Below are 115,343 nucleotides of genomic sequence, written 5' to 3' on the forward strand. Positions count from 1 at the left end.
CCGAGGTGCGCGACGCGGTGAACCGGCTGCGCCGCGCCGCACAGCGGGATTCTGGAGCCTGTCCGGAGGGGCTGCTCGACGAGGTGCTGGCCGAGGTCCGGTGGAATCCGGAGGCCCCGTCGGGAATGGGGGCGCAGCGGGAACGCTGGGAATCCATCAACTCCTTGGCACACATGATCCGCGACGCTCAGGGTGGTTTCCCGGACTGGACCGCCCCCGCGTTCATCGCCTGGCTGAATGATCATGCCAATCTCGAGACCCCACCCGCCACCAGCGCCGTCACCTTGGCGACCATGCACGCTGCCAAGGGACTCGAGTGGGATGCGGTGGCCGTGGTCGGGGTGCGCGAAGGCATGGTGCCCTTCGCGCTGAGCCAGGAGGAACCCGCACTGTCGGAGGAACGGAGACTCCTGCACGTCGCGGTCACCCGGGCCCGCCTGCGGCTGCGGATCTCATGGCCCGGTAAACCTTCCCGCGGTCGCGGTGCGCGTTCCCGTTTCCTGACGGGCCTCGTGCCTGAGGAGCAGATTCCTGTCACCCGCGAGGGTAGGGCCGGGCGTGGCAGTGTGCGTTCCCGCACCTGTTTCGTCTGTGGGGGGCAGCTAACTGATGCTGCCGAACGCAAGCTGGGTCGTCACACCGGCTGTGCGGCGCCTTTCGACGAGAAGCTCTTGGCTGCGCTGAAGGCCTGGCGGTTGGAAACGGCCCAAGCCGCGTCCCAACCGGCCTTCGTGATCTTCACTGACGCCACGTTGCAAGCCGTGGCTGAGGCCGAACCTGTGAATCGAACTCAGCTGCTGCAGATCAGCGGCATCGGTACCGTGAAGGCTGACCGGTTCGGTCGGGACGTTCTGCGGATCGTCGCGGAGCACGGTGCGAAAAATGTCGCTTCAGCGAAGGAATGAAACAAGGCCTCCGCCTGGAGGTTCGCCTTCCCCTGCGAACCACCCCTGGCGGAGGTCTTGGCTCAAGTCAATCGTGTCGAGGGTGTTTTCGTCAAGTGCTATTCGCCCAACAGTTTTCGGAGTTCCGCGTCAAATTCCCCGTCGTCCTCGTCACGGTGGGCCGGATGTACGTAGGAGAGGGGATCCTCCAGATGCCGGGCTGTCGGCAACATGTCGGGGTGTTGCCACACACCATCGCGTTCGAGGGCCCCGTGACGATGCTCCATGACCGCCCACAGATTCTCTGCGTCGCGGATCAAACGGGGGCGCAACTCCAGGCCGAGCAGATCCCGGAACACATCGCGAGTGGGCTCTGCGGAGGCTCGACGCCGGCGGACCACCTCGTCGAGCTGTGTTGCGGTGGTCATCCAGTTCGCTGCGGCGCGATTCGTGACATGGTCCACCCAGCCCTCGATCAGTGCCAGCAGTACCTCGAGGCGCCCGAGGATCTCCAGCTGCAGCTCAGTGCTGGCAGGCTTGAAGAACGAACCACGTACCTTTTCCCCAACAGCGACGATCTCTTCAAGCGAGACCTCGTCATCGCTGATGTCCAGCTGTGAGGACAAGGCTTCGAAATCGATCCGGATCTCGCGGGCGTAGTGGGCCAGGAGTGCCTCCACCTGAGGGGACAGCCAACTGACTCCCTGGAATAGTCGTTGTCTGGCGGCTTCTCGCAGAAGCAGATAGAGCATGACGTCGCTGTCGGGCAGATCGAGGTCGCGGGTGAACTCGGCGACGTTTGCGGGCAGTACCGTCACCGCGGCCCCTTCGGTGAGGGAAATTCCTACCTCCGAGCCGGTGAGCGTGGATCCGGCGACCGATGCCAGCACCTTGCTCAGTCGGTCGCGGTAGATCAGTGATGCAGAGGTTCGTATCATGGGGGCGAGCATCGATGAAAAGTCGGCGAACTGTGGATTCTCGGGGGCTGCTGTGCCGCGCTGCAGTGCGTCAGCGAGGCCGTCGATGATCGGTTCGACCAGACGTCGCCATCCCTCGGATGTGGCCTCGATCCACTTCTCACGGTGTTGCGTCACCGGCGGTGTTCCGGAAGAAGCGAACTGTGTCACCGGGTCCAGCCAGGACTGGGCCAGCCGTTCTGCATCAACGATGGCGAGCCGCTCCCCGGGTGAGAGGGCTGGGTCAGGTCCCAGTTTCGAGGCGAGGTGGCGTGCCGCGGTGATCGTGGTTCGCCATGAGGCCTCCGGATCCTGATCGGCTGGGGTGATGCCGAATCTGATTCCACCGGATGTCTGAAGGCGCTGCATCTGCTTCATCAACTCGTCGAGATTCAGCTCATCGGCATTGAGGCCGAGCTGCTCCATCATGCGCTTGAGCTGTTCGAAGTCGAACCCTTCGGGAGTTGACATTGGTCATCAGGCCTTTCGCATGGGAAACCGATTCGGAAACCATTCAACCCTATGGACTCAAGGAAAACGGAGAAGGACGGTCCGGTGAGGTCCACTTGGTAGGCTTGTCGCCACCCATACGGCAGGCAAGGAGGGGCGAGATGTCGCGAAACATGGTGGCCGTCGTGTCCTCGGCGCTGTTTGTGTTGCTGGCCGCAGGCCTCATCCTGATCCCGGTGCCGTTCATCACCTGGCAGCCCGGTAAGACCGTTGATGTGATGGGCAGTACCGAGGAGGGGCCGCTCATCGAGATCTCCGGCATCCCAACGAGCAACAGTGGTGGCAAGTTGTTGATGACAACAGTCTCTACAACGCAGGTTGATTCCATCATCAGTCTCCCTGCAGCGCTCATGGCTCATGTGGCCGCTGATTCAGATGTCCTGCCGCGCGATGTCGTGTACCCGGCTGGGAAATCGAACTCTGAGATGCAGAACGAAGCAGTCGCCATGATGGATTCCTCCCGCGTGAACGCGACTGTCGCTGCTCTCAGGGCGGCAGGGCAGTCCGTCACCGAAATGCCGATGGTGTCCTCGGTCAGCCTGTCCGGACCAGCGAACGGGCAACTGCGTCCCGGAGACCTCATCGAGGCTGTGGACGGCAGTGAGGTGACAACCAACGACGAGGTGAAAACCGCCATTCAAACCAGGGCCGTTGGGGATCCCATCGTGTTCAGGGTGCTGCGTGGAGGTGCAAGTGAAAAGGTCACCGTGACCACCGCCACCGAACGTGACGGGGCGCCGTATCTCGGGATCTTGCTCTCGACCGGTTACCGGTACGCGCCTTCCATCTCCTACAGGATCGATCCCACAATCGTCGGTCCTTCTGCAGGTTTGGTGTTCGCGCTGGCGATTTACGATCGCATCACGGATGGAGTACTGCGTGAGGGGCGTGTGGTGGCCGGCACCGGTCAGGTGGACGCTGCAGGAAAGGTGTACAGCATCGGTGGAATCCGAGAGAAGATCAAGGGCGCGGAGGCGGCCGGAGCGAAGCTGTTCCTGATGCCTGCCAGCAACTGCGCCGACCTAGGGGACCTGCGCACCGACCTCAGGCTGATTCCTGTGGGTACTCTCAAAGACGCGATTGCTGCGCTGCAGCTGGTAAACGAAGGACAACCCACACAGGAGGTGCCCAGCTGTGGCTGAGGTGGATCCGAGTCGTCTGATAGCGGCCCTGGCCGATATTGAGCGTCACGTTTCCGAGCTCGGGTGGGATCAGCCAGCTCGATTGTTCGCGCTCGTGGAGACCAGAACGCTGCTTGAATTGGAACCACAGCTGCGGGGACGGGTTACCCAGACCGCGGAGGATGCATTGACCGCTGTGGAGCAGGAGGATTTCCAGCTCGGCAGCGACATTGCCACACGGTTGGCGCTCCTGACCTGGCCGGCGACCGTGACAGGATGCGCGATCGCGATGGAACGGGCCTTCCTGCCGCCCAGATTCGAGTCCCAGGTGCCCACGGACCCTGGAGAGGCCATCGAGTTCGTAAACAAACACGAGGCCCGCACTGACGTCCGGGTGGTGGTTGGCGTGTTGCGTGACGGGGCGCGGCACGGCCTAGCCCGTGTCCTCAGTAACCCTGACGATCTGCTCGGCGCCGAGGACCTCGTGCCCGGTCTGGCCGATGCTCTGCTGGCCACGTTCAAGGAGGAGAACGCATGAGCGTAGAAGACCAAGCCGGTGTTGAGAGGCGCCGGAGCCCCTTGCTGATCTCGACTCTGATCTTGGGTCTTCTCGTTCTGCTGGTAGTGCTGGTGGCTCGGTTCTACACGGATTACCTGTGGTTCAGCAGCGTATCCGCTTCGACGGTGTTTACCACCCAGCTGGCCGCCCGGGTGGGGTTATTCCTGGGGTTCGGGCTGCTCATGGGAGGCGGGGTGTTCGGCTCCCTTGCGCTGGCCTATCGGCTACGCCCCCCGGTGCGGCGTGCGAATTTGGATTCCGAGTTGCTGCTCCAGCTGCGTGACAACCTGGACCGGCGCTCCCGGATCCTCATGTTGCTGCCTTCGATCGTGGCTGGTCTGCTGGGTGGTGGAGTCGCCGCTGGTCAGATGCAGGTCTTCCTGGCATGGGTTCGCTCCACCGATTTCGGTACCCCCGACGCCGTTTTCGGGTTGGATGCGTCTTTCTACGTGTTCCAGCTGCCGTGGTGGCGGTTCGTGCTGAACTACGTGAGTTTCATGGTGGTGGTCTGCCTCATTGGAGCTCTTCTGGTGCATTTCCTCACCGGTGCCATGAATTCCAGGGCCTTCCGGAAGTCGGGGAATCTCAAAGGGGCCGGCAAGGCAGCTCAACGGCAGGTATCCCTTCTGCTCGGGGTCACGTTGCTGTTGTACGGGATCGCATCTTTCCTTGACCGATACGGTTACTTGACCACTCAGAACAACCTGTTCACGGGTGTCAACTATACGGATGCGACCTCTCGAGTCCCGGCCAGTCTGATTGTCGCCGCGATCGCGGCGATCTGCGCGCTGCTGTGTTTCTACAACGCGTGGCGGGTGAGGTGGAGCGTGCCTGGTATCGCAGTGGGTCTGCTGGTGATCTCCGCGATGATCCTCACCGCTGTCTATCCGTGGGCTGTTCGTAGTTTCGTGGTCAAACCCAACGAACCCGACCTGGAACGTCCCTGGATAGCCAACAACATCGAGGCGACGAGAAAGGCTTTCGGAATCGAATCGGTTCAAATCACGGACTACGAGGCTGTGGACAGTGTGAGCGCGGGGCAGTTGCGTGCCGACGCAGCCGCGCTGCCGGCAATCCGGTTGATGGACCCGGCCATCATCGCACCAACCTTCGAACAGCTTCAGCAAGTACGCGGCTATTACCGGTTCCCTTCCACCCTCGACGTTGATCGCTACAACGTGGAGGGCCGGGAAACGGACTCCGTCGTGGCCGCTCGTGAACTTGACCTGAACGCCGTCGAGGCGGGAAACACCTGGAACAACATGCACACGGTCTACACCCACGGCTATGGCTTGGTGGCGGCCTATGGCAACCGTCGTGAATCGAATGGAGAACCCACCTACTTCTCAGGGGGGATCCCGACCGAAGGCCTGATCAAACAGGAGCAGCCCCGCATCTATTTCGGTGAGGAATCCAAGCACTGGGTGATTGCCGGTGCTCCCGAAGGGGCGGAACCGGTGGAGCTCGACACCCCCGGTGGCGGGCAGGAGCACACCGAGACCAAGTACACCTACCAAGGAAGCGGTGGCGTTCCTGTCGGTAATTTCCTGAACAAGGCCGCTTTTGCTGTGCGTTTCGGGGACATCAACCTGCTGCTCTCCGAGAGGGTCAACTCAAATTCGCGTTTGCTGTTCAACCGGGTCCCGGTGGACCGGGTCAAGGAGGTGGCGCCGTTCCTGACGGTTGACTCTGATCCCTACCCGACCGTGGTCAATGGACGCATCGTCTGGATCATTGATGCCTACACCACCACCGCCGACTACCCGAACTCGACCCGTGTCGACTGGACCCAGGCCACCAAGGACACCCGCACAAGTGGTGATCGCACGTCTTCTGGTACGCAGGTCAACTACGTCCGCAACTCGGTCAAGGCCACGGTGGATGCCTACGATGGCACCGTCACCCTCTACGGCTGGGACGAATCAGACCCGATCCTCCAGACCTGGTCGAAGGTCTATCCGGGGCTCATCACCCCGAAATCCGAAATCAGCCCTGAACTGATGGCGCACCTGCGGTATCCGCAGGACCTTTTCAAGGTACAGCGTCAGATGCTGGGCCTCTATCACACCACCAACCCGTACACCTTCTTCCAGCAGTCGGACATCTGGGAGGTTCCCTCTGACCCTGTCAAAGGCGGTGAGAGCGGAATCAAGGAACCCCCTTATTTCTTGACCATCAAGTGGCCGGGCGAGGAGCAGGCGCACTACTCCAACACGACGGTCTTCGTTCCACGGGGGCGCGAGAACCTTTCGGTCTACATGGCGGTGAATGCGGATGCGACCAGCCCGAACTATGGACAGCTGCGGGCGCTCAAGCTCTCGGATGCCAAACAGATTCCGGGACCGGGGCAGACCTTCAACGCGATCTCGACGAACGAGGCCGTGGCGGAACGGCTGCTCCCTTTCAATCGTCAGGGCAACACGAGCGCCATCTACGGGAACCTGCTCACCATCCCGGTGGGCGGCGGCCTGATGTATGTCCAGCCGATCTACACCCAAACCAGCACCACCAGCGGTGGTTACCCTGCGCTGCGTTTCGTTGTGGCGCGTTTCGGCGAGCACGTCGGGATCGGTGACACCCTGAAGGCAGCCCTCGACCAGGTGTTCCAGGGCGATGCAGGAGCTGAGACGGGTGAAAAGCCTGTGGAGGGTTCCACGAACGGACAGCAGCCTCCACCGACTTCTGAGGCGGAGGCCAAGGAACAGGCAAAGGTGCTGTTGAAGGAGGGCGTGGCCCTGTTTGTGGAGGCTGACCAGGCTCTGAAAGCCGGTGACCTCGCCACCTATCAGCAGAAGACCAACGAGGCGAAGGTCAAGACGGAACGGGCACTTGCCCTGCTCAACGAATGAGCGTGGCTTGGATGCCGGCGGCCTGTAAGCCGGGTTCAAGAAACGTGGCCGGGCCGCCGATCGCGATGGTGACGTCCTCGGGACAGATGTTCGCATGCCAAGCGGTGTTGACCTGGTCCGCCGTGGTACTCGCCAACGCGGTGTGGTACTGATCAATGAAGCGCGGATCAAGATCTGCCGCTATCAGGGCTGCGGCTTGGGTCGTGACGTCAGCTGCTGTCTCGTATTGCAGTGGAGAGGCCTGCACCAGGTACTGGGCAGCATCCCTGACTTCGCCATCGGTGAAGGGGCTGGGGGACAGGAGCGCTTCCAGGATGCGAGCGGTGGCGTCGGCGGCCGAGTTGTTGTTCAGGGATGTTGCCAGCATGAGGGAACCTCCCGTGCGGCGTGCCGACACCCCACCTGAAACGCCGTAGGTGTAGCCGAGACGCTCACGAAGTTCCAGGTTCAGGCGGCTGGCGAATGCTCCACACATGATGTGTCCGCCCAGTTTGAGGGCCGCCCAGTCGGGGTCCTGGCGGCCCGGGGTGGGGACGAATGCCTGCACCACGGTCTGGGCTGCTTGTGGGAGATCGACCACAACGATTCCGGGCCGGCCCGGGATTCCTTGGGGAGGCGGCGCTGGGGTTCTCTTACCTCGCCAGTTTTCCAGAGGAGCCGTCAGTTTCTCTGTGTCCAGGCCTTTCAGATCGCCTGCAAGGATCAACGTTGAGCCCTCGGGAACCCAGGTGTGTTCATGCCACTCCCGGGCTGCTTCGCGGGTAATCGCCTTCAGGGTCTCGGGGGAGCCGGCGAGGGGACGTCCTTCGCGTTGTTCCAGACCGAACAACGAAGCGTTCAGGGTCTCCCTGGTGACAGCCGTGGGGGAGGCCTTCCTGGTCCTCCAATCTGCAATCTGGGTCTCGATGTGGTGGGTCAGGTCGGGTTCTTCGAAGGCTGGTTCCCTTACCACGGAAGCAAACAGTTCGAGTGCTTGTGGTAAGCGGCGTGCTGGGGCACTCAGTCCCAGCTGGGTGTATCCCCAAGTGGATTTCCCGAGCAGCGCAGCTCCTTGTAGTTCGAGCTGTTCCACGATGTCCGGCAGGGTGATGGTGGCTTCGTCGCAGGAGTGCAGAACGACGGTGGCAACGCCTTCCTTGTCCCGTGGCTCGGCTTCCAGAGGGCTGGGAAGTACCAACTCCACAGAAGCGAGGGCCTGACCTGGAAGGTCGATGAACGCAAGCTCCAGTCCCGAGTCGAGGGAGGAACGCAGCAGTGTGGGGAAGCGCCATGGACGTGGCTTTACTATGGCGGGACGGATCACAATGTGCCTTTCGGCAGATAGTGCAGCTGGCTGGATGATGGGCGGTGGCTGAGTGCCTTGATCACGTCGTTGGAAGTAATGGTCGCGAGATCGGCCAATCGGCTGTTGATCAGCGCCGGGTCACCCAGGGTTGTCCACGTGTCGGCGGTGGCTTCCGCGCGGTCCTCGACGGTGGCGAGCTCGAGGAGCCAGCTACGTTCGTACTGGGCCTTCGCTCGCTCCAGTTCCTGCTCAGATGGTGCCTCCATATCGGCCAGTTCTTTCAGGATCGCCTCGGCCAGATCCCGGGTGTCCACGCCATCCGCTGGCCTTGCGCTCACGGAAGCGATGGAGGGCGAGCGGAGATGACCCAACAACGTACCGTGCACTTCGTGGGCAAGCCTTTGTTCCCTGACCAGTCGGCGATGGAGACGTGATGCGCGCCCCTCGGAGAGCACAGACAATCCCAGTTCCAAGGCAACGAGATCGGGGGCATCCGCCGCCGGGGCCTGCCACGAGCAGTACAGCAGGGAATGGGGAACCTCGCTGGTGACGACGATGTTCCCGCCCGGCAGCGTGGGTTCCGTGATGGCATTCCGAGGTGGTGGGGAGAGATCCTCAAGGTCGCCGAAATGTCGTTCGACAAAAGTGATGGCTTCATCCGGGTCACATGCTCCGCAGATCACTAGTTTCGCATGTGAGGGGCGATACCACCTCGAGTGGAAAGCCGTCACCTCGGCCAGGCTTGCCGCCGCCAAGTCCTCCATGGATCCTATTGGTAGGTGCCCGTAGGGATGTTCGGGGCTGAAGTGTTGCCCCACCAGTTTCATCAACAAATCCCCGTAGGGCCGGTTGTCGTAGCGCTGACGCTTCTCCTGGGTGACCACGTCACGCTGGGCATCGAGGTTTTCTTGGGTCACTGCGAGGCTGCGAAGACGATCCGCCTCCAGCCACAGCACCATCTCTAGAGCTCCTGCCGGCACGCATTCGTGGTAGACCGTGCGATCGGTGGATGTGAAAGCATTGACATTGCCGCCGGCGGCCTCGATTACCGACATGTGTTCTCCGGGCGCCACTCTGGAGGAGCCTTGGAACATCAGATGCTCGAAAAGGTGGGCGAAGCCTGTGCGTCCTGGGGTTTCGTCAACGGAACCCACCTGGAAACTGAGATTAACCGCCACGGCAGGAGCATGGGGATCGGGCAGCAGCGCGAGTTCAAGCCCATTTCCCAGCCGGTATCTGATAACGGTGAATCCGGACGATGTGGGACATCGGGTATCGGTCACGACTCAGAGATCGCCGCCCTGCTGACGTTTGCGCCAGCGTTCTTCCAACTTGTTCATGAAGTCTGCTCCTGAGGTGGAAGGATGGGTGGACCTGCTGGAAGGACGTGCCGTTTCCGCCTGGTTCTCGACCCTGGACCAGGCGCTGATTCCGGTGATCGCTGCGATGAGCATCATGACGAAGCCGATGATGGAGATGATGGGCTGAAATTGGACTCCGAGGACCAGAGCGGCCAGACCGGCGACGAAGACCACTCCTGCGCATGCCGCGCGACGGCGCTGGATGCGGAACTGCGGGGTGCCCCTCAGGGTGTCCGCGAACTTTGGGTCATCGGCGAGCAGCGATGCCTCAAGCTGGTCCAGGCGCTTCTGCTCCTGCTCAGACAAAGCCATCGTGGTCTCCTGTCCTAGTTCTTCGGGCACCCCGTCCTTGTCATTGTAGGTGCCTTGTCGGATGGGTGAGAAAAGGCTATCGCGAATCGCGGTCGCGGCGGCCGCTGAAGATGTTCTTCGACCGCCACAAGGACCTGGGAAGCAGAAAAGCCAGCAGACGTCTCGGGGTCGGGACGTTGCTTCGGAGCTCGTGAATCAGGAGTTTCACACGTTCTGAAAGCTGATCCGTTGGTGGAGTTTCGCGGGCGAACTGACTGCGCTGCACGACCTCGGCGACTTCGAGTAGATGAGCCGCCGTCGCATTCGGAAGATCCTGTTCCATGGCCTTGGCCACTTCGACCGGGGAACCATGCAGGAACTCTTGGCCGAGGTCCCTATAAGAAGCCGCCAGTTCACGCCAGGCTGCAGCGGCAGCCGCCACCGGGGATTGCCTGCCACGCAGACGCCAAGCACGTAGGGAAAGTCTCGTCACGGCGGGGGAAGCCAGCAACAGGAGCACAGGAAATATCCAGAGCAGCCAAGTCCAGTTTGTGGAACTGCCCTTGGGTGTTTGCGTGGGGGAGGACGGGGGAGACGCTGTTGCTTCAGTGGGCTTGGGTTCGGGGGAGACAGTCTGTGTGCTCGGCGAGGTACTGGGGGCAGAGGACGGTGGTGTTGGTGGGGAGTTCTCCCCTGTGACGGAGGAGCCGATGGACTTGGTTGGTTCAAATGGCATCCATCCCAGGCCTTCGAAGTATAGCTCGGGCCAAGCGTGCATGTTGTCGGTGGTCACCTTGTATCCGTCCCCATCTTGGGTTCCGCCTGTGAACCCGACCGCGACGCGTGACGGAATTCCCTCGATCCGGGCGAGTATTGCCATGGCCGTGGCGAAGTGGATGCAATAGCCGGCTTTGTCCCTCAACAGGAAGTCGCTGATGATGTTCGTTCCGGTTGATGTGGGGGCATGAAGGGTGTAAGTGAAGCTGGCTGAGGTCAGGTGTTCTTCGATCGCCTTTGCCTTGGCGCCGTCAGTGTTCGCATTTTTGGTGATCTCGGCTGCCAGGTCCCGGACCTCGTCGGAGAGCCCCTCAGGAATCTTGAGGGTTTCCCCACCTGTCGGGTCCGAACCTGCGCGGGCGGTTGCTAGGGATGATCCTCCGTTCGGGATCACGGAGGTGACCCGGTAGTCGAGGTTCGCTGTTTGATCCGCTCCTTGATCACCCGTGGCCACCACAGAGAGGGTGTTCTGATCGAATCCCCAGTTCCCGGCGGCATCGAAACCATCGACAGCGAAGGGAGCTGGTAGGTATTGGGAAGGAAATCGCATGGAGACGCTGAGGTCGATCTTCTCCCCGGGGGCGTTGTAGGCCTCGCTGATTCCTGAGTTGCGCAGCTTCATGGACTCTAGCTGCGCGCCTCCGGCGGTCAAGTGAGTCAGGGCTGTGGTGCGCAAGTAGTGGGGCTTTCGATCGCTGGCGCGATAGGTGAGAACGTCGACAGGGCTTGGGCGTTGCAGATTGTGGCTCAGCTCGATGGTCGGATCACCCAGCTGGATGGGGGTATTAGGGCCGTTGTTCAGCCAAGGGCGTTTGTTTCCCATGGGTAGCAAGGAAGTGACGCCCAGGGTCAAGGCAGTGGCCACTGTTGCCGCGAGCAAGCCGATAAACCATCGTGCCAGTCGGAATCCCAATCCGCCACGGGCGAGCCCTGGCCCTCCGGCGGTGAGCAAGACTGCCACATAGCCGCCAGCGACCAGCAGGAAACTCATGAAGTCGAGGTCTGCGGGATGCACCAGTGCGGTGAGGGCGTACGGCAGTGCCAGGGGGGTGATCACCCAAGCAGGTTGTTCCAGGGAATCGGCCAATATGTATGAGACCAGCCACAGCATAAACGCCAGGAACAGCATCAGCCAGCCCAGTGCGGGCTCAACGGGCAGCGGCGGTGTTGATCTCAGCAAGGTCTGGAAACCGCTGGCGAACAGGTTCGGAATTCCGGTCAGCGGGGAGCTGGCTGGTGTGATGCTCGTTCCCAACCAGATCAGCAGAATCAATCCGGACAGGGCTGCCAATATCACGCAGGAACGCTTCAGACGAAGCAGGGCAGCTACGGCGGCGATCAGTCCGGGGAGTCCAACCGTGAGGAGCAGTGACGACGAGAACACGGGGGCAGCAAACAAGGGGTTGAGCGAGAGCATGGACACGGTCACTGCCACCGAAATCACGGGAGGCAGGAGGGCGGAGGATCTGTTATTCATCGTGCTTCCCGCTGGGCGACAAGTCGACTCCAGGCCTGTGGCACGGAGTTGTCGGGGCCGAAGGTCACCATGTTCCACCCTGAGGTAGTGAGTAGCCGGCAGGCCTCCTCGTGGGCGCCGACTATCTCCGCTGGGAGACGAAAGGCGCGTGCGTCGGGGACCAGGGCATCGATGTCTGCGACTCGGGTCGTCGCGGCCACCAGCGCTGCGGCATCACGGGGACGGAGCAGCCCGAGCCCAGCAACTACGGTTCGTGCAGTTCCGAGGGCATCCGGGTCTGCGAGACAGTCCTCCAAGAGGGAACGCCCGGATGGTTCGACGTCTGTGACGGTGGCCAGCAGCCGGGACGCGGCGCCTGTCGATTCGCCGTTGACGGGGCGGAAGATCACACCGTCGGAACCGAGAAGGGCAACTCGGAGACGATCGCGAAGAAGCTCGGTGGCCACGGAAGCGCACAGCGACAATACCCACTCCAGCGTGGACTCGGGCCCGCTGCCGATGTGTGCCGTGGAGCGGGTGTCGACGATGATTGTCATGGCTGGGTCCCATGGCTGTTCTTCCAGGCGGACCATCAATTCACCACGTTTTGCGCTCATTCTCCAGTGCACGCGGCGCATTCCATCGCCATGACGGTGCTCGCGCACCAGAACGTCATCAGCACCCGCGTTTCCAATGCGTTGTGGTGTAGCGTCCCCACTGGCCCCTGAAGCCCGCCCTCCCTTGGGGAGAGGCAGAGGCCACAGCCTCGGCGTCACGCGCAGTGACGTAATGCGTTCAGCTGCCTGCCAGCTACGCCAGGCAACCCCGAAGGCATCGGAATTGCGTACCAGCAGGGGGCCGATCCGGAAATGGCCACGTTGTTGGGTGGTGATGTCGTACCCGGCGGCCTGTCGCCAGCGTCCCAGGCCGCGAACGAGGGTGAAAGTGGCGTCGCGGCCAAGAGCTTCCGGAAGTCGGTCGCGGAAACCGAGTGCGGAGAAGGAAACCGTTCTGCTGCTCGTGATCAGCAGGCGAACCCGAGCTACATCTCCGACGGGTAGGGAGTCGGGGATGACGGAACGCTTGCAGGTGAGACGTGGTGGTAGAACCAACACGGTCACGAGCCCCAGGAGGGGTAAGGAGACGATGAACACCCCCACCCAAGCCAGATCGGGTTCTCCCATGATGGCTGCGACCGCCGCGATGATGCCGCCGAATACCAGCATCGCCAGGCCGCGGCCCGTGAGTCCGAAACGGAACCCCTGCATGTCAGCTCCGGTGTGGTGGCTGAGTGGTGGTGACTATGCGTGTGATGACGGCCTCGTTTGACTGCCGGGCGATTTGTGCGTCAACTGTCAGCAAAACCCTGTGAGCCAGCAAAGGAACGGCCAAGGTCGTCACATCTTCCGGAATGACATAGTCGCGTCCTTGGAGGGCGGCTTCGACCCTGGCGGCTCGCATCAGGTGGACACAGGCGCGAGGACTCGCACCGAGCCGGAGCTCCGGGTCGGTGCGAGTTGAGCCCACAAGCCTCACGATGTAGTCGTTTATCACGGGAGCTACGTAGATTCCCCGCATCGTCGCGATAGCCCTCTCCACGTGGACGACATCCGTCACGGGATGGATGGTGGCGAGTTTATCTCCTCCTGCCTGGGCTGTGAGCATGGCCATCTCCGCTTGGTGGCCGGGATAGCCCATCTCGATTCTCGCCATGAAACGGTCGCGCTGGGCTTCTGGCAGAGGATAGGTTCCCTCCATCTCGATTGGATTCTGGGTCGCCACCACCATGAAGGGTCGTTTGAGCTGGTAGGTCTGTCCATCCGCGGAGACCTGCCCCTCGGCCATTGCCTCCAACAGCGCAGACTGGGTTTTCGGTGACGCCCGGTTGATTTCGTCTCCCAGCACGATGTTGGCGAAGATGCCACCAGGCTTGAACTCGAACTCACGAGTCTGCTGATTGAAGACCGACACGCCGGTGACATCGCTCGGAAGTAGATCGGGAGTGAACTGGATGCGGCTAACCGCCCCTGAGATGGAACGCCCGAGAGCCTTGGCGAGGACGGTCTTGCCGACTCCAGGAACGTCCTCGAGCAGGAGATGACCCTGTGCCAGCAGAACCAGAACCGTCATGTGTATCTGGTGCGGCTTGCCCTCTATAACGCTGCCGATCGACTGTTTCATCTGGTTGGCCAGCGCGCTCACCTCGGCCAGCGCCAAGGGGGCAGCAGCAGTCTGGGTCATGGGGCTCCTTGGGACTCGCAACGCTTTCCTGACGTGGATGAAGCCTAGGGCATCGGTCAAACACACCCAATGGAAGAGGACACGCGTCAAGTGGAGCTGGAGTGGAGGAAAGTGGGGTAATGTGGTGGCAAGTGGAGCGAAGTGGGGGCTTTGTGGAGGAGAGGGGGTTTCCGGTTGTTCCTTGGCACGCACACGCCGAAATTGGACGAGAAGGGGCGTTTGATCCTTCCCGCGAGGTTTCGGGAGGCACTCGAAGGGGGACTCGTCGTGACGCGTACACAGGAACGGGCGCTTGCCATCTATCCCAAGGACACTTTCGAGGCGCTCATGGCTCCCGTGAGTGCAGCACCCTCCACGTTGAAGCAGGTTCGTGACTATCAGCGCATGCTGACCGCAGGGGCCAGCTTCGAGGTTCCGGACCGGCAGGGGCGGATCACGATCCCACCGATTCTTCGTGCTTACGCGGGTTTGGAACGTGACGTCGTGGTGATCGGTGCCATGAACAGGGCCGAGATCTGGGACGCCGAGCACTGGGCCGAGTACCAGGCGGAACAGGAATCTGGTTTCGCCGAACTCGACGCGGAACTGCTGTCCCAACTGGGGCAGTGAGATCCCCGAGGTGGTGGTCCATCACCGGGGTTGACCCTGGCCTTACTTCCCCGAGGCCAGGTGCGATTCCGGTGAAGGAACCTCCCTCTCGGGGTACACGAACGGATGATTCGACGGGGTAACAGGAAGGAGATGGTCGTGACGGCCAAGGGCAGCAACCACGATCCGGTCATGCTCGACCGTGTCGTCGAGTTGTTGGCTCCATCCCTCGCCGTGCCTGACGCGGTCTATGTCGACTGCACTCTTGGCCTCGGAGGTCACGCCCGTGCGGTTCTGGAGGCAGCCCCATCGGCAAGGCTTATCGGCATTGATCGCGATCCTGAAGCTTTGGCGGTGGCGCGTGAGCGACTCGGATCGTTTGCAGAACGGATTGCCCTCGTGAAGGCCGTTTACGACGAACTGCCGGAAGTGCTTGCTGATCTTGGTGTTGATCAGGTGCATGCCGTACTGGCCGATCTCGGAGTCAGTTCCTTGCAGATAGACCGAGAGGAGCGTGGATTCGCCTATCGCGTCGATGCGCCCCTCGATATGCGCATGAGTGGGGGGGAAGGGCGAAGCGCCGCTGATCTGCTCAATTCGGCCTCCCCGGTGAAACTCGTACGCATTCTCCGCGGCTATGGAGAGGAGAAGTACGCGGAACGAATCGTTTCCGCGATCGTGCGGGAACGTGAGATCCAACCTTTCACTTCCTCAGGTCGACTGGTGGATGTCATCTCTGATGCTGTTCCAGCCGCTGCGAGGCGTTCCCCGGGACATCCCGCCAAGCGTACCTTTCAGGCTCTCCGGATCGAGGTCAACGATGAGCTGGGCGTCCTGGAGAGATTCCTGCCTGCGGCGACTGCATCTCTCGCGCTTGGAGGGCGGATCGTGGTGCTGGCCTACCACTCCCTGGAAGACAGGCCTGTCAAACGTCATCTCGCGACCTTGGCCAGCGACGGGGCGCCGCGAGGTATGCCGATTGTCCCTGAACATCTGCAACCTTGTTTCACGCTTCTGACCCGGGGGGCCGAGCGGCCTTCGGAACAGGAAATCCAGTCAAACCCGCGTGCGGCATCCGCCAGGCTACGTGCCGCAGCCCGAGTTAAGGAGGCATAGTTGAGTGCCCTTGCCGCCGGCATCGAGCAAACAACCCGGCAGATCCCGCGTCCCCGGCTGCGGCTCGTACCTCCGGTCAAGGCCCGTGTCTCCACGTTTGGGTTCCTACTGATACTGGCCGCCCTGGTGGTGGTGGGTATGGTTTTCGTCATGGTCGTGACCACTCAGGTCGGTGCCCAGTCCCGTGATCTTTCAAATCTTCGAAGGGAAGCCGCACAGCTGTCCTACGAGGTAGCGGCTCGTCGAACGGAGCTTCAAGGTGTCTCCAGCAGTGGGTCGCTTGCTCTTCGGGCTTCGGAGTTGGGCATGGTACCGAACCCCTTTCCCGCTTTTGTTGATCTTTCAAACGGAGCCATTGTGGGGCAGCCTCAGCAGGTGAAGGGAGACGAAGTGCCCTATTTGACGGGGCTACCGGGAGCTCGACAGACGCCGGCCCCTGCTGCGCCGGAGCCAGAGGCCTCCCAGGCGCCATCTGCGTCGACCGAGGATGAGGCAGCGCAAACAGGAGAGAGTGAGCGGTGAGCCGTCGTTCGGTTCGCCGCGGGAGACGTCACACCTGGAAGCTGCCCCTCGGACGCTCCAGCATGCGGATCCGTGCGTTCATGATGGTTCTGCTTCTGCTGGTAATGGTCTGTGTCGGACGTGCTGTTCAACTGCAGGCCCTGGAGGCCCAGAGCTTTGCTGCCCAGGCCGCGGAGAAGATGCAGAACACCAGAGACCTGTTGCCCGAACGTGGCTCCATTATGGATCGCAACGGGGTGGTGCTCGCGGCCACTCAGCCGGCCATGCACATCACGGCTGATCCGGACATGGTGCAGAGCAACGGAGCGGACAAGCGCTATCCGATGAGTGCGAAAAAACAGGAAGAGGCGGAGGCGGCACCGAAAGCCGTGGCAAAAATCCTGGCCACGCATCTGGGGGGAACTGAGTCAAAATACCTGGAGATCCTGACTGCGCAGGGGACTCGGTATGCGGAAATTGCCCGGCACGTTCCAGCTGCCACCTGGACCGAGATCGAAAACGACATGCGCAAAGGTATCGATGGGGACGGCAAACGTCGCTGGTACGGCCTGTTCGCCGAAAGCGACCCCTTGCGTACCTATCCCAACCGGACACTCGCGAGCAACGTCGTCGGTTTCGTCAATGGGGAGGGCAAGGGAACCGCGGGACTCGAGGGGATGCTTGACTCCCAGCTGGCAGGGATCCCCGGACAGGAGGTCTACGAACGCTCGACCTACGGACGCATCCCGTTGGGTACCAGCGTCCTCACCCCGCCCGTGAACGGAGCCAGCTACTCGCTGACTCTGGATGCTGATCTGCAGTGGTCCGCGGAGCAGGCGCTGGCTGACGGCATCGCGACAGCTGGCGCGAAAACCGGCTCGATTCTCGTGATGAACCCGAATAACGGTGAGATCCTGGCACTGGCGACGGCGCCATCCTTTGACTCGGCCAATCCTGGCGCCACGGATGCTGGAAACCTCGGAAACCGCACAGTGACCGAGGCCTATGAACCGGGTTCCACGGAGAAGGTGTTGACCATGGCTGCCCTGACGGACTCGGGGCTGGTGACCCCGGACACGAAGGTCGATGTGCCTGCCAGCATCACTTCTGGAAGCGGAACCGTCACGGACTCCTTCGAGCACGGGAGAATCAAACTGACTGCTCGGGGGGTGGTGGCGCAGTCATCTAACATCGGCACCATCAAACTTGCTCGCCAGCTGGACAAGGGGAAACTTCACGAATACCTGACGTCCTTCGGGCTCGGCTCAGCTCCGGGGGCGGGACTACCTGCAGAAACCGCGGGGTCCCTCCCCGGGGCGGACATGGCCGACTACACACGTGACCAGATTTCCTTCGGGCAAGGGCTGTCCGTCTCGGTCGTGCAGATGGGGGCTGCGCTCTCTGCGGTCGTCAACGGTGGCACCTACCATCAGCCGCAGATCATCCGATCCGCCGCGAGCCCTGACGGCACCCCGATCTCGTTGGCAACCCCGGCATCACGTCGCGTGATCTCCGAGGAAGCATCTGGCATGGTGGTCAACATGATGGAATCCGTCATCACGAGTGTCAGCTCAGAGCGGGCGATTCCCGGATATCGCACCGCGGGTAAATCCGGTACCGCGCAGCGCTACGACGCCAGCTGCAAATGCTATAACGGCTACACCTCATCCTTTGTTGGGATTGCACCAGCCGAGAACCCCCAGTTGCTGGTCTACGTTGTGCTCGATCAACCGACGAACGGCAATCTTGGGAGCCAACTGGCTTTGCCCGTGGTCAACAACGTGCTCCAGACGGCCCTTCCCAGGTACAACGTGGCTCCTTCGAGTACTCCTGCGCCAAAGGAGCCACTGGAGTGGGAGTGAGCACGCTCAGGCCAGATTTCGTCTCCCCCGTCGCTATTCGGGAAGTGGTGGCCGGGCTCGGTATTTCTGGGGATGCCGGAAATGTTGTGACGACGGGGGTCTGCCTCGATTCGCGTCTGGTGCGACCGGGGGATCTCTACGTTGCCCTGCCGGGATTTCATTCCCATGGAGCGGCATTCAGCAGGCAAGCCGTGGAACGGGGAGCCATTGCCATCCTGACCGACCCGGCAGGAGCCCGGGCTGCCGGGGAAGTCGGTGTGCCTGTGCTGGTCAGCGAGCGCTTGCGCCCCGTGATGGCCGAGGTGAGCGCCCGTGTCTACGGCGAACCCGCGAGCGGGTTGGAACTTTTTGGAGTTACGGGCACCAATGGCAAGACCACCACGGTGGCCTTGTTGGAGGCCACGCTGGCTGCCACAGGGCGGCGCGTTGGGACCATTGGGACGCTCGGTTTCCGTCTCGATTGTGTGGCACTGCCATCAGATCGTTCCACGGTGACCACCCCCGACTCGCCGGATCTTCAGGCGCTGCTGGCCTTGATGCGGGAGCACGGTGCGCAAGCCGTGGCGATCGAGGTGTCCAGTCATGCCATGGCCATGTCCAGGGCTGATGCGTTGAGGTTCGACGTGGTGGCCTTCCTCAACCTGGGGCGGGACCATCTTGACTTTCATCGCGACATGGAGGAGTACTTCGAGGCCAAGGCATCGTTGTTCACTCCCGAACATGCTCGAGCCGCTGTGGTTTGGATCGACGATGAAAACGGCTGCAGGGTTGCGGATAGGGCGCGGAAAGCTGGTCTTCCAGTTACCACGGTCGGCACATGTGAGGAAGCGGACTACCGTCTCATGGGCTACGAACCTGTTCTTCCGCTGGGTGGACGTGCTCGGTTGCGTACTGCATCGGGGGAGACGACGGTGGAACTGGCGCTTCCTGGATGGCACAACATGGTGGATGCCGCTATCGCCCTGGCGATGCTCGAACGTGTGGGGATCTCGGTCGAGGACGTGCTCCCGGGCTTAGCGCGTGCACAGGTGCCCGGACGGATGCAGGTGCTGCCACTGCCCGAGATGGCCCCGACCGTGGTCGTGGACTTCGCTCACACCCCGCAGGCAGTGGCCGCCACCCTGGATGCTCTCCAGGGATTCAGCGAGGTGATAACCGTCGTGGGCTGCGGTGGGGACCGAGATCCTGACAAACGTCCCCTGATGGGGCGCGCCGCTGCTGAGCGCAGTGACGTTCTGATCATCACGGATGACAATCCTCGCACTGAGGACCCTGCCAGTATCCGGGCCGCCATGCTTGCTGGAACCGCCGATTCACGGGCCCGGATCGTCGAGGCCGGGGGAAGAGGCGGTGCGATTGAACTGGCGCTCGCAACAGCTGGGCGCGATAGTGTTGTGGCGATTCTCGGGAAGGGACACGAACAGGGTCAGCAGATCGGTGACCGGATCGTGGCCTTCGACGATGCCTTGGTCGCTCTCGAGACCTGGCGACGGATGGAAGGAAGTGGTCGATGAGGGCGAGGCGGCTCAGCGAGCTGGTGGAGCTGATGCAGCCAGCGGCCGTCGAAGTGGTGGGTGATGACACGGTGGTTGGTGCCGACGTGGTGCTTGACAATCGCAAGGCCACACCCGGCAGTCTTTTCATCGCCATCCCCGGCTCCCGGGTCGATGGTCACTCCTTCGCCCCGCAGGCCGTGGCCGCGGGGGCGGTCGCGGTGCTCGGGAATTTCGTCACCGAGGCCGATGTCCCCCACATCCTGGTCGAGGACACTGTGCAAGGACTCTCGTGGCTGGCGCGAGGACTGGTCCGGGAGGAACGCGCCCGGGGAATGGTGAGCCTCGGTGTCACGGGGTCCTCCGGAAAGACTTCCACTAAGGATCTCCTGGCGCAGGTGCTGGAGGCGAAGGGGACCACCGTCGCTCCGACAGGAAGCCAGAACAACGAGATCGGTGTGCCACTGACGGCATGTCGGATCGATGGATCGACGCAGTTCCTCGTTAGTGAGATGGGTTCCAGAGGGGTCGGACACATCGAGTGGCTCACCTCACTGGTGGGCCTCGACGTCGGGATCGTGCTGAACATCGGGCGCGCCCATGTAGGCGAGTTCGGCGGGCTCGAGCGGACCGCCCGCGCTAAATCAGAGATCATCACGGGACTGGGAGCCGAGGGGTGGGCGGTGCTGAACGCCGACGACCCCTCCTGCCGGGCGATGCGGGATGAAACTGCGGCCCGGGTGGCGTGGTTCGGGGAGGGTGACCTGCCCGAGGGAGACCTGCAGGTCGCTGCCCGGGATGTCGTGTGTGGCGAATCCGCGCGGGCCGCCTTCACGTTGGTGGTCACCCGGGAATCGGAAACCATCTCGGCTCCGGTCTCGCTCCGGGTGATCGGCAGACACCAAGTTTCCAACGCTTTGGCTGCGGCTGCCGCCGGGCTGGCGGTCGGCATGACCATTGCGGAGGTGGCCGGGGCCCTGTCGGCTGCCGAGTCTCGTTCGGACTGGCGGATGGAGGTGGTGCGCTGCAGCGAGGACCGGATCGTTTTGAATGACGCTTACAACGCCAACCCTGATTCGATGGCCGCCGCTCTGCGCACTGCGGCCAACCTGATCGCCGGACAGCGCAGGAGCCATCCTGGGGCCCGTGCCGTGGCGGTGCTGGGGGACATGCATGAACTTGGCCCCGAATCGGCAGAACTGCATGCCGAGGCCGGAACGCTGGCAGCCGATCTCGGGATCGATGAGCTTCTCTCGGTCGGGGAGCATGCCGGGATCGTGGCGGAAGCGGCACGTACACGGGGGATTGAAGCTCGGGTGGTCACCCGTGAGGAGGCCGCGCAGGTGGAGCTCGCACCGGGGGATCTTCTCCTGGTCAAGGGCTCGCGCAGCGTGGGCCTGGAACTGGTGGCCGACGCTGTGGCGAAACGAATCGGAGGCGTCCCCAAGTGAGAACGATCCTGGCGGCTGGGGGGCTGTCCCTCCTGCTGACACTGCTGGTCACCCCACAGTTCATCAAGTTCCTGACGCGGCGTCAGTACGGTCAGTTCATCCGTGACGACGGTCCCAAGGAACACTTGACCAAGCGAGGCACCCCGACCATGGGGGGCGTCGTCATCGTTGCTTCCGTGGTGCTGTCCTACTTCATCGCCCACTTGATCCTGTGGGAGTCAGTGACGGTCTCCGGGGTGTTGCTGCTTGGGGTCATGACCGCTCTCGGATTCCTCGGGTTCCTGGATGACTGGGCGAAGATCTCCAAGGAGCGTTCCCTGGGGCTCACCCCCAGGGGGAAACTGATCGGGCAGTTTACGATCGGTGGCGTCTTCGCGGTGCTGGCGCTCAATTTCCCAGACGAACGTGGTCTTCGTCCCGCATCGGAGTTCGTCTCCTTCCTGCGTGACCTGCCTTGGTTACATCTCCCGTTCTTCCTGGCGGTTATCTGGATTGTCTTCTTGTTGATGGCCTGGCCCAACGCCACCAACCTCACAGACGGTCTTGACGGTCTGCTTGCGGGCAGTGCAACGCTGGTGTTCGCGGCCTTCTCGCTGGTCAACATCTGGCAGTTCAACCAATGGTGCGGCAGGGTTTCCAGCGTCGGCCCTCTCTGTTACGAGGTGCGCGACCCCTACGACCTGGCGGTGGTCTCAACGGCACTCGCCGGCTCCTGCTTCGGTTTCCTGTGGTGGAACGCCAAACCCGCTCGGATCTTCATGGGCGATACCGGCTCCATGGCCATCGGTGCGGCTCTCGCGGGATTGTCGATCATGACCCGCACGGAACTGCTGCTGGTAATCATGGGTTTCCTGTTCGTCATGGAGGCCGGTTCCGTGGCGCTCCAAGTGGGGTATTTCAAGGCTACGAAGGGTAAACGCATCTTCAAGATGTCGCCCATCCACCACCATTTCGAACTTCTTGGGTGGCAGGAGGTCACTGTGGTGATCCGGTTCTGGATCATCTGTGGACTGTGCGTCGCCATTGGTGTCGGTATCTTCTACGCGGAATGGGTGGTCGGTCAGTGAAAGAATTTCTCCGCACGGCGAATCGGCTGAGCGACTGGAGCCGGGTGCACGCCGTCGTGGCGGGCCTCGGCGTCTCAGGTTATTCGGCAGCCGATGGGCTGCTCTCGCTCGGGGCGAGAGTCACGGTTCTAGACGAATCGAACGTCCACGCCGACAAAGCAGCCATTCTGGAGGCCCTCGACGCCACGGTGCGACTCGGCAAGGGCGCGACCGCCGAGCTGCCGGGGGATACGGATCTGGTGGTCACATCCCCGGGGTGGCGTCCCGACGCCCCGTTGCTCACTCGGGCGTTGGAACGTGGGATCCCTGTGTGGGGGGATATCGAGCTCGCTTGGCGGATGCAGCAGCCTGACCGAGCCATTCCGTGGCTCGGGGTCACCGGCACTAACGGGAAGACCACCACCACCCAGATGGTCGAATCCATGCTACGGGCCGCCGGGATGCGGGCAGCGGCGGTCGGGAACATCGGTCGCCCCATCATCGAGGCCATCCTCGACGACGAACCCTATGATGCATTGGTAGTCGAGCTATCGAGCTTCCAGTTGCACTGGGTGCACACCCTCGCCCTTCATTCTGCTGCGGTACTGAACCTGCACGAGGACCACCTCGAGTTCTACGACGGGCCCGGCGGATACGAACGCTACGTAGCCGACAAGGCCAGGATCTTCGAGCGGGTCATGAATGCCTGTGTGTACAACGTGGCTGAACCCGAGACCGAACGTCTCGTGGAGGAAGCCGAGGTCACGGAAGGTGCCCGCGCCATCGGCTTCACCACTGGCATTCCCGCGATTTCTATGGTCGGCGTGGTGGATGATCTGATCGTCGACCGCGCTTTCGTTGCCCAGCGGCACAGCTCTGCGCTGGAACTCGCCAAGGTTGCGGATGTTCAGCCCTATGCTCCGCACAACGTTGCCAATGCCTGCGCCGCGGCCGCCTTGGCGCGCAGCCTAGGGGTGCCTGCAAAGGCCGTGGCCCAGGGCCTTCGGGACCTGCGCCTTGCTGGGCATCGCATAGCAGAGGTGGCTGAGATTAACGGCGTGCGCTGGATCGACGACTCGAAGGCCACGAATCCGCACGCAGCGGACTCGGCGATGCAGGCATTCTCGTCGTTCGTGTGGGTGGCGGGGGGACAGACCAAGGGAACCAGCTTCGATGATCTGATCATCGCCCACCGCGATCGGATCCGGGCGGCGATCCTCATCGGTATCGACAGGCTTGTTATAGCGGAAGCATTGTCCCGACACGCGCCCGATGTTCCTGTGATCATCCTGGACAGCAGCGACCATGGTGTGATGGACGAGGTGGTCTCCCACGCGGCGCGTCTTGCCCGTGAGGGTGACGCGGTGCTCCTGAGCCCCGGAAGCGCCTCGCTCGACATGTTCACGGGCTACGACGACCGCGGAGAATGCTTTGCCGCCGCGGTTCGGAGTCTTCAGGCACCGAGCAGTTAGGCACGCCAATGGCCAAAGCGCCCTCCGCCGGACGGTCGTCCGGCAACGTGGTGCGTGCGCTGACCCGGTCTCCGATGGCGGATCACCATCTCATCATCTTCGCCACGGTCATCCTCACGGCAATCGGAGAGATGATGGTGCTGTCGTCGTCATCGGTGATAGCGCTCTTCCAAGGAGAATCCCCGTACTACTACATGATTCGCCAGCTTATTTTCCTGATCGTCGGGTTGCTCCTGATGATTCCCATCAGTCGCATGAAACCGGAGACGTTGCGGAAACTGGCGGCTCCCGCCTGGGCAGCCGCCGTGATCGGGTTGATCCTCGTTCAGACCCCACTGGGATACGAAACCAACGGCAACCGCAACTGGATCCGGATCGGAGGTTTGCTGACCATCCAGCCATCGGAGTTCGCGAAGCTGGCCCTGGTGCTGTGGGCGGCCGCTCTGTTCCACAACAAACGCCGTCGCTTGAAAGAACCCGCTCAGTTGCTGCTGCCCTTCATCCCAGGGGCCTTGGCGATGTTGGCTCTGATCCTGGCCGGGCGTGACCTCGGCACCGGGTTGATCTTCGGCGCCATGATCTTCTCCCTGTTGTTCTTCGTCGGGACTTCGCTGCGAATCCTGGTGCCGTCGCTGTTGGCGGCGATCGGTGTCGTGTTGGTGCTGGTGCTGGGATCGGAGAACCGGATGGCGCGTTTCATGGCTTTCTTCGATCCGCAGGCCAACCCTGACCTGGCCTCCCAGCCCCTTTCGGCGTTGTATGCGCTGGCCAGTGGTGGTTGGTGGGGGCTCGGGCTCGGAGCGGGTAAACAGAAATGGGGAGGTTTGAAAGATGGCGCGCACACAGATTTCGTGTTCGCGGTGCTGGGCGAGGAGCTCGGGTTGTTCGGGGTGCTGCTCGTGATCGGGTTGTTCGCCCTTCTGATGCGCAGTGGATTCCAGGTGGCACTCAAGTCTGACCAACTGTTCAACCGCATCGCTGCTTCCGGGGTGACCGCCTGGTTCCTGCTCCAGGCAATCGTCAACATAATGGTGGTCATGAACCTGCTGCCCGTGCTCGGTGTCCCATTGCCCTTCATCTCCTCAGGGGGGTCCGCCCTGATGGCTAACCTGCTGGCCGTGGCCGTATTGCTGGCCTGCGCCCGGGACACGCCTGATGCCCGTGCCTATCTCGAGAACCGGCGGCGTGGGGCAGGGCCACGTATGACCAGCGTGCTCGCTGCGGGAGGGAACTCGTGACCCGCATTGTGCTGGCCGGTGGCGGCACTGCCGGCCACACCTCTCCGTTGATCGCGACGGCCCAGGCGCTGGCCGAGCTGGACCCAGAGGTGGAGATCACCTGTATCGGAACGAGTAAGGGACTCGAGACCAGAGTGATACCACAAGCCGGTCTCAGACTGGAGCTGATTCGCCCCGTTCCCATGCCGCGGAAACCGAACTTCGACCTGGTCAAGCTGCCCTGGAATCTGAGGCAGTCTGTGCGGGAGGCGCGTGCCATCCTGCGCCAGGCGAAGGCTCAGGCGCTGATCGGCTTCGGCGGGTATGTCGCCATTCCTGCCTACCTGGCGGCCCGCGCCATGAAGGTCCCCGTTCTCGTGCACGAGGCCAACCGTGTGGTTGGTATCGCGAACAAGGTAGCTGCCAGGTTTGCGGCCTTAACCGGGTACACCTTCCCCGACACCCAGATCCGGGGAGGAAGACGGATTGGGATGCCGATGAGCCGCAGCATCACTCGTCCTGGAATCACCCGCACCGAGGCCAGGGAACGTTTTGGCCTGGACCCCGAAAGGCCCACGCTGCTGGTCAGTGGCGGTTCCCAAGGGGCGCGGGCCATCAACCAAGCCCTCTCCGCTGCGGTTCCTGCCATTCTGGATGCCGGAATCCAGGTACTGCACGTGCTGGGGGCCAAAAACTTCACGGACACGGATGTTGTGGTCGAGTCTGAGAACGGGTCACGTTACGTCCCTGTGGCCTATGTCGACGCCATGGTCGAAGCCTACGTGGCTGCGGACCTGATGATTGGCCGAGCCGGGGCGGGTACCGTCATGGAGACGGCGGTTTTGGGACTGCCTGTGATCTTCATTCCCTTGCCCTGGGGCAACGGCGAGCAGGCCCGGAACGCCGCAGGACTAGTGGCGGACGGGGCGGGGATCCTGCTTCCCGAGGCCGACCTCAGCGCCGATAAACTGTCGGACATGGTGATCCCCACCATCACGGACACGGAGAAGTTGGCTCGCATGGCCGAACTGGCCCGGCCCCATTCGCCCGCGGATGCCGCCGATGTCCTGGCGAGGGCCGCCGTGAACGTTGTTCGAGGAGAAGAGGCATCGTGAGCTTGCTCACCCCTATCGAGGTCCAGCCCGCCACAGAGGTCGGTCCCGTTCATTTCATAGCCATCGGTGGTTCTGGGATGAACGGCATCGCCCGGCTCTATGCGGAACTGGGCATCCCCACCAGCGGGTCCGATCGGTCCGAATCCGCCACACTGGACTCCCTGCGGGAGGTCGGAATCACCTGCTACGCCGGTCACGACGCGTCTCAGCTCGGTGAAGCCAGAACTGTGGTGATCTCCTCCGCGATCCGCGAAGACAATCCGGAGCTTGCCGAGGCGCGCCGCCGAGGCCTGCGGGTCTGGCATCGCTCAGCAGCGCTGGCGGCCCTCATGCTGGGCAAGCAGGGGGTCTCGATCGCGGGAACCCACGGTAAGACCACCACCACTGCCATGACTGCCGTTATGTTGCAGCAGGCCGGGGCTGACCCCAGCTACGTCATCGGGGGAAAGCTTGCCACCACCAAGGTCAGTTCCGCTATCGGCACAGGGGATGCTTTTGTCATCGAGGCGGATGAGTCGGATGCATCCTTCCTCCAGTACCCGACCCGGGTTGCGATCATCACCAGTGTTGAGCCCGATCATCTGGCCAACTGGGGCACCCCGGAGGCCTACACCGAGGGCTATCACACTTTTGCGACCCTTCCCGCTGTCGAGTGGGTGATTGTGAATGTGGATGATCCCGGTGCTCGCGGCTTGGCCGACAGACTTCGTGCCGAGGGCAGACAGGTGATCCGCTACGGATTCGCCGAGGACGCCGACGTGCGGGTTTCGGATGCTCGTCCGGTCAGGGAGGGAATCACCGGTACCCTCCGGTACGGGAAAGAGACGGGTGTGCTCCGGCTCAAGGTTCCGGGTAACCACAACTTGTCCAACGCTTCGGCCGCCTACGCGGCGGGTCGTGTCCTCGGCCTCGGACACGAGGAGGCTCTGGCAGCGCTCGGGCAGTTCACGGGAACGCTGCGTCGGTTCGAACTCATCACCGATACCGCTGGGATCCGGGTCTACGATGACTACGCCCACCACCCGACGGAGATCAGGGCGGCCCTGAACGCCGCGCGGCACGCCACTGATGTCGGTAACGAGGACACGGGACTGGGCGGGCGCCTGATCGCCTGCTTCCAGCCACATCTGTACTCCCGGACCGCAGATTTCTACGAGGAGTTCGGTGAGGTGCTGACCCTTGCGGACATCGCGGTGATCAATGATGTCTGTGGCGATCGCGAGGATCCGATTCCCGGGGTGACGGGGCAGCTCGTGGTGGACGCCGCCCAGCGGCACGGGGTCCGTGAGGTGGTCTACGTGGTGGACAAATATGATCTCCCTGCCGCCCTGAACGAGATCTCCCGTCCGGGAGACCTCATCATCACCCTGGGCTGTGGTGACGTCACGATCGTGGGTCCGCTGCTGGCGCCGCTGCTGGCCCGGCGTCCGGAGGCACAGAACCGTTGACGAGCACCCCGAGCGATTTCGCGAAGGCGTTGCATGCCAAGCGCCGCAAACGCCGTCGGGGGCTGTGGGTGATTCTGGCTTCCGGAATCCTTGCGGTGTTGCTGGCGGGAATCGCCACCTGGTTGGTCTGGTTCTCGTCGGCCTTCGCGGCGACCGAGGTCCGGATCAACGGTGTGTCGCTGCTCACCGAGCAGCAGGTCACTGACGCCGCCGACGTCAAGCTGGGAGGGCCGCTCGCCACGCAAGATGTGGACGCGATCCGCAATCGCATTGCTGCGTTGGCGCCAGTGGCTGAAGCACGTGTGGAAAGGCGTTTTCCGCACACCATTGAGATCACCATCACCGAACGCACCCTCGCCTACGTGTGGATGGACGAGGGCGTGGCCCGCTGGGTTGATGCGGACGGCGTGGTGTTCCACGAAGGGGGAGAGGCGGGGCAGGGGACCGTGAAGGCGAGCATCGCGGCCCCCGAACAACGCATCTTGAAGGACGTGGCCACCGTGGTTTTCGCAGTGGCCCCGGTGTTGGGGGAACGGATCACACTGCTGCAGGCTTCGGCCGTGGATCGAATTGAGATCCAGCTGTCCGATGGAGACACCATCGTGTGGGGCAGTGCGGAACAATCCCAAGTGAAGGCCCAGGTGCTTTCGGTGCTGCTGAGTCAGGAGGCCAGCGTCTACGACGTCTCGGCTCCGCACGCTCCGACGACACGCTGACAACCCATGAAACCCTCAACCTCTGGTTGAGGTGATTTCTGGAAGTTGCGGCATGGTCGTTGGATAGTGCGCCCATCTGCCCCTAGCCTTCTTTTCGACTACGAGGACAGGAATGGCGGTCATGGCAAGCGCATCTCAGAACTACCTGGCGGTTATAAAGGTCGTTGGCGTCGGCGGCGGTGGGGTGAACGCCGTCAACCGAATGATCGAGGCCGGGTTGCGCGGCGTCGAGTTCATCGCGGTCAATACCGATGCTCAGGCACTGCTCATGAGTGATGCTGACGTCAAACTCGACGTTGGTCGCGAGCTGACCCGTGGTCTGGGAGCTGGAGCGGATCCGTCCAAGGGGCGTCAGGCCGCCGAGGATCATGCCGAGGACATCGAGGAGGCCCTTAAGGGGGCTGACATGGTTTTCGTCACGGCAGGTGAGGGAGGCGGCACCGGTACGGGAGCCGCACCCATCGTCGCCAAGATCGCTCGTTCCCTCGGTGCTCTGACCATTGGGGTGGTGACCCGCCCCTTTTCCTTTGAAGGGCGCCGTCGCGCCACCCAGGCCGATTCGGGCATAGAGGCACTACGGGAGGAGGTCGACACCCTGATCGTCATCCCCAACGACAAGCTGTTGCAGATGACCGATCATCAGGTGGCCATTCTCGACGCCTTCAAACAGGCAGACCAGGTTTTGATGCAGGGTGTCTCCGGTATCACGGACCTGATCACTACCCCCGGCCTGATCAACCTTGACTTCGCGGACGTCAAATCGATCATGAGCCAGGCGGGCTCGGCCCTGATGGGTATCGGGTCGGCTCGCGGCGAGGACCGGGCCCGGGCTGCGGCAGAAATGGCCATCTCCTCCCCATTGCTCGAAGCGAGCATCGATGGCGCCCACGGAGTACTTCTCTCGATTGCGGGTGGCTCGGACCTTGGGCTGTTCGAGGTCTCTGCGGCTGCCCAGCTCATCGAGGAAGCCGCGCATGACGAGGCAAATATCATCTTTGGCACGGTCATTGACGATGCCTTGGGGGACGAGGTTCGAATCACAGTTATCGCTGCTGGCTTTGATGGCGGACATCCGCTGCCCCGCCCGCCGCGCCTCGAGACCACCCGAGGTGGCAACTTGCAGCAGCCTTCACCATCCCGTGCTGGTGGTTTTGGCGGCCCCAGCGGTCCCAGCCCGCTTGCAGGAGGGACGCCTCTCACGGGTTCCCGCGCGTCCCAAGCGCCGTCCCCTCACGTCGCGCCCATGCAGCCGAGCCGTCCGGAACCGCGACCACTGCGGGCAGACGATGACGACGACCTGGATGTGCCCGACTTCATGAAATGACGGCGTGTCGGCAGTCATTGCACCCAGTTGCGGGCCCCCTATCTGTAGTCTCAAGCGAAAGTGTTTTAGGGAGGCGTGTCGTGGGTGTACGGAAGCTGGCTGAGTGGATGGGTCTCGTCGAGGATGGGCGCTACAGCGATCCCAAGGATGAGCTGTCCGAAGAGTACTCGGTGGATGAGTACGTGGAGCCAGAACCCGAGCCCAGGCCTGTGGCTAAACTCCACCGTCATCCTCACGCCGCTAGGCCCGAGACTGCATCACCCGCTCCGGTGCCGAACCAGAGCCCTACACCGGCTCCTGCGGCGGCTTCTCGTTCAAACCCCCCGACCCCGGAGCCGCGTCAGGTGACAGATCTCAGCCGAATCATCTATGTCCGACCGCGCAGCTACAACGAAGCGCGTTCCATCGGTGAGAATTACCGTGACGGGATTCCCGTCATCATGAACCTCTCTGACATGGAACGCGGGGAGGACAAGAGGCTCGTGGATTTCGCTGCCGGTCTGATCTTTGGGCTGCGCGGCAACATCGAGCGCATTTCCAGTCAGGTCTTCCTGTTGTGCCCGCACAACCTCGTCGTCGGCCCTGAAGACAAGCAGAAGCTGGCTACCGGCGGTTTCTTCAACCAGAGCTGACCCCGTGGTTGCGCTGACACTGTTCTGGCTCCTCCAGGTCTACATGCTGATCCTCTTGGTGAGGGTCCTTCTTTCGTGGGTACCTGTGGTGAGCCGAGGGTGGACTCCTCGTGGGATTGTTCTGGTGCTGGTGGAGTCCGTCTATTTCGTCACTGATCCGCCCCTGAAGCTGCTGCGCTCGTTCATCAAACCGATGCGGATGGGTGCGGTTTCGCTGGATCTGGGCGTGCTAGTGCTGTTCCTGATCATCTACCTGCTCAGGAGCGTCGTCCTCTGGATCCCGTTCTGATCCGGGCGTGTCGTGCTGGCTTCGCCGTTGGATCTGATGAAGTATTAGAGTAACCTTAACGTTGTGCCCGGGGTTTCTCAGGATCGGGCACAAAGATTTTTCGACCGTGTGGGAGTAAAGATGAGCCTGACCCTGGAAGAGGTTCGCCGAGTCCGGTTCCGGATGGCACGCCGTGGCGCCACCGGCTACGAGGTCGGTGACGTCGACACTTTCATAGACAAGGTGGAGGAGTCGTTCGCGCAGTTCGAGAACGAGCGGGATTTGCTTCGCCGGGAGGTTGAGGCTGCCCGCACAACCGGAGATCCGGCGCCTGTCGGCAACGATGAGGCCATGATCGCCAAGGATCATGAGATCAACTCGCTTCGAGGTGAGATTGAGCGTCTGCGTAGCCAGATGGCGCAGCAGGCCAAGCAGCAGGCTCCGGTTGCAGCGCCTGGGCAGTTGGATGACAAGCGTGTTGCGCAGCTCACCCAGGACAACGAGCGACTCCGAAGCGAACTCGACCGGGCCCGCCGTGAGCTTGATGAGGCGCGTAGCAGCAACTCCCGTGTCAGTCACGTGGCAGGTAACACGGAGACCCTTCAGGTCGTCACACGTGAAGAGGCGACTCCCGCCGTTGTTCGGCTGGTGTCGTTGGCCACGGAGCAGGCCGAACGTCTCGTAGATGAGGCCAACAACGAGGCTCAGCGCAAGATCAACGAGGCCAAGCAGCAGGCTTATGAGATCACCAGCGACGCACGCACCCGCGCCGAGCGCATCGAGTCCGAAGCTCGTGTCAATGCGGATCAGATTAACCGCGAAGCCCAGAGCCGTGCGGATCGCATGAATGGTGAGATTGATCGTCGTCGCACAGAATTGTTCGCAGAGTTGGAGCGAGAACAAGGTATCCTCACCCAGAAGGTTGCGGCGTTGCGTGGCTTTGAGTCCAGTTACCGCGAAAACATGCGTGGCTACCTGTCGCGGCATCTCGAATCCCTTGAACAGAACCTGCCGGAACCTTTGGATGTTCCGGAACTGGCCGAGCGTTCCAGGACCCCCCGTCTTGATGCGCTCGCCGCTCAGGACCGCCTGGCCTGAGCGGAAGGCAGAAGACTGGCTTGATGGTCCGGTGGGGGTGTACTCTCGCCGGACCATCAACTCAAACCCCCGAGGACGGTAATGTCACCCAGCAACCCCCCAGAGCCTGTGATCCTTCCAGTTCGTGACGGTGAAGAACCATGGACACCGGAGGAGATTCAGGAGCAACGCGAGGTTCTCGTGGAGGAGCTGGAAAGGCTCGACAAAAAGGTGGCCACCACCGACAGTGAGTTGAGCGATCTTCTGCTCCAAGGCAACGATGGTGCAGGGCGGGATCCGGCAGATGTGGGCTCGTCCAATTTCGAGCGTGACCAGGAGCTGTCTTTGGCGCAAAACGCCCGCGAGATGGCGGATCAGGCGAGGCTTGCCCTGCATCTGTTCGACGAGGGCCAGTACGGGCTTTGTGAGGTGTGTGGAAAACCAATCGGCAAGGGCAGGCTTCAGGTTTTCCCGCGGGCGACGATGTGCGTCACCTGCAAGCAGCGCGAGGAACGCCGCTGAGCCGCAGGACCCCGGCCCTGCTCGCAGCGGGCGTCGCTTTGGTAGGGCTGGGGGTGGACCAAGCATCCAAAAAGGCCGTACTGGAGACGCTGTCTCCAGGGCAGCCTGTCGAGATCGTCGGAACCCTTGTGCGGTTTAACCTGATCTTCAACCCGGGAGCGGCCTTCAGCCTCGGGACGTCAATGACGCTAGCGCTCAGCATTTTCGCGATTGTTGCTCTGATGGCCTGTGTATTCATTGCCCTACGCACAGTGCGAACTCTTTCGCAGGGACTCGCGGTTGGGTTGATGATGGCAGGTATTTCGGGGAATCTTCATGACAGGCTATTCCGTGCCCCCGGGCCGCTGCTCGGGCATGTTGTCGACTTTATTCAGCTCCCTCACTTCGCGATTTTCAATGTGGCGGACATGTGCATTACCAGTGCGGCTTTTCTGATCATCCTGCTGAGCCTGCACAATCCTTCCGGGGAGAAGAAGAGGGCAGAGCTGGGATGAGCGTTTTTCTGGTGCCGGATACCTTGGCGGGGGAGCGGGTCGATCTCGTGGCATCCCGGGTGACGGGATACAGCCGTTCTAGAATGGCGGAGCTGATTGCCTCCGGGTCCGTGCTGCTGGACGGTGAGATCGTGACACGGGCCTCCCGGCTCGTCGCCGCTGGGGCGATGTTGGAACTGGTCGCCGATCCCCGTCCCACCCACGCTGTAGTAACGCCACGATTAGCCGACGGCCTGAGCGTGGTGCACGAGGATCGGGACATCGTCGTAGTGGACAAACCGGCAGGTGTGGCAGCCCACCCGAGCCTGGGCTGGGAAGGTCCCTCCGTTACTGAGCACCTGGCAGCCGCAGGGATTGCAATCGCTACATCGGGAGCCCCCGAACGGCAGGGCGTGGTGTCGAGGCTCGACGTCGGAACCTCCGGGCTTATGGTGCTCGCCCGTTCTGAGCGTGCTTATTCACTGTTGAAACAGGCTTTCCGAGACAAGACAGTGGACAAAACCTATCAAGCGCTCGTGCAGGGACATCCTGACCCGTTCACCGGAACCATAGACGCTCCGATCGGTCGTCATCCAGGACATGAGTGGAAGATGGCGATCGTGGAGGGAGGGCGTGAATCGATCACGCACTACGAGACCCTCGAGGCACACCGCACGGCCACTCTCGTCGAGGTCAGGTTGGAGACTGGCCGCACCCACCAGATCCGGGTGCATTTCGCCGCGATCGGACATCCTTGTTGCGGCGATCCGCTTTACGGCTCAGACCCGGCACTTGCGAGACGCTTGGGAATCGATAGACAGTGGCTTCACGCCACTCGGCTGGCATTCGAGCACCCGGTTGAGGGAAGTCATGTCGAGTTTGAATCGGAGTTGCCGCGGGACCTTGAACACGCCTTGAACGAGGTGAGGTCAGACTGAGGCCGTGAGGTAGGGTTGCGGCGTGCGTAGAGCAAAGATCGTTTGTACTCTGGGTCCGTCCGCCAATACGACTGACCGTCTCGTTCAACTCATCAACGCCGGAATGAATGTCGCTCGCCTCAACATGAGCCACGGGGACTACACCGAGCACGAGAACCGTCTCAACGCCGTCCGAGAAGCCGCAAGGGTAACTGGCCGTACCGTGGGCGTCTTGGCCGATCTCCAAGGACCAAAGATCCGTCTTGGAAAGTTCGCAGACAACCAGAAACACTTCTTGGAGCCAGGAGACCGTTTCACCATCACCATCGAGGATGTTCTCGGCACCAAGGAACGCTGCTCCACCACCTTCAAGGGCCTCCCCGGGGACGTGAAGCCAGGGGACCAGGTCCTGATCGATGATGGAAAGGTGGGTCTGCGGGCTTTGGAGGTCTCGCCCACTGACGTGCTTTGCGAAGTGGTCGTAGGCGGCCATGTGTCCAACAACAAGGGAATCAACCTTCCCGGGGTCGCCGTCTCCGTTCCTGCGATGAGTGAGAAGGACGAGAGGGATCTGCGTTGGGCCCTCTCGAAAGACATCGACATGATCGCGCTTTCCTTCGTCCGTAGTGGTGACGACGTCAAACGGGTTCACGAGATCATGGATGAGGAAGGGCGCCGCATTCCCGTCATCGCAAAGCTGGAGAAACCGCAGGCGATCGCGAACCTTCAGGAAATCGTCGACGCCTTTGATGCTTTCATGGTTGCTCGAGGCGATCTGGGTGTTGAACTCCCGCTCGAGGATGTTCCGATGGTTCAGAAACAGATCATTCGCGCGGCACGCAAGTGGGCCAAGCCTGTGATTGTCGCGACCCAGATGCTGGAGTCCATGATCTCTTCCCCGAGACCCACCCGCGCCGAAGCCTCCGATGTCGCCAATGCGATTCTTGACGGTGCGGATGGCGTGATGCTCTCCGGTGAGACCTCCGTCGGCGACTACCCGGTGGAGACGGTCCAGACCATGGCCCGGATCGTCGAGGCTACGGAACACGACGGACACGCCGAGATCCACACCATCGACTGGGACCCGCACACCACCGGCGGGGTTCTCGCGCATGCCGCAGTGGAAGTCACCCGGCGGGTTGGTGCACGATACCTGGTTGCCTTCACCAAGTCTGGTGATACGGCCCGGCGCTTGTCGCGTCTGCGTCCCTCCATCCCGTTGTTGGTTTTCACCCCTGAGGTGACCACTCGGCAGGCAATGACCCTCACGTGGGGTGTTGAGGCCCACATCACTCCAGACTTCACGGTTCAGGAGCAGATGGTGGAGACCGTCGATGCTTTTCTCCGGGAGCGGGGCATGATCGAGGTCGGGGAGCGCATCGTCATTTTGTCAGGGTCGCCCATGGGCGTTCCCGGGAAGACGAACAACCTGCGCGTCCACAAGGTCAAGAAGGCCAAGAACGAGATCGACGCCTGAATTTCGAGCACGAGGAGGGCGGGAGCCGATGCATCGGCTCCCGCCCTCCTCTTCGTACCCGGCAGGGGACTCGAACCCCTACGGCCTTGTGGGCCAACTGATTTTGAGTCAGTCGCGTCTACCATTCCGCCACCCGGGCAGCAAAGACCATTGTGCCACAACTGGTCGTTTCTTCGCCCAACCCCCTAGTGGCACGCTAGAATGCCTGCTGAATCCATGTCTGGAGACCTGTCGGTCCACTCGAAGGGGAATGGAGCTAGAAGCATGGGCCAGAAGCGGCCGAAGAAGGTGCTCATTGCCGAGGACGAGGCGCTCATCCGTCTCGACTTGGTGGAGTTGCTGACCGAAGAAGGGTTTGAAGTGGTAGGGCAGGCAGCGGATGGCGAGGAGGCCGTCAAGCTTGCCCGGGAGTTGGAGCCCGACCTGATAATCATGGACGTGAAGATGCCCGGCATGGATGGCATCACCGCGGCTGAGATCATCGGTGAGGAACGTATCGCCCCTATACTCATGCTCACCGCATTCAGCCAGAGCGAACTGGTTGAGCGGGCACGGGACGCTGGGGTGATGGGATATCTCGTCAAACCATTCGGAGCCAATGAAGTGGTGCCCGCCATCGAGGTTGCCATCGGGCGTTTCGCTGAGCTGCGGGCGATCGAGGAGGAGCTGGCGAACCTCGAGGATCGTTTCGAATCCCGGAAGATCATCGATCAGGCCAAGGGAATGCTGCAGGAAGGCCTGGGACTGACCGAGCCTGAGGCGTTCCGGTGGATCCAGAAGACCGCCATGGACCTGCGCAAGTCGATGCGCGAGGTTGCCGAGGGCGTCATCTCACACAAACGGAAGAAGTGATCACTTCTTCGGGACCACGAGCTGGGAGGTCAGGCGACCGGTGGCGGTGAGCCGTCCTTCGTCGTCGTGGACATCTACCGTGTGAACGACGGTTCCGTCCCCTAGGCGAACGGGAACTGCCCTGCCCGTGACCCTGCCAGAGGTGACAGGCCGCAGATGGGTGACGTTGAGGTCGACGCCCACCGCGACCCGCTCCGGATGGGCATGCAGCCAGGCGGCCAGGGAGGCCAGACCTTCTATCAGCGCTGCAGTTGCTCCTCCGTGAAGCAGCCCGGCGGGTTGGGTGTTTCCCGTCACCGGCATGGAGCCGACCACCTCCGCTGCGCTGACCTGGGTGATCTCGATCCCCAGTTTTTCGTGCAAGGAAGAGGGGGGTAGCGCGGTGGTGTCGATCATGGCCGTCAGTCTCGCACAGTAGATTTGATGGTGTGAATCGCCTGCTCCTCATCGACGGACACTCCATGGCCTACCGGGCCTTTTACGCACTGCCGGCCGAAAATTTCCAGACCTCGACGGGACAGCACACGAATGCGGTGCACGGCTTCGTCGCCATGATCATTGGATTGTTGACCGCCGAGGAACCAACGCATGTGGCCGTCGCCTTCGACGTGGGTCGGGAATCCTTCCGTAACGAGACCTATCCGGAGTACAAGGCCACTCGAGGTGCGTCTCCTCAGGAATTCAAAGGACAGGTGGAGCTGATCAAGGAGGTCCTCGACGGGTTGCGGATAGCCCATGTCGAACTTCCCGGTTACGAAGCCGACGACATCATCGCCACCATGGCCACCCGAGCGGAGGCTGCGGGATACGAGGTGCTGATCTCAACGGGTGATCGTGACGCCCTCCAGCTGGTGACCGACCGCACCACTGTGCTGTATCCGCGCAAAGGAGTGAGCGATCTGCTGCGGATGACCCCCGCCGTGGTGGAGGAGAAGTACCTTGTGCCGCCGCAACGCTATCCGGAGCTGGCAGCGTTGGTGGGGGAGACCAGCGACAATCTGCCAGGGGTTCCCGGCGTCGGCCCCAAGACCGCGGCCAAGTGGATCAACACCTACGATGGTCTCGCGAACATCATCGAACGTGCCGAACAGGTCCCGGGCAAGGCGGGACAGTCGCTGCGGGACCACCTCGATGACGTACGGCGTAACCGGCGTTTGAACCGTTTGCTGCGGGACCTGGAACTCCCTCTGGGGCTTGAGCAGACCGAGCGTCGCGAGTGGGACCAGGAAGCCACAACCCAGTTGTTCGCCGCCCTCGAGTTCCGCTCCTTGCGGGAGCGACTCACCCAGCTGTATGGGGCCACCGGCAACGAACCGAACGACGCCCAAGAAGCATTTACTGTCACCGGAAGGACTCTGGCGCCCGGCGAGGCTGCTGCCTGGCTTGAGGAGAATGCTGTAGGCGAGGTGGCGCTTTCGTTCATCGGCAGCTGGGGGGCCGGGACAGGTGATCTGTGGGGCATTGGCCTTGCGGTTGCCGAAGGGCCGGAGGCGTTCATCGATCCGGCTGTCCTGACCCCCGCCGATGACGAAGCGGTGGCGAGCTGGTTGGCGGATGCGCAACGTCCCAAGCTGGTCCACGACGGCAAAGGACCGTTGCTCGCGATCTGGGCCAGGGGGTGGACGCTGGACGGGGTGGTCCTTGACGTGGCGCTGGCGGCCTATCTGCTACGGCCTGACGTCAGGGGACAGGACCTTGCTTCCTTGGTGCAGCGGTATCTGCGCCGCGATCTGGTGGCGGATGCAACTATCGATACCCAGGAATCCTTGTTCGAGGTTGATGAGGGAGCCACGGCTGCAACGGCCATGCTGAATGCCCGAGCGATCGTGGAACTGGCCCGGGAGTTGCGGCCTGAGCTCAAGGCCCAGCCGGCAGCAGAGATCCTGAAAGATGTGGAACTGCCGCTGCAGCGGACCTTGGCGAAGTGTGAACGTGTTGGCATCGCCGTGGATCGGGATGTTCTGGACGGGCTGCGGGCCGAGTTTGACTCCGCGGTCGTGGCCGCTCAGCGGGCGGCGTGGGACGTGCTGGGGCACGAGGTGAACCTGGGGTCTCCGAAACAGCTGCAGGCAGTGCTGTTCGAGGAACTCGACATGCCGAAGACTCGACGCACGAAATCTGGTTATACCACCGATGCAGAGGCTCTCGAGGGGCTTTTCGAACGCACCGGCCATCCGTTCCTGGAACATCTCCTGGCACACCGGGACCGCATCCGGCTGCGACAGACCGTTGACGGACTGCTGGCGGCCATCCAGCCGGACGGTCGCATCCACACCACATACATGCAGACCATTGCTGCGACGGGGAGGCTGTCCTCCACCGACCCGAACCTGCAGAACATTCCCATTCGCACCGAACTGGGGCGGCGGATCCGCAGCGCCTTTGTCGCCGGCGACGGCTTCGAGGCGCTGATGAGCGCCGACTATTCGCAGATCGAGATGCGTCTCATGGCCCACGTCTCGGGTGACGAGGGTCTGATCGCCGCATTCAGATCCGGCAGGGACTTCCATGCGGAGATGGCGGCCATCGTCTTTGGGGTCGCTCCGGAAGAGGTCACGGGGCAGATGCGGGCCCGGGTCAAGGCCATGAACTATGGGCTCGCCTACGGGCTTGGTGCCTACGGGTTGAGCACCAGGCTCGGGATCTCTGTTGCCGAGGCAAAGGAACTGATGGAGGTTTACAACTCCCGGGTCGGTGGGGTGCAGCAGTACTTGGCAGATGTGGTGGCTGAGGCTCGGAGGGTTGGCTACACCTCGACCCTGCTGGGGAGGCGGCGCTATCTACCGGACCTGAACTCCGGCAACCGACAGCGGCGTGAGATGGCGGAAAGGGCGGCACTGAATTCCCCGATTCAGGGTTCCGCTGCCGACATCATCAAGCTGGCGATGCTCGAGGTCGAAAGAGGGCTGATCGCGGAAGGGCTGTGCAGCCGCATCCTGCTGCAGGTGCACGATGAACTCGTACTGGAGATCTGTCCGGGAGAACGGGAAACGGTGGAGGAACTGGTGCGCAAGGAAATGGGCACCGCCATGGATCTGGCGGTGCCCTTGGAGGTTTCGGTGGGGGTCGGCGACTCGTGGTTCACTGCGGCTCACTGAGCCGCCGGCCCTTCGGGATCAGGCTTCTTCGGTCACGGGCTTGAACTTGAAGAAGATCCGTGAGTCCCAACCGTTGGTGTCCTTGTTATGGTCCCAACAAATGACGATGGCGAGTGCGGGATCGCCGGTCTGGCGTTCCAGAAGATCCGAATCCCGGTCGAAAGTTGCCTCATCGACCTTCTGGTCTTCGGTGAACTGGTAGCAGGCGGTCCGCCCGTCTGCACTGGTGAGTTTCAGGACGTCCCCGGCCGCGAGCTGACTCGTGCCGTCCTTGTAGAGCTGGTTACCGACGGCTTCGCCGCTCTGGTAGGTGTGGATCGAAAGGACAACCTGGCCGGCGTTGGAGCCCGCTGCCGGGCCCATGTTCCACCAGGCCGCGGTCTTCGGTTCATCCTTGGGGGGAGCTTCGATGTTGCCGTCAGCGTCGTTCCCCAGGGAGAGGACGTTGGCCTCGATCCCCAGCTTCTCGATTGAGTAGGAGACCGGCACGAAACCTGCCTCGTCCGGCGCGCTGCAGGCACCCGGGGATGCAGGGGGCGCGGCGTCGGGGGAGGTCACGGCTGTGCCATCGGCGTCGCCGCTGGCGCTGGCCGCCGGGGGAGTCTCAGCCGTCTGGGGGTTGTCGTTTTTGGGTTGAAGGACCCATACAAGGGTCAGGGCTACTGCCAGAAGAATGGCAACTGCGGCTATGCCGAGTTGCACCTTCCGGTTTTTGAGAGCTTCGACGAGATTCACGGGAACAGATTAATCCCTGCCCCAACCACGGCCAACCGGTCTGCCGTAATTAATGCGGTCCGGTAGTATCGAATCGTTCTGATCTTGACCGTCTCCAGGGGCAACGATAGGGTGAAGGAGCGCTGTGGCCTGCCTGCCCTCGGACCGAGTGGGGCTGGCGCGTCCATCTTCCCGATCTGGGAGGACGGACAGGGCACAGGGTGAAACCTTATTGTGAAAGCCCTACTACATGTCCTCCTCCTCCACTGAGGCCTCGACCGTGGCAGTCGACGATTTCGGTTCCCCGGAAGCCTTCATGGCAGCCGTTGACGCCACCATCAAGTACTTCAATGACGGCGACATCGTCTCCGGAACCGTTGTCAAGGTCGACCGGGACGAAGTCCTCCTCGACATCGGCTACAAGACCGAAGGCGTCATCCCATCCAAGGAACTCTCCATCAAACACGACGTCGATCCCTTCGACGTGGTCCAGGTCGGCGACGAGATCGAAGCCCTGGTTCAGCAGAAGGAGGACAAGGAGGGGCGCCTCATCCTCTCCAAGAAGCGCGCCCAGTACGAACGCGCCTGGGGCACGATCGAGAAGATTAAGGAAGAGGACGGCGTTGTTTCCGGCTCCGTCATCGAGGTCGTCAAGGGCGGCCTGATCGTCGACATCGGCCTGCGTGGCTTCCTGCCCGCATCGCTGGTGGAGATGCGCCGTGTCCGTGACCTTCAGCCCTATGTCGGCATGGAACTCGAGGCCAAGATCATTGAGCTCGACAAGAACCGCAACAACGTGGTGCTGTCGCGTCGTGCCTGGCTGGAGCAGACCCAGTCTGAGGTTCGCCAGACGTTCCTCAACCAGCTGCAGAAGGGCCAGATCCGCAAGGGTGTGGTCTCCTCTATCGTCAACTTCGGTGCGTTCGTGGACCTCGGTGGGGTCGATGGCCTGGTGCACGTCTCCGAGCTCAGCTGGAAACACATCGACCATCCGAACGAGGTCGTGGAGGTCGGCACTCCCGTCACCGTCGAGGTGCTCGAGGTGGACATGGACCGCGAGCGTGTGTCCCTGTCTCTGAAGGCAACCCAGGAAGATCCGTGGCAGACCTTCGCGCGTCTGCACCAGATCGGTCAGATCGTGCCCGGCAAGGTCACCAAGTTGGTTCCGTTCGGCTCCTTCGTGCGCGTTGGCGACGGTATCGAGGGTCTGGTGCACGTCTCCGAGCTGGCTGAACGTCACGTCGAGATCCCGGAGCAAGTCGTTTCCGTCGGCGACGACGTCATGGTCAAGGTCATCGACATCGACCTGGAACGCCGCCGCGTCTCGCTGTCACTGAAGCAGGCCAACGAGGGTGTCGATGTGGCCGCCGAGGAATTCGACGCTTCCCTCTACGGCATGGCCGACAGCTACGACGAGCAGGGCAACTACATCTACCCCGAAGGTTTCGACCCGGAGACCAACGAGTGGAAGTCCGGCTACGAGGAACAGCAGGCTGCTTGGGAGCAGCAGTACGCCGAGGCCCAGGCCCGCTGGGAGGCTCACAAGCGCCAGGTGGCCGAGGCCGCCGAGGCCGAACGTCAAGCTGCCACGGCAGCCGGCACCGGCTACGCTTCCACCTCCACTGAACCCGCCGAGGGTTCCCTCGCATCCGACGAGGCCCTCCAGGCCCTTCGTGAGAAGCTGACCGGCAGCAACTGATCTGCTGAGAAATCCGCGATCCGGGCCCGCTTCCCTTCAGGGGAAGCGGGCCCGGATCGTGTTGTGAAGAATCCTGCGGACAGATTTCGTGCGGAACCGATCACATCAGCCTGCGAGGTTCACAGGAACAGGAACGTCCATGAGGCTTATGTACAGACGGCGCGTCGGGCAAGAAAACTCCTAGTCAGCGCATACGTGAGGAGGGTCATGAATAAGCCTCCATGATCCAACCGGCAGATCCGACAACATCGCTTCGGACGCTCACTTTTGGATTTCAACATGACTTTCAGCCGAATCTGGCCTTGTGGTCTTGCCCGGCGAGGATGAGAAGCGCAGGATGGCAGGTATCCCGGTTCTCGAAGAAAGGAGATGAACATGAGAAGCCGGTACTTATCAATCCTTGTGTCAACCGTGATGATGGCTGCTGTCCTGCTGGGACCTTCTGCCGCTGCGTTCGCTTTTGCTCTTGGCCTGGGAATGGTTTGTCTGCCTGCTGGGTCATGGGCGTCACTCGCTTGTTCAGGTGGCTCTTCTTTGCTCTTCCCCATCAACTGGGATGCTGCATGCAGGTGATCTGATATGTCTGCTAGTTCGAAGAAATGGGTGTGGCCGCGGACTTTCGGTCGGCGCTTCGCCTTCGCCATGTCTATTCACGGGCCGGTCGGGTTTGTCGCTTCTCTGCTGGTTGGATGGTTCAAGCAGTTGCCTCTCGCAGTGACGATGCTGCACGTGTGGCTGTGGGCACTCGTCATCTGCCTCACAATTTCTTTGTTACAGGCTGCACTGGCCCGACCGGGTGCCTCGTTCTGGAAACCACTGATCCCGGTGGAGGAAACCGACTGACATCTTCACGAGAAGAAGAGGGCTGCCCCGAAAGGAGCAGCCCTCTTCTTCTCGCAAATCCGTGGCTCAGCCCGGCGTCCCCTCCCAGGGCGGGCAGCTGCACACCAGATGTCGGTCGCCGTAGGCGTTGTCCACTCTTCCGACGGGAGGCCAGTACTTGTCCACCCGGAATGATCCGGGCGGGAAGCATCCCTCTTCCCGGGAGTAGGGGCGGTCCCACTCAGCGACGAGATCCTCCACGGTGTGGGGGGCGCGGCGCAGCGGCGACTCCTCTGCCGCGATCCGTCCCGAGGCGACGTCGTCGGCCTCACGGGCGATGTCCAGCATCGCCGCGACGAAACGGTCCAGCTCAGCCAGGGTTTCCGACTCCGTGGGCTCCACCATCAATGTTCCCGCCACCGGGAAGGACATGGTGGGGGCGTGGAAACCGTGATCGATGAGCCGCTTGGCGACGTCATCGACAGTGATTCCGTGGCGTGCGAAGATGCGCGTATCCACGATGCACTCATGGGCCACCCGGTTGTTTCCGCCGCGGTACAGGATCGGATACGCCTCCGAGAGCCTGCTCGCCAGATAGTTGGCGCTCAGGATCGCCACCCGTGTGGCCTGGGTCAGCCCGCTGCCGCCCATGAGTCGGATGTAGGCCCACGAGATCGGCAGGATGGAAGCCGAACCGAAAGCGGCGGCCGAAACCGCTCCCGCTTCGCCCGTGGCTGGATCGCTCGGCAGGTGCGGTTTCAGGTGTTCCTTGACCCCGATGGGACCCATGCCGGGCCCGCCACCGCCGTGCGGGATGGCGAAGGTCTTGTGCAGGTTCACGTGGCTGACGTCGCCCCCCAGGTCGCCGGGACGCACGAGACCGACCAGAGCGTTCATGTTCGCGCCGTCGATGTAGACCTGCCCGCCGTGGGCGTGCGTGATTTCGCAGACCTTCCGAACAGTGTCTTCGAACACGCCGTGCGTAGACGGGTAGGTGATCATCACGGCCGCCAACCGCTCTCCTGCTTCCTCCGCCCTGGCGGCGAAGTCGTCAATGTCGATGTCGCCGTTCTCGGCAGACTTCACCGCGACGACCTTCATTCCGGCCATGGTTGCCGAGGCCGGGTTCGTGCCGTGGGCCGAAGCCGGGATCAGACAGATGTCACGCTCGTCACCGTTGGCGCGGTGATAGGCGGCGATCGTCTGCAGCCCCGCGTACTCGCCCTGGGCGCCGCTGTTGGGTTGCATCGAGAACGCGTCGTAGCCCGTGATCTCGCACAGCAGCTTTTCCAGGTCTGCCACCAGTTCCCGGTATCCCTCCGACTGTGAGGCGGGGGCGAACGGGTGTAGGTCTGCGAACTCCGGCCAGGTGATCGGCATCATCTCGACTGCGGCGTTCAGTTTCATAGTGCAGGAACCCAGTGGGATCATCGCCCGGTCCAGTGCCAGGTCGCGATCGGCAAGGCGACGCATATAGCGCATCATCTCCGACTCGGCCCGGTTCATGTGGAAGACCGGGTGGGTCAGGTACTCGGAGGTACGAAGCAACGAATCCGGAATTGCCGGGTCCTGGCTGAGTTCTGTGGCCGGTTCAATGCCGAAGGCATCCAATACCGATGCGAGGGTCTCCAGGGTGGTGGTCTCGTCCACCGAGATGCCCACCCTGTCGCGACCGACCCGGCGCAGATTGATACCTCGCTGCTCTGCAGCGGCAAGGATGCCCGCCTGGCCGACCCCCACCCGGATCGTGATCGTGTCGAAGAATTCGTCCGGTTCAACGATGGCGCCCCCTGCCCTCAGCCGTTCCGCGAGGGTGACCGCCATCAGATGGACCCGCTGCCCGATGGCCTTGAGACCTGCTGGGCCGTGGAAGACCGCGTAGAAGGAGGCCATCACCGCGAGAAGTGCCTGGGCCGTGCAGATGTTCGACGTGGCTCTCTCGCGGCGGATGTGCTGTTCCCGGGTTTGCAGGGCCAGACGATAGGCGCGATTGCCCGCGCTGTCCTTGGAAACACCGACGAGACGTCCCGGCATGGTGCGTTTCAGCTTGTCGCAGCAGGCCATGAACGCTGCGTGTGGGCCACCGAACCCCATCGGTACCCCGAAACGCTGAGCTGAACCAACTGCGATGTCGAATCCCATCGCGCTCGGTTCCTTCAGCAGGGTCAGGGCCAGCAGGTCGGCGGCCACGATCGCCAGGGCACCTGCCTCATGCAGGGCCTCGCACTGCGCGGTGTGGTCCCGCAGGTGCCCGTAGGTGCCGGGATAGGCGAAGATCGCCCCGCACAGGTTTTCTGTGTCCAGCTCATCGACCTCGCCGATCACCAGGTCGATGCCCAGTGGCCGGGCCCGGGTGGCCAGGATGCTGAGGATCTGCGGGTGCAGGTCGGCTGCTGCGAAGAAACGTGGTTTCTTGCGTTTGCCCGTCGCGAACGCCATGCTCATCGCTTCCGCGGCGGCGGTTGCCTCGTCGAGCAGGGAAGCATTGGCGATTTCCAGCCCGGTCAGGTCGCTGATCATGGTTTGGAAGTTCAGCAGCGCCTCCAGCCTTCCCTGTGATATCTCGGGCTGGTACGGGGTGTAGGAGGTGTACCAGGCCGGGTTCTCGAGGATGTTGCGCTGGATCGCAGGCGGAGTGATCGTGCCGTGGTAACCCTGGCCGATCATCGAGGTCCGGACCTTGTTCTTGGCGGCCATCCGCCGTAGTTCTTCCAGCACAGCGCCCTCGGTCAGTGGTGCCCAGGAAAGCGTTTCGGTCTGGCGAATTCCTGTGGGTACGGCCTGATCGATCAACTCGTCGAGGCTATCGACCCCGATTGCCGAGAGCATGGTCTCCATTTCGGTCGGACTTGGGCCGATGTGACGGCGATTGGCGAAATCGTCTGGGTCGTAGCTGGTGGGATTCCAGGTGCTCATCAGTTGATCAGGGCCTTGTACTCGTCCTCGCTGAGGTACTCATCCAGTGCGGAGGGGTCGCTGGGCTGGATCTTGAAGAACCAGGAACCTGCGGGATCCTCGTTGACGGTCTCGGGGGAGTTCACCACGGTCTGGTTGACCTCGGTGATGACCCCGTCGAAGGGAGCAACAATCCCGGAGGTGGCCTTGGTGGATTCGATCACGACGATTTCCTCACCCTTGGTGACCTCGGCCCCGACCTCGGGAAGCTCGACGTAGACGACATCACCCAGCTCGCCGGTGGCATGGTCGGTGAGACCGACGGCGACCCCGTTGTCGCCGCTGTCGAGCCAGTCGTGGTCCTTGGTGTACTTGATCATTGTGCTCTCTCCTCAGCGTTTGTAGGACGGTGTGATGAACGGTAGTGCGGTGACCGTCAATGGGAGACGTTTACCACGTACCTCGGCGTGGACGGTGGTGCTGGGTTGAATTTCGGCGGGCAGCATCGCCATGGCGATCGGGCCGCCCACAGTTGCTCCGAAGCCACCGGATGTGACTTCGGCTACCGGCTCGGTGCTCTCAACGGACAGGAACAGTTTCGCCCCCTCGCGTACGGGGGCGCGGCCCTCGGCGCGCAGGCCGACTCGCTTGCGGGAAGGGCCCTCGATGAGTTGTTCCAGGATCACCCCGGCTCCGGGGAAACCACCCTCACGAGAACCACCCCGGCGTCGTACCTTCGGGATCGCCCAGCCCAGGTCGGCCTCAGCTGGTGTGATGTGTGGGCTGAGGTCGTGCCCGTACAGGGGCATGCCCGCTTCGAGACGAAGCGAATCACGGGCACCGAGACCCGCTGGGAGCACCCAGTCGCATTCCAGGAGGGCACGAGCCAGCCGTTCGGCTTCGAGGCTGGGGACGGAGATTTCGAAGCCGTCCTCGCCGGTGTACCCGGAACGTGAAATCCAGACCTCGATACCGTCCCAATCGAGGATCTGCGAGTCCATGAACTTCAATCCGGTCGCCTCCGGCACTAGGCCGCCCAGGGCCTCCTCAGCCCGGGGACCCTGCAGGGCCAGCAGCGAACGATCCGTGAGGTGCTCGACCGTGACCCCGTCGAGGGTATGCAGCAACCCGAGGTCGTGATCGGAGCGGGCAGCATTGACCACCAGGAAGTAACGATCACCGTGGTGGGCGAACATGAGATCGTCTAGGATCCCGCCGTTCTCGTCGGTGAACAGACCGTAGCGCTGGCGGCCCTCCTTCAACCCGGCGACGCTGGCCGGGATCAGCGTTTCCAGGACTGCGGCGGCGTCAGCCAGGTTTCCGGATTTCGGACGGATCAGAATCTGACCCATGTGGCTGACATCGAACAGTGAGGCGGATTGCCGTGTGTGCTGATGCTCCGAGATGATTCCGGCGAACTGCACGGGTAGCTCCCAGCCGGCGAAATCCACCAGACGACCGCCCAATTCCTTGTGCAGCTCGTGCAACGCAGTGGTTGATAGTGACATGAGGACCCCTTCCTGCCGACGCGCGACGTTGCTGGGTGGTGCGGCCCACCCGGAGCCCCCTCTGTCACTGCTGCCTGAGATCGTTTCATCCTTCGGCGGACCCCGGTGGGGTCTCTCTCCAGAGTGTAGAAGTCGTCGCGGTCCTGGGGCCTGAGAGTTTCCGGGGCGGTTGCTCCTTCGGCACCGACTAGGGGTCGGTTCTCCCGCTACAGGACACAGCATACAGAGAGGCAGAGGAAACTACGGAGGTAGCCTTGGGAACATCGATCTGAAACTTCAACGTGGAAGGACGGAGAAAGGCCATGGCGGTGAATTTGATTGCCCGGTTCATATGCCGGGGCGGGGCACGAGAGGTGGTTGCGGACCTGATCGGAGCCTACGCTGAGCACGTGAACGCCTCACCCGGAACGGTGCGTTTCGAGGTGTATACGGAACGCGATGACCCGAACCAGTTCGTCATCCTCGAGTGCTACCAGAACGAAGACGCTTTCAAGGCTCACCTTGCCGACCCCGCGAACACGGCATTCAACGACAAGCTTGGACCGCTGATCACGGGAGACGCCTCCGAACTGACCTTCCTCGAGGTTCCGTAATACCCTGTGGTCTCGTGCGGATCGGACTGACGGGCGGAATTGCGTCGGGCAAATCGACGGTGGCTCGGGAACTGGAACGACTGGGTGCTGTCATCATCGATGCCGACATCCTGGCCCGGGACGTCGTAGCCCTGGGAACCGAAGGACTCAAGGCGATTGTCACCCGTTTCGGGGAGCAGGTGCTCGCCCCCGACGGAAGCTTGAATCGCCGCGCGCTGGCCGGCATCGTCTTCGCTGATCCACAGGCGCGTGCCGACCTGAACGCCATCATCCATCCCCGCGTGCGGGAACGAGCCCTGGAGCTGGAAGCCGCAGCCCCCGCAGGAGCGGTGGTGGTACACGTCATTCCGCTGCTGGTGGAGACCGGTCAGCAGGATGATTTCGATGCGGTCGTGGTGGTGGACACCACGACCGCAGAACAGCTGCGCCGGCTGATGCGTCGCGACGGTCTGACGGAAACCGAGGCCGGACAGCGACTGGCGGCTCAGGCCAGTCGCCAGGAACGGCTGCAGGAGGCCACCTACATCATCGACAGCTCCGGTCCGGTGCGGGAGACCCTGCGGCAGGTTGGCGAGCTGTGGAAACGCCTTGCAACGTAAGGGGCGGGAATCCTGGTCGACTCGAAGACTGTGCGAAGGCTCAGATGGGGGAGTGCCGCACGCAAGGGACGGTGGCTATTTGTTGGCCTCGATCATCTGCCGGAGTTCCTTCTTCAGGTCGGCGATCTCGTCGCGGTGGCGGGCAGCGAGCTCGAACTGGAGATTGGCGGCCGCCTGATGCATCTGGGCGGTGAGGTCGTCGATCAGCTTCGCCAACTCCTGCTCGGGCAGTTTCCCGGCCTTCAAGCCCCGTTCCCGGTGGCCGTTCAGGAGAGAGTCGGTGTCGGCGTCCTCCCGGTTCAGCATGTCCGTGATGTCAGCGATCTTCTTCCGCAAGGGCTGCGGATCGATGCCGTGCTCGGCGTTGTAGGCAAGCTGGCGGGCGCGCCGCCGGTTGGTCTCGTCGATAGCGGCCCCCATGGACGGAGTGATCGTATCGGCATACATGTGCACCTGCCCCGCGACGTTACGGGCAGCGCGACCGATGGTCTGGATCAAGGAACGCTCCGAACGGAGGAAACCCTCTTTGTCGGCGTCGAGAATGGCCACCAAGGAAACCTCCGGCAGGTCCAGCCCCTCCCGCAGCAGGTTGATGCCCACCAGCACGTCGTAATCACCCAGCCGCAACTCACGCAGCAGCTCGACCCGTTTGAGGGTGTCGATGTCGGAGTGCAGATAGCGGGTCCGGATGCCAGCGGCCATCAGATAGTCGGTCAGATCCTCCGCCATCTTCTTGGTCAGCGTGGTGACCAGCACCCGTTCGTTGCTTTCGGTTCGGGCCCGGATTTCCCCGATGAGGTCGTCGATCTGGCCCTTGGTCGGTTTGAGAACGATCTCCGGATCCACCAGGCCGGTGGGTCGGATGATCTGCTCGACGAAACCATCGCTGCGCTCTAGCTCGTAGGGGCCGGGGGTGGCTGAAAGGTAGATAGTCTGCCCGATGCGCTGGCAGAACTCGTCGAACTTTAAAGGCCGGTTGTCCAGGGCGCTCGGCAGGCGGAAACCGTGCTCCACGAGGGTGCGTTTCCGGGAGGCGTCGCCCTCGTACATGCCTCCGATCTGCGGGATCGTGACGTGGGACTCATCGACCACCAGGAGAAAGTCCTCGGGAAAGTAGTCCAGCAGGCAGGCGGGTGCGGATCCCGCGGCACGACCGTCGATGTGGCGGGAGTAGTTCTCGATACCGGAGCAGGTGCCGATCTGGCGCATCATCTCGATGTCGTAGCTGGTGCGCATCCGCAACCGTTGTGCCTCCAGGAGCTTGTTCTGGGATTCCAGGTCCTGTAGCCGGATCGCCAGCTCCGCCTCGATCCCGGTGATGGCGCGTTCCATCCGTTCCGGTCCAGCTGAATAGTGGGTGGCAGGGAAGACGTAGATCTCGTCCTCCTCGTGCAGCACTTCGCCGGTCAGTGGGACGAGGGTGGAGATGCGTTCGATCTCGTCGCCGAAGAATTCGATGCGCACCGCATTCTCTTCGTACATGGGGAAGATCTCCAGCACGTCCCCGCGTACCCGGAAATTACCCCGCTCTGAGGAGAGGTCGTTGCGGTTGTACTGGATGTCGACGAGATGTCGCAGCAAAGTGGAGCGCTCGTATTCCTCGCCGACTCGTAGGGTCAGGCGCTGGTCGAGGTATTCCTGCGGGGTGCCCAGACCGTAGATCGCGGACACTGTGGCCACCACTATGCAGTCGCGGCGAGTCAGCAGTGAACTCGTCGCGGAGTGCCGGAGGCGTTCCACCTCCTCGTTCAGGGAGGAATCCTTCTCGATGTAGGTGTCTGTCTGTGGGACGTAGGCCTCGGGTTGGTAGTAGTCGTAGTAGGAGACGAAATACTCGACGGCGTTGTCCGGGAAGAACTGGCGTAGCTCGTTCGCGAACTGCGCTGCGAGGGTTTTGTTGGGCTGCATCACCAGGACGGGGCGTTGTAGCCGTTCCGCCAGCCAGGCCACCGTGGCGGTCTTGCCAGTCCCCGTGGCGCCCAGGAGTACCACATCCTTCTCACCGGAACGGATGCGGTGCTCTAACTCCGAGATCGCCGCCGGCTGGTCCCCAGAGGGGGAGAAGTCGGCCTGCACTTGTAGCGGTGCCACCTGGCGACGGAGCTCGTCAATCGGTCTCATGGGACCGATTATGCGCCATGGATCACCGGGTTGTGTCCAGAACTCGGGGCGTGAATGAGGTGCGCTGTTTCGGAAATACCGCAGAAAAGCGGGTGCCGGGTCGGCCAATTGTCAACCCGGCACCCACATCCTGGCGCGTGGTGTCGTATCAACCGGTCACCAGGAAATTTGTAGCCGGTGCTGCGGCATGGATTACTTGGGTTCCCCAAAGCAGTAGGTGCGGGCGGGGGTGGCGTAGGTGAGTTCGTCTTCGCCTGCCTCGCAAGAAGCGTTTGCCTGGTCAACGCGTTTGGTGACCTTGACCTTCGCAGAGCCGCACTCCGCCACCTCGAAGGGTGCGATGGGGCTGGATGATTCGTTGTAGCAGATGTCCTGGTGCAGGTTCGGGACCAGGCAGACGGCCTTCACCGTACTGGTGCTGCCGCCGTAGCGGGATTTCTTGCTGATTTCGTAGGACGAGGTGTTGTCCGGGCAGGAGCTGGTATTGGAGACAGTTTGGCTCACCTCGTAGGAGAACTTGGACTTGTCGGAGCAGTCGACCTTCTCCACATCGGCATTGGTCGCGGTACCGGTGACGACCAGGCAGTTGCCGACCTGAAGGTTTTCGTTGGTCTGGAATCTCTGCCACAGGAACCAGCCGCCGACACCGAGCACCGCAACGGCGGAGACGATGCTGATGATCTGACGCACCCCGAAACGCTTCTTCGGCGTCTCGTACTGGGTCATGTACTCCTGCTCGGCCTCGTACTGCTGCTGAGCGGCATACTGCTGTTGAGCAGCGTACTGCTGGGCCGCCTGTTGCTGCTGGGCCATGTACTGCTGCTGGGCCTGGGCAGGGTCGTAGGGCTGGCCCTGGCCTGAACTGTAGGGCTGGTTGGGGTTGTAGGGCTGGTTGGGTGGTTGCGTCATCACGGTCCTTCTGTGGGAGGGTCTTGAAGCTGACGGCCGCTCCTCCCCGATAGGCCGCAGAGCTCACTGATGACGTATCAAAAAGGTTGGCGGAGGGGTTGTCAAATTTCGTCGTGCTCCAAATCTTCGGATTCGACTCCCCGGGCCAGCCATAGGAGCAGAGAGGAGGCCGGGCCAGCTGCGCGTCGCCGTGGTGGTTGAGTCCCAGCACGTAAGACAAGCCCTCCCAAGGTGACCAGCTCCAAGGCATCGTTTTTACTCGCAAGATGGCAGGTTTCGAAAGTAAGCACCGGGATTGCTATGTCATCTTCCACATCGAGTCCTGATGCAGCCGGTTCCAGGTCGAAGCAGTGCAGCACCAACTCGCGCAATCGCACCAGAGGAAGGTCCTCGATGGCAATCCGTAGCCCAGGACGTAGCAACACTTCGCCTGTCCGACCCGACAATTGGGCGAGAAGCTGATCCAGTTCGCCAGCACTTGTGTCGAGTTCGATTTGGAGGTGAAGGCCATCAGTGATGGCTAGCAATTCACACTCGTGTCCCAGCGTTGAATCGTAACCACCGACGGTGTCGTCATCCTCGAGAAGTCCCCGGCACACCTGCGCCAAGCTGCGTGCTCCCTTGATCAGGTGAGCGGCGACGTGGCTGCGGGTCCAACCCGGTAAACGGGTCGGGGCGGCCCAGTCCTCTGGGGAGTAGGTGATCGTACGTCCCAGGAGTATGTGGGTCTGCTCTCGCACAGCGTGCAGACGTGAGTCGAAATGCTTGCCAGGGGCGCTCGGCATGCCGACAAACCTATCAAAGGCAAGAGGTTCCACGGATAGGCACTGGTGACTTTCACAGCCCGGGGCGTGTTGCTCCGATCAGGCGCGTACCATCATGGTCTTCTCGGGTCTGTGTACCCGCTCCATCACCAGGCTGTACCCGCTGCATTGCGTGGCGCCGGAGCGGGTACCCGCCTGCGTTCGGGCACAGAAATATTCGGGAACCACACCCCGTTCTGGCCGAGCAACGTCGATGCGTCGGTGTTGCGGCATAGCATGTGTGACCGTGAATGTTCGACCCGCTCAACGCGGCATCCTTGTGCGAGGTGCCCGCGTCCACAACCTGAAGAACGTCTCCCTGGACCTGCCCAGGGATTCCCTGATCGTTTTCACGGGGCTGAGCGGGTCGGGCAAGTCCTCGCTGGCTTTCGACACCATCTTCGCCGAGGGGCAGCGACGCTATGTCGAGTCTTTGTCGGCCTATGCCCGCCAGTTCCTGGGGCAGATGGACAAGCCGGATTGCGATTTCATCGAGGGGCTCTCGCCTGCGGTTTCTATTGATCAGAAGTCCACCTCCAGGAACCCGCGATCCACGGTCGGCACCATTACGGAGGTCTATGACTACCTGCGTCTCCTGTTCGCCCGTATCGGCATCCCGCACTGCCCGGTGTGTGGCGCCGTCATCGGCAGGCAGAGCCCGCAGCAGATCGTCGACCGGCTGATGGGGCTGGCTGAGGGTACGCGTTTCCAGGTGCTCGCGCCCATCGTGCGTGGTCGCAAAGGCGAGTTCCAGGAAACTTTCCGGCAACTCGTCGCTGATGGCTACGCGCGGGTTCGGGTCGACGGAAAGCTCCACCCGCTCACTGAACCCCCGGTGCTCGACAAGAAACGCAAACACGACGTGGATGTGGTCGTGGATCGGGTGGTGGTAAAAGCATCCGCGAAACAGCGGATCACCGAATCCGTGGAGGCCGCCCTCCAGCTGGCCCACGGGGTGGTCGGGGTGGAGTTCGTGGATCTGCCCGCTGACGACCCCGACCGTGAGAAACGCTTCTCGGAGAAGCTTGGCTGTCCCAATGAGCACGACGTCGCCATCGACGAGCTGGAACCTAGGCAGTTCTCCTTCAACGGGCCGTGGGGGGCCTGTCCTGAGTGTTCCGGGCTTGGGACGATGCTGGAACCCGATCCGGAACTCATCATCCCCGACGAGACCCTGAGCCTGGCCGACGGGGCCATCGCCCCCTGGAACACCCCGCACCTGAAGGGACATTTCGAACACGTCCTGGAAGCTCTGTCCCTCGAAACCGGTTTCGACATGCGCACCCCGTGGCAGAACCTGGCGGCTAAGCATCGGAAAGTGCTGCTCAACGGAGTTCCTGGAGCCGTGGTGGTGAGTTTCCGCAACCGGTTCGGGCGGACCCGGTCCTTCTCGCAGAAATACGAGGGCATCCTGCCGTTCGTCCGGCGCCGCTACGCCGAGTCCGAGACCGACTCAGCGCGCGAACGCTGGGGCGGTTACATGCGGGAGATCAACTGCCATTCCTGCGGTGGCACGCGCCTGAGACCCGAGACCCTGTGCGTCACCGTCGCCGGCAGGAACATCGCGGAGGTCGCGGACCTGTCCATCGGGGAGGCCTTCGAATACCTGGATGCCCTCTCCCTCAACGAACGAGAGGCACGAATCGCAGAACGTGTGGTCAAGGAGATCCGGGAGCGGCTGCGTTTCCTGCTGGACGTCGGCCTGGACTACCTGACGTTGTCGCGGTCGGCCGGGTCACTGTCGGGCGGTGAGGCGCAGCGCATTCGGTTGGCCACGCAGATCGGCTCCGGGCTGGTCGGGGTGCTCTACGTCCTGGACGAGCCGAGCATCGGGTTGCACCAGCGCGACAACCGGCGGCTGATCGAAACCCTCGTGCGACTTCGAGACCTCGGCAACACCCTCATCGTCGTCGAACACGACGAAGACACCGTTCGGGCAGCCGACTGGGTGGTTGACATCGGTCCGGGGGCGGGGGAGCACGGCGGTGAGGTCGTGGTCTCCGGGCCCGTCGAGGAACTGCTCGCCAGCGAGGTATCCATGACGGGCCGCTACCTGTCGGGAAGGCTGGCCATTGATGTGCCCGCGGCGCGACGCCCCGGCAACGGCAAGTCCGTGACCGTCGTCGGCGCCTCGGAGAACAACCTGCAGGACGTGGACGTGTCTTTCCCGCTGGGCAGGCTCGTCGCGGTGACTGGGGTCTCCGGATCCGGGAAGTCGTCGCTGGTCAACTCGATTCTCTACACGGCGGCCGCCAAGCAGATCTATGGCGCCAAGGCGGTGCCCGGCAGGCACCGGAAGCTGAAGGGCCTGGAAAACCTGGACAAGGTGATCCAGGTGGATCAGTCGCCGATCGGTCGTACCCCGCGCTCTAACCCGGCCACCTACACAGGTGTCTTCGACAAGATCCGTGGACTGTTTGCCAGCACCCCGGAGGCCAAGGTCCGCGGCTACCTGCCCGGAAGGTTCTCCTTCAACGTCAAGGGTGGGCGCTGCGAGAACTGCTCGGGCGACGGCACCATCAAGATCGAGATGAACTTCCTACCGGATGTCTATGTTCCCTGCGAGATCTGCCACGGGGCCCGGTACAACCGCGAAACCCTCGAGGTGCACTACAAGGGCAGGTCGATCTCCGACGTGCTACAGATGTCCATCAGTGAGGGGACGCAGTTCTTCGAATCCATCCCGGCCATCGCCCGACACCTGAAGACCCTGGAGGAGGTGGGGCTCGGCTATGTCCGTCTCGGACAGCCTGCGACCACCCTGTCCGGAGGTGAGGCGCAGCGCGTGAAACTTGCCGCAGAACTGCAGAAACGTTCCACGGGACGCACCCTCTACGTGCTCGACGAACCCACTACAGGCCTGCACTTCGAAGACATCCGCAAGCTCCTCACGGTGCTGCACCGCCTCGTCGATGCGGGAAACACAGTCGTGGTGATCGAGCACAATCTCGACGTCATCAAGGCGGCTGATTGGATCATCGACATGGGTCCGGGTGGCGGATCCCGTGGCGGTCAGGTGGTAGCCACCGGCACCCCGGAGGAGGTTGCGAAGGTTGCGGAATCAGCGACCGGCGAGTTCCTGGCGCCGCTGCTGGAACACTGAATCGATGACTCAGGCCCACAACTGGTTGAGCCGGTTCGTTCCCTAGGCGCCGGGACGCACTAGCCCGTGTTCGTAGGCCGCGATCACCAGTTGGGCGCGATCCCGGGCCTGCAGGCGGCTCAGCAACGCCGAGATGTGGGTCTTACAGGTGGCGTGGCTGATGTGCAGTTCCCGTTCGATCTGGTCGTTCGACAACCCTCGGGCCACGAGCCTGAGGATCTCGGTCTGTCTCGGTGTCAGGTCCGCCACCTTCCCGGAGGGGATCGCGTCCGGGAGACAACTCTCCACCAGGGTGGTGATGGCCGAGGGGGCCAGGAGGGTCTGTCCGGCTGACACGGTGCGCACCGCGTTGATCAGGGCCTCTGGGGTCGCGTCCTTCAACAGGAAACCGGAGGCCCCCGCGCGCAGGGCCCCGAAAACGTACTCGTCCAGGTCGAACATGGTCAGCACCAGCATACGGACTTCGGACAGACGCGGGTCGCGGACGATGGAACGGGTCGCCGCGATCCCATCGAGTTGCGGCATGCGGATGTCCATCAGCACGACATCCGGCACCAGCTCCCGGGCCAGTGAGACGGCTTCCACGCCGGTGGCGGCCTCCGCCACGACCCGGAATCCCGGCTGGGAGTCCAACAGGTGCGCCAGCGACTGGCGTAGCAGTTTCTGGTCGTCGGCGATCAGGACACGGATTTCAGGCACGGACCGGCTCCGGATCCGGCAGCTCGGCCTCGAGTCGGAAACCGTCCGGGGAGCGGTGGTGGCGGAGGTTCCCGCCCAGCGCGGCGACGCGCTCCCGCAGCCCGATCAAGCCGCTGCCCGTCCCGGGATGTGAACGCCACCCAGGGACCGGGCCGGAATCCGTCACGGCTACGTGAAGGACCTCCCCGCGGCGGGTGAGTTCGACGTGGACACTGGTGGGGCCGGCGTGCCTGGCGGCATTCGCCAGCCCTTCCTGAAGGATGCGGTGGATGGCTAGCGCCACCCCCTCGCTGTTCGGCGTGACCCCGCCGTTGGACATTTCCACATGCAGCCCCGCCCGCTCGGCGGAGGCCAGGAGATCATCCCAGTTGGGATCGCCCGGGCTGGGGGACAGGGGCGCGTCCTGGTCGGAACGCAGCACCTGAAGCATTCGACGCAGTTCCAGGGTGGTGGCGCGGCTCGCCTGTTCGATGTCGCAGAGCGCTGCCGCCAGGCGTTCGGGATCCTCGGCGTCCACGTTGCGGGCCACCGCGGCGCGCACCGTTATCAGACCGATGCCGTGGGAGACAAGGTCGTGCAGGTCCCGGGCTATCGTCAACCGCTCCATCGTCACGGCAGTGGAGATCTGCTGAGATCGCAGCTGCTCGGCCTGGCGCCGTCCGGACCGTCTTGCCGCCCACCAGATCCAGCACACCAGCAGAACCGTCGACAGCATGAGCACGAGCTGGGGCAGGCTGCCTGGACCCGATTCCGTGCTGACGCCGCACAAGATCATGAGCGACACGAGCACCGCCAGTACCTGGGCGGAGAAATAACGGTGCATGGGGCGATGCTAGTCGTGGACGGAGCGAGGATTCATCACCCCACGGGCTGAGAACCCGAGGGCTGAGGCATGGCCCGGAAATCGGTGCTGGGCCCGATGAGCAGGGGTATGTGCCGCAGCATGATCGGCGACATGATCAGATGTGACGATGTTTCTAAGGTCCGTGGCCGCCGGAAAATCCTGGACGGGGTGGGATTCGAGGCGAGACCCGGGCGGGTGACGGGTTTCGTCGGACCGAACGGGGCCGGCAAGTCATCAAGCCTGCGCATCCTGCTCGGCCTGGACCGGGCCACGACCGGGCATGCCACCATCGACGGTCGATCCTATCGGGAGCTCCGGAACCCGCTGAGGCACGTCGGCTCCATGCTCGACGGGGCCGCCGCCCACCCGTCCCGCACCGCTCGCGCTCATCTCGGGTGGGTGGCGGCCAGCAACGACATCCCGAGGAAACGGGTCCAGCAGGTCCTGGAGGAGGTGGGGTTGGCGGCCGACGCCAATCGACGGGTGGGCACCTATTCGCTGGGCATGGGGCAACGGCTCGGCTTGGCGACCGCCCTGTTGGGGAAACCGGAGCGGTTGGTCCTCGACGAACCGGTCAACGGCCTCGACCCACAGGGGGTCAGATGGATCCGTCGGCTGCTCAGGGCGCACGCCGATGCGGGGGGCACGGTGCTGCTGTCCAGCCACCTGATCGGTGAACTGGCGGAGATCGTCGACGACGTCGTGATCATCAACGGCGGCCGGATCAAGGCGTGGGGTGGAGTGGCCGACGTCATGGCGGGTCATCCCAGCCTGGAAGAAGCGTTCTTCGCGCACGTGGAGGCACGCGCATGAGGCGGACGATGCGCGCCGAGGCGCTGAAACTGTGCACCCTTCCCGGCATCTGGCTGGCCGGTTTGCTGGCCCTGGCGGTCCCGATGCTCTTGGCATGGCTGGCGAGCTCCCAGATCAGGCGTGCGGTGGAAACCGGCCAGCTCGGAGCGCTGTACGACACCTCGACGACCGATTCCGGATTCACATCACTCACCGTGGCGCAGGTCGGTTTCGTGGTGCTCGGTGTGCTGTCCGTCTCCAGCGAGTACGTCCGCACTGCCCAGGCCGTCGGGCGGGGCAGGCAACTCACCACCAGCATGGTTGCCATCCCCGGGGGAGTCAGACGGATGGTCGCAAAAATCACCGTGCTCCTGGGGTTCGCCACGGTACTGGCCGTGGCGGCCACCGCGGGCACCCTGGCGGTCGCGCGCTGGGCACTGGGTGGTGTGGAGGCCACGTGGGGGAACCCCTGGCCCCGGGTCGCGGGGGCGGTGTTCTTCCTGGTGACCATGACAGTGATCGCGGCCGCCCTGGCCGAACTTGTCCGCGGCGGAACCCTGCCCCTGACGCTCCTGGTGATCAACTCCTCGGCCGTGTCCTTCTCGTTCCTGCTCTCAAAGGTGACCCCACTGGCCCGCTACGCACCGGACCTTGCGTTGGCCCACACGTTTCTGACCGATACCGCGATCCAGGATCCCCTCAGCCCCGGGGCCGGAATGCTGGTGGGCGCCGCCTGGGGTGTTGCCGCCATCATCCTGGCCGTGCTGCTTCACGCCAGAAAGGAGGCCTGAGATGGCGGTCATCTCGGCGGAGTGGCGCAAGCTCGGGCTCCCGGGCATCTGTCTGGTTGCGGCGCTCACGGTCGCCGGGTCCTGGGCGTTGGCGGCATTGATGTCGGGGCCCAGCGGTTCCGCGCAGACCCTGCAGCTGGTGCCCTCGTTGACGGCCATGGGGTGCATCCTGCTCGGTGTGATGGCGGCGACGGGGGAGTACTCCGGAAGACAGATCACCACCACCTGTACAGCGTGGCCAAGGCGCTGACCGCAACGGTGGCGCTGACGGTGACGGCGATGGTGACCGCGGGTGGGGTGCGTCTGCTGGTGCCCGAGGGCAAGTGGGCCCTTCCCGGGGTGGTGGCGCATCTTGCCGCGATGGGTTTGCTCGGATACGCCATCGGCCTGGTGGAAAGGCAGCTGGTTGCCTCCCTCACCACGGCGTTCGTCCTCCTCGTCGTGGTGGATCCCGTGCTGCGGCCCTACACCACGCTGGCGACATGGCTTCCCGGTTCCGTCGGGGCCGACCTGTTCACGCCCGATCCGGTGCATCCCCTGGCTGAATCGGCGGGAGCCCTGGCCGGGTGGGTGCTGGGATTCTGGGTGATCGCCGCGGTGGTCTGGGCCCGTCGCGACGCCTGATCGGGGAAAGCCATTGCCGAGGGTGTATCTTCACACCATGAAACCATCCGAATCGGACCATTCGCTTCGGCCGGTTTCGTACATTGTCCTGGGAATGCTTGCGACCGCGGGTCCCATGACCTCGTACGAGCTGGAACACAACGCACGGATCTCTGTCGGGTTCTTCTGGCCCTTCCCGCACTCGCAGCTCTACGCCGAACCCAGGAAACTGGAGGATGCGGGGCTGGTGGACGTGGCCTCCGAGGAGGGCGGGCGGCGCCGTCGGGTCTACTCGATCACGGATGGCGGGCTCCGCGCCCTGCGTGGCTGGTTGCAACGACCTGCTGACGCCGCGCAGACACGGGATCCCGCGCTCCTGCAACTGTTCTTCGCCGACGCGGACCCGGCCATCGTCGGTCCCCTCGCGAGGCGAAAGGTGGCTGAACTGGAATCCAGGCTGGAGTTCCTGGAACGCGATGATCTCGGCGGGGACCGTCCCCACCACCGCATGGTGCTGGCCTGGGGGCGGGCGCAGACCCGCAGCAACCTGGAGTTCTGGCGGAGCATTGCTGAGGAGGCGGAATGAAGAACTGGTTGCGGTCATATCCTTTGGGCGGTTACATCGCCCTCGCCTACGCGGGTTCCTGGATCCTGTGGCTGCCCGCCCTGTTGGGGCGGAAAAACCTGGGGCTGCTGCCCTACGAACTCCCCGCGGCGGCGAGCGTCGTGTTGAATCAACTCGCCTTGTTCGCCGGGCCTTTCCTGGCCTCTTTGGTGATGACCCGGTTGACGACCGGGTCGCTGAAGGCCTGGACGGCCTCCCTGCTGCGTTGGCGGGTGCCGCCGGTGGCCTATCTGCTGGCCCTGGTGGCGATCCCAGCGGCCGTGATTGCGGTCCTGGCAATTCTGCCGGGCGAAACGGCGGGTGGGCACGAGCTCGCCGGCCCCGCCCTGGTCATCGCCCCTCTGGTGATGGGGGTGGCGTACCTGATCGGCGGGCCGCTCCCGGAGGAGGTCGGGTGGCGGGGATTCGCGCTGCCCAGACTGCAGGAACGCACGTTACCGCTTTCGGCCGCCGTGATCCTCGGGATCATCTGGGGAGGCTGGCACCTGCCCCAGTTCCTGATCGCGGAATGGGAGACCCTGCACCGGGACGTGGGTGACCTGCTTGCCTTCCTCACGTTCACGGTGCGGCGTCGATCGTCCTGTCCTGGATCACCAACACGGCACGCGGATCGGTTCTCCTCGCGATCCTCGCCCACAATGCGATCAACTGGGCGTTGAGCGTGTGGGAGAAGGCGACCGGCCAGAAGGTGACGAGCCTGTGGCCGGCGGTGCTGGGGCTGGCCGTTCTGGCGGTGATCGCCGTCGCCGTGACCCGGGGCCGGCTGGGATACCGGAATTCTCAGTGATTCCAGAGAGCGGAAACGGGCATGCTCCAGAAACCGGGCCCCATCCTCACGGTCCTGGGATGCATGTTCAAGACGATGCCCCCGCGGAAACGGTCGCCGATCCGGTCCCTGAGTTTCTTCAGGTGCGTGAAGTGTTCCGATCTCGGTGTCTGGGTGGCCTTGACCTCCAATCCCCAGACGCGCCCGTCCGCTGAGTAAACCGGAGTTCTCTCCGGGCGACGCAGGTCAGTGGAACCGGTCAGTAGGAAACCTCCGGGGCGCCGGTCCCGGATGTGCATGGGAACGATATTACGCGCGGCATTGTGGTTCTGCACCCGAGTCGTTGTGGTTCTGCAGTTGACTTGTTGTGGTTCTGCATGTCAGGCGGAGCGGGCCGGGTGGGTCGCCAACAGCTCGGCCAGGCTCATCGAGTCGCGGCCCGCCAGCCCCTTCAGCTGGGTCTGGCAGCTGAAACCGTCGGCCAGGACTATGGCCTCCGGGTTGGCCGTCACCGCGGGCCCGAGGTCGTGTTCGAAGACCTTCACGCTTACCTCGTGGTGGCCGATCTCGACGCCAAAGTTTCCGGCCAACCCGCAGCAGCCACCCACCTGCACCAGCTCCGCTCCAGTCGCCTTCAACAAGGTCCGGTCCGCCTGCCATCCGATCACGGAGGCGTGGTGGCAGTGGGGCTGGGCGACGATGGTGTGCCCGGACAGATCTGGAGGCAGGAAATCGGGATCCTTGGCCAGGAACTCCGCCAGGGTCAGGACCTTTCCTTTCAACACCTTCACGTTGGTGTCCCCGGGCAGCAGTTCGGGCGCGTCGGAGCGCCACACGCTGGTGCAACTCGGCTCCACACCGACGATCGGAATGCCCTGTTCGACGAAGGGCGCCAGCACGGCGGCGGCGTGCCTGAGCTGGCGGCGGGCGCCGTCCAGCTGGCCGGTCGAGATCCAGGTCAGGCCACAGCAGGCCTTCTCGTCCAGCGCCCGGGGTTCGTAGCCGAGACGGGTCAGGACCTGCACCACCGCGGCGAAGGAGTTCGATTCGAAGCAGTCGCTGAACGAGTCCACCCAGATCAGGACGGGTCCTTTGTCCCCGCCCTCCGGCAGTGCGGTGCGGCGGCGGGCGGAACGCGACGCGAACCGCGGGATCTGCCGTCGCCCGTCGACCCCGGCGGCCCATTTCATCAGGCTCCCCAACCCGGGGGCGCCACCGACAAGGTTGATGAGCGGACCGATGCCGGGGAGTTTCGTGATGAGACGTCCCCAGCGCGGCAACCAGCCCAGGGAGTAGTGGTTGCGGGGTCGCAGCCGTCCCTTGAGGCGTTCGTGGGTGACGCGCGACTTGTAGGCGGCCATGTCGATTCCCGTGGGGCAGTCGCGGGAGCAGCCCTTGCAGGACAGGCACAGGTCGAGGGCCTCGGTCACTTCACGTGAACGCCAGCCTCCCGTGATGAGGGAACCGTTGACCATTTCCTGCAACGCTCTGGCTCGGCCTCGCGTGGAATCCTTCTCATCGCGGGTGGCCTGATAGCTCGGGCACATCACCCCGCCGGAGGCCGTGGTGTTCGACAGGCACTTGCCGACCCCTGAGCACTGGTGCACCTGGGCCACGAACTCAGGGTCCTCCAGGTTCAGGGGGGACACGGTTGCCGCCACCATCCGGAGGTTGGAGTCGGTGGGCTCGGGGTCGACCAGCACTCCTGGATTGAGCAGGTTTTCGGGATCGAACAGGTGTTTGACCTCGCCGAACAGTTTCAGGGCCTCGGGGGAGTACATCCGTGGCAGCAGCTCCGAGCGGGCGCGCCCGTCGCCGTGCTCGCCGGACATCGAGCCGCCGTGGGAGGCCACCATCTCGGCGGCCTCCAACATGAAAGCGCGATACCGGGCTTTGCCATCGGGCGCCTCGAAGGGGAAATCGATGCGCGCGTGGACACAGCCGTCACCAAAGTGCCCGTAAGGCAGCGAATGCAGGCCGTGCCGGGCCAGGAGGGCCTCGAAGTCGCGCAGGTAGTCGCCCAGGTGTTCCGGGGGTACAGCCGCGTCCTCCCAGCTTCCATAGGCGGGTTTGTCCAGTGACACCCCGGCCAGTCCTGCCCCGTCGGCCCGTAGTTTCCACAGCGATGCGGCCTGCTCCTGATCCTCGACGACCCACCCGGCCTGGGTGTCGGCTTCGGTGAGGAGCGCCTCGGCGCGGTCGCGGATCTCTGCGGGATCCTCCCCGGCCAGTTCGACGAACATCCAGCCCTCGCCCGCGGGTAGTCGACCAACGGAATCAGCGCCCCGTTTGCGGATCACTACATCCACGATGCGCCGGTCCAGTCCTTCGCAGGCTGTCGGGTGGAACTTCAGCAGTCGGGAGATGTCGTCCCCCGCGCGGTCCATCGACGGGTAGCCGAGTGCCACCATGATGCGGTGCGGCGGATCGGGAGTCAGGCGTACGGTGGCTCGGGTGATGACCCCCAGCGTGCCCTCAGAGCCCGCGAAGAACTTCGCGACGTCGAATTTTTTCTCCGGCAGCAGGTGCTCCATTGAATACCCGGAGACCTGCCGTGAGAACCGACCGAACTCGGTGCGGATCACACCCAGGTTGGCCATCACCAGGGAGCGCAGCTCGGGAAAGTCCTCGCGACCCAGTATCCGCAGCTGACCGCGACCATCGATGATCTCCAGCTCCACCACGTTGTCGGACATGCGACCGTAGCCGAGGGCTCGCGGTCCGCAGGCGTTGTTCCCGATCATTCCGCCGACGGTGCAGCGCGAGGATGTGGAGGGGTCCGGGCCGAGCCGCAAACCGTGGGGGGCTGCTGCTTGCTGGAGGGTCTCCTGCACTACCCCCGGATCGATGACAGCGATGCGGGTTTGCTCGTCAACGGCGTGGATGCGGTTCAGGTGCGTGGCGACGTCTATGACGAGGCCTTCTCCGACCGCGTTGCCCGCGCACGAGGTACCCGCGCCACGCATGGTGATGGGGAGACGGCATTCCAAGGAAGCCCGCACGAGCGCGATCAGTTGGTCGCGGTTCTGGGGACGGGCAACCACCAAAGGGGGTATCCGATAGAGGGAGGCGTCGGAAGAGTAGATGCCGCGGGTGAGGGCTGAATCGTCCAGCAGGTGTGTCAGGTCGCCGAGTCGGTCACGAAGCAGCTCGACTGGATTCACGGATGTTCATCGTAGTCCGGTACCGCCAGGATGGCGTCGCAGGCACGGCCCAGGGCCGTCAGATCCTCCGGGGCGACGGCGTCTATCAGGATCCGGCGCACAGCTGCCACGTGTCCGGGGGCGACCTGGGAGAGGAAACGCATTCCTTCCGCTGTCAAGGATGCAAGGACCCCTCGCCCGTCGTCGGTGCAGTTGGCGCGTTCCGCATGGCCCCTGGCCTCGAGACGCTTGACTGTGTGTGTCAAGCGGGAGCGCGACTGACTGACCGCATGGGCGAGCTCGCTCATGCGTAACTGCTGGCCCGGGGCCTCCGAGAGCGTAACGAGTATCTCGTATTCCGCTAGATCCAGGCCTGCCAGTCTGAGGTCTGCGTCGAGGTAACTCTGTATGCGATGAGTGGCGCGAAGCCAAGCACGCCAGGTCCGCTGCTGATCATCGTCTAACCATTCAACCTTGGTCACAGTTCGCAATCCTAACCATGGGAATGGTCCTTTCGTGGCCAGTTGTGTAAAGACCTCCATAATTTGGGTTAGGCTCGCAACGCCGTGTTCCTTAGGAGTGTTGATGAGTCTTCAAGAAGAACTGCTCGGCTTTGCCAGTTCGGTCGGTGACATGTTCCGCCGCCGGGTGGCCGAGACCCCCGATGGCCTGGCCTTCCTGGACCCGGATCGCGTACCGGAAGGTCCGAACACCTGGACTGAGTACACCTGGGCGGAATCGAGAGAACTCGTGGACCGGCTGGCGGCCGGTCTGCTGGCCCGAGGGCTGGCCCGCGAACAAAGGGTAGGGATCATCTCTAGCACCAGGCTCGAATGGATCCTGCTCGACCTGGCCGTCGCCTGCGCAGCTGGGGCCACCACGACGGTCTACCCGAACACTGCTGCGGGGGATGTGGAGTTCATCCTGGAGGACTCGGGAACGTGTATCGCGGTGGTCGAGGACGCTGCTCAGCTGGCGAAGGTGGAGGCCAGCCCCATTCTGAAGGAGACCATTCACACCATCATCGTCATTGATGCCGCCAACGTGGAACTGAGCGATCGGATCATTTCTTATACGCAGCTGCAGCTGCGTGGTGCGGAACTGCTGAAGCAGAACCCCGAGGTCGTGGATGAGACCATCGCCTCCACCGACCGTGACACCTTGTCCACTCTCATATATACATCTGGGACAACAGGGCAGCCGAAGGGGGTGCGGCTCAACCATGCCTCGTGGATCTACGAGGGTTCGGGAACCAAGCACTGGGAGATTATTGATGACTCCGACCTGCAATACCTGTGGCTGCCGCTCAGCCACGTCTTCGGGAAGGCGCTCATCGCATGTCAGATCGCCTATGGGTTCGCCTCGGCCGTAGATGGCAGAATCGACCGGATCGTCGACGGCCTGGGGGAGATCAAACCGACGTTCATGTGCGGGGCTCCTCGTATCTTCGAGAAGGTGCGGGCCGCCGTCATGACTGCGAATACGGGAGTCAAGGGTCGGATCTCTCGGTGGGCCTTCGCGGTGGGGCGGGATTCCCGCAGCTACCGGCTCTCCGGGCGTCCGATGCCTGGATTCCTAGCAATGAAATACCGGTTGGCAGACGCTCTGGTGTTCTCCAAACTTAAAGCGAAGCTCGGTGGTCGGATGAAGTTCATGATCTCCGGGTCCGCGAAGCTCTCCGCCCAGGTGCAGGAATGGTTCTATTCCGCGGGCCTGCTGATAGTCGAGGGATACGGCTCCACGGAGACCTCCGCCATCGCATTCTTGAATGTTCCGACCGAGCCGCGTTTCGGATCGGTTGGCAAGGTCATGCCCGGCATTGAGACGAAACTTGCTGAGGACGGGGAGGTGCTGTTGCGTGGACCCATCATCACCCCGGGGTATCACAACCTGCCCGATATCACGGCGGAGGTGTTCAGCGATGGCTGGTACCACACCGGCGACCTGGGAGAGTTCGATGCCGAGGGCAACCTGACCATCACTGATCGCAAGAAAGATCTGTTCAAGACCTCCGGTGGTAAATACGTTGCCCCGCAAAAAGTGGAAGCCGCGATCACCGCGAACATTCCCTACATCTCGCAGGCCATCGCGGTGGGGGACGGGCGCAAGTACTGTTCAGCGCTGCTGGTCCTCGACCCGTCCCTGCTCCGCGCCTGGGCGGAGAAACGTCAGCTTGGGCATCTCAGCTATGCAGAACTCAGCCAGCGACCAGAGATCCGTGCCTCGATCGAAAAACAGATGGCGAAGGCCAATACGCGCCTCGAGCGGTGGGAAACTGTGAAGCGTTTCGCGATTCTCGATCACGAACTGACTGTGGACAATGACGGGGTGACCCCCAACATGAAGATTCGCCGCGCGGCGGTGACGAAACGCTACGGCGACATCGTCGACTCCCTCTACGACACGGAGGGATGACGTGTTCCGCACCAGGATCGCGCTGCGCTGGTCCGATCTCGATGCCCAGGGACATGTCAACAACGCCGTGATCGCCGACTACCTCCAGGAGGCGAGAACCGCTTTCTTCAGGGCGGGGCCGTGTTCCGGGCTGCTCGATTCCGGGGTCGTGGTGGTCGGTCACCAGATCAGCTATCTGGCGCCGATCTCCTACTCGGATGCCGGTATTGGTGCGGATGTCGTGATCACCCGGCTGGGTGGTGCCCGGTTCGACGTGGCCTATGTGCTCTTCCAGGACGCGACGCCGGTGGCCCGGGCCCGAACGGTGCTGTGTCCGTTCGATTTCGGGATTCAACAACCGACCCGTCTCGCCCTGACCGACCGGGAATGGCTGGCCGAGCATCTGGCAGAAGTGGAGCCCATGCGCCACATCGACGTTCCGGATCTTGGCAGGAACGGCTCGGTGACGCCCTGCCCGGTGCGCTGGTCGGACCTGGACTCCTACGGGCACGTCAACAACGTCAAGGTCCTCGATTACCTGATGCAGGCTCGGATTGCCGCTACCACATCGTGGAGCCCAGCGATGGCGCGTTCCGGGACCAATGGGTCCAGGCTGAACTGGCTGATCGCCCGGCAGGACGTCGACTACATCAACCAGATCACCCACCGAACGGATCCCTATGCGGTGCGCACCGCCCCCGCGAAGCTAGGCAACAGCTCTGTGACCCTCGTGGCCGAGATCTTCAATCCCGATGACGGTGCCACCTTTGCCCGCGGTCGCACCGTCCTGGTTGCCGCAGACAGGCAGGGGAAACCCATTGAGTTGCCTGACGAGGTGCGCACGGACCTTTCGGAGCGGCTCATTGCGTGAGGCCCTAGCTGTTGGTCCCGGCGGAACTATCATTTCCGGTGGCCCCTGAGAGGGCCGGCTCACAACTCCTGGACCAGGGGCAGGGAAGGGGTCAGGGCAGGCGCCAGTGCCTCGAGGGTCGCTGTGCGAGGTGATGTGTGGGGCCATATCAGAGCAATGTCCCGGCTCGGCGCAGGGGAGGCGATCCGGCGCAACGCCAGCCCAGGGGTTGGCGAGACGGGGGGCAGGACCGTCGTGGCCGGGAGCAAACTGAGGCCGCCTCCAGAGGCGATCATGTGCCGCATGGTCTCGAGGCTGGTAGCGCGGTAGTCCTTCCGCAGCTGGACCTGGTGTTTGGCGGCCCAGCGCTGCACCTGACCACCCAGGCAGTGTCCTTCATCCAGGATCAGCAATTCGTACTCAGCTATGCGGGCAGGCGGGATGGGAGACGTTTCCTCAAGTCCTGCGCCCGAATCGTCTGCCAGCAGATGGCCGGCAGGCATTGCCAGGACGAACTCCTCACGGAAGAGAGGGAGTGCTTCCAGGTGCGGGTCATCCGTGGGCATGGCTATCAGTGCTGCGTCCAGCCCGCCTGAATGCAGCATCGTCACCAGCTGCTGGGTCTTCTCCTCGGTCAACAACACCTGGAGATTCGGGAAGTGTTCCCCGATATGGTGCAGGACGTGGGGCAGCAGGTAAGGACCGAGGGTGGGGAAAACCCCCAGTCGTAGCTCGGTGGTTGAGCCCGTTGCCTCCCGAGCGATAACTCGTATCGAATCGGCCTCGGCAAGCACGACTCGTGCCCGCTCCACCACCCGCTGACCGACTGGGGTCAGCGCCGGGCGGGATGCTGCGCGGTCGATCAGGACGACTCCGAGCTGTTCCTCGAGTTTGCGGAGTTGTACGGACAGGGTCGGCTGTGAGACACCGCAGGCGGTGGCCGCCGAGCGGAAACTCCGCTGGTCGGCCACCGCCACGAGGTATTCCAGATCCCGCAGGTTCATGCCTGGACGGTAGCAGCGGTGGGAGCTTCCGCATCCTCCCGCGAACGGATGAGGTGGTCGAAGGCGGACAGCGCTGCCGTGGCCCCAGATCCCAGCGAGATGACGATCTGCTTGTAGGGGGTGCTGGCGCAGTCGCCGGCGGCGAACACCCCGGGTAGGGACGTAGCGCCGCGCTGATCGATGACGATCTCGCCCGCGCGGTTGCGTTCGATCACGCCGTCCAGCCAGTCGGTGTCGGGCAGGAGACCGATCTGGACGAAGACCCCCTCCAGTTCCAGGCGCCTCACCTGCCCGGAGGTGCGGTCCTCGACGTCCAGGCCGGTCACCTGGGAGCCGTCGCCGATGACCTCCACCACTCGTGTCGAGGTCAGCACGTCGACGTTGGGCAAGGAGCGCAGCGTGTTCACCAGCACGGCATCGGCCTTGAGGACATCGAGGAACTCCACCACCGTCACGTGCGAGGCAACCTGCGCCAGGTCGATGGCGGCCTCGATGCCCGAATTTCCGCCACCGATCACCGCCACCGGCCTGCCTTTGAATAGGGGACCGTCGCAGTGTGGGCAGAAGGTCACGCCCTTGTTCCGGTACTCCTCTTCACCAGGGACACCCATGGTCCGGTAGTGGGCGCCCGTCGCCAGGACGACGCTGCGGGCGCGCAGCGTCCCGCCGCCCTCGATGTCGACTGCGATCAATCCGTCCTCACCGGCCGGGTGCAGTGCCGAGGCCTTCACCCCCGTGGTGATGTCCACGTCGTGGGCGCGGACGTGTTCCTCCAGGGCGGCCCCGAGACGTGGCCCCTCGGTGCGGGGCACCGAGATGAAGTTCTCGATGGCCATGGTGTCGAGGACCTGCCCGCCGAATCGCGCGGCGACCAGTCCGGTGCGCAGCGCCTTGCGGGCGGAGTAGATGGCAGCCGTTGCCCCTGCAGGGCCGCCCCCAACGACCAGGACCTCGAAGGGATCCTTCGCGTCAAGAGCCTCAGCGATGCGAGCGCTGGCCCCGGAATCGAGGCGGGCGACGAAATCGGAGACATCCATTCGACCCTGGCCGAACAGCTGCCCGTCCTTGTAGATTGCGGGGACCGCCTTGATGCCGAGCGCCTCCACTTCGTCCTTGAAGGCGCCGCCCTCGACCGCCACGTGGCGGATCCTCGGGTTGAGGATGCTCATGGTGTTGAGGGCCTGAACCACGGTCGGGCAGTTCTGGCATGTCAAGGACATGTAGGTGACGAATTCTCCCCCCTCAAGCTGGCGCACCGCCTCGGCGGTCTCCTCGTCCAGGCGGGGGGCGTGGCCGCCGACCTGGACCAGGGCGAGTACCAGCGAAGAGAACTCGTGTCCCATGGGCAGTCCCGCGAACCTGACCTCCACCTCGGTGCCGGCGCGCCGGATTGCGAAGGAGGGGGTGCGGGGGTTGGATTCCTCGACGACGCTCACGAGGGGGCTGAGAGCTGCGACCTCGTCGAGGAGCTCACGCATCCTGGCGGAGGCGGAGGAGTCATCGAGTGAGGCGGCGAGCTCGATCGGGAGCGAGACGAGCTCCAGGTACTTCTTGAGCTGCGCGGTGGCGTTGGCGTCCAGCACTGTGTGGTTTCTCCTTACCGCTGTCTCAGATCTTGCCGACCAGGTCGAAGGACGGGGTGAGGGTTTCCTCGCCTTCCTCCCACTTGGCGGGGCAGACCTCGCCGGGGTGGTTGCGGACGTACTGGGCGGCCTTGACCTTGCGGAGCAGTTCGGCGGCGTTGCGGCCCACGCCCTCGGGGGTGGTCTCGATGTACTGGATGATGCCGTCGGGGTCGATGAGGTAGGTGGAGCGGTCAGCCAGGCCGGAGTCGGGGCGGGCGTTGTCGAAGTTGTTGGTGATCACGCCGTTGACGTCACCGAGCATCGCGAACTCGAGGGTGCCGATCTCGGGGGAGGTCTCGTGCCACGCCTTGTGAACAAAGTGGGAGTCGCGGCTCACCGAGTAGACCTCGACGCCCAGGGACTGGAGCTCGGCGTAGATGCCTTGGAGGTCGGCCAGTTCAGTCGGGCACACGAAGGTGAAGTCGGCGGGGTAGAAGAAGACGATGTTCCATTTGCCCTGGAAATCGTCGCTGGAGACATCCACGAAGGCCCCTGAGCGGTAGGCGGTCGTGGCGAAGGGCTTGATCGGGGTGTTGATCAAGGACATGGCTGGCACCTTTCATCGTTCAATCAGGACGATAGGAACTATATATCAAAAAAGGTAGAAGTGCATGATTTGATCTATCAGCGTGGCGTGGGGGCAGCCTCTACCACGAGTCCTTGCGGATGAAGCCCGGCCCCGGCCTTTCTCAGTTCCGATGCCAGGGGATGGGCCGTGGCCCGGGCACCGTCGATCTCTTCGATGCGGAACCGAGCCATCCGACCCTGGGATACCGCCTCGCCCAGGACACGGATCACTCGGGCGGCTTCGGCAGCAGGGGATGTGGAGGGGAACAGGGTCAGCGATCGCCCTGCGCGCCCCAGGTATGCCAGGCAGGTTCCGTCAGCGATCACCACCACGGCCCCGGCCAGACGCGAGGGCCGGGCGGTGTTGTGGGCCGGCCAGGGCAGCACTCGACCGAAAGGGTTCGCGGGATCGACCGCTGCTAGCACCCTCGCCGCGGAGGCGTCGGGTTCGCGGAAGGACCGCAGCGCGTCAATGGTCTCGGGAGCGGCGAACTGGGCCGCTCCTAACCCATCCACCAACACTCCGCGCCGCACCAGGCCGCTGTCTTCGAGCTCCCGCAACAGCCCGTAGGCGGCTGCGAAACCCCCGGGTGTTCCCTCTACGATCCCGCGGGTCACGACGCCGTACCGCTCCAACCAGCCGGTTGCCTGCGCCAGCCGCGCCTCGGTGGGTGTTGTGGAACCGTCGGTGACGGCATACCAGCGACCGGGCAAAGCCCGGGAAGCTGGACTGATGGGGCGCGCAGGGCGGGGCCGCCTGGCCCTGAAACGGGAACTGCTGCGTGGGGAGTGGCGGGGCGACTCCCCGGTCAGTAATGCGCGGATCGGGGCCATCGAGGCGGGCGCCACCAGCCCCGCCGCGGCGGCCCGCCACACGAGCTCCGCGTTCCCGGGTGCCACCAGGCCGTCACCGAGCCCGGCTGCGAAGGCGACACTTTCCTCATCCGCAGCCTCGGAGGGTGGCGGCAGCAGATCCAGGTCGTCGGTCGCCACGAGCGTCAGCAACGGATCCGCTCCGGCGCCGCGGAGCCGGATCAGCACCTCCCCCTCGGCCAGCAGCTGATCCAGGTGGGAGGGTTGATACCCGGCGACCCGTGCCGGGAGCACGTGCGATTCCCACACGCTGGCCGGCAGCATCGCACCTGCCAGCTGCTGCAGCACCAGGAGCACTTCGTCGGGGGAGGATGAGCGTGGCCCCGTGACGCCGTGCCGGTCCAGTAGGAAACGGGTGTAGGCCTCGGCGGATACTGGCTCCACGGCGGCCCGGGCTGCGGCCAGGCAGCGCCCCCGAAGCCGGTCAAGGACCCCCGGGTCGCAGTATTCGGTCTCGGTCACATCCTCGGTGAATCTGCCCCTGACCAGGCGGCCCGCATCGGCCTCCGACTCCAGGATGCGGCTGGCCACGCTCCGGCCCAACCCGAACGAAGCCGCGAGGGCCGCGGCCGTGAAAGGGGTGTGGGTGCGGGCGAAACGGGCGATGAGCTGGGTCAGGGGATCGCGGTCGCAGGTTTCGGTGCTCACCTCGCCGGGCACCGCCACCCCCAGGGCATCACGCAGCAACGCGAGATCTGGTTCGGCGGCCAGGCGTTCCTCGTCGGCGATGACCACGGGTACCAGGCCGGCCGGCGGCGGATCGGGTAGGGGAAACTCGCTACGGAGTTCCAGCTCCGTGGGGGACAGGGGCCCCAAGCGGCGAGGCAGGTCAACCAGTTCCGCGACATTCCGGGCCCGGTACCCGTCGGCGATGTGCTGCAGCTCCGCCCGGAAACTCTCGACGATGAGAGGGTCCAACAGTTCCCGCAGATCCAGCGTTCCGAGCACCGAGGCCAGTAGAGCCGGGTCGAGAGCCAACGACTGGGCCCGCCTCTCCGCGATCGGCAGGTCACCCTCGTACATGAACCTGCCCGCGTAGCCGTAGAGCATGCTGGCCGCGAACGGGCTGGGCGAGGGCGTGACCACCTCGACGAGTCGCACCGCCCCCGAACGGATCCGCGAGAGCAGCCCGGTCAGCCCGGGCAGGTCCCACCGGTCGGTCAGGCATTCCCGAACCGCCTCCAGGGTGATGGGGAAGTTCGGGTGCTGGCGTGCCACCTGGAGCAGCTGGGCAGCTCGGTGACGCTGCTGCCACAACGGCATCCGGCGGCCGTGGCGGCGAGGCAGCAGCAGGGCGCGGGAGGCGCACTCCCGGAACCGGGCTGCGAACAACGAGGTGCCGCCCACCTGGTCCGCGACGAGACGCTCCACGTCCTTCGGGGCGATCCGCGCCAGGTCCGCGACCAGGGCGGGTACTTCCCCGTCCGGCAGCCGCAGGATGAAACCGTCGTCAGTGGCCACGGGTTGGGAATCGACCCCGGAGCGCCGCTCTACGAGGGCGGCCACCGCCACGCTCCAGGGCGCCAGCACCGCCCGTCCCAGCGGGCTGTGCACGACGATCCGCCAGTCACTCAACTCGTCGCGGAACCGTTCCACCACGACGGTTCGCTCGTCCGGCACCACCCCGGTGGCCTCGCGCTGCTCCGTGACGAGAGTCACCAGTTCCCTCCGGGTGTTCTCGTCGGCCCAGGGGAGCTCGAGGCCGTCGGGGTCCTCGGCGACCCGGCGCAGTAGCTCCCCGATGCGACATCCCAGCTCCGCGGGGCGGGACAGATCCTCACCGATCCAGAAGGGCAGCTTCCCGAGTCGCCCCGGCGCGGGCGTGACCAGCACCTGGTCGCGCGTGATCCCGACCACCGTCCACGAGGATGCGCCGAGCGTGAAGGTTTCACCCACCCGGGTCTCGTGGACCATTTCCTCGTCGAGTTCCCCGACCCGGCGTCCGGGGCCGTTGCCGTCGGCCAGGAACACCCCGTAGAGACCCCGGTCCGGTATGGTGACGGCGAGCCGTCCGGCCCCGGGCAGGGCGAACAACCGGTCGCCGCGCCGCTCCAGGCGGGCCCGCAGTTCCGAGAAATCGGCGCTGGGATAGGTGCCGAGCAGCAGCTGCAGGACCGCGTCGAAGGCGTCGTCCCCCAGGCCAGAGTAGGGATGGGAACGTCGCACCGCCGCCAGCCAGGTCTCGATTCCCAGTCCCGCATCCCCCGCGGCAGCGGCCGCGGCGATGGTCTGCTGAGCCAGGACGTCGAGCGCCAGGACAGGGATGCGTAGCTCCTCGATCCGGCCCGCGAGCATGTCGGAGATGGTCACGACCGCTGCTGCCAGCTCCCCGCGGTGCAGGGTGTGGAGGTGTCCCCGGGAGGTTGCACCCACCTGGTGTCCGGCCCGCCCGAAACGCTGCAGCGCACTCGACGTGGACAAGGGGGCGCTGATCTGGATCACCTGGTCGATGGCGCCCATGTCGATGCCCAGCTCCAAGGAGCTCGTGGCCACGACGGCCCGCAGCCGACCCGCCTTGAGTGCATCCTCGATCTCGGCCCGGACGTGTTTGCTGACCGAACCGTGGTGGGCGCGGGCCAGGTCCTCGCCGCTGCCGGTATCCAACCACAGCTCGTTGAGGCGAGCCGTCAGTTTCTCCGCTGCTCGGCGGGAGTTCGCGAACACCAGCGTAGACCGGGCCCTCAGGATCGCATCCAGGATCTCCTTCTCTACGTGGGGCCAGGGATCGTTCAGCGGGGGAGTGGCGACCTGGAGATCCCAACTCTTTCCGGTCCTGGGAGCCACCACGACCACATCCCGGTCGCCTCCGAGGAAGGCAGCCACCTTTTCGACGGGACGCACGGTGGCCGACAGGGCCACGCGCTGCACATCGCGTCCGGTCAGCAGATCCAGGCGTTCCAGGCTGAGGGCCAGATGGGTGCCGCGTTTGGAACCTGCGATGGCGTGGATCTCGTCGATTATCACCGTCTCGACGTCGCGGAGAGTGTCCCGTGCCGAGGAGGTGAGCATCAGGTACAGCGACTCGGGGGTTGTGATCAACACATCCGGTGGTCTGCGCCGCATTCGGTCCCGGTCGCGGGCCGGGGTGTCGCCCGAGCGCACGCCGATGGTGACCTCGGAAACACAGCTGCCCTGCCGCTCGGCCTCCTCGCGGATCCCGGCCAGTGGGACTCGCAGGTTGCGTTCCACATCCACACCGAGCGCCTTCAGGGGGGACACGTAGAGCACCCTCGTGCCCCGGGGACGGTCGCCGGGTCGCAGCAGGGAAGCGAGGGCGTGCAAGAAGGCCGCCAGGGTCTTTCCGGAGCCGGTCGGTGCCACCACCAGGACGTGACCTCCATCGGCGATGGCCCGCCACGCCCCTTCCTGCACGGGCGTCGGCACCCCGAAAGTGTTCACGAACCAGTCCCGGCTCGGGGCGGAGAAACGACTCATCGGCATGCCGGAAGTCTGCCACCCGGCCTCAGTGAATCACGGGAGCTAACCCGAAACTGGTCGAGCCGGCCTGTTCGCTCTGCGAGCTGGCCGGCTCGAAACCATCGTGCGTTTGTCCTGGAACGGATGGTCAGTCAGCGGCGACCTCCGTGCCGTCGGTCGACCAGTTGATGTGGAAGGCCCCCTCGTCGTCAATGCGGCGGTAAGTGTGCGCACCGAAGTAGTCGCGCAGTCCTTGCGTGAGTGCCGCGTTGAGACGTGGTGCCCGGGCCTGGTCGTAGTGGGCCAGTGCCGCCGAGAAGCCGGGTACCGGCACCCCGGCCCGCACGGCCTCGGCCACGACGGTGCGCCAGCCTTCCTGGGCCTCCGTGAGGCCTGCCACGATGGAGGGAGCCTCCAACAAGGTGATGAGGTTGCCGGCTGCGTATTCGGAACGAATCCGTTCCAGTAGGCGGGCGCGGATGATGCATCCGGCTCGCCAGATCCGCGCCACCTCCGCGATGTCGATGCTCCAGTCGTATTCGGCGGCTGCCATGCGGATCTCGTCCAGTCCCTGTGCGTAGGCCACCACTTTGCTGGCCCACAATGCTTGGCGGACCTGCTCGACGAAGACGTCACGATCGGCCACCCGGATGCCCCGATCCGGTCCGTGGAGTGCTGCTTGGGCGGCGGCGCGCAGCTCGGGGGCCGAGGAAATGGCACGGGCGAACACGGATTCGGCGATGGTGTTGACCGGGGTGCCCAGGTCGAGTGCCGACTGCACGGTCCAGGTGCCTGTTCCCTTCATGCCCGCGGCGTCCCGGATCACGTCCACCAGCGGAGCACCGGTGCGGGGATCGGTCTTGCGCAGCACATCGGCGGTGATCTCGATGAGGTAGGAGTCCAGGTCTCCGGTGTTCCAGGTGGCGAAGATGTCGGCCATCTCGGTGTGAGTGAGGCCCAGGGCTCGCAGCAGTTCATAGGCTTCGCCAATGAACTGCATGTCGGCGTACTCGATGCCGTTGTGGACCATCTTCACGAAATGCCCGGCGCCGTCGGCGCCGATATGGGTGCAGCACGGCTCACCGTTCACATCGGCTGCGATTCGCTCCAGGATCGGGCCGAGCGCCTCGTAGGACTCCAGCGACCCGCCAGGCATGATCGACGGCCCCTCCAACGCGCCCACCTCCCCGCCGGAGATCCCTGCTCCCACGAAGTGCAACCCGAGGCCCCGGAGACGTTGCTCGCGTCGGCGGGTGTCCTGGAAGAAGGAATTGCCGCCGTCGACGACGATGTCTCCCTCCTCCAGGAGCGGGATGAGAGCATCGATGGTGGCGTCGGTCGGGCCACCGGCCTTGACCATGAGAATGATGCGGCGGGGCCGTTCCAGGGAAGCGACGAAATCCGCCAGAGCATGGGAGGGTACGAGATCCCCCTCGGAGCCGTGGAGTGCGATGACCTCGTCGGTGCGGGCGGCCGTTCGGTTGTGGATGGCGACCCGGAATCCTCTGCGTGCGAGATTACGGGCCAAGTTCGATCCCATCACCGCCATCCCGATCACTCCGACTTGGGCCAGTTGCTCGCTCATGTGACTCCTTGACTGCTCGGAAGTTCTTCACACCACATTCGTTCAGCCAGCTTAGAGGTTGTGGGCGCAGAGGGAGTCCGGACGCCACGGCCATTCCGTGATCCGTTGCGACGCGCAGGAACTTCCCGGGGTCGGTGGCAGGTGTCCGTTGTGTGACCCCGCAGGCGTGGGATGGGCAACGGGTTCTGTACATTAATCGTGCGCGGGAGAAAAAGCTGCGTGTCCTGTTCGGTTGGCATTTCCAGCTGCTGCGCCGTCGGGACCTCTCTTCTGTATGAAGCCGATGTAGAGGGAACAAAAATTCAATGCAGAGCAAGCGCTTGATGGCCGTCACGGGTCTGCTGTCAGCGACAGCCATCGTTCTTTCCGCATGCGGAACCGCGGCCGGCAGCGGCGGCTCCGAATCCGCGCAGGCGGGCAACAATGTGATCAGGATTGAATATGTGCACCGACTTCCTGATGGGCCGGGCATGATCCCGGTGACCGACATGGTCGAGAAATGGAATGCCGCACATCCGAACATCCAGGTCACCGCCACCAGGTTTACCGGTAAATCGTCGGAACTGATGACCAAGCTGAAGGCCGATGTGGCAAACAAGAGCGCCCCCTGCCTGGCCCAGGTCGGCTACGGCGAGGCCCCCGAGATGTTCGTGGGGAATCTGCTTGAGGACGTCTCGGGTGAGGCCTCCAAATACAAGGACAACTACAACGACTCCGCCTACTCCCAGATGTCGGTCGGCGGCAAGATGGTGGGACTACCCCAGGACACCGGGCCCTTGGTCTACCTGTACAACGAGGCCGAGTTCAACGCCCTGGGCATCGAGGTTCCCAAGACCTTCGACGAACTCCTGGAGGCCGCCAAGAAGGCCGCCGCCCAGGGCAAGTACATCCTCGACTTCGAACCTGACGAGGTCGGCTACTGGCTCTCCGCACAGGCCGCCGCCGCCGGTGCCGTGTGGTACTCGACGGTCGACAACAAGTGGAAGATCAACATCACTGACGAGAAGACCCAGGCGGTCGCCAAGTTCTGGCAGGACGCCTTGGACGCCCAGGCCGCGCTCACCCACAAACGCGCGGACGACTCCTACGAACAGGCCCTGACGAACGGTTCCCTGATCGGCAACATCGCCCCCGCCTGGGAGATCGGCTACGCCCTCGACAAGCTGGACGGCACCCCCTACGAGGGACAGTGGCGCGTCGCGAAACTGCCCACCTTCGGGGGAGCCCGGATGACCGGTCCCGACGGGGGTTCCGGGGTGGCCGTCATGAAGGGCTGCCAACACAAAACCGAGGCCATGGAGTTCAACAACTGGCTGAACACCCAGGTGACCGATCTGACCTCCCAGGGCCTCCTGCCAGCCGCCAAGGGCACGGTCACCACCCCGGAGAAAACCCTGCGCCAGTTCGGCAACCAGGACGTCTACCAGGTGCTGACCGAGGCCAACGGCGAGTTGTCCACGGAATGGGGTTACATTCCCGGCTTCTCCACCGTCGTCCAGAAAATGAAGGCGAAGGCCGACGAGGTGGCGGCGGGCGGCGCGAAGGTGACCGACATCTTCACCGTCACGGAGAGCACCTCGAAGGAGACCCTCAAGGAATCCGGGTTGCCGGTGGCCGACGGCTGAGCGACACCCGCCCCTCCCAGCCGTGCCCGGACCCTGCTGTGGGCGATTCCTGAACGGGCTCAGGACCGGTGGTCTCGCGGAGCACGAGGTGCGGGGATCCAGCGGATGGTGAGAACTCCCAGAACCCCACAGATCGCGGCTGCCACCGTTGCCACGATGTGGAAGCCAGCCAGGAAGGCCTCCCGCGCCTGGACGAAGGCGCCCGAATCAATTCCGGAGTTGTCGATGACTTCACCGAGACCGGTCTCTGGGCCCGGATAAATGATGCGGAACACGACCGTCAGTACCGATCCCAGCAATGCGATGCCAAGCGCATTGCCGATCTCATTGCTGGTTTCGGCGATGGCCCCGGCCGCGCCGGCCCGTGATTCCGGGACGGCCCCGACGGCGGTGTCGGCCACGAGACTGAACGAGATGCCGAATCCGATCCCGGAAACCGCGGTCGATGCGATGTAGAACACCGTACCGGTGCCGGTGCCCGTGAAAGCGAGCATGAGCATCCCCAGAGCCATGGAGAAATGGCAGACGATCAACGCCATCCGCGCCCCCACGTGTTCCACCAGGAGAGGGGTGAAAACGCTGAACAGAATCAGAACAATGGCTCCGGGAATGGCCAGCAGAGCAGAGTCCAGCACCGGAAGGCCCAGGAAGGACTGTAGATAGGTCATGCTCAGGTACGCCGCGGAGGACCACACGAAGAGGGAGAAAAAGCCGGTGAGGATCGCCACACTGAACACGGGCTCCCTGAACAGGCTGACATCGAGCAGCGGGCGTTCCAGGCTCCTCTGACGGAGGATGAACACCACCAGGAGCATGAACCCGAGGATGGTCAGCAGGCCACTGCGCAACTCGACACCGTATGTGGTGATGCGTTTGATGCCATGGATCGCCAACAGGAGCCCCGTCGCGGAGAGCAGCATGCTGAACAGGTCGGTTCTTCCGGGCCGGGCGCCGTGAACCTCTCGGAGAAGCAGGGGAGCCAGACACAGGAACAGGCCGATCACCGGAATGTTGATCAGGAATACCGACCCCCACCAGAAATGGGCAAGCAAGAGGCCGCCCATGATCGGGCCGATCACGAATCCCGCTGCAAAAGTCGCTGCGAAAATCGCAATTGCGCGCGCCCGTTGCGACGGGTTCACGAACAACTCACTGATCACGGCAAGGCACGATGGCAGAAGTGTCGCGCCGCCCAAACCCATCAACGCCCGGGATACGATCAGGACACCGGGGGTGGAGGAGAACGCCGCGCACACGGACCCGATGCCGAAAACGGCTGCCCCGGTGAGAAGAAACTTCTTCCTGCCGAACCTGTCCCCGAGATTGCCAAAGGTGATGAGCAGCGAACCGACGATGAACCCGTAGATGTCGAGGATCCAGAGGGCTTGATCAGTGCTCGGCCGGATCGCTTCGTTGATGCTCGGGATCGCCAGGAAAAGTATGGAACCATCCATGGCGACCACGAGCACGGGGCCAAGAGTTGCGATCAGACCCAGCCAGGACCTGGCCGAGGCGCGTTCGGCCGTGTTTTTCTGGAAATCCATGCGCACCACGCTGCACTCCCCGCGGGAGAGCGACAAGAACACAGTCTTGGGTATCCCGGAGCGGGATACCCACGAATCTGGGGCCGGGATCCGGGAAGAGCTACCCTGAAATCCGTGATGGGTGAGACTTTGGGCAGCTTCCTGAGGACCCGTCGGGACAGAACCGATCCCGGTTCGATCGGGTTGGATCCCGCTGGATCCGGCCGCCGGGTACCGGGACTGCGTCGCGACGAACTCGCCCGCCTCGCGGGAGTCAGCGTGAGCTACTACACGCGCATCGAACAGGACCAGGTGGGGACCGCATCCGGGCAGGTGCTCGAGGCACTGGCCTCGGTCATGCGTCTGGACACCGCGGAGCGGATCCATCTGTACAACCTGGCCGGCGCTCCAACATCATCCCCAATGAGCCGTGAACTCCCGGAAGTGCCTCACCCCAGAGTGCTGGCGCTCTTCGAGTCACTGAACGAGGCCATTCCGGCCGTGGTGCTGGGACGTCGCGGAGACATCCTGGCCTGGAACCACTCCGGGCACGAACTTCTTTTCGGGCATCTGCCCTTCGAAGCCCCGTCCGAGGCCCATCGGCGTCCCTCGGTCCCGTACTTGTTCTTCGTGGATCCGGCGAGCCGCGACCTCTATCGCAACTGGGAGGAACTCGCCCGTGTACACGTCGCCTATCTTCGGCTCACATCGGGAAGGTATCCACGTGATGCCAGATTGGCGGAACTCATCGGGAAACTCTTGGTGAAAAGCACCAGGTTTGCCGGACTCTGGGCAGAAGGAGACGTCGCTGACTGCACGGTGGGAAACATGCTTCTCGCGCACCCGGGACTGGGACATGTCGACGTCGACTACCAGGTGTGGCAGCAACCCGAGTCGCCTGATCACCGTCTCGAGGTCTACACCCCCAACGACCGTTCGTCCCGGGAAGCGCTCGACCTGCTCAAGGACGGGCGGTTCCCTCCCCGGACCGTGGGGACCTGTTAACGGGCCACACCCTGACCCACTACCGGGATCCCTCAGCGCTTGTGGGTGATCCTGCCGTTCCACAGGGTCATTTCGACCGGATCGGGGAGATCCCGACCGTGGTATGGGTTGTTGTGGCTGATGGAGGCGGAGTCGTTCCGGTCCACCGTTGCCCGCCGCTTCGGGTCGACCAGCACCAGGTTCGCAGGTTCACCGGGCCTCAGGGGGCGGCCCTGCCCCGTTGCCTTCCCGATCCGGGCCGGGGTGTGGCTCATTCGATCGGCCACCTGCTGCCAGGTCAGGCGGCCCGGGGAGACCATGGTTTCCATCACCACCGCTAGGGCCTGTTCCAGCCCCAGCATCCCCGGTCGGGCGTCGACAAAGGCGTGGTCCTTGTCCTGCGGCGCGTGGGGTGCGTGGTCCGTAGCCACCGCATCGATGGTGCCGTCGGCCAGAGCGGCTCGCACCGCCTCGACGTGTTCGTCGGTGCGCAACGGGGGATTGACCTTGAAGGTGGTGTCGTATCCCACGACCTCTGGGGTGGTCAGGTACAAGTGGTGGGGGGTGGCTTCGGCGGTCACCCGGATGCCCCGTTTCTTGGCCCAGCGCAGCACGTCCACGCTCTCCGCCGTCGAGACGTGGCACACGTGCAGGCGGGAACCGGTGGCTTCCGCCAAGGCGACATCGCGGGCGATTATCACCGACTCCGCCACCGGAGGCCAGCCCGGGAGCCCCAGCCGACCGGAAATCTCACCCTCATGGCAGCACGCATCAGGTCCGGCGAGGGTCGCATCTTGGGCGTGCTGCGCCAGCACCCCGTCGAACGGTTTGACCCATTCGAATGCGCGCCTCATCAGGCTGGCGTCCATCACGCAGTGTCCGTCATCGGAGAACACCGAGACTCGGGCCCGTGAGCGGTGCATCAGCCCCAGCTCCGCCAGCTCCCGGCCCGCCAGTTTCTTTGTGATGGCGCCGATCGGGAACACCTGGCAGTTGTTCGCGGCAGCTCCCAGAGCCAGCACGTGCTCGGCGTTCTCCGCCGTATCCGTGACCGGCTGGGTGTTCGCCATCGCGAAGACAGCTGTGAAGCCCCCGCGAGCGGCCGCGCGGGAACCGGACTCCACGGTTTCGGCATCCTCGCGTCCCGGTTCACGCAGGTGGGTATGGATGTCCACCAAACCCGGCAGTGCGATCAACCCGTCCGCGTCGATGGTGGTCGCACCCAGGGGGTGCTGATCGACGATGTGACCCGACTCGATGAACATGTCCGTGCGTGACCCGTCGGGTAGGGTCACCCCGGTGATGGCGAGTTTCGACATTGATTTCCTCCCGTCAGTCGGCCAGCAGGTGGTGCAGCACGCTCATGCGAACCGCGACTCCCGATGAGACCTGGTCGAGCACGATGGAACGCGGATCGTCTGCGGCGGTGGAGCTGATTTCCAGACCCCGGTTCATGGGTCCGGGATGCGCTATCACCGCGGTGGGACGCAGCCTGCTCAGGCGGGAGGCTGTCAACCCGTAGGCAGCCACGTACTCCCGTTCCGAAGGGAAGAAACCGCCGTGCATGCGTTCTCGTTGTACCCGGAGCATCATGGCGACGTCGACGTCCGAGATCACCTCGTCTAGGTCGGGGGTGACCTGCACCCCCCAGGTCTCCACCCCGGGAGGCAGCAGCGTGTGCGGGGCGACCAGCACCACCCGCGCCCCCAGCCTGCTCAGTAGCGCAACGTTTGAGCGGACGACTCTGGAATGCAGCAGGTCCCCGGTGATGGCGACCAGTTTGCCTTCCAGGGTTCCCAGTCTGGTGCGAGTGAAGTGGGTCAGCATCGCGTGGGCGTCCAGAAGGGCCTGGGTCGGGTGCTCATGGGTGCCGTCCCCGGCGTTGACCATACAGGCTCTCACCCATCCCGCGGCCTGGGCCACCGATCCGGAGCCCGGGTGGCGCATCACGATGGCGTCCACTCCCATGGCGTCCAGGGTCATGAGGGTGTCGCGCATCGATTCGCCCTTCGAGACGCTTGACCCACGCGCCGAAACGTTGATGGCGTCGGCGGAGAGCCACTTGGCGGCGAGCTCGAAGGAACTGCGGGTGCGGGTGGAGTCCTCGAAGAAGAGGTTCACCACGGTGCGGCCCTTCAGATAGGGCAATTTCTTGACCCGGGCCTCCTGCAGTTGATGCATCCGCCCGGCCAGGTGAAGGATCGAGTGGATCTCGTCGGTGCTGAGATCGGTGATGCTGAGCAGATGCTTCATGGCCGGGCTCCTCCGAGGCGAATCAGTGGCGGCTGCGTTCCTGGACCCGCAGGTTTCGTTCAGCCTCATCGAGACGCTCGCTTAGTAGGCGCCGTACCTGATCTGTGGGTTCGCCCTCCGCGAGATAGCGGCGGAATCGTTCGACCACATCGGTTGTCGCCAAGGTTTCGGGGAACAACCACCTGAGTGCTGCGCCGATGGCCGCATACCCGCGCGTGTCCCAGCCATCCTCGCGTTTCGAGATGGCCTCGGCCAGTTTCGCGTAGGCATCGACGTAGGGCGCCAGCACATCCTCCTGGCCGTAGCTGATGAACCCCATGGCAATGCTGCGATGGGTCTCGTTCGGGATGTCGGGATCGGCGGTCGCCAGTCGCCACGCCTCTGCCTTGGCCTCGACGGTCGGGAGTCCGGCTCGGGCACCTGCGGCGCGCTCAGCTCCGGTGTTGGTGTTGTCCCTTTCCAGTTCGGTGGCGATCTCCTCCTCGCCGAAGACACCGCGTCGCGCCAGCGTGGCGACGATGAGCCAGCGCACATCGGTGTCCACCGCGAGATCAGTGGGAACCTCCTCATTTTGCAGCCAGCCGCGGATCAGCTCGCAGGCGCTTTCGCTGCGGGCCGCCCCGATCAGGGTCTTCGCGATGATGAGCTGCGCATCGGAACCGGGCTCGGCATCCTTGAGTAGCCCGGCCAGGCCCGTGACTAGTTTCATGTTCGCGGCCTCACGAAGCTCGGGCGCCATGAACCGACCTGAGCAGGCCGCGGCCTGAGCCAGAACCGTCGTGATGGCAGCCATATCCTTTTCGGAGCCGATGCCCTGGAGGGCCAAGGAAACCAGTTCCTGCGGTGCGATCTCGGCGTCACGGACCGAATCCCAGAACAACGACCAGGTGACGGCCCTGGCCAGGGGATCGGCCAGCCTGTCGATCCCGTTCACCAAGGTGTTGCGGGACATTTCGTCGAGGCGGACCTTCGCAAAGGTGAGGTCTCCGTCGTTGAGCAGGACCACGTCGCGTCGGGGCCGTCCCACCAGATCGGGGACATCGGTGCGCTCACCCGAGATGTCGGTTTCGACGTAGTCGACGCGCTCCAGGCCGTTGTCGGTGTTGGCGTAGATACCGATTCCGAGTCGGTGGGTGCGCAACGTCGGCCACGCCTCGGGAGCCGTCTGGACGATCGTGAACCGCGTGAAGGTGCCGGTCTCGTCGACCTCGAACTCCGCCCTCAGGGTGTTGACCCCAGCGCTTTCCAACCACTGTCCGGTGAACCAGGACAGGTCGCGCCCGGAGGCTGTCTCCAGCTCGCTGAGCAGGTCGGTCAAGGTGGTGTTGCCGTGGGCGTGCTTGCGGAAGTAGCTCCCTACCCCCTTGGCGAAGGCTTCGATGCCGACGAAGGAGACCAGCAGTTTCAACACGGAGGCACCCTTGGCGTAGGTGATGCCGTCGAAGTTCTGTTCCACCTTTTCCAGGTCGCTCATGTCAGCGGCGATGGGGTGGGTGGTGGACAACTGGTCCTGCATGTAGGCCCAGGCCTTGCGTTCGTTCGAGAACGAGGCCCATGGATTGGCTCCCGTGCCGTACTTCTCGGCGATCTTGTCAGCTGCGAAGTGGGAGGCCCACTCGGCGAACGACTCGTTGAGCCACAGATCGTCCCACCATCGCATCGTCACCAGGTCGCCGAACCACATGTGAGCTAGCTCGTGGAGGATGGTGTTGTCGCGGGCCTCCATCTCGCGGGCGGTGACGCGGGAACGGAACAGGTACTGGTCACGGAAGGTAACGCAGCCCGCGTTCTCCATGGCGCCAAAATTGAACTCGGGCACGAAGATCTGGTCGTAGGAGTCGAAGGCGTAGGGCACCCCGAAGGTTGATTCGAACACGTCAAAACCGCGCTGCGTGGTCTCGAGGATTCGGTCGGCGTCGAGGAATTCAGCCATTGACGCGCGGCAGGCAACGGAGGCGGGCAGCAGCCCGGCTGCAGACGTGATCTGTCCCCGTACAACGTGGTATTCGCCTGCCACCAGAGCGGTGATGTAGGTCGAGATCACAGGGGTGGGTGCGTGCTCGAAGCGAGCGATTCCCTCGCCGATCAATTCCCCCGCGACGGAACGGGAATTGGTGAACACATTCCAGTGGGCGGGTGCCAGAACTGTCAGCTGGAAGGTCGCCTTTTGGTCAGGCTGCTCGAAGGTGGCGTACATGCGCCTGGCATCTGCGGTTTCGAACTGGGAGTACAGGTAGATCTTGCCATCGGTGTCGACGAAGCGGTGCAACCCCTCGCCGGTGCGGGAGAAGCGGCATACGGCGTCAATGACGATCGTGTGACTGCCCTCCGTGAGATCCTTCAACGGCAGCCGATAGCCGTCGAACTCATCCGTGGGAAGCGGGCTGCCATCAACGGTGGCGGAACGGATCTCGTCCGCGATCACGTCCACGTGGGTCGACCCGCCTTGTGAGACGAAGTCGAGCTCGGTGTGAGAGGCAAAGGTGCGCTCGGGGTCGGCGACACCGTTTCCGGTCACGTCAACTGCCACCCGGTAGGCCCCAGCCTTGACGACGCCGGAGCGGAGGGTGGCTTCTTCGCGAGTGATATTGGCGGTTGCCATGGACACCTTCAATCATCGTTGCTGTTCTGCCAAGCTCAAGCACTTTATCGCATCATGCCCGGAGTGGGGATTGTGACAGCATGGGGGTCATGACAATTTCCCCCGAGAATGAACACCGCTGGCAGGAACTTAACAAGCTTCTCCTGGCCGCCAGCGACGCCTACTACGGGGGAGTCGAACCCATCATCTCCGACGCCGAGTACGACGAACGGCTCCAGGAACTCGCGGCCCTGGAGGAACGCCATCCCGAGCTGCGACGCCCAGAATCCGCCACGACGCGGGTGGCCTACGCGCGCGTCACCGAGTTCACCCCCGTCACCCACCGGCAGCGGATGCTGAGCTTGGACAATGTCTTCGATGAGACCGAGCTGACCGCCTGGCTGACCAGGGTGCCCGCCGAGAACTACCTGTGCGAACTGAAGATCGACGGGCTGGCGGTGAACCTCACCTACCTCGACGGGCGCCTCGTTCAGGCAGCAACCCGAGGCGATGGGCGGGTGGGGGAGGACATCACCGGAAACGTCGCCACCATCCACGGCATCCCGCACCGGCTGCGGGGAAACAACATTCCCGCCGTGCTGGAGGTGCGAGGCGAGGTGTTCTTTCCCAAACAGGCCTTCGCGGAGCTGAACGAGGCCCTGGAGGAGGCCGGGCAACACCGGTTCGCCAACCCCCGCAACGCCGCCGCCGGATCGCTCAGGCAGAAGGACCCCAGGGTCACCGCCACCAGGCCTTTGCGGATGATCGTCCACGGCGTCGGAACCCACGACGGCCTCTCCCTGACCCGCCAGAGTCAGGCCTACGAGGTACTGGGCTCCTACGGGCTGCCGGTATCGGCCCACACCCGGGTGGTCGACTCGGCCGCCGCGGTCCGGGCCTACGTCACCCATCACGGCGAACACCGCCACGACGCCGAACACGAGATCGACGGGGTCGTGGTCAAGGTTGACGACCTGGCCACCCAGCGCCGGCTGGGATCCACATCCCGGGCACCGCGCTGGGCGATCGCCTACAAATACCCACCTGAGGAGGTCCACACCCGGCTCCTCGACATCCGCGTCGGGGTCGGGCGCACCGGGCGTGTCACCCCGTTCGGGGCGATGGAACCGGTGCTGGTCGCGGGATCCAAGGTCGCCATGGCTACCCTCCACAACGCCCACGAGGTGGTGCGCAAGGGGGTGCGGATCGGAGACACGGTGGTGCTCCGCAAGGCCGGTGACGTGATCCCCGAGATCGTTGTCCCCGTCGTCTCGCTGCGTGACGGCCACGAACGCGAATTCGTGATGGCCACCCACTGCCCGGCTTGCGGCACCGCCCTGGTTCAGCAGAAGGAGGGCGACAAAGACTTGCGCTGCCCGAACGCCCGCAGCTGCCCCAGCCAGCTCAGGGAACGCCTCTACTCGCTGGCCGCCCGCGGGGCCTTCGACATCGAGGCGCTGGGTGAGGCGGGCGCCCATGATCTCCTGGAATCCGGCCTGCTGACCGACGAGTCGGGGCTGTTTGCGCTCACCGAGGAGGACCTGTCCCGCAGCTCCATCTATGCCACCCGGCGGGGAATCACCGCCAACGGCCTGAAGCTGCTGGAAAACCTGGCTGCCGCCAAGCAGCAGCCGCTGTGGCGGGTGCTGGTGGCGTTGTCCATCCGTCACGTCGGCCCCACCGCGGCCCGTGCGCTCGCGTCCCGGTTCGGAAGCATGTCCGCGATCCGTGCCGCCTCTGTCGAGGAACTGGCAGATACCGAGGGTGTGGGCCCGGTGATCGCCCAGTCACTGAAGCTGTGGTTCGAGGTGGACTGGCACGTCAACATCGTCGAGGCCTGGACCGCTGCCGGGGTCCGGATGGCTGATGCACTCTCCAACCCGGGGAGCGACGACCGGCCCTCCGCCATCCTCGAGGGATTGACAGTGGTCGTCACAGGAAGCCTTGAAGGATTTACCCGTGATGGCGCCAAGGAGGCCATCGTTTCCCGGGGCGGCAAGGCCGCCGGGTCGGTGAGCCGGAAAACCAGCTATGTGGTGGTGGGGGAGAACGCCGGCAGCAAGGCCGCCAAGGCGGAGGAACTGGGGTTGCCCATCCTCGACGAGGCAGGGTTCCTGTCCCTCCTGGAGAAAGGACCCGCGGGGCTCAACGGCGGCGACGCCGCGGCACCATCTGCGCCCGGATTGCCCGGTGACGAGTGACCAGTCCGCTGATGCCGTCGCGTCCGAGTTCCCGTGGCGTGCCCCGATTGTTCATGGGAACAGTGTAGGAACGCATTAGGGTGGGGCGGCATGGGTCCCCACTCCACAGCCTGGGTTGCGAAAATCAGCGACGAGGCCATCCGAGCTTCCTGGGGCGATGCCACGTTCCTGCGGGGACGTTCCTACGAGGCCGCCGGGCACGTCCTGAGGTACTCCACGAACCGCACCGGCTCCATCGAAGCAGTGGTGAGGGGAACAGGAAAGAAGGTGTACCGGACGTTCCTTCACCACGACCAGCAGGGGGTCAACAGCACCTGCTCGTGTCCGATGAGGATGAGGTGCAAACACGCCGTGGCGGTGTTGCTGGCCGCGCGGGAATCGGCGATGGAGACCGTTTCCCCGGTGTCCTCCTGGGAAAACGCGCTGGCCGGACTGCTGCCCGCAACCGGGAGCGAGGACAGGACCATTGAACTCGGCCTGGAGTTTCGAATCGACGGTCCACTGGAGCAGCCGAACGGACTGACGTTGCGTCCCCTGCGGCTCGGGGCACGTGGCTGGGTCAAATTCCAGGCCGGCTGGCTGGACGTCGTCACGAACTACCGGGGGGTGAACTACGAGCCTGTGCAGCGCGAAACACTGCTGCAGATGGCAAGGCTCACGGGGCGCCAGCAGTACACCCATGCCATCCCGGCCTCGGTTTCCCTTGCCGATCTCGGCCCACTGGGCTGGTCGCTCCTGCGGCGGGCCGTTGACGCTGGAATTCAGCTGATCCCAGGCCAGGGAATCCAGGACGTGGAGGTCGGATGTGAACCGGTCAGGATCTGGCTGGATGTCGATTTCCGAGATGACGGATCGCGACAACTCACGATCTCCGGGGATCTGGGCCCAATCCCCCCGGACGGTCGGCGATTCCTGATCGGGGAACCGGCTCACGGGGTGGGGGAACTGGGGGCGGGCGGCCGGTTGCGTCTGCACCCACTGGCCGGGACGGTGCCCGATGCGATCCGCGGATTGTTCAACAAGAATCTGGCAGTCACGATTCCGGCCCAGGATGTCGGGCGGTTCCAGCTGATGTATCTGCCTGGTCTGGTGCACAGGGGGCTCGTCCCGCCGGGCACGTGGGACCCGCAGGACCTTCCACACCCGAAACTCGCCCTGGGACTGACCCACGAGCCCGGTCACCGGTTGCTGCTCGAATGGGGTTTCAAGTACGTCTTTGGGGAAACCAGCGTCGATGTCGCGTTCCAGCCTCACGTGGAGGAGACCTTCCGGGACCGGGAGGCCGAGCGATCCCTTGAAGGAGTCGCGCTCCGGCTGGTCGGGGACTATCCGGCCCTGTGTGAACTGCGCCAGCAGCGACTGATTCCGAAGGCTGCGGTGACCCGGGCCGATGCTGCCCGGTTCGTCACCGACATCCTGCCCCGTCTGGAGGCCGCCGGAGTCATCGTCACCCATAACGGCGAGGTTCCCGGATACGTGCGTGCTACTGAGGGTCCGGTGCTGTCGGTCGGCACGGAGGATACCGGTGACAACGACTGGTTCAATCTCCACGTCCGGGTTACCGTCGCCGGTCGCGACGTGCCCTTCGAACAGCTCTTCCGGGCGCTCGCTGCGGGGGATGAAGCGATGCTGCTGGATGATGGGACCTGGTTCCCGATGGAGCACTCTGAACTCGATCGACTGCGGCAACTCCTTATTGAGGCCCGGGAACTCGTGGATGCCGGCCCGGGCGGGCAGTTGCGGATCAGCGCCTATCAAGCCGGTCTGTGGGAGGAACTCGCGAGGCTGGGAGTTGTGGAGGAACAGCCACGGCGTTGGCGGGAACGCGTGCAGACTTTGCTGAGCCTCGGCTCAGGTGAGGCACGTGCCTCGGTTCCGGAAGGGCTGGATGCGATGCTGCGTCCTTACCAGGAACAAGGGCTCGCGTGGCTCGCCGCGCTCTGGGACGCGAATCTTGGTGGGGTGCTAGCCGACGACATGGGGCTTGGGAAAACTCTTCAATGCCTGGCACTGCTGGAGCGCGCCCGGGAACGCGGTCAGCTTGACGACGCACCGGTGCTCGCCGTGGCGCCCGCCAGCGTCGTCGGCACCTGGGCGGAGGAAGCAGCCCGATTCGTGCCCGGGCTGAAAGTTGTCGCCATCCGGGCCACGCAGGCCAGGCGCGGCACGGAACTGGCCGAGGAGATCCGCGGCGCGCACCTGGTGGCCACCTCCTACACCCTCCTTCGGATGGAGGACGAGGCATACCTGGAGCAGACATGGCGTGGCCTGGTGCTGGACGAAGCTCAGTTCATCAAGAACCACCGCTCCCGTACCCATCAGGTGGCGCGCCGCATCGGGGCCCCGTTCACCCTGGCCATCACCGGAACCCCGCTGGAGAATTCCCTCAGCGACCTGTGGTCGATGTTCTCGCTCGTCGCACCGGGGCTGTTCCCGCGCCTGGAGAGTTTCAACGAGATTTACCGCAAACCGGTGGAAAAGAACGGCAAGACCGATGTCCTGGGGCGCCTGCGCGCTCGGATCCGCCCGTTCATGCTGCGTCGCACCAAACGTGAGGTTGTCAGGGAACTTCCCGAGAAGGTGGAACAGATCACGCGGCTGGAACTCAACCCGGAACACCGACGCCGCTACGACCAGCACCTGACGCGGGAACGCACCCGGGTGCTTGGAATGCTCGACGACATGGACCGGAACCGGGTGGCAATCTTCCGTGCCCTGACGAAACTGCGGCAACTCGCCCTAGAACCCCGGCTGGTGGACACGGAACTGCCGCCCACACCATCGGCGAAGATCACCACCCTGCTGGAGCAGATCCGTGAACTGGCCGAGGAAGGGCACCGTGCGCTGGTGTTCTCCTCCTTCACCGGGTTTCTGAAATTGGTTCGCGAGGCATTGGAGGCGGAAGGCATCGAATACGTCTACCTCGACGGACGCACCCGTGATCGGCCCGCCCGCATCGCGCAGTTCCGAGAAGGTGACGCCCCGGTGTTCCTGATCTCCCTGAAAGCCGGTGGGTTCGGACTCACCCTCACCGAGGCCGACTACGTCTTCGTACTGGACCCGTGGTGGAATCCCGCCGCCGAGAACCAGGCCGTCGATCGGGCACACCGCATCGGCCAGACCCGGGCGGTCAACGTCTATCGCATGGTTTCGGCAGACACGATCGAGGAAAAAGTCGTGGCCCTGCAGCAGCGCAAACGCGATCTCTTCGCATCCGTCATCGACACGGGGGAGTTCCGCAGCACGGCCATCACCGCCTCCGACATCCGAGGTCTGCTGGAATAGGGCAATGCCCGAAGGACACGTCATCCACCGTCTCGCCAACACCTTCCAGGAGGACTTCGCGGATCGTGAAGTGAGGGTCAGCTCCCCGCAGGGTAGGTTTGCCGACGAGGCCGCCGTCCTGGATGGGCACACTCTCACCGGGGCCGAGGCCGTCGGGAAGCATCTGTTCATCAACTTCGACGTCCCGGGTGCCAATCGCATCCACATTCATCTGGGACTGATCGGAAAACTTGGTTTCGCCCCGGTCGCCGACCCTGTCGGGCAGGTGCGGCTTCGAATCGTGGCCGACAACCGGGCCGCCGACCTGCGTGGTCCGCAGTGGTGCCGGCTGATCACCGAGGAGCAGTACCGGAAAGTTCTCGCGGACTCCGGCCCCGACCCATTGCGTGGCGACGCCGACCCCGACCGTGGATGGACGAGGATCCACAGATCGGGAAAATCCATCGCCGCACTGCTGATGGATCAACGGGTCGCCGCCGGAGTGGGGAACATCTTCCGCGCCGAGGTGCTGTTTCGGCACGGCATCGATCCCACCACCCCGGGCAAAGAGATCACCGAGGCCACCTGGAAGGTGCTGTGGGAGGATCTGGTGGATTTGATGACGGTGGCCCTGGAACGCGGTCGCATCGATACCGTTGCCGAGGAACACGGACCCGAGGTCCAGAAGCGACCTCCCAGAGTGAATGCCCACGGTGGTGAGGTTTACGTGTACCGGCGTTCCGGACAACCCTGCCTGGTGTGCGGAACCGAGGTGCGCACCACCGTGCTGGAGGGGCGAAACCTCTACTGGTGCTCAAGATGTCAGCGATCCCGCCGCGCTTCCGACTAATGTGTGCGACATGCATTTCAGCGCCTTCGACGCCTACCTCTTCGACCTGGACGGGGTCATAACTCCCACCGCTGAAGTCCACATGAAGGCCTGGGGCGAGATGTTCAACGCTTTTCTCGTCGGTTTCCCCGGCCAGGAACCGTGGACCGATGCCGACTACTTCGCTCATGTGGATGGAAAACCCCGCTACGACGGTGTCCGTGACTTCCTCGCATCCCGTGGAATCGAACTGCCCGAGGGTGACCCCGGGGACGCCGCGACGACGCAGAGCATCTGCGGATTGGGCAATCGCAAGAATGACACCTTTAACGAGATCATCCGCCGCGACGGTGTCGCTCCCTATCCCGGCTCCAAGGCGCTCATCGATGTGCTTCGAAAGCGGGGCGCGAAACTGGCCGTGGTCTCCTCCTCACGCAACGCGGTACCGGTTCTGCGCGCCGCGGGCCTGGCGGAAGCCTTTCCTGTGATCGTCGACGGGAACGTCGCGAAGGAACAACAGCTGGCCGGCAAACCCGCCCCTGACACCTTCCACTACGCGGCCGAGCAGCTGCAGGTGCCACCCTCTCGGACCGTCGTGATCGAGGACGCTCTGTCCGGTGTGATGGCCGGTGCTGCAGGTGGGTTCGGGCTCGTCGTCGGGGTTGACCGGGGTGTCGGTCCCGATGCCCTGCGCCGATCCGGCGCGGGCCTGGTGGTCGCTGACCTCGGGGAGCTGGTGGCCTGATGCGCTGGATCTCTTCCGACCCGCTGAACCGTTTCCGTTTCCCCGTCGACGACTGGCGTTTTGTCGAGGTGGAACCCAGCCTTGATGACCTGGGCGTCACCGAGACCCTGTTCTCCATCGGGAACGGCTACCTGGGGATGCGCGGCAACCCCGAGGAAGGTCGCAAATCATACTCGCACGGCACCTTCATCAACGGTTTTCACGAGACCTGGACCATCAAGCACGCTGAGGAGGCCTTCGGATTCGCAAGCACGGGGCAGACCATCGTGAACGTACCCGATGCGAAGCTCATCAAGATCTACGTTGACGACGAGCCCCTCACCCTTGGGCAGTCTGACCTGGACCACTACGAACGCGCTCTTGACTTCCGCGCGGGATGCCTGACCCGTGACCTGGTGTGGCGAACCCCGGCGGGCAAGCGGGTGAAACTGAGTTCCCGTCGCATGGTCAGCTTCACCGATCGGCACTTGGCGTTGTTCGAAATCGAATTGACCATGATGGAGGGTGATGCGCCGATCGTGCTCAGCTCCCAGGTGGTCAACAGACAGGATGGTTTCGACGACTACCGCCAGCCGAGGAACGAGGAGGGTTTCGACCCACGGCGCGCGGGCAAATTCGACGGTCGGGTGCTGCAACCGCGCGGCCAGTGGCACGACGACCAGCGAATGGCGCTCGGATACGAGACCACCGACTCCCACATGACGCTGTGCGTGACCGCGGAACACACTCTCGAGACCGCGAACACCTACGAGGTGGTCTCCCGCATCGAGGAGGATCAGGCCAAGCAGGTTTACCGCATCGAGGCACGCGAGGGAGTGCCGATCGTTATCCGCAAGGCGGTCGCCTATCACACCTCGCGCGGGGTGCCCGTCACGGAGCTGTACGACCGCTGTCGCCGCACCCTCGATCGCGTGGGGGAGCGGGGTTTTGATTCGTTCTTCGAGGGACAGCGCGCCTGGCTCGACGACTTCTGGGCCAACTCGGACGTTGAGGTGGGTGGCCAACCCGGCATTCAGCAGGCCGTCCGTTGGTGTCTGTTCCAGCTGGCCCAGGCAACGGCTCGCTCGGATCAGCTCGGAATCCCCGCCAAAGGGGTGACCGGTTCCGGTTATGAGGGACACTATTTCTGGGACACCGAGATCTACCTGGTGCCCTTCCTGACCTACACGGCTCCCCGGGTCGCACGCAACGCCCTGCGCTACCGGGTCGGTCTGTTGCCGAAGGCCAGAGAACGTGCCCAGATGCTCAGCCAAGAGGGAGCGCTGTTCCCGTGGCGCACTATCAACGGTGAGGAGGCTTCTGCCTACTACGCGGCGGGAACCGCGCAGTATCACATCGACGCCGACATTGCGCACGCCTTCGGGAAGTACCGTGAGATCACCGGGGACGTGGACTTCCTGTATCGCGACGGTGCCGCCGTGCTGGTGGAGACGGCGCGGATGTGGGCGGACCTGGGATTCTGGCGCACCGAGGCCGATGGGTCGCAGCGATTCCACATCCACGGCGTGACCGGGCCCGATGAGTACACGGCCGTTGTGAACAACAACATGTTCACCAACGTGATGGCGCGTGCCAACCTGAAACTCGCCGCTGAGCTGGTGCAGGAACTCGAGGAGGCCGATCCGCTCTGCTGGGACCGTCTGGTCCAGACCCTGGACGTCGCCCCGGAGGAAGTCGAGGAATGGCGGGCCTGTGCCAAGGGCATGGTCATCCCCTTCGACGAGACCTTTGGCATCCATCCTCAGGACGAGAAATTCCTCTTCAGCGAGCTGTGGGACCTGGAGAACACCCCAGCCGACAAGTTCCCGCTGCTGCTGCACTTCCATCCCCTGGTGATCTACCGCTTCCAGGTGCTCAAACAGGCCGACGTGGTGTTGGCGTTGTTCCTCCAGGGCGATCAGTTCACCCAGGAACAGAAACGCGCCGACTTCGAGTACTACGACCCGATCACCACGGGTGACTCCACCCTTTCTGGGGTGGTGCAGTCGGTGATTGCCGCCGAGGTCGGCTACCAGGACATGGCGATGCAGTACTTCCTGACAGGACTCTACGTGGACCTGGCGGATCTTCATGCCAACTCTCGCGACGGTGTTCACATCGCGTCCACCGGTGGTGTGTGGAATGCGTTGGTGTTTGGTTTCGGCGGTTTGCGCGATTACCACGGTGATATCAGCTTCGACCCACGGCTGCCGCGAGAATGGGAGTACCTGCGTTTCCCCCTCCAGGTCCGCGAGTCGCGGTTGAGGGTGCTGTTGGAACGCGAGGCCATCTCTTTCGAAGTGGAGACCGGCGGACCGCTGGAGGTCAATGTGCGGGGGCAGCGGCTCGTCATCCAGCCTGGCACGCCGACCCGGATTCCCCTGGAGCACCAGGGCGAGGAGTTGCCGTCGCTGACGGGACGCCATCCTGTTACGGGCGGGCGTCGTGCCGACGGGTCCGTCATCACCGCGAACGTGCCCGAGGCGCCCTACGACCAGGATCTGGCGGTGGTCGACTGAACCCGGAACGAGTCATCACCATTTCTACCGGGGCCGGAACGGTTCGGGTGGAGGCGCCCGAGGGATGCACGCCACTTCCTTCCGAAGAACCCGGATGCTGGGTATTTGAATCCAGCAGCCTGCTGGCAGAGGTGCGTTTCCGGGCCGGGAAACGCGAGGCCCTGGAATTCTCCCTCCAGGGCCTTGGGGAATCCGTTGTTGAGACACAGGGTTTCCGGTTCATCGTCGAGGGCTGTGCGGTCGGTTGGCTTGCCGGAGCGACAGGCCGGATGCTGCTGGATGGCGCCGCCTGGGTGATGCTCAGCGGTTGGTGCGGCGAGGGCGGAGATGTCCCTGAGGGGCACGTCGCCCGGGTTCTCGGGAAAAGCAGCGGACTGGTTCCAGGGCGGCGGGTGTGGTCGCGTTGGCGGTTGTACCCCGAACACGAGATCCCGTCCCTGCCCACCTGGCTGCCTCCGCAGCGCTATCTCCCGGAGGGCGAGGCTATCGAGGTGCCGGACTTGGACGTCGCGTGCACGGGAAACGGTATCAGCATCGAAACCATCGACGAGGGCAGCGCGGTTCGCGGCCCCGTTGGTTGTCACGAACTCGCTATCCACGGCTCCAACGGCGTCAGTTTTGTGGAGATTGGCTGGTATCTGCCCCTGGAGCAGTTGGTTCCGAAAGCGCTGGGGCGAGCGGGAAACCGCCCCGACCTGGAGGCCTGGCTGCTCACATGGCTGCTTGCCCAACCGGGCCTGGAGGAGCGGGAAGGGCTCCTGGATCGGCTTGATCTGGCCCTGGGTAGCTGCCTGGAAACACCGGGCCTTTGGAGTGTGCTGGCTGGCATGCGCGCCGTCCAGATCACCGACCTGCCAATCCAGGACGAGGTGCAGGAAGCCGCCAACGGGTTCAGTGTAGAGGAAGCGCTGGCCGCTGGGGGACCGATCGACACTGTCGAACCGATGTCGCATCCCGGTTCTGCCCGGGTTGATGTCACCGCCCGTGACGTGACGCTTGCTCGGTTCAGACTTGCAGGGAATCCCGATTCTCCGGCCCACCAGGGACGTGAAATAGGGCTGCGGAACGCCGAGGCGCGACTACGGTGCGTAGTGTCCACAGAACCCGATCCCGAGGCCGTCGCGTGGCTGCTGTTGGGTTCCCCGCTAGGCTGAATGGATATGGACACCACGCGAGATGTCGACCGGCCCCCGCGCATCCTGGGGCAGGTCATGGGAGCGACTCTGGTGCTGCTGCTCGCCACCATCGTTTTCACCATGGCGATCTCCGGCAGCTTCCGCAACTACCTCCAGGAGTGGCTTGGCCCATGGCTGCTGGCATCGGCGATCGCGATGGGCGCTTTATCGCTGTGGACCCTGCTCGATGCCACTGACAAAATCGCCGGCCTGAAACGCGACACCCACGAACACGGGTTTCCGAAATCCGTGGTGCTCCTGCTTCTACCCGCCCTGCTGTTCGCGCTCTCGGCTCCTGCATCGCTGGGGGCGAGTGCAGCCAGCAGCACCGCGACGAAACCCAGGTCCTCCTCATCCGACCTGATTGAATTTCCCCCGCTGCCGGCGGACTCCGTCACCGAGATGTCCGTGCAGGACTTCGAGGATCGCTACGCCTTCGGGGATCCGAAACTGCTCGTAGAACGACCTGTGCGGCTGCTCGGTTTCGTTGCCAAGCAATCGACCCTCTCAGAAGGGCAGTGGAGCGTGAACCGGTTCCGCATCTACTGCTGCGTTGCCGACGCATCCCTGTTCACCGTCCCTGTCGAGGGCGTCGCAAGACCGGAGGGGGACAACGTTTGGGTTGAGGTCGAAGGAGTCATCAACCTCGACGCCAGTGAGGAACACCCCGTGCTGACCGCATCCAGGGTAAAGGTGATCCAGCAACCGGAGGACCCCTACCTGTGAGAAGCACCATCGTCCGGGTCTGGGCGCTGCCCTTCATCGGTGTCGCCATTGTCATCGCTCTTCTCTGGGTGACCACCATCCGTGGTCCACTCCTGCCTCTGGACGGCAGCATGGCCACGTGGGGCACTCTCACCATGGGCATCATTGTTCAGGCGCTGCCGTTCCTGGTGCTCGGGGTGTTGGTGTCGGGGCTCATCGCCGCCTTCGTCCCGAAGGACCTGCTGTCCAAGATCACGCCGAAATCCCCGCTGCTCGCGGTGCCCGCCGCGAGTGTCGCGGGTATGGTGCTGCCGGGCTGCGAGTGCGCGTCGGTGCCGGTGTCACAGTCCTTGATGCGCAGGGGACTTCCTCAGGGCGCCGCCCTTGCTTTTCTGCTCGCTGCACCAGCCGTCAACCCGGTGGTGCTCGTCGCCACGGCCGTCGCCTTTGCCAGCAGCAATCCGCTGATGGTCTGGGCCCGATTGATCGCATCCCTCGTGGCGGTGATCGCGGTGTGCTGGCTGTGGATCGGAGTCGGCAAGGCCGAGTGGATGAAACCTCAGGAAGGACACGACCACGATCACCAGTCCAGGGCAGCGATCTTCCGTGAGACCGCGATGCATGATCTGCAACAGGCGGGTGGTTTCTTGGTTGTCGGAGCCGCCGTGGCGGCGCTCATGAAGGCGGCGGTGCCTGCTGCTTTCATGACTTTCCTGACCGAGAATCTGTGGCTCGGGATTGTGGTCATGGCATTGCTGGCGGTGCTGCTGTCGCTGTGTTCCGAGGCGGATGCCTTCGTTGCCGCATCCCTGCCTGGGGTTTCCCCGACCGCCCAGTTGGTGTTTCTCGTGGTCGGTCCGATGGTGGATGTGAAACTGTTCGCCATGCAGTCCGGTGCTTTCGGAGCGAAGTTCGCAACCCGTTTCATGCCCCTGACACTGTTCGTGTGCATCTGGTCGGCGGTCGTGGTCGGTGCCGTGATGTTTGGAACCTTCTGACGAGGTAGCGTCCGCGTCGGAGTCGAGCATGTCGGCCCGCAGGCGGCCTTGCTCAGCCTCCGCGGGCTTCCTTCGTGGTCAGGATGATGCATCCTTCACCCAGGAGATGAAATTGGCGGTGGCGTCGCCGCTACGTTCGGCCATCGTGTGGCCCTGCCCCCATACCGTCGCGAAGTCCACCTTCGTGCCCCCGAGGGCCTGGAGGGCCAACGCTAGGTTGATCTCGACGGTGCTGGCCGCATCCCCCTGGGTGATACCGCTGCGGATGCGCCAATTCGGGGCCACCCGCGAACTGCTCTGCCCACCTTGCGATTTCAGCAGGTAGTAGAGGGGTTCGTACATCTGCTCGCGGGAGACCACATCGCCCCCGACTTCGTCGGTGGTGGCGAAATCGGTCTCCCACATGGAGGCCGCGTAGTCGCCGGACCAACCGGTCAGCGACGAATAGGTGGACTCGTTGGCAGCCAGCACATCGCGAGACAGCTTTGAGAAATGAAGTCCCTGTGTGCCCTTGCCCATCACGATGTTCTCGGTGGCACTGCGATCCGGTGCGTCGAAAGCACCGACGTCCTTGCTGGGATTCTTCTGACTGGTGACGAAACCCTGCAGACCGGTGATGGTCGCGGTGTTGCTGGCCGAATCGTAGGTGACCCACGGGTTTTCGCCGTTCAGGTAGGCGATGTACTCCTCCACCGTGGCGTAGGTGGTCGACGAGCCGGACGATTCACCACCCGGATTCTGCCCTCCGGGGGCCTCGCCGGATGGGGGAGTAGCGCCCTGACCGGAAGGGCCGCCGCCTCCGCTGCCAGGTTCCATGCCCGCAATCTGACGGGAGCTGGGGGTGTAGGGGAAAGTGGTGTCGGCCAGGAAGTTGTTCAGGGACGTGGTGATCTCGGCCACCACATGATCGTAGTAGCTGCCTGCCAGGTACACGCCCTCGCTGTTTCGTTCCAGCTTCAACGCGGTGCCCTTCGAATCGGTTAGACCAAGTCCGTTGACGGTCTCCGCGAACGCCGCAGCTAGGTCCTTGCTGTATGCGGCGGTCCAGGTGCCTTCTGCGCGTGTCCCGCTGCTGGCGAACTGACCCATGTTCCACTCGTAGGCGGCGTTGCCGACGTTCAGGCTGGTGATGGGGCACCACGCCATCACACCCGCGATCGCGTCGCTGATGGCTGTACCGTCGCTGAATGTCATGGCCGCACCGAGATGCTCCAGATACGTGGTGTAGAGCGGCGAGTCGCCAGAGGTGCCCATCACTGAGCTCTGCGCGCCGCCACCGCTGTGTCCGAACACGAAGATCCTGTCCATTGAGCCCGGCAGTGAAGCCGAGTTGTAACGCAGGTAACGCACCGCTGCCTTGAGATCGGTGACCCCCCACGGGGCGTTACCAACGTAGGAATCGGCATTCGAGTCCTTGCCGCGCAGGCCCGCGTGGACGTAGATGAAACCGGCCGCCATGTACTCCGAGATCGATTCGTAGGAGTACTGGGTGGGTGGTTTCTGGGAGGCGTAGCCGGGGGTGTTGACCGGCAGTACGATGGGCGCAGTGGCCGGGGTAAAACCGTTGATGCTGCCCGAGGCGTTGACCGTCACCTCGTAGGCGCCGTCGCCGTTGTCGGTGCCGGTGAAATAGGCGCCCGGCACGTAGATCCCGAGAGTCTCGTAATCGGGAGCAGCCGGGGATGTGACGTAGCTCAAACCGATCTGGTAATAGACGTCGTTTATGGCATCGTGACTCCAGTCGGCACTGTTCAACGCCAGGGCTCCCGTCGCCGCTGTCCCTGAAACACCGGTGGAGGAGGCCGTGCTGCCGGAGGTTCTGCTGGCGCAGGCGGTCAACCCGAGGCCACCGAAAAGACTGAAGGCGACGGCTGACGTGAGTAGGGAACGACGACTGAGATCCATGATTGGCTCCTGGGATATGAGGTTGCATGAAGAACACAACTAACCGGTCCTGTGGAATCCGTGACGAAATCCTGTGCAGCTCCTGTGGGAACCGCTGATGGCTCGTATACCTGCGTACGGCACCTGCGGGGCTCGCCCGCAGGGCACCTGTCCGGGTCGAGGAAAACCCAGGAATGGGCATGGACAGGAAACCGGTTCGAGGAGAAAAAACGTAATGATGCGAACCCCGGTTTCCGCCATGCCCAAGAAGTTTGATCACCCCGGAAAGACGCACAAGAGATCCATGCGACATGCTGCTGTCGGGAAATCCCCTTCGGAGCCTGAATTCACCCCAGGGCTGAACGGACGAACCGAATGAGTGAAAGATGCCAACCCCTCGGGGCGTGGCATATATTGCCGACGAAGGTCGTTCACTTGAGATTTCAAGAGGGGGATGAGCGACATGAAAACCACGTGGTACAAGACGCGCTGGGGAGCTGCCGCAATGGCAGGTTTCGTGGGCATCGGTCTTGGGAGTGGAATGGCAGGAAACAAGACACAAGTAGCGGCACCGGTTTCATACACAACCATCTCAGTGACCCCGTCGCCTGTGGTGGAGACCATCATGGCCACTGTCACGGAGACCGTTGTAGCAACGGAAACTGCCATTGCCACAGCAACTGAGACGATTGCGGTGACGGAAACCGCGAAACCTGCATCCGCTCCCACCGCCGAGAGGCAGGTGAAATCAACGGGCGACCTTGGGAACGCGAATCCTCAAAAAAGCGTTTACTACAGCTCGTGTAAGGAGGCCAAGGAGGCAGGAGCTGCCCCACTGCGTGAGGGTGACCCCGGGTACAGTTCGAAACTGGACCGCGATGGTGATGGAATCGCCTGCGAAAAGTAGAGGAAAATGGGGTGTCGAAGGGGAGATTTAATCTCACCCAATTGCTTTCGCCGCCAGATTTTCTCTGCGGTGGGCTTTGAGATGATGCACCACATCGTGCAACCTCGGTTCGGGGCGTGGCCACCTCGACGTGCGAGGGTGGGCACGCAGGCATCGATGGACAAACCGAAGATGCCGCTCATCCCGGCCTGCCCGGCTTCGTAACCCCACAGAACCTTGACGATCCCATCCGGCACGACGCCATCGATCCTTGCGACCTCACCGAAGCTCTTCAGGGTCTTCACGTGGCACGTCGAGACGCGGTTCGTGCTCGTCACCCGCTATCAGTAGACGCGCACCATCGATTTGTTTCGTCTCGTTCCGGTAGATGATCACGGCCGCGGCGTCGATGAATCCGGTCAGACTCTCGGACCGGGTGCCATCCTGGACTCTCACATGCCCAACGATCACCTGGCGGTGGTTCCGGAGAGGCCGCTGGGTGGGAGGGCGGCGGGGATGAGCGTCGCGCTGGTGGACCGGGTTCGTGTTCCGAATCGTGTGGGGGACTACTCTCGTGGGTACATGGGTCGCGTCAACATAGGAGGGTGAAAATCGTCGCCGAGCGAGCCAGGGCGCTAGCGGGTGACATGTCACCATCACCAGACGGGGTCGATGCCCGCCGCCCAACACACGTGGAGAGAAATGCACACTCAACCCGTTGAAGCACCCGAGTGGGTTCCACCGGGCAACGATGACGTCAGCGAAACCTACTTCCATGCTTCCCGGGTAGCACTCCTGCACGGATTCCAGTCTTCGGCAGAGGTCTACAGAACTGGACAGAACTCGTGGTCGCCTGCTGGGTGGCGGCTCCTGTCGGATGAGCCACTTCGTATTGCAAACTCCGAGCGACGCCGTACGGCCGATGATACGACATGGGATGATCCGAGAAGGCATCACTCCTCCTGGGTCATGGCGCTCTCCGCAGGTTCGACAACGACTCTGTTGGGGGCGTTGGAAGCGGATACGCCGCGTCTGCATGCTGACCTGGACGTTCTCGTGGGATGGACCGAAACCGGATGCAAAGGCAGCTGGGTGCTCATCGAGGGTGAGGAGATGGCGGCCTTCTCGCGGTACCGGGAACTACTTGCCAGCCGCTACGGAGTCCGTGATGAGGACCCCGGAAAGATTTGGTCCTCGTGGTACTCACTCTACGAGAACGTTTCACGCAGCAGGCTGGACGAGATCATGGTGGAGCTTCCCGGCCTCGGATTTGACACCATCCAGGTTGACGACGGCTGGGAACGGGCCGTCGGGGACTGGGAGGCAAACGACAGATTTCCGGAGGGAATGCCGGATCTCGCCCGCGTCGCCGAGGCTCAGGGGCTGCGTCCCGGGCTGTGGCTGGCGCCGTTCATCGTGATGCCGGGCTCCGAGGCGTTCGAGAAGCATCGCGACATGCTGCTTCGCGACGCGGTAGGGGAACTGGCCCCGGCGGGCAGCAACTGGGGCGGCAACTACTTCGTCTATGACTACACCAGAGAAGACGCCTGCGACCTGCTTGCCGAATTGATCAATGTCGTGGTGTCGACGTGGGGGTTCACCTATCTGAAACTGGATTTTCTCCAGGCGGCTGCCGCAGCCGGATCCCACAGCAGGGAAATGGATCGCGAGACCATCTATCGCAGGGCCATCACCGCCGTTCGAGAAGCAGCGGGTGACTCGGCATATCTTCTGGGATCCGGGGCGCTCATGATGCCATCGTTGGGAATCCTGAACGCGGTGCGTACGAGCCCGGACGTGGCACCGATGTGGACCAACTACGCCACTCGGGACCCGTCGGATGCACTCGCCCACAATGCATTGCGCAACAGTGTTGAGCGGATGTGGATGCGTCACCTGGTGGGACTCGACCCCGATGTGGTGTTTGCACGTGGTACGCGCAATCTGTTGACTCCGGAGCAGTGCCAGTGGTTGCGTGACAGTGCCGTGTTGTCAGGTTTCCGGGTCTTGTCTGATCCCCCGGACTGGCTCACCAAGGAGGAGAAGGAGATGTTGCGGAATTACCTCGGGCCGCTGCCCGAGACGGAGAGGCTCGGTCGCTACCGGTTCCGGATCGGTGAACGCGACGTGGATCTTGAACATGCTGTCAGAGCCACGTCCAGTCCGTACGTGCTCTGAAGAGCTGCGCGGGGATGCGTCCCGGTTGTGAACGTGAGTGTGCGATACCTCGAGACCATACCTTGTGGGATGGTGAACTATGGATCTGTTGTTGTGAATGCCGGAGGTGGGCGGATGAAGTTCGTGGGTCGCGTGATGGCCGTTTGTGGTGCCCTGCTGCTGGTATCCCCGTGCTGCGTCGGGTTGCCCGTTGTTCGGGCGGACAGCATGGCGGTGGGGCCTGCTCCCCAGCGAGTCGTCGAGTATGTGGAGCGGGATTTCACCGTCGCCGGCACTCCGGTTCAAGGCGCCACCAAACAGGAGGACGCGCCGCTGCTGGCCCCTGGCCAGTATACGGACGTTTCAACGGTCACTAGTAGCGGGAAGAGCGAGAAATATTACAAGGTGAAACGGACCTGGCAGGGGTCCACCTTGCGAGTGAATGTTCTGGGACGTATGAGCGTGACCGACCAGGGTGGGTCGGCGGGCCGCGGTGATTGGGAATACGAACTCACGACCGTTGATGGCGGCGTGACGTGTTCCCGGTACAACGATCTTGCCCTGGATACCGGCAGCATGGGCATAGTGGTCGGACGTACCCTGCTGGCGCTGCCTCTGGATCCCAACGCTTCACAATCGAGTGCCGATGTCGTGACATGTGGGAAAGCCGATGAGTTTTTGGTCAAGGTGGGGCGTGGCGCCGGCATCGGTGGGGAAACCCAGGTGGAGATCCGGGTGCTTGAAGAACCCCCCGTGGAGAATATTGATCAGCTTCCTCCCGGTTTGAAGAAGGTTCCCAAAAACAATTCCAAACAGCTCAGCTCACCTGCTTCTGGAGAACCTGAATCCGTGGTTGGTGGATCCAGTTTCAATGATGCTTTTGAGGTGGGTGCCGGGACTTATGTTACCGAGATCTTGCCGGGAGAGATAGTTGTTTTCAAAACCCAGATAAAATACGGTCAGAGTGCTTTCTTCTCGTTGGATGGCATTGATCCTGATGCGGCGGTTCTCCAGGGTGATGAAAGCGCTTATGGTACATACATTCCTGCAATCTATGCTCCGGATCTCAGCCGAATGAATTCGCAGGAACTGATGGGGCCTTACAGCTTTAAGGTCATAGGGAACGAGATGGTGACGACCAACGTCCCAATAATCAATGAGGTTCCTGAGGTGAGGTACCGTAACCGGTGGGATTCCCCTCGAATGTTTGACGATCAAAGCCTGGGCTTCTCGGTGGGGGGATACTATTATTATGCACTTTCCCTTGGGGATCAGAGCTCCTTGGGAGGAAAACCTGTCAAATTCAAATTCTCGATCAAGGTTTCTGGTGATGTATCCGGGGAGCCTGTCAGTACGGTGTCGCCGACCCCTCCTCAGGTGGAAGGGCCTGGCCAGTCTGGTGCCAGCGACTGGCGCTGGGGGTTATTGGTAAGTGGAAGCGCGCTTGTGCTGCTCGGTGGGGGAGGTGCGGCCTACTCGTTGCTGCGCCGACGATGAAAAGAAATCCAGGGGAGCTCTCTGCGCACTTGAATGTTGTGGATCTTAGTTTTTTTGATTGTTGCTGAAATATTCGACAAGTTTTGTCGGAAGTGAAGGAATGTGGCGCGACTGTGATTCATCACGCAGGGAGTCTGTTGCCTGGATGACTGTTGCAACGGCTTGCCAGGCGTCCAGGGGGGATGTCTTTGTGGGGGCTCCGGTGCGTGCGAAGCGAAGAAAATCGGCAACGGCCAAGGAGTCCGCGTCTTCGTCGCCATCTTGTACGACTATTTCGCGATTTCGTTTTTCATCGTAGGGGCTGCGGTCGGTTCGCAGGCGGATGACTCTATTTTCGCTATTGCTAAAACTTTCTATGCTTCCCCGGGAGCCGATTACGGTGTAGCTCAGCCGGTCATCGGGTGTGAAATGGCACTGCTGATAGGAAATGAGGGCGCCCGACTCCATTCGGGCCATGAGCATGGATACATACTTGACGTCCACGATGTCTTTGAAGCTTACCTGCCTCTCTTTCGATCGATTTTCAAGCGAGAATAGTGGGGCCGTCACCTGGGTGTTTTCCCGCTCTTTCTCGTGAATCAGTGGTTCGCCCATGCCGACAACATTGCGAGTGTGTGAGCCCGTCAACCAATGCATCGCCTCGAGATCATCAATCGCCTTCTGTAGTGATAAGTCGTTTGGCTGTCGCTGATCGATGTGCCGGTCCTTGGCGTAGGGGTATCCATCATGTCCGATGAAATGTCGACACCAGATGGCCTTCACCTCTCCGATTGCGTCCTCGAGTATCAGGTCGCGCATCTGTTGTATGAATGGCGTGTGCCGCATGGTGTGTCCAACGTGGAGACGTGTTGTGGTCTCATATGCGATCGTCAGAATTCTCGTTGCCGATTCAAGGGTGGTTGCCATGGGCTTTTCTAAATAGACGGGGATGCCTGCTTCCAGTAGCTCTGCCGTCACGTGCGAGTGGGTGTCATCCGGAGACGTGACGAAGGCCGCTCCCAGTCCCAACTCGATGAGTTCACGTACCGAACTAACGATGGGAAAGGTTTCGGGATCCTTGCCCAGAAGCTCGGAACATCGGATGCGTGCTGCAGAATCGGGGTCGCAGGCGGCAACGATTCGGGCGCCGTTCTGATCGGTCTCGACGTGCGTGGCAAGCTTCGAGCGTGCCCCCAGACCCACGACCCCGATCCTGAGAGGTTCGGTGATGTCCACGGCCACTCGACGGGATTGCGCGGCGTGCTGTGACTCCCAATCCTGATGAAGAGCCAGCATGTCCTCGAATCTCTTCGGGGCTATCGGAACGGGTCCTGTGGCGCGCAGGAAGGATTTCTCGGCGTCCCGGAGAGCGAGGGATACTGCGCCGAGTGATGCCGCAGCATGCCCCAGTTCTGCTTCCTCGATTCTGAGTCGAGGTGCGGTGGGCAGGCGCATGGTTGTGAGGTGTTCGTGGAGAAGAGGAAGAGGGGAGCTTTCGGGGGCGGCGGACAAGACGATGAGCGTCGGGTCGATCACAGAACAGATCGTCCCGATCGTCGTCGCCGCACGCAGTTCCCAACCGGATGTTTCATCATTCGGGATGGTGCGGGCGTGAAGATCCATGTCGAGCCGGTCGTTGACCTCTCCTGCATGCCAGTTGTGTCCGTGATGGACCTCGCCTCTTAGGACGAATCCTGTTCTGAATCCTGCGAACAGGCGGAAGAAGAGCATGCCGTCGAGAGCATCCAAGCGCGCGTCTGCCACGCGTATCATGAACTCGCCGTAGGCAGCGGTGTTGATGTCGTTGTCGACGCGGAAGGGAAAACTGCAACGGTGCGTGAGTTCTTCGGCGAGATTGATTCCTTGCCACTGAGGGACGAGATAGCTGCGCAGCACCGTGCCTTCTCCGTCGATGATTCCCGTGGTGGATGCGAATCCGCAGATCGGGTTGCCATGCTGGATGCGCAACGCTTCAACAGCCTTTCTTACATGCTGTGAGATGACATTCAGGCGTTCCTCGCGCGCCAAGGTCTCTATCGGAATGATGGTGGCATGAAGGATGTCGCCGGCCAGGGAGACAATGGTGGTGGACAAGACGTCCCGCTGGATATCGAGGGCGACGACGAAACCGTGCTGGGGAGCGAAACCGTAGAGTGCTGCGGGCCGGCCTGCCCCCGTGCTCGTTGAACGCTGTGCGATGATTCCGTAGTACTCCAGATCAGCGATGATGTTGCCGACGGTGGGTCGGGAGATCTTCGTTGCTTTTGTGAGTTCCGTGAGAGTGGTCTCGGTTTTTGCGCGCAGGGCCTGAAGTATTCTCTGCGCGCGTTCGGCCCTCGCCTCGGTGTTGGAGTTGATCTCCATCCGGTGCCTCGTTTCGCATCATTCACGTTGGAAGTCGGGATCAATGCAAGCCTACTGAGATATCGCGCCGACAGGGGCCGTTGAGCCCGATCATCCACTGGCTGGGGTGTGCGTGAAACTGATATTCAGGGCAGGCGATGGTGTCAGGCCCTGGCAGTTCCAGAGCTCTGATCGATGTGCAGGCACTAGTGATCGGTCCTGGCAGAAGGCGGCGGTATCCGATGACGAGACGGGTCCCGGCACAGGACGTTCTGGAAGACATCACACATGCCAGGTGACCTGCCGACCGATCGTGCCCCAGAGCAGATCGGGAATCTCGTTGAGTTCTTTGATCCGTGACTCCACCGAGGCACGCCGGGCTGCGAGTCCGAGACGTTCGGCGGTTTCGGCGTGCAACTCATTAGCCGTGAAGGCATCGATGGATCCCAGGGAACGCTCCAAGCGCGCCAGCTCCACATCGCGGAGTGCGGAAACGCGCTCCGCATACCAGTCAGAGGCCAGCACGGAATCACGGCTGAACAGCTCCCGGAACGGGACGTCGTCAAGGGTCAGACCATCCGAGGTGCGACCTGTGGCCATGATCTCGAGAAGGGCGTGCACCGGCGGAACCGCCAGGGCTGCGGTGCCGTCGTCGAAATACGTTTGCGCGACCCGGGCGTGTGTGGTCGAGATGGTGCGTACCGACTCGGCGAACACATCCGGATCCTGCAACTCGGGACGCAACATCTCGGGAGTAAAGACGACGTGGGGGTGCAGGAAGATCCGCCCGAAGTATGTGGAGGCGAATTTCTCGGTCATGCGGTAACCCAGCCGGGAGGCGAGGATCAGTTCGCCCTTCACCTCGTAGTCTTGAATGCGTTCCAGGCAACCCTCCTCGATGAGGTTTGCTGCGCAGCGCTCGGAGTCGGACATCCGGGAGAAGACTTCGGGAACCAGGAGGCTGATGTCGTGATCGACCCGGACGTGCGGGCCCACCACCCCGGTGCTGGAGAGCCATCCGTCGTAGCCGGTCAGCGCGAAGGACAGGAAAGCGGCATTCAGGTCGATGACCGTTGGAAGAGCGTTGAAGGGCCCCTTTGTCATTGCCCCTTCGGAACCAGCACCTGTCGTCGAGGGCGACTTGCCGGTCATGGAGCTGATGAACTCCATGAACAGCTCCGGGAGTTCCATGTAATGGAGGGGGGAGTAGGCACACAGCGGTGGGATACCGGGCTCGGCGGGATTGTTCCGGCGGCCCGCAGCCACCACGTCGACCGGTAGGCGCAGTTCCCGTGGCATCGGTAGCTTGCGGTGCAGCCGGGCGGCCAGCTCCGCCTCCGCGGAGCGCTCCGGGTTGGTGATGTCGGGGCGGCGCTGTAGGTAGCGGGGGTTCTTGGATGGTGTGCCGTTGACCAGACGTGGATGAGCCGAACTCACGAACCATGCGGGTGAGGGGGTGGTCGAGGTGGCGAAAGAGCGAATCAGTTTCTGGACAGGGGCCGTGAACTGGCTGAACTCGATGGCGTTGTCCATCAGCTCTTGAGCATCCTGGCGGGAGAGCGGCTCGAAATTGGACAGGAAGGTGCCGGGCTGGGAGATGTCCCACTCCGCCTGCTTGTCGTATCCGCGGTGGATGGCGTCGTCGGGGCGCTGGAACAGCAGCTGTTCGCAGTTGGTGACGAATTTCCGGGAGAGTTCACTTCCCGAGGGGCGGGGAGGGACGACGATGCTGGCGGTGATGTCGTCCTCGGTCTGCACCTTTGCCGCGGGCTGGAAGTCGTGGCGTAGACCGAACAACCGCCACGAACCGTCGGGGGCGAATCCCACCCGCAGCATGTTCACGCGGATCTTCTCCCCGTCGAGACGTAGCGAACTTCCCTTCCTCCCATTGATGATGCCGACTGTGAAGTGGCTGGACCAATCCTCGCCCCATTCTGGGCGGTAGAACCGTTTCACCACGAACACGAGTTCCTTGACATGGTTGGGGATCGCTTCCAGCCACGCGTTGTACTCGTCGTTGTAATCCCGGCTCGGGGTCAGCAGCTTGATCACCGACCCCACGGAACGCCGGTCGGACAGCACGGGTCGTGCATCATGCCCGTTTCGGGTGGGATCCGCGAAGCGGCGACTGAAGTCGTGGTCCAGGATCCGGGCGACCGCCGCCATGTCCTCGTCGAAATCCCGGACATAGGCGTCGCCGGTGATCACGGCGTCGGTGATGGCCTTGGAGATCTCGGACTTGCCACCTCCCGAGACAGTGGCAGGCTTGTGGCAGTGGGTGGCCCTCGGGGCGGTTCCGACTAGCGTCCACTGGGCGCCGTCGGCCTCCAGATGGTGAAGTTGCACGAGATAACCGTCTGGCCCGACGTAGGTCTTGTCGGCGTGCAGCGGGATCTGACCTCTGCGGCCGTCGACCTCCCATGTGACGGTCTGGTCGCGCAGGCTGTAGGTGGAGTGCTCGGGGACCAGGACGATGTGCTCGTTCTCCAGGTCCAGGGCATGCCCTTCGGGCTGGGAGACGAAACGCTGCGGGTCGCGGGTGATGATGTCGGCCAGCCGATAGCTGGGATCGGCGTAGTTGTCGGTGAACTGCTGACCCAGGTTGTATCGGGGAAAGCAGATGGCGCCGCCAGCGTGTTCCTCCTCCACAAGTCCCAGCAGGTTGGCGGAATAGCTGATCTGGGTTTTGACCTCCTTCTTGCAGTACCCGAAGTAGTTGTCGGCGATCACGGTGACAATCACCCCGCGTTCGTCGCGGGCGCATACCTTGAATGCGCTTCCGCCGTTGTAGAGCTCTTCCGGTTCCTGCCAGCACATGCCGTCGCGGCGTTGTCGCGGCGTTGCATCGTCGTGGTGGGGAAGTCCGAGCTCTCGTTTGGTCAATTTCGTCAGGTGCGGCGCCAGGATCACCGCGCCCGTGTGGCCTGTCCATCCCCTGGGCTTCAGGGAGGCGTCGTTGTCAGGCAGGTAGGGGTCACCACCGTTACCAAAGATGCCCTCCACGAAGTCGAGGTTCGCCACCAACGTTCCAGGAGCAAAGAAACGCACCTCCAGGCTGCGCTCACGTGAGAAGCCCGGGACGTGAGGAACCACCACGGGGCGCAGCAGTAGAGATACCCATGCCCGGGCGGGGGCCTCATCACCCGCACAGTAGGGCAGGGTCATTGACTCTGCGGGCGGGTTCAGGGCGTGCTCCAGCAGGCGCCCGTAGGTCTCCCGGGGAACCACCAGCTTGTCGTCCTGCACCGCTGTGCTGCCCTCCGCGACGTGGAAGACACCCTTGGTGGTGCGGCGATCGTTGAGAGGATTGTGCAGCACTCCATTGACCAAGCGGTAACTGCTCAGGTACTCCGAGGAGAACTGGTCGGCCCCGACGGGCAGGGACAGTGTCCTGGCCAATCCTGCCTGATCCAGCACGAAAGTCTGTCGAGGCAGTTTCGGGGAGGCCCCGGTTCCCTCCAGGTAGGAGTCCAGGAACGCCTGGATGCGGCCATCAACCGCGGGAAGTCGGTGCGAGAGCCGCCGGTCCAGTTCGCGCTGCCGCGCCAGCATCGGACGCACCAGATCTGAGCCCTCTGCGTGGTCAACGGCTACCGGAACCCGTAGCCCCAGCAAATTCAGTCTCAGATTGATGGCGGCGATTGCTGTGGTGTCTACCATGAATCCAACTATCTTCCATGGCAGTGAACCCTGTCGAGGGCGGACTGGTGTGATCTCAGCTGATGATCTCGTAGGAGACCTTCGCGACTCCCTGTCGAGTGTCTGCTATGGCCTGGAAGGCTCCCGTGGTCAAGTCGAGACAGCGTCCTGCGACATAGGGCCCGCGATCGTTGACCGTCACATCTACCGCTTTGCCATTGGCGGGGTTTGTCACCCGAAGTCTGGTGCCGAGGGGCAGCGACTTGTGAGCGGTTTTCATGGCCCACTGGTTGAAGGACTCACCGGAGGCTGTGGCGGAGTCGTCGCTGTAGAACGAGGCGAGACAGGTTTCTCCACCAGATGAAGCGGACGACTTGGCGGGTGCGCTGTCGGTCAGGTGACGCGCGGTCACCCATCGCACCGCGCCCTTCCATACGACCTGCGCGCGCCCACCGGAGACGGTGCCTGTGACCTTGAACTCGGTTCCTGTCGGTGCTACCTCCACGAACCGATCTCCGCGCGCGGCTGTCCACAGGTTGAGCTCGGTGCTTCCCCAGCGGGAACCGATTGTGTCGGGTGTGCTGGCGGCGCTCACAGAAGCGGAACCGGACGTGGGCGCAGACCCTTCTGGGGCGGAGGACCCCAGATAGCGGGTGGCCACCCAGGCCGTGCCGCCGTTCAGGCTGATCTGGCTCCACCGCCCTGAGAGCTGACCGGTCAGGGAAACCTGGGCGCCCTTGTCGAGGACCGTCTGGACGCCGGCGTTGAGGGAGGGGGAGTTGCGCGCATTGAGTCTCACCTGTGTCCAGGCGGAGCCTTTCTCGCCAGCGGATGAGCCCGCTTCCCCGGACCCTCCGCCGGTGACGTAGGGTGACGACACCCACGCGTTGTGGCCTTTCCAGGTGACGGGAACCCAACCGTTTAAGGCTGCGCCTCGGGCAGACAGTGATTCACCCGGGTAGAGCACGCCGAGACGGGAGTGATCGGTTCCGGGGCCAGAACGGACGTTCACGGCCACCTTCGCGGTGATGTTGTTGCCGGAGGCTTCGGCCCTGCCGTCCGGGAAGATGGCTGGCACGACGAACGTCAACTGGGCGGTCAGTACCAACCCGATGGCTGAACCGCGCAACAGTCTTAGTGCGCGTCCTTTTCGTGATGAGACGATCATCGGTGGTCCTTTCCAGCGAATCTGAACCGAGGTATTCCGGCACGTTAGGAAGTGCGAGTAGGAAGCTCAAGTAGAAACTATGGAATTTTGTGGCGTGAATATACAAAACCCCTAGTCGGACGCGGTTTAACTGATGCTGTGAATGGCGTGAAAACTCTCGAGCGGTGATTGAGGTTCAGGGTTTCTTCGATGTGTCGTCAGCGATGTGAGCAGGAAGTATGCAAAAAACTTTCGCGATGACTGTGGAAGATGTGGTGGAGACGTTTGAGGGCAAAGAGCGGGGCGCGCGTTCGCTGGAATGGGCGGGCGGGGTGCGTCTCACCATTCAGGACACGTGGCCCGCCTTGCTTGACAGCTTCCGGCCCTCCCGCAATTCTTGGCGCATGACCACCAGTCAGCTCGTAATCGTCTGACAGCGTTTCGATCCAACATCGAGACGCCCCCTCGCGTGCCAGATGGCGCCGAGGGTTTTTTGTTGAACGAAGCAGTTCCGGGCTGAGACCGAAGGGAGAGCGATGTCCAGGACAGACGGCCAGTTGCTGACGGGCGCGCAGGCGCTCGTCGAGTCTCTTGAACGCGCCGGGGTAGAAGTGGCCTTCGGTATTCCCGGAGGAGCGATCCTTCCCGCGTACGACCCGTTGTTCGACTCGAGGATCCGGCACATCTTGGTGCGCCATGAACAAGGTGGCGGGCACGCCGCTGAGGGCTACGCGATCGCGAGCGGCAGGGTCGGGGTCTGCATCGCCACATCCGGCCCCGGGGCGACGAACCTGGTCACCGCGATCGGCAACGCCTACATGGATTCCACTCCGCTTGTGGCGATCACCGGGCAGGTCAACGGAACCGCCATCGGCACCGACGCCTTCCAAGAGGCCGACATCCGTGGGATCGTGATGCCGATCACGAAACACAGCTTCCTAATCAAGGAAACCAAGGAGATCCCCCTGGCCATCAAGGAGGCCTTCCACATCGCAGCGACCGGGAGGCCCGGACCCGTACTTGTCGATATCGCAAAGGACGCGCTGGCTGCGAAGGCTCCATTCCGCTGGCCCGAGGAACTCGATCTGCCCGGGTACAAACCCACAGTCAAACCACACGTTCGCCAGATCCGTGCGGCTGCGAAGCTGATCTCGCAGTCCAGGAAGCCGGTTCTCTACGTTGGCGGGGGCATCGTCAAGGCGGAGGCATTCGAGGAACTCGCATCCCTGGTGGAGAAGGCTCGCATACCCGTGGTCACCACCCTGATGGCTCGTGGTGCGTTCCCCGACTCTCATCCACTGCACATGGGGATGCCCGGGATGCATGGGACCGTTGCCGCCGTGGGTGCGCTCCAGCGCGCCGATCTGCTCATCGCCATCGGCACCCGGTTTGATGACCGGGTCACGGGCAGGCTGGATTCCTTCGCGCCCAACGCCAAGGTGATTCATGCCGACATAGACCCAGCCGAGATCGGCAAGAACCGCGCGGTCGATGTGCCGATCGTGGGCGACTGCCGCCAGACCCTGGCCCTGCTCGTCAAAGAAATTGATCGCGCACCCGACACCGAGGAGTGGATACAAGTCCTCGGCAAGATGAAGGAACGCTACCAACCCCGCTGGGACGAGGCGCCGGACGGAAAACTCTCGCCGCAGGAGGTCATTCAGCGCATCGGACGACTCAGCCCCGAGGACGCCATCTATGTCACCGGGGTCGGACAACATCAGATGTGGTCGGCGCACTTTCTGCCCCACGAACGGCCCATGAAATGGCTCACCTCCGGTGGCGCGGGCACCATGGGGTTCTGCATTCCTGCAGCGATGGGAGCCAAGGTGGCCGAGCCCGACAAGGTGGTGTGGGGCATCGACGGCGACGGTTGTTTCCAGATGACCAACCAGGAGCTGGTCACGTGCGTCTTGAATCGGATCCCGATCAAGATCGCGGTCATCAACAACCATGCACTGGGAATGGTCAGGCAGTGGCAGTCCCTGTTCTACGACTCCCGCTACTCCAACACCGATCTCCACACCGAGCACCTTCCAAACTTCCCGATGCTGGCTGAGGCGATGGGCTGTGTCGGCCTGCGTGCGACCAATGAGGACGAGATGGATGAGTGCATTGCGAAGGCGCTGGAGATCAACGACCGCCCCGTCGTGGTGGAGTTCGTCGTCCACAAGGACGCGATGGTGTGGCCCATGGTGGCCGCGGGGGTCAGCAACGATGAAATCCAGGTGGCCCGTAACATGGCCCCAGTGTGGGAAGAGGAAGAACTGTGAACACGCACACCCTCGGGGTTCTGGTCTCCAACAAACCGGGCGTCCTGGCTCGGATCGCCGCTCTTTTCTCCCGTCGCGGCTTCAACATCGACTCGCTTGCCGTCGGTCCCACGGAGCGTCCGGAGATTTCCCGGATGACGGTGGTGGCCTCCGTCGAGGACGAGGCTGTTTTGGAACAGATCGTCAAACAGCTGAACAAATTGATTGAGGTCCGCAAGGTGCTGGAGCTCGGTCCCAACACTGTGCGCCGTGAGATGGTGCTGGTCAAGGTCCACGCAGATGTGCACTCACGCAGCCAGATCATCGATGTGGTGAGCCTGTTCCGGGGGAAGGCCGTGGACGTCAGTCCCGAGTCCATCACCATCGAAGCCACTGGCAGTCCTGAGAAGCTCACCGCCCTGCTGGAGATGCTGTCCCCCCACGGTATCCAGGAGTTGGTGCAGTCGGGGCAGGTTGCCCTGGGGCGAGGGGGCAGAACCCTCGCCGATCACAAGTCCAAGTAATTCATCAGAAGAAGTGAGGAAATAGAAATGGCTGAGATGTTCTACGATTCCGACGCCGACCTGTCTGTCATTCAGAACCGCAGCGTCGCCGTCATCGGTTACGGCTCCCAGGGACATGCCCATGCGCTGAGCCTGCGTGATTCCGGGGTCGATGTTCGAGTCGGCCTGCGTCCCGGGTCGAAGTCCATCGCGAAGGCCGAGGCTGCGGGGCTGCGTGTGGTCTCCGTCGCGGAGGCCGTCGAGGAGGCGGATCTCGTCATGATCCTCGCGCCGGATCAGGTTCAGCGCAAGCTCTATGCCGAGGAGATCGCCCCCCACCTGGTTCCTGGCGACGCCCTGTTCTTTGCCCACGGTTTCAACATCCGGTTTGGCTACATCAAGGCTCCTGAGGGGGTCGATGTCTGCATGGTTGCTCCCAAGGGGCCGGGGCATCTGGTGCGCCGCGAGTACTCCGAGGGCAGAGGGGTTCCCGCCATCATCGCCGTCGAGGTGGATGCCACCGGGAAGGCCTGGCCGTTGGCGCTGTCCTACGCCAAGGCCATCGGTGCGCTGCGCGCCGGTGGCATCAAAACGACGTTCACGGAGGAGACCGAAACCGATCTGTTCGGCGAACAGGCGGTTCTCTGTGGTGGCGTCTCCGCCCTCATCCAGTCGGGCTTCGAGACCTTGGTCGAGGCCGGCTACCAGCCTGAGGTGGCCTACTTCGAGTGCCTGCACGAGATGAAGCTGATCGTTGACCTGATGTACGAGGGGGGCATCGCCAAGCAGCGGTGGAGCATCTCCGACACCGCAGAGTTCGGTGACTACGTCTCCGGGCCGCGTGTCATCGACGCGCACGTCAAGCAGAACATGAAGGCCGTGCTGGACGACATCCGCTCCGGGGCCTTCGCGAAGCGTTTCATTGAGGACCAGGAGGCCGGTGCACCCGAATTCAAGGAATTGCGTGCCAAGGGTGAGGCCCACCCGATCGAGGCCACCGGTCGCGAGCTGCGTAAGCTCATGAGCTGGGTTAAGGACCACGGCACCGATGACTATGTGGAGGGCACGGCTGCTCGCTGAGCCCAACGCCGACAGCGGGTGCCCGCCTCGGCTGCGGGCACCCGTTGTTCCGATTCGGAGGAAGAAATGAAATGCTGACCAGGACAGAACGCCTGGAACGCCTGCCCATGACGCGTGAACACGGCGCATTGCTGGGTGCATCGGGGGTCGGGTGGGCTCTGGACGCGATGGATGTGGGCCTGATTTCTTTCGTCATTGTTGCCCTCGGGCAGCAGTGGGGGCTGGATGACACCACCAAATCGTGGGTCGTCTCGGTCGGCTTCGTCGGCATGGCCTTAGGAGCCACATTCGGCGGGTTGCTCGCTGACAAGATCGGTCGTCGCAGCGTGTTTGCGCTCACGCTGCTTGTCTACGGGATGGCGACGGGGGCCACAGCCGTCGTCTCCTCGGTTACCGCCCTGCTGTTACTGCGTTTCGTGGTGGGTTTGGGGCTCGGTGCCGAACTTCCGGTGGCCTCCACCTTGATCTCGGAGTTCGCTCCCCGGCGGATCCGGGGTCGAGTGGTGGTCTGGTTGGAGGCGTTCTGGGCCGTGGGGTGGATCCTGTCGGCGATCGTCGGGTACTTCGTGGTGGCCGGTTCCGAGGACGGATGGCGCTGGGCACTGGCGCTGGGTGCGGTTCCGGCCTTGTGGGCGCTGCTGATTCGCCTCGGTACACCCGAATCCGTGCGGTACCTGGAGGCAGTGGGACACTATGAGCAGGCCGAGGTGACGGTTCGGTGTTTCGAGAGGTCCGCGAAAATCTACTACGACGGCCCCACGATCGACACCCCCGAACAAGCCGCGAAGCACCAGGGAGAGACGATCAGGACGACTGGTCTCACCCTGTTTTCAGCACAACTGAGGCGACGCACTCTGGCGTTCTGGTTGGTGTGGTTCTGCATCAATCTGTCCTACTACGGGGCTTTCATTTGGATTCCATCGCTGCTGGTGAAGCAGGGTTTCACCCTGGTCAAGTCCTTCGAGTTCACCTTGATCATCACCGTGGCCCAACTTCCCGGATACGCCGTTGCGGCCTGGCTGATCGAGGTCATCGGACGCCGTCTGACCCTGGCACTGTTTCTGGTCGGCTCTGCCCTTTCTGCGCTGGGTTTTGCGATGGCAGGGACGCAGGGCGCGATCATCGCAGCCGGATGCGCCCTGTCGTTTTTCAACCTGGGGGCGTGGGGTGCACTGTACGCCATCGGCCCCGAGCTGTACCCCACGTCACTGCGCGGCACCGGTACCGGGGCGGCGGCCGGGGTGGGGAGGGTCGCGTCGATCATCGCACCCCTGCTCGTCCCGGTGTTGATGGGAA

93 protein-coding genes, 1 tRNA gene and 1 riboswitch (2 of these 95 running past the window's edge) are annotated in these 115,343 nt (G+C 63.3%); of the genes, 59 read left to right on the forward strand and 35 right to left on the reverse strand.

What is annotated here, in order from left to right:
- On the forward strand, positions 1-905 hold the end of the coding sequence (locus tag V7R84_RS00500; RefSeq protein WP_338570915.1) for an ATP-dependent DNA helicase UvrD2. 1,150 nt of this gene lie to the left of the window's left edge; only the last 905 of its 2,055 coding nucleotides appear in the window; its start codon lies beyond the left edge, outside the window; it ends in the stop codon at positions 903-905.
- A gap of 98 nt (positions 906-1,003) precedes the next feature.
- Here the strand turns inward: V7R84_RS00500 and V7R84_RS00505 are convergent, their stop codons facing one another.
- Positions 1,004-2,311: a zinc-dependent metalloprotease gene (locus tag V7R84_RS00505; protein ID WP_338570918.1), complete on the reverse strand. Its 1,308-nt coding sequence runs from the start codon at positions 2,309-2,311 to the stop codon at positions 1,004-1,006.
- Positions 2,312-2,451: 140 nt separating this feature from the next.
- Here V7R84_RS00505 and V7R84_RS00510 point away from each other — a divergent pair, with 140 nt between their 5' ends.
- The 3 genes from V7R84_RS00510 to V7R84_RS00520 are packed head-to-tail and all read left to right on the forward strand — an operon-like array spanning position 2,452 to position 6,879.
- The gene (locus V7R84_RS00510; RefSeq protein WP_338570921.1) at positions 2,452-3,492 is read left to right on the forward strand and encodes a PDZ domain-containing protein; all 1,041 of its coding nucleotides are present in this window, start codon (positions 2,452-2,454) and stop codon (positions 3,490-3,492) included.
- Complete coding sequence (locus tag V7R84_RS00515) at positions 3,485-4,009, forward strand: PPA1309 family protein (protein WP_338570923.1); 525 nt, start codon at positions 3,485-3,487, stop codon at positions 4,007-4,009. Before V7R84_RS00510 ends, V7R84_RS00515 begins: the two co-directional genes overlap by 8 nt.
- Positions 4,006-6,879: a UPF0182 family protein gene (locus tag V7R84_RS00520; RefSeq protein WP_338570926.1), complete on the forward strand. Its 2,874-nt coding sequence runs from the start codon at positions 4,006-4,008 to the stop codon at positions 6,877-6,879. Before V7R84_RS00515 ends, V7R84_RS00520 begins: the two co-directional genes overlap by 4 nt.
- On the opposite strand, the gene V7R84_RS00525 is transcribed toward V7R84_RS00520, so the two are convergent.
- From V7R84_RS00525 to V7R84_RS00550, 6 genes are all read right to left on the reverse strand, one after another.
- Positions 6,869-8,182, reverse strand: coding sequence for a pitrilysin family protein (locus tag V7R84_RS00525; protein WP_338570928.1), 1,314 nt, complete (start codon positions 8,180-8,182; stop codon positions 6,869-6,871). The genes V7R84_RS00520 and V7R84_RS00525 overlap by 11 nt on opposite strands.
- A complete protein-coding gene (locus tag V7R84_RS00530; RefSeq protein ID WP_338570930.1) occupies positions 8,179-9,447 on the reverse strand; it encodes a pitrilysin family protein in 1,269 nt (422 codons plus the stop codon). Before V7R84_RS00530 ends, V7R84_RS00525 begins: the two co-directional genes overlap by 4 nt.
- Before the next feature lie 3 nt (positions 9,448-9,450).
- Positions 9,451-9,837: a DUF3040 domain-containing protein gene (locus V7R84_RS00535; protein WP_338570932.1), complete on the reverse strand. Its 387-nt coding sequence runs from the start codon at positions 9,835-9,837 to the stop codon at positions 9,451-9,453.
- Positions 9,838-9,913: 76 nt separating this feature from the next.
- On the reverse strand, positions 9,914-12,070 hold the full coding sequence (locus tag V7R84_RS00540) for a DUF3488 and transglutaminase-like domain-containing protein (RefSeq protein WP_338570934.1): 2,157 nt from the start codon (positions 12,068-12,070) through the stop codon (positions 9,914-9,916).
- Entirely contained in the window at positions 12,067-13,317 is a 1,251-nt protein-coding gene (locus V7R84_RS00545) for a DUF58 domain-containing protein (protein ID WP_338570936.1), read from the reverse strand. The genes V7R84_RS00540 and V7R84_RS00545 overlap by 4 nt, the downstream gene beginning before the upstream one ends.
- A 1-nt stretch (position 13,318) precedes the next feature.
- A complete protein-coding gene (locus V7R84_RS00550) occupies positions 13,319-14,290 on the reverse strand; it encodes a MoxR family ATPase (RefSeq protein ID WP_338570938.1) in 972 nt (323 codons plus the stop codon).
- A gap of 174 nt (positions 14,291-14,464) precedes the next feature.
- Here V7R84_RS00550 and mraZ point away from each other — a divergent pair, with 174 nt between their 5' ends.
- The 20 genes from mraZ (at position 14,465) to pyk (ending at position 35,005) form a co-directional block, all read left to right on the forward strand.
- The gene (mraZ, locus tag V7R84_RS00555) at positions 14,465-14,899 is read left to right on the forward strand and encodes a division/cell wall cluster transcriptional repressor MraZ (RefSeq protein WP_212326589.1); all 435 of its coding nucleotides are present in this window, start codon (positions 14,465-14,467) and stop codon (positions 14,897-14,899) included.
- 132 nt (positions 14,900-15,031) lie between these two features.
- On the forward strand, positions 15,032-15,994 hold the full coding sequence (rsmH, locus tag V7R84_RS00560) for a 16S rRNA (cytosine(1402)-N(4))-methyltransferase RsmH (protein ID WP_338570947.1): 963 nt from the start codon (positions 15,032-15,034) through the stop codon (positions 15,992-15,994).
- Complete coding sequence (locus tag V7R84_RS00565) at positions 15,995-16,516, forward strand: hypothetical protein (protein ID WP_338570950.1); 522 nt, start codon at positions 15,995-15,997, stop codon at positions 16,514-16,516.
- 62 nt (positions 16,517-16,578) lie between these two features.
- Positions 16,579-18,357: a peptidoglycan D,D-transpeptidase FtsI family protein gene (locus V7R84_RS00570; protein WP_412728096.1), complete on the forward strand. Its 1,779-nt coding sequence runs from the start codon at positions 16,579-16,581 to the stop codon at positions 18,355-18,357.
- Positions 18,354-19,871, forward strand: coding sequence for a UDP-N-acetylmuramoyl-L-alanyl-D-glutamate--2,6-diaminopimelate ligase (locus V7R84_RS00575; protein ID WP_338570956.1), 1,518 nt, complete (start codon positions 18,354-18,356; stop codon positions 19,869-19,871). Before V7R84_RS00570 ends, V7R84_RS00575 begins: the two co-directional genes overlap by 4 nt.
- A complete protein-coding gene (locus V7R84_RS00580; protein ID WP_338570959.1) occupies positions 19,868-21,301 on the forward strand; it encodes a UDP-N-acetylmuramoyl-tripeptide--D-alanyl-D-alanine ligase in 1,434 nt (477 codons plus the stop codon). Before V7R84_RS00575 ends, V7R84_RS00580 begins: the two co-directional genes overlap by 4 nt.
- Positions 21,298-22,368 carry a phospho-N-acetylmuramoyl-pentapeptide-transferase gene (gene mraY, locus V7R84_RS00585; RefSeq protein WP_338570962.1) on the forward strand — a complete coding sequence of 357 codons (1,071 nt, stop codon included), beginning with the start codon at positions 21,298-21,300 and terminating at the stop codon, positions 22,366-22,368. The genes V7R84_RS00580 and mraY overlap by 4 nt, the downstream gene beginning before the upstream one ends.
- Positions 22,350-23,819 carry a UDP-N-acetylmuramoyl-L-alanine--D-glutamate ligase gene (gene murD, locus V7R84_RS00590; protein ID WP_338570965.1) on the forward strand — a complete coding sequence of 490 codons (1,470 nt, stop codon included), beginning with the start codon at positions 22,350-22,352 and terminating at the stop codon, positions 23,817-23,819. The genes mraY and murD overlap by 19 nt, the downstream gene beginning before the upstream one ends.
- Positions 23,820-23,827: 8 nt before the next feature.
- Entirely contained in the window at positions 23,828-25,057 is a 1,230-nt protein-coding gene (gene ftsW, locus V7R84_RS00595; RefSeq protein ID WP_338570968.1) for a putative lipid II flippase FtsW, read from the forward strand.
- Positions 25,054-26,151: an undecaprenyldiphospho-muramoylpentapeptide beta-N-acetylglucosaminyltransferase gene (gene murG / locus V7R84_RS00600; protein ID WP_338570971.1), complete on the forward strand. Its 1,098-nt coding sequence runs from the start codon at positions 25,054-25,056 to the stop codon at positions 26,149-26,151. Before ftsW ends, murG begins: the two co-directional genes overlap by 4 nt.
- On the forward strand, positions 26,148-27,599 hold the full coding sequence (gene murC, locus V7R84_RS00605) for a UDP-N-acetylmuramate--L-alanine ligase (protein ID WP_338570974.1): 1,452 nt from the start codon (positions 26,148-26,150) through the stop codon (positions 27,597-27,599). Before murG ends, murC begins: the two co-directional genes overlap by 4 nt.
- Entirely contained in the window at positions 27,596-28,315 is a 720-nt protein-coding gene (locus V7R84_RS00610; RefSeq protein WP_338570976.1) for a cell division protein FtsQ/DivIB, read from the forward strand. Before murC ends, V7R84_RS00610 begins: the two co-directional genes overlap by 4 nt.
- 121 nt (positions 28,316-28,436) lie before the next feature.
- A complete protein-coding gene (gene ftsZ, locus V7R84_RS00615; protein ID WP_338570979.1) occupies positions 28,437-29,639 on the forward strand; it encodes a cell division protein FtsZ in 1,203 nt (400 codons plus the stop codon).
- Between the two features lie 107 nt (positions 29,640-29,746).
- Positions 29,747-30,271 (forward strand): cell division protein SepF, encoded by a 525-nt coding sequence (locus V7R84_RS00620; RefSeq protein WP_338573753.1) that lies wholly within the window; start codon positions 29,747-29,749, stop codon positions 30,269-30,271.
- 4 nt (positions 30,272-30,275) lie between these two features.
- Entirely contained in the window at positions 30,276-30,560 is a 285-nt protein-coding gene (locus V7R84_RS00625) for a YggT family protein (protein ID WP_338570981.1), read from the forward strand.
- A gap of 120 nt (positions 30,561-30,680) precedes the next feature.
- The gene (locus V7R84_RS00630) at positions 30,681-31,637 is read left to right on the forward strand and encodes a DivIVA domain-containing protein (RefSeq protein WP_338570983.1); all 957 of its coding nucleotides are present in this window, start codon (positions 30,681-30,683) and stop codon (positions 31,635-31,637) included.
- An 81-nt stretch (positions 31,638-31,718) separates the two neighbouring features.
- Positions 31,719-32,138 carry a TraR/DksA family transcriptional regulator gene (locus V7R84_RS00635; RefSeq protein WP_338570986.1) on the forward strand — a complete coding sequence of 140 codons (420 nt, stop codon included), beginning with the start codon at positions 31,719-31,721 and terminating at the stop codon, positions 32,136-32,138.
- Positions 32,102-32,632, forward strand: coding sequence for a signal peptidase II (lspA, locus tag V7R84_RS00640; RefSeq protein ID WP_338570988.1), 531 nt, complete (start codon positions 32,102-32,104; stop codon positions 32,630-32,632). The genes V7R84_RS00635 and lspA overlap by 37 nt, the downstream gene beginning before the upstream one ends.
- Complete coding sequence (locus V7R84_RS00645) at positions 32,629-33,549, forward strand: RluA family pseudouridine synthase (RefSeq protein ID WP_338570989.1); 921 nt, start codon at positions 32,629-32,631, stop codon at positions 33,547-33,549. Before lspA ends, V7R84_RS00645 begins: the two co-directional genes overlap by 4 nt.
- 22 nt (positions 33,550-33,571) lie before the next feature.
- Positions 33,572-35,005, forward strand: a complete 1,434-nt coding sequence (pyk, locus tag V7R84_RS00650; protein WP_338570991.1) for a pyruvate kinase — start codon at positions 33,572-33,574, stop codon at positions 35,003-35,005.
- A 55-nt stretch (positions 35,006-35,060) separates the two neighbouring features.
- Here the strand turns inward: pyk and V7R84_RS00655 are convergent.
- Positions 35,061-35,144 (reverse strand) — tRNA-Leu (locus tag V7R84_RS00655).
- Between the two features lie 125 nt (positions 35,145-35,269).
- On the opposite strand from V7R84_RS00655, the gene V7R84_RS00660 reads away from it, so the two are divergent.
- The gene (locus V7R84_RS00660) at positions 35,270-35,857 is read left to right on the forward strand and encodes an ANTAR domain-containing response regulator (protein ID WP_338570992.1); all 588 of its coding nucleotides are present in this window, start codon (positions 35,270-35,272) and stop codon (positions 35,855-35,857) included.
- On the opposite strand, the gene V7R84_RS00665 is transcribed toward V7R84_RS00660, so the two are convergent.
- A complete protein-coding gene (locus V7R84_RS00665; protein WP_338570994.1) occupies positions 35,858-36,253 on the reverse strand; it encodes a PaaI family thioesterase in 396 nt (131 codons plus the stop codon).
- Between the two features lie 32 nt (positions 36,254-36,285).
- Between V7R84_RS00665 and polA the strand changes: the two genes are divergently transcribed.
- Positions 36,286-38,955, forward strand: a complete 2,670-nt coding sequence (polA, locus tag V7R84_RS00670; RefSeq protein ID WP_338570997.1) for a DNA polymerase I — start codon at positions 36,286-36,288, stop codon at positions 38,953-38,955.
- An 18-nt stretch (positions 38,956-38,973) separates the two neighbouring features.
- On the opposite strand, the gene V7R84_RS00675 is transcribed toward polA, so the two are convergent.
- Positions 38,974-39,690 carry a class F sortase gene (locus tag V7R84_RS00675; RefSeq protein ID WP_338571000.1) on the reverse strand — a complete coding sequence of 239 codons (717 nt, stop codon included), beginning with the start codon at positions 39,688-39,690 and terminating at the stop codon, positions 38,974-38,976.
- A gap of 229 nt (positions 39,691-39,919) precedes the next feature.
- Here V7R84_RS00675 and rpsA point away from each other — a divergent pair, with 229 nt between their 5' ends.
- Both rpsA and V7R84_RS00685 read left to right on the forward strand, forming a co-directional pair.
- Positions 39,920-41,368: a 30S ribosomal protein S1 gene (gene rpsA / locus V7R84_RS00680; RefSeq protein WP_338571002.1), complete on the forward strand. Its 1,449-nt coding sequence runs from the start codon at positions 39,920-39,922 to the stop codon at positions 41,366-41,368.
- A 579-nt stretch (positions 41,369-41,947) separates the two neighbouring features.
- Positions 41,948-42,211 carry a hypothetical protein gene (locus V7R84_RS00685; RefSeq protein WP_338571004.1) on the forward strand — a complete coding sequence of 88 codons (264 nt, stop codon included), beginning with the start codon at positions 41,948-41,950 and terminating at the stop codon, positions 42,209-42,211.
- A gap of 66 nt (positions 42,212-42,277) precedes the next feature.
- Here V7R84_RS00685 and gcvP read toward each other — a convergent pair whose 3' ends face one another.
- From gcvP to gcvT, 3 genes are read right to left on the reverse strand one after another with little or no spacing between them, the layout of a single operon-like run.
- Entirely contained in the window at positions 42,278-45,106 is a 2,829-nt protein-coding gene (gene gcvP, locus V7R84_RS00690; protein WP_338571006.1) for an aminomethyl-transferring glycine dehydrogenase, read from the reverse strand.
- Positions 45,106-45,465: a glycine cleavage system protein GcvH gene (gene gcvH, locus V7R84_RS00695; RefSeq protein WP_338571009.1), complete on the reverse strand. Its 360-nt coding sequence runs from the start codon at positions 45,463-45,465 to the stop codon at positions 45,106-45,108. The genes gcvP and gcvH overlap by 1 nt, the downstream gene beginning before the upstream one ends.
- Positions 45,466-45,477: 12 nt before the next feature.
- Positions 45,478-46,593: a glycine cleavage system aminomethyltransferase GcvT gene (gcvT, locus tag V7R84_RS00700; RefSeq protein ID WP_338571012.1), complete on the reverse strand. Its 1,116-nt coding sequence runs from the start codon at positions 46,591-46,593 to the stop codon at positions 45,478-45,480.
- 128 nt (positions 46,594-46,721) lie between these two features.
- Positions 46,722-46,809: riboswitch (glycine riboswitch) on the reverse strand.
- Between the two features lie 86 nt (positions 46,810-46,895).
- Between gcvT and V7R84_RS00705 the strand changes: the two genes are divergently transcribed.
- Together V7R84_RS00705 and coaE are read left to right on the forward strand one after the other, a co-directional pair.
- A complete protein-coding gene (locus V7R84_RS00705) occupies positions 46,896-47,186 on the forward strand; it encodes a putative quinol monooxygenase (RefSeq protein WP_338571013.1) in 291 nt (96 codons plus the stop codon).
- 14 nt (positions 47,187-47,200) lie between these two features.
- A complete protein-coding gene (coaE, locus tag V7R84_RS00710) occupies positions 47,201-47,785 on the forward strand; it encodes a dephospho-CoA kinase (RefSeq protein WP_338571015.1) in 585 nt (194 codons plus the stop codon).
- A 75-nt stretch (positions 47,786-47,860) separates the two neighbouring features.
- Here the strand turns inward: coaE and uvrB are convergent, their stop codons facing one another.
- The 3 genes from uvrB to V7R84_RS00725 all read right to left on the reverse strand — a co-directional run bounded on the left by uvrB (position 47,861) and on the right by V7R84_RS00725 (position 51,600).
- A complete protein-coding gene (gene uvrB / locus V7R84_RS00715) occupies positions 47,861-49,906 on the reverse strand; it encodes an excinuclease ABC subunit UvrB (protein WP_338571016.1) in 2,046 nt (681 codons plus the stop codon).
- Positions 49,907-50,098: 192 nt separating this feature from the next.
- Positions 50,099-50,815, reverse strand: a complete 717-nt coding sequence (locus V7R84_RS00720) for a hypothetical protein (RefSeq protein WP_338571018.1) — start codon at positions 50,813-50,815, stop codon at positions 50,099-50,101.
- Positions 50,816-50,916: 101 nt separating this feature from the next.
- Positions 50,917-51,600 (reverse strand): maleylpyruvate isomerase family mycothiol-dependent enzyme, encoded by a 684-nt coding sequence (locus V7R84_RS00725; protein WP_338571019.1) that lies wholly within the window; start codon positions 51,598-51,600, stop codon positions 50,917-50,919.
- Between the two features lie 265 nt (positions 51,601-51,865).
- Here V7R84_RS00725 and uvrA point away from each other — a divergent pair, with 265 nt between their 5' ends.
- Positions 51,866-54,721 carry an excinuclease ABC subunit UvrA gene (gene uvrA / locus V7R84_RS00730; RefSeq protein ID WP_338571020.1) on the forward strand — a complete coding sequence of 952 codons (2,856 nt, stop codon included), beginning with the start codon at positions 51,866-51,868 and terminating at the stop codon, positions 54,719-54,721.
- Positions 54,722-54,763: 42 nt separating this feature from the next.
- On the opposite strand, the gene V7R84_RS00735 is transcribed toward uvrA, so the two are convergent.
- Together V7R84_RS00735 and V7R84_RS00740 are read right to left on the reverse strand one after the other, a co-directional pair.
- Positions 54,764-55,420: a response regulator transcription factor gene (locus tag V7R84_RS00735; RefSeq protein WP_338571023.1), complete on the reverse strand. Its 657-nt coding sequence runs from the start codon at positions 55,418-55,420 to the stop codon at positions 54,764-54,766.
- Entirely contained in the window at positions 55,413-56,243 is an 831-nt protein-coding gene (locus V7R84_RS00740) for a sensor histidine kinase (RefSeq protein ID WP_338571025.1), read from the reverse strand. Before V7R84_RS00740 ends, V7R84_RS00735 begins: the two co-directional genes overlap by 8 nt.
- Positions 56,244-56,375: 132 nt before the next feature.
- Here V7R84_RS00740 and V7R84_RS00745 point away from each other — a divergent pair, with 132 nt between their 5' ends.
- Genes V7R84_RS00745 through V7R84_RS00775 form a run of 7 tightly spaced genes read left to right on the forward strand, consistent with a single transcriptional unit; the run spans position 56,376 to position 59,862 of the window.
- Positions 56,376-57,077, forward strand: a complete 702-nt coding sequence (locus tag V7R84_RS00745) for an ATP-binding cassette domain-containing protein (RefSeq protein WP_338571029.1) — start codon at positions 56,376-56,378, stop codon at positions 57,075-57,077.
- Positions 57,074-57,847 carry a hypothetical protein gene (locus V7R84_RS00750; RefSeq protein WP_338571031.1) on the forward strand — a complete coding sequence of 258 codons (774 nt, stop codon included), beginning with the start codon at positions 57,074-57,076 and terminating at the stop codon, positions 57,845-57,847. The genes V7R84_RS00745 and V7R84_RS00750 overlap by 4 nt, the downstream gene beginning before the upstream one ends.
- A gap of 1 nt (position 57,848) precedes the next feature.
- Entirely contained in the window at positions 57,849-58,097 is a 249-nt protein-coding gene (locus tag V7R84_RS00755; RefSeq protein WP_338571033.1) for a hypothetical protein, read from the forward strand.
- Entirely contained in the window at positions 58,082-58,471 is a 390-nt protein-coding gene (locus V7R84_RS00760; protein WP_338571035.1) for a hypothetical protein, read from the forward strand. Before V7R84_RS00755 ends, V7R84_RS00760 begins: the two co-directional genes overlap by 16 nt.
- Before the next feature lie 37 nt (positions 58,472-58,508).
- Complete coding sequence (locus V7R84_RS00765; RefSeq protein ID WP_338571037.1) at positions 58,509-59,036, forward strand: helix-turn-helix transcriptional regulator; 528 nt, start codon at positions 58,509-58,511, stop codon at positions 59,034-59,036.
- On the forward strand, positions 59,033-59,734 hold the full coding sequence (locus tag V7R84_RS00770) for a type II CAAX endopeptidase family protein (RefSeq protein WP_338571039.1): 702 nt from the start codon (positions 59,033-59,035) through the stop codon (positions 59,732-59,734). Before V7R84_RS00765 ends, V7R84_RS00770 begins: the two co-directional genes overlap by 4 nt.
- Positions 59,731-59,862 carry a hypothetical protein gene (locus V7R84_RS00775; RefSeq protein ID WP_338571040.1) on the forward strand — a complete coding sequence of 44 codons (132 nt, stop codon included), beginning with the start codon at positions 59,731-59,733 and terminating at the stop codon, positions 59,860-59,862. Before V7R84_RS00770 ends, V7R84_RS00775 begins: the two co-directional genes overlap by 4 nt.
- On the opposite strand, the gene V7R84_RS00780 is transcribed toward V7R84_RS00775, so the two are convergent.
- The 3 genes from V7R84_RS00780 to V7R84_RS00790 form a co-directional block, all read right to left on the reverse strand.
- Complete coding sequence (locus V7R84_RS00780) at positions 59,856-60,140, reverse strand: hypothetical protein (RefSeq protein ID WP_338571042.1); 285 nt, start codon at positions 60,138-60,140, stop codon at positions 59,856-59,858. The two genes, V7R84_RS00775 and V7R84_RS00780, sit on opposite strands and share 7 nt — an antisense overlap.
- An 81-nt stretch (positions 60,141-60,221) precedes the next feature.
- Positions 60,222-63,005 carry an FAD-binding and (Fe-S)-binding domain-containing protein gene (locus V7R84_RS00785; protein ID WP_338571045.1) on the reverse strand — a complete coding sequence of 928 codons (2,784 nt, stop codon included), beginning with the start codon at positions 63,003-63,005 and terminating at the stop codon, positions 60,222-60,224.
- Positions 63,002-63,466: a MarR family winged helix-turn-helix transcriptional regulator gene (locus V7R84_RS00790; protein ID WP_338571047.1), complete on the reverse strand. Its 465-nt coding sequence runs from the start codon at positions 63,464-63,466 to the stop codon at positions 63,002-63,004. Before V7R84_RS00790 ends, V7R84_RS00785 begins: the two co-directional genes overlap by 4 nt.
- A gap of 103 nt (positions 63,467-63,569) precedes the next feature.
- Between V7R84_RS00790 and V7R84_RS00795 the strand changes: the two genes are divergently transcribed.
- Both V7R84_RS00795 and V7R84_RS00800 read left to right on the forward strand, forming a co-directional pair.
- Positions 63,570-65,399: a long-chain fatty acid--CoA ligase gene (locus tag V7R84_RS00795; protein ID WP_338571050.1), complete on the forward strand. Its 1,830-nt coding sequence runs from the start codon at positions 63,570-63,572 to the stop codon at positions 65,397-65,399.
- Position 65,400: 1 nt separating this feature from the next.
- Complete coding sequence (locus tag V7R84_RS00800; RefSeq protein ID WP_338571053.1) at positions 65,401-66,249, forward strand: acyl-CoA thioesterase; 849 nt, start codon at positions 65,401-65,403, stop codon at positions 66,247-66,249.
- A 59-nt stretch (positions 66,250-66,308) separates the two neighbouring features.
- Here the strand turns inward: V7R84_RS00800 and V7R84_RS00805 are convergent, their stop codons facing one another.
- From V7R84_RS00805 to gndA, 5 genes are all read right to left on the reverse strand, one after another.
- On the reverse strand, positions 66,309-67,232 hold the full coding sequence (locus V7R84_RS00805) for a LysR substrate-binding domain-containing protein (protein WP_338571056.1): 924 nt from the start codon (positions 67,230-67,232) through the stop codon (positions 66,309-66,311).
- Positions 67,229-68,815 (reverse strand): alkyl hydroperoxide reductase subunit F, encoded by a 1,587-nt coding sequence (gene ahpF, locus V7R84_RS00810; RefSeq protein WP_338571057.1) that lies wholly within the window; start codon positions 68,813-68,815, stop codon positions 67,229-67,231. The genes V7R84_RS00805 and ahpF overlap by 4 nt, the downstream gene beginning before the upstream one ends.
- A gap of 25 nt (positions 68,816-68,840) precedes the next feature.
- Positions 68,841-69,404 (reverse strand): alkyl hydroperoxide reductase subunit C, encoded by a 564-nt coding sequence (gene ahpC / locus V7R84_RS00815; RefSeq protein WP_314820077.1) that lies wholly within the window; start codon positions 69,402-69,404, stop codon positions 68,841-68,843.
- Positions 69,405-69,481: 77 nt separating this feature from the next.
- Positions 69,482-73,738, reverse strand: coding sequence for a DEAD/DEAH box helicase (locus V7R84_RS00820; protein WP_338571060.1), 4,257 nt, complete (start codon positions 73,736-73,738; stop codon positions 69,482-69,484).
- A gap of 124 nt (positions 73,739-73,862) precedes the next feature.
- On the reverse strand, positions 73,863-75,299 hold the full coding sequence (gene gndA, locus V7R84_RS00825; RefSeq protein WP_338571063.1) for an NADP-dependent phosphogluconate dehydrogenase: 1,437 nt from the start codon (positions 75,297-75,299) through the stop codon (positions 73,863-73,865).
- A gap of 323 nt (positions 75,300-75,622) precedes the next feature.
- On the opposite strand from gndA, the gene V7R84_RS00830 reads away from it, so the two are divergent.
- On the forward strand, positions 75,623-76,924 hold the full coding sequence (locus V7R84_RS00830) for an ABC transporter substrate-binding protein (protein WP_412728097.1): 1,302 nt from the start codon (positions 75,623-75,625) through the stop codon (positions 76,922-76,924).
- A 59-nt stretch (positions 76,925-76,983) separates the two neighbouring features.
- Here the strand turns inward: V7R84_RS00830 and V7R84_RS00835 are convergent, their stop codons facing one another.
- Positions 76,984-78,468, reverse strand: coding sequence for an MFS transporter (locus V7R84_RS00835; RefSeq protein WP_338571067.1), 1,485 nt, complete (start codon positions 78,466-78,468; stop codon positions 76,984-76,986).
- A 117-nt stretch (positions 78,469-78,585) separates the two neighbouring features.
- Here V7R84_RS00835 and V7R84_RS00840 point away from each other — a divergent pair, with 117 nt between their 5' ends.
- Complete coding sequence (locus V7R84_RS00840) at positions 78,586-79,452, forward strand: helix-turn-helix transcriptional regulator (protein WP_338573756.1); 867 nt, start codon at positions 78,586-78,588, stop codon at positions 79,450-79,452.
- Positions 79,453-79,484: 32 nt separating this feature from the next.
- Here V7R84_RS00840 and V7R84_RS00845 read toward each other — a convergent pair whose 3' ends face one another.
- The 3 genes from V7R84_RS00845 to pepN are packed head-to-tail and all read right to left on the reverse strand — an operon-like array spanning position 79,485 to position 84,286.
- Positions 79,485-80,750, reverse strand: a complete 1,266-nt coding sequence (locus tag V7R84_RS00845; protein WP_338571070.1) for a dihydroorotase — start codon at positions 80,748-80,750, stop codon at positions 79,485-79,487.
- A gap of 13 nt (positions 80,751-80,763) precedes the next feature.
- Entirely contained in the window at positions 80,764-81,684 is a 921-nt protein-coding gene (locus V7R84_RS00850) for an aspartate carbamoyltransferase catalytic subunit (protein WP_338571072.1), read from the reverse strand.
- A gap of 22 nt (positions 81,685-81,706) precedes the next feature.
- Positions 81,707-84,286: an aminopeptidase N gene (gene pepN / locus V7R84_RS00855; RefSeq protein WP_338571074.1), complete on the reverse strand. Its 2,580-nt coding sequence runs from the start codon at positions 84,284-84,286 to the stop codon at positions 81,707-81,709.
- An 89-nt stretch (positions 84,287-84,375) separates the two neighbouring features.
- Between pepN and ligA the strand changes: the two genes are divergently transcribed.
- The 8 genes from ligA (at position 84,376) to V7R84_RS00895 (ending at position 96,680) form a co-directional block, all read left to right on the forward strand.
- Entirely contained in the window at positions 84,376-86,466 is a 2,091-nt protein-coding gene (gene ligA / locus V7R84_RS00860) for an NAD-dependent DNA ligase LigA (RefSeq protein WP_338571076.1), read from the forward strand.
- Between the two features lie 90 nt (positions 86,467-86,556).
- Positions 86,557-89,751 carry a DEAD/DEAH box helicase gene (locus tag V7R84_RS00865; RefSeq protein ID WP_338571078.1) on the forward strand — a complete coding sequence of 1,065 codons (3,195 nt, stop codon included), beginning with the start codon at positions 86,557-86,559 and terminating at the stop codon, positions 89,749-89,751.
- A gap of 4 nt (positions 89,752-89,755) precedes the next feature.
- Positions 89,756-90,580, forward strand: a complete 825-nt coding sequence (locus V7R84_RS00870; RefSeq protein WP_338571080.1) for an Fpg/Nei family DNA glycosylase — start codon at positions 89,756-89,758, stop codon at positions 90,578-90,580.
- A gap of 10 nt (positions 90,581-90,590) precedes the next feature.
- A complete protein-coding gene (locus V7R84_RS00875; RefSeq protein ID WP_338571082.1) occupies positions 90,591-91,304 on the forward strand; it encodes a beta-phosphoglucomutase family hydrolase in 714 nt (237 codons plus the stop codon).
- Positions 91,304-93,802, forward strand: coding sequence for a glycoside hydrolase family 65 protein (locus V7R84_RS00880; RefSeq protein ID WP_338571083.1), 2,499 nt, complete (start codon positions 91,304-91,306; stop codon positions 93,800-93,802). The genes V7R84_RS00875 and V7R84_RS00880 overlap by 1 nt, the downstream gene beginning before the upstream one ends.
- 47 nt (positions 93,803-93,849) lie before the next feature.
- Positions 93,850-94,956 carry a hypothetical protein gene (locus tag V7R84_RS00885; protein ID WP_338571085.1) on the forward strand — a complete coding sequence of 369 codons (1,107 nt, stop codon included), beginning with the start codon at positions 93,850-93,852 and terminating at the stop codon, positions 94,954-94,956.
- 6 nt (positions 94,957-94,962) lie between these two features.
- Positions 94,963-95,703 carry a TIGR03943 family putative permease subunit gene (locus V7R84_RS00890; RefSeq protein WP_338571088.1) on the forward strand — a complete coding sequence of 247 codons (741 nt, stop codon included), beginning with the start codon at positions 94,963-94,965 and terminating at the stop codon, positions 95,701-95,703.
- A complete protein-coding gene (locus tag V7R84_RS00895) occupies positions 95,700-96,680 on the forward strand; it encodes a permease (RefSeq protein ID WP_412728070.1) in 981 nt (326 codons plus the stop codon). The genes V7R84_RS00890 and V7R84_RS00895 overlap by 4 nt, the downstream gene beginning before the upstream one ends.
- A gap of 78 nt (positions 96,681-96,758) precedes the next feature.
- On the opposite strand, the gene V7R84_RS00900 is transcribed toward V7R84_RS00895, so the two are convergent.
- Entirely contained in the window at positions 96,759-98,585 is a 1,827-nt protein-coding gene (locus V7R84_RS00900) for a subtype A tannase (RefSeq protein WP_338571091.1), read from the reverse strand.
- Between the two features lie 442 nt (positions 98,586-99,027).
- Here V7R84_RS00900 and V7R84_RS00905 point away from each other — a divergent pair, with 442 nt between their 5' ends.
- Positions 99,028-99,471, forward strand: coding sequence for an excalibur calcium-binding domain-containing protein (locus V7R84_RS00905; protein WP_338571092.1), 444 nt, complete (start codon positions 99,028-99,030; stop codon positions 99,469-99,471).
- Between the two features lie 258 nt (positions 99,472-99,729).
- On the opposite strand, the gene V7R84_RS00910 is transcribed toward V7R84_RS00905, so the two are convergent.
- Positions 99,730-99,906 (reverse strand): hypothetical protein, encoded by a 177-nt coding sequence (locus V7R84_RS00910; RefSeq protein ID WP_338571093.1) that lies wholly within the window; start codon positions 99,904-99,906, stop codon positions 99,730-99,732.
- On the opposite strand from V7R84_RS00910, the gene V7R84_RS00915 reads away from it, so the two are divergent.
- The 3 genes from V7R84_RS00915 (at position 99,907) to V7R84_RS00925 (ending at position 103,104) form a co-directional block, all read left to right on the forward strand.
- A complete protein-coding gene (locus tag V7R84_RS00915; RefSeq protein ID WP_338571094.1) occupies positions 99,907-100,059 on the forward strand; it encodes a hypothetical protein in 153 nt (50 codons plus the stop codon).
- A gap of 360 nt (positions 100,060-100,419) precedes the next feature.
- The gene (locus V7R84_RS00920) at positions 100,420-101,628 is read left to right on the forward strand and encodes a glycoside hydrolase family 36 protein (RefSeq protein ID WP_338571096.1); all 1,209 of its coding nucleotides are present in this window, start codon (positions 100,420-100,422) and stop codon (positions 101,626-101,628) included.
- A 114-nt stretch (positions 101,629-101,742) separates the two neighbouring features.
- Positions 101,743-103,104 (forward strand): hypothetical protein, encoded by a 1,362-nt coding sequence (locus tag V7R84_RS00925; protein WP_338571098.1) that lies wholly within the window; start codon positions 101,743-101,745, stop codon positions 103,102-103,104.
- A gap of 45 nt (positions 103,105-103,149) precedes the next feature.
- Here V7R84_RS00925 and V7R84_RS00930 read toward each other — a convergent pair whose 3' ends face one another.
- The 3 genes from V7R84_RS00930 to V7R84_RS00940 form a co-directional block, all read right to left on the reverse strand.
- The gene (locus tag V7R84_RS00930) at positions 103,150-105,447 is read right to left on the reverse strand and encodes an ROK family protein (protein ID WP_338571100.1); all 2,298 of its coding nucleotides are present in this window, start codon (positions 105,445-105,447) and stop codon (positions 103,150-103,152) included.
- Between the two features lie 261 nt (positions 105,448-105,708).
- Positions 105,709-109,086, reverse strand: coding sequence for a hypothetical protein (locus V7R84_RS00935; protein ID WP_338571103.1), 3,378 nt, complete (start codon positions 109,084-109,086; stop codon positions 105,709-105,711).
- A gap of 55 nt (positions 109,087-109,141) precedes the next feature.
- Positions 109,142-110,233: an SH3 domain-containing protein gene (locus V7R84_RS00940; RefSeq protein ID WP_338571105.1), complete on the reverse strand. Its 1,092-nt coding sequence runs from the start codon at positions 110,231-110,233 to the stop codon at positions 109,142-109,144.
- Between the two features lie 236 nt (positions 110,234-110,469).
- Between V7R84_RS00940 and V7R84_RS00945 the strand changes: the two genes are divergently transcribed.
- The 5 genes from V7R84_RS00945 to V7R84_RS00965 all read left to right on the forward strand — a co-directional run.
- On the forward strand, positions 110,470-110,646 hold the full coding sequence (locus V7R84_RS00945) for a hypothetical protein (protein ID WP_338571107.1): 177 nt from the start codon (positions 110,470-110,472) through the stop codon (positions 110,644-110,646).
- A 102-nt stretch (positions 110,647-110,748) separates the two neighbouring features.
- Positions 110,749-112,485: an acetolactate synthase large subunit gene (locus tag V7R84_RS00950; RefSeq protein ID WP_412728071.1), complete on the forward strand. Its 1,737-nt coding sequence runs from the start codon at positions 110,749-110,751 to the stop codon at positions 112,483-112,485.
- The gene (ilvN, locus tag V7R84_RS00955; RefSeq protein WP_338571108.1) at positions 112,482-112,988 is read left to right on the forward strand and encodes an acetolactate synthase small subunit; all 507 of its coding nucleotides are present in this window, start codon (positions 112,482-112,484) and stop codon (positions 112,986-112,988) included. Before V7R84_RS00950 ends, ilvN begins: the two co-directional genes overlap by 4 nt.
- 27 nt (positions 112,989-113,015) lie before the next feature.
- Positions 113,016-114,047 (forward strand): ketol-acid reductoisomerase, encoded by a 1,032-nt coding sequence (gene ilvC, locus V7R84_RS00960; RefSeq protein ID WP_338571110.1) that lies wholly within the window; start codon positions 113,016-113,018, stop codon positions 114,045-114,047.
- A 71-nt stretch (positions 114,048-114,118) separates the two neighbouring features.
- Positions 114,119-115,343: the 5' portion of an MFS transporter gene (locus V7R84_RS00965; protein ID WP_338571113.1), read on the forward strand. Its footprint extends 104 nt past the window's final position; only the first 1,225 of its 1,329 coding nucleotides appear in the window; the start codon lies at positions 114,119-114,121; the stop codon falls past the right edge of the window.

Origin of the sequence: Arachnia propionica, assembly GCF_037055325.1 — a bacterium.
GTDB lineage: Bacteria > Actinomycetota > Actinomycetes > Propionibacteriales > Propionibacteriaceae > Arachnia.

Bases quoted from the DNA above. Each gene is read 5' to 3' on its own strand.
- V7R84_RS00505 (WP_338570918.1), bottom strand. From the start codon at position 2,311: ATGTCAACTCCCGAAGGGTTCGACTTCGAACAGCTCAAGCGCATGATG.
- V7R84_RS00510 (WP_338570921.1), top strand. From the start codon at position 2,452: ATGTCGCGAAACATGGTGGCCGTCGTGTCCTCGGCGCTGTTTGTGTTG.
- V7R84_RS00520 (WP_338570926.1), top strand. From the start codon at position 4,006: ATGAGCGTAGAAGACCAAGCCGGTGTTGAGAGGCGCCGGAGCCCCTTG.
- V7R84_RS00535 (WP_338570932.1), bottom strand. From the start codon at position 9,837: ATGGCTTTGTCTGAGCAGGAGCAGAAGCGCCTGGACCAGCTTGAGGCA.
- V7R84_RS00540 (WP_338570934.1), bottom strand. From the start codon at position 12,070: ATGAATAACAGATCCTCCGCCCTCCTGCCTCCCGTGATTTCGGTGGCA.
- V7R84_RS00545 (WP_338570936.1), bottom strand. From the start codon at position 13,317: ATGCAGGGGTTCCGTTTCGGACTCACGGGCCGCGGCCTGGCGATGCTG.
- V7R84_RS00550 (WP_338570938.1), bottom strand. From the start codon at position 14,290: ATGACCCAGACTGCTGCTGCCCCCTTGGCGCTGGCCGAGGTGAGCGCG.
- rsmH (WP_338570947.1), top strand. From the start codon at position 15,032: ATGGTCGTGACGGCCAAGGGCAGCAACCACGATCCGGTCATGCTCGAC.
- V7R84_RS00570 (WP_412728096.1), top strand. From the start codon at position 16,579: ATGCGGATCCGTGCGTTCATGATGGTTCTGCTTCTGCTGGTAATGGTC.
- V7R84_RS00580 (WP_338570959.1), top strand. From the start codon at position 19,868: ATGAGGGCGAGGCGGCTCAGCGAGCTGGTGGAGCTGATGCAGCCAGCG.
- murD (WP_338570965.1), top strand. From the start codon at position 22,350: ATGGGTGGTCGGTCAGTGAAAGAATTTCTCCGCACGGCGAATCGGCTG.
- ftsW (WP_338570968.1), top strand. From the start codon at position 23,828: ATGGCCAAAGCGCCCTCCGCCGGACGGTCGTCCGGCAACGTGGTGCGT.
- ftsZ (WP_338570979.1), top strand. From the start codon at position 28,437: ATGGCAAGCGCATCTCAGAACTACCTGGCGGTTATAAAGGTCGTTGGC.
- V7R84_RS00620 (WP_338573753.1), top strand. From the start codon at position 29,747: ATGGGTCTCGTCGAGGATGGGCGCTACAGCGATCCCAAGGATGAGCTG.
- V7R84_RS00630 (WP_338570983.1), top strand. From the start codon at position 30,681: ATGAGCCTGACCCTGGAAGAGGTTCGCCGAGTCCGGTTCCGGATGGCA.
- V7R84_RS00635 (WP_338570986.1), top strand. From the start codon at position 31,719: ATGTCACCCAGCAACCCCCCAGAGCCTGTGATCCTTCCAGTTCGTGAC.
- V7R84_RS00645 (WP_338570989.1), top strand. From the start codon at position 32,629: ATGAGCGTTTTTCTGGTGCCGGATACCTTGGCGGGGGAGCGGGTCGAT.
- V7R84_RS00660 (WP_338570992.1), top strand. From the start codon at position 35,270: ATGGGCCAGAAGCGGCCGAAGAAGGTGCTCATTGCCGAGGACGAGGCG.
- V7R84_RS00665 (WP_338570994.1), bottom strand. From the start codon at position 36,253: ATGATCGACACCACCGCGCTACCCCCCTCTTCCTTGCACGAAAAACTG.
- rpsA (WP_338571002.1), top strand. From the start codon at position 39,920: ATGTCCTCCTCCTCCACTGAGGCCTCGACCGTGGCAGTCGACGATTTC.
- V7R84_RS00685 (WP_338571004.1), top strand. From the start codon at position 41,948: ATGTCTGCTAGTTCGAAGAAATGGGTGTGGCCGCGGACTTTCGGTCGG.
- gcvP (WP_338571006.1), bottom strand. From the start codon at position 45,106: ATGAGCACCTGGAATCCCACCAGCTACGACCCAGACGATTTCGCCAAT.
- gcvH (WP_338571009.1), bottom strand. From the start codon at position 45,465: ATGATCAAGTACACCAAGGACCACGACTGGCTCGACAGCGGCGACAAC.
- gcvT (WP_338571012.1), bottom strand. From the start codon at position 46,593: ATGTCACTATCAACCACTGCGTTGCACGAGCTGCACAAGGAATTGGGC.
- V7R84_RS00705 (WP_338571013.1), top strand. From the start codon at position 46,896: ATGGCGGTGAATTTGATTGCCCGGTTCATATGCCGGGGCGGGGCACGA.
- uvrB (WP_338571016.1), bottom strand. From the start codon at position 49,906: ATGAGACCGATTGACGAGCTCCGTCGCCAGGTGGCACCGCTACAAGTG.
- V7R84_RS00720 (WP_338571018.1), bottom strand. From the start codon at position 50,815: ATGACGCAACCACCCAACCAGCCCTACAACCCCAACCAGCCCTACAGT.
- V7R84_RS00725 (WP_338571019.1), bottom strand. From the start codon at position 51,600: ATGCCGAGCGCCCCTGGCAAGCATTTCGACTCACGTCTGCACGCTGTG.
- V7R84_RS00740 (WP_338571025.1), bottom strand. From the start codon at position 56,243: ATGCACCGTTATTTCTCCGCCCAGGTACTGGCGGTGCTCGTGTCGCTC.
- V7R84_RS00745 (WP_338571029.1), top strand. From the start codon at position 56,376: ATGATCAGATGTGACGATGTTTCTAAGGTCCGTGGCCGCCGGAAAATC.
- V7R84_RS00750 (WP_338571031.1), top strand. From the start codon at position 57,074: ATGAGGCGGACGATGCGCGCCGAGGCGCTGAAACTGTGCACCCTTCCC.
- V7R84_RS00755 (WP_338571033.1), top strand. From the start codon at position 57,849: ATGGCGGTCATCTCGGCGGAGTGGCGCAAGCTCGGGCTCCCGGGCATC.
- V7R84_RS00765 (WP_338571037.1), top strand. From the start codon at position 58,509: ATGAAACCATCCGAATCGGACCATTCGCTTCGGCCGGTTTCGTACATT.
- V7R84_RS00770 (WP_338571039.1), top strand. From the start codon at position 59,033: ATGAAGAACTGGTTGCGGTCATATCCTTTGGGCGGTTACATCGCCCTC.
- V7R84_RS00780 (WP_338571042.1), bottom strand. From the start codon at position 60,140: ATGCACATCCGGGACCGGCGCCCCGGAGGTTTCCTACTGACCGGTTCC.
- V7R84_RS00795 (WP_338571050.1), top strand. From the start codon at position 63,570: ATGAGTCTTCAAGAAGAACTGCTCGGCTTTGCCAGTTCGGTCGGTGAC.
- V7R84_RS00805 (WP_338571056.1), bottom strand. From the start codon at position 67,232: ATGAACCTGCGGGATCTGGAATACCTCGTGGCGGTGGCCGACCAGCGG.
- ahpC (WP_314820077.1), bottom strand. From the start codon at position 69,404: ATGTCCTTGATCAACACCCCGATCAAGCCCTTCGCCACGACCGCCTAC.
- V7R84_RS00820 (WP_338571060.1), bottom strand. From the start codon at position 73,738: ATGCCGATGAGTCGTTTCTCCGCCCCGAGCCGGGACTGGTTCGTGAAC.
- gndA (WP_338571063.1), bottom strand. From the start codon at position 75,299: ATGAGCGAGCAACTGGCCCAAGTCGGAGTGATCGGGATGGCGGTGATG.
- V7R84_RS00830 (WP_412728097.1), top strand. From the start codon at position 75,623: ATGGCCGTCACGGGTCTGCTGTCAGCGACAGCCATCGTTCTTTCCGCA.
- V7R84_RS00835 (WP_338571067.1), bottom strand. From the start codon at position 78,468: ATGGATTTCCAGAAAAACACGGCCGAACGCGCCTCGGCCAGGTCCTGG.
- V7R84_RS00840 (WP_338573756.1), top strand. From the start codon at position 78,586: ATGGGTGAGACTTTGGGCAGCTTCCTGAGGACCCGTCGGGACAGAACC.
- V7R84_RS00845 (WP_338571070.1), bottom strand. From the start codon at position 80,750: ATGTCGAAACTCGCCATCACCGGGGTGACCCTACCCGACGGGTCACGC.
- V7R84_RS00850 (WP_338571072.1), bottom strand. From the start codon at position 81,684: ATGAAGCATCTGCTCAGCATCACCGATCTCAGCACCGACGAGATCCAC.
- pepN (WP_338571074.1), bottom strand. From the start codon at position 84,286: ATGGCAACCGCCAATATCACTCGCGAAGAAGCCACCCTCCGCTCCGGC.
- ligA (WP_338571076.1), top strand. From the start codon at position 84,376: ATGACAATTTCCCCCGAGAATGAACACCGCTGGCAGGAACTTAACAAG.
- V7R84_RS00865 (WP_338571078.1), top strand. From the start codon at position 86,557: ATGGGTCCCCACTCCACAGCCTGGGTTGCGAAAATCAGCGACGAGGCC.
- V7R84_RS00870 (WP_338571080.1), top strand. From the start codon at position 89,756: ATGCCCGAAGGACACGTCATCCACCGTCTCGCCAACACCTTCCAGGAG.
- V7R84_RS00875 (WP_338571082.1), top strand. From the start codon at position 90,591: ATGCATTTCAGCGCCTTCGACGCCTACCTCTTCGACCTGGACGGGGTC.
- V7R84_RS00880 (WP_338571083.1), top strand. From the start codon at position 91,304: ATGCGCTGGATCTCTTCCGACCCGCTGAACCGTTTCCGTTTCCCCGTC.
- V7R84_RS00890 (WP_338571088.1), top strand. From the start codon at position 94,963: ATGGACACCACGCGAGATGTCGACCGGCCCCCGCGCATCCTGGGGCAG.
- V7R84_RS00900 (WP_338571091.1), bottom strand. From the start codon at position 98,585: ATGGATCTCAGTCGTCGTTCCCTACTCACGTCAGCCGTCGCCTTCAGT.
- V7R84_RS00905 (WP_338571092.1), top strand. From the start codon at position 99,028: ATGAAAACCACGTGGTACAAGACGCGCTGGGGAGCTGCCGCAATGGCA.
- V7R84_RS00915 (WP_338571094.1), top strand. From the start codon at position 99,907: ATGCCCAACGATCACCTGGCGGTGGTTCCGGAGAGGCCGCTGGGTGGG.
- V7R84_RS00920 (WP_338571096.1), top strand. From the start codon at position 100,420: ATGGCGCTCTCCGCAGGTTCGACAACGACTCTGTTGGGGGCGTTGGAA.
- V7R84_RS00925 (WP_338571098.1), top strand. From the start codon at position 101,743: ATGAAGTTCGTGGGTCGCGTGATGGCCGTTTGTGGTGCCCTGCTGCTG.
- V7R84_RS00930 (WP_338571100.1), bottom strand. From the start codon at position 105,447: ATGGAGATCAACTCCAACACCGAGGCGAGGGCCGAACGCGCGCAGAGA.
- V7R84_RS00935 (WP_338571103.1), bottom strand. From the start codon at position 109,086: ATGGTAGACACCACAGCAATCGCCGCCATCAATCTGAGACTGAATTTG.
- V7R84_RS00940 (WP_338571105.1), bottom strand. From the start codon at position 110,233: ATGATCGTCTCATCACGAAAAGGACGCGCACTAAGACTGTTGCGCGGT.
- V7R84_RS00945 (WP_338571107.1), top strand. From the start codon at position 110,470: ATGACTGTGGAAGATGTGGTGGAGACGTTTGAGGGCAAAGAGCGGGGC.
- V7R84_RS00950 (WP_412728071.1), top strand. From the start codon at position 110,749: ATGTCCAGGACAGACGGCCAGTTGCTGACGGGCGCGCAGGCGCTCGTC.
- ilvC (WP_338571110.1), top strand. From the start codon at position 113,016: ATGGCTGAGATGTTCTACGATTCCGACGCCGACCTGTCTGTCATTCAG.